The organism is Geobacter metallireducens GS-15 (assembly GCF_000012925.1).
In the GTDB taxonomy this organism is placed as follows: domain Bacteria; phylum Desulfobacterota; class Desulfuromonadia; order Geobacterales; family Geobacteraceae; genus Geobacter; species Geobacter metallireducens.
This window is the reverse complement of record NC_007517.1, coordinates 2,518,942-2,634,284: the sequence shown is the minus strand read 5'-3', so window position 1 is coordinate 2,634,284 and position 115,343 is coordinate 2,518,942. Positions and strand designations below refer to the sequence as shown.

Genomic DNA, 115,343 nt, shown 5'->3' with positions numbered 1-115,343 from the left:
CACCAGGGGCAGACCCGTCTTTCGGGCGAGCCCTATCTGGTTCACCCCATGGAGGTGGCGGGGCTTCTGGCCGACCTCCGGCTCGATGTCCCCACCGTGGTGACGGGGCTTCTCCATGACACCATCGAGGATACCCTGACCACCCGCGAGGAACTGGAAGGGCTGTTCGGTGCCGAGGTGGCCAACCTCGTGGACGGTGTCACCAAGATCAGCAAAATCCACTTCAAGACCAAGGAAGAGAGCCAGGCCGAGAACTTCCGCAAGATGCTCCTGGCCATGGCCAATGACATCCGGGTCATTCTAGTGAAGCTGGCCGACCGCCTCCACAACATGCGGACCCTCCAGTACCAGCCCGAGCCGAAGCAGCGCTCCATCGCCCGCGAAACCCTCGACATCTACGCACCTATCGCTAACCGTCTCGGTATTTCCTGGATCAAGAGCGAACTGGAGGATCTCTCCTTCCGGTACCTGGAGCCACAGATCTACTACGATCTCGCCTCCAAGGTGACCAAGAAGAAGAAGGAGCGGGAGAGCTATGTCGATGAGGTGCGGAAGATCATCGTCGACAAGCTTGTGGAGCACGACATCAAGGGGGAGGTCTTCGGCCGGAGCAAGCATCTCTACTCCATCTGGCGCAAGATGCAGAGCCGCAGTGTCGATATCGACCAGATCTACGACCTGATCGCCATTCGCGTCATGGTGAACGATATCCGCGAGTGCTATGAGGTGCTGGGTCTCATCCATTCCACCTGGAAGCCGATCCCCGGCCGCTTCAAGGACTACATCGCCATGCCCAAGGGGAACATGTACCAGTCGCTCCACACGACGGTCATCGGTCCCCACGGGGAGCGGATGGAGGTGCAGATCCGCACCTATGACATGCACGGGGTTGCGGAGGCGGGGATCGCGGCTCACTGGAAGTACAAGGAGGGGAAGGGGTACGACGAGAAGGAGGTGAAGCGCTTTGCCTGGCTGCGTCAGCTCCTTGAATGGCAGCAGGAGCTCCAGGACTCCCATGAGTTCATGAGCACCGTCAAGGTGGAGCTTTTTCCCGAGGAGGTCTACGTCTTCACGCCGAACGGCGATGTGAAGAGCTTTCCCAAGGGGTCGACCCCCATCGACTTCGCCTACACCATCCACACCGACCTGGGGCATCGCTGCGTCGGCGCCAAGGTGAACGGCAAGCTGGTCCCCCTCAAGTACGAGCTCAAGAACGGCGATATCGTCGAGGTTATCACCTCTCCCCACCACACCCCCAGCAAGGATTGGCTCAAGATCGTCAGGAGCTCCCGGGCGCGGAACAAGATCCGGGCCTGGATAAAGACCGAAGAGCGGGTCCGGAGCATCTCCCTTGGCAAGGAGATCATGGAGAAGGAATTCCGACGTTTCTCCTTGAACCTGGGCAAGCTCCAGAAGACGGGGGAGCTGAAGAGGGTGGCCACGGAATTCGGCTATGTAGGCGACGACGATCTCATGGCGGCCGTGGGATATGGAAAGCTCTCCTGCAACCAGGTGCTCGGCAAACTGCTGCCCGAGGAAAAGCTCGCCGAGAAGCAGGAACTGAAGGAATCGCGGATCGGCAAGGCCATCAGCAAGCTGACGGGAAAATCCACGAGCGCCATTCAGATAGGCGGCGTTGACGATGTGCTCGTTCGCTTCGGCAAGTGCTGCAATCCGGTCCCCGGTGACGAAATCGTCGGGTTCATCACCAGGGGACGGGGTGTGACCGTCCACACCGCCGACTGTCCCATTGCCCTGGAGAACGATCCGGAGCGGCGCATCGCCGTTGACTGGAACCGGGAGCGGAAGGCGGCCCTGCCGGTGAAGATCAAGGTCTCCTGTCACGACCAGAAGGGGATTCTGGCCAATATCACCCTGGCCATTACCAACTGTGAGGCGAACATATCGAGCGCCTCCATCCAGAGCACCGTGGACCGGCGAGGGGTGAACATTTTCGAGGTGGACGTCACGAGCCTTGAGCACCTGACCCGGGTCATGAACAACATCATGAAGGTAAGCGGCGTCACCCATGTGGAACGGATGAAGTCGTAGGAAGGAGCATGCGATGAAAGAGATTATTGCCACCGACAAGGCACCCAAGGCGATCGGGCCCTATTCTCAGGCAGTGAAGGCGGGGGGCTTCCTGTTCCTCTCGGGGCAGATACCGCTGGATCCTGCAACCGGAGAATTTGTGCCCGGTGGGATCAGGGAGCAGACCGACCGGGTCATGGACAATATTGCCGCGGTATTGGCCGAGGCCGGCCTCGGTTTTGACGCCGTCGTGAAGACGACCATCTTTCTGACCGATCTGGCCAATTTCGGGGTGGTCAACGAGGTGTATGGGAGCCGTTTTTCCGCAGAGCCGCCGGCACGTTCCACGGTGGAGGTGAAAGGTCTTCCTCGCGGCGCCCTGGTGGAAATCGAGGTGCTTGCCCTCTGCTGAGAGGTTTCCCCGGGAGAATAAGAAACGACAAAAGCCGCAGACGCGGATGCGCTGCGGCTGAGTCGTTTGTTGGGTGCGGAAACGTGCCCGAGGGGCAACGAGCCCCCCGGTTCTTAGATGGCCTTGGTGACGTGGCCGGAGCGGATGCAGCGGGTGCAGACCTTGATGGTCTGGACGCTACCGTTCCTGACGGCCTTCACCTTCTGCAGGTTCGGGTACCACGTGGTGCGGGTCTTGTTGTTGGCGTGGCTGACATTGTTACCGAAACTGGGACCTTTGCCGCAGATTTCACATTTTCTCGACATGGCTCTACTCCCTCTCGATGGTTTCTGAAGCTCTCTCTTATAGCAGACAGTAACCGGCTTTGCAAGTGAAATATTCTGGTAAGGTGGTGCAATGGCGCTCTTTTTTCGTGGCCTTTTCTCGCTTTTGGTGATCTTTCTGGTAGTGGCGACGGTCCTCTTCGTGGACTTCGCCTACAAGACCTTTTCCGTGCGGCAGCGTGACATCGCCACCGACGCCATCGTGGTCCTTGCCGGGGGACGGGGGAGAGTGGAAGAGGGGATACGGCTCTTCAGGGCGAAGAAGGGAAAGTACCTCTTTCTCATCGGGGTCGACCCCATGGTGCGGAAGCAGGAACTCTTCCAGGAGCGGAAGGGGGAAAGCCTCGCCGACCGGGTGGTCCTGGAAAATGCATCGCGGAACACTCTGGAAAATGCCCTTTATGGCAGGGAGATCATTGATCGAAAGGATATCCGCTCGATTAGTCTCATCACTTCCCGCTACCACATGAAACGGGCGACCCTCATCTTCAGGAGCACGCTTCCCCGGGACATAGCCATCTACCCCCATCCGGTCGATACGATCAATCTCAAGGAAGCGTGGTGGCGTGACCAGGGGAGTTTCCGGCTCCTCTTCAGCGAGTTCTACAAGTACTGCCTCTTCAGGTTCTTCTTTCTTTTCGCCTCTGGAGAACTGAGACCACCTGCGGGACCGTAGGGTCTGCGCTTGCTCCATGGGGGCAGCAATACGGGCGCAGCAAGCAGCGCCCCTCATTGTACCTATTCGGCTTTGTCTTCGATTCGCGGGAAAAGCGCCTCTGCCTTGGCAATCTGTGTTCCCGGAACCAGTTTGCCCCACGCCAGGTCTTCGTCCCTGAGTGCCTCCATGCAGCCCAGATAGCCGAGGGCTTTGGCCGCGGTGCGCGGCATGAAGGCAGACAAGAGCGTATGCACGATCCGCTGGGCCTCCAAGAGGGTGTACATGATGGTGCCGAGACGCTCCTTCTGGGCCGGATCCTTGGCCAGGGTCCAGGGGGCGCTCTCGTCGATGTATTTGTTTCCGGCGGAGATCACTTCCCAGATTGCCTGGAGGCCCTTACTGAAGGCCATTTCGTCCATGCATGACTCGAGTTGGCTGATCATCGCCTCGGTCCTGGCCCGGAAGGCGGCGTCCAGTTCGGTCATGGCTCCCGGCTGGGGGAGGGTGCCGCCGAAGTACTTGTTCACCATGGCGGTAGAGCGGCTGAGGAGGTTCCCCAGGTCGTTGGCCAGGTCCGAGTTGATCCGGTGGACGAGGGCCGCGTGGGAGAAGTCGCCGTCGAGGCCGAAGGGGACCTCCCGCAGGAGGAAGTAGCGGACCGCGTCGATGCCGTACTTGTCCACGAGCATGTTGGGCTCCACCACATTCTGGAGGCTCTTGCTCATCTTCTGCCCTTCGACGGTCCACCAGCCGTGGGCAAATACTTTCCTCGGCACCGGAAGTCCGGCGGCCATGAGGAAGGTGGGCCAGTAGACCGCGTGGAAGCGGAGGATATCCTTGCCGATGAGGTGGGCGTCCACGGGCCAGAATTTCCCGTAATTACCGGCCTGGTCGGGATAGCCGAGGGCTGTGATGTAGTTGGTGAGGGCGTCGAACCAGACGTAGATCACGTGCCGCTCGTTCCCCGGTACCGGAATCCCCCAGTTGAAGGAGGTGCGGGAAACCGAGAGATCCCGGAGCCCTTCCTTGACGAAAGAGATAATTTCGTTGCGCCGGCTCTTGGGCTGGATGAAGTCGGGGTTCGCTTCGATGTGGGCCAGGAGCTGCTCCTGGTACTTGCTCATCCGGAAGAAGTAGGACTCTTCCTTGAGCTTTTCCACGGGACGGTTGCAGTCGGGGCATTTGCCGTCGATGAGCTGGGTTTCGGTCCAGAAGGTTTCGCACGGGGTGCAGTACCAGTCCTCATACTCGCCGAGATAGATGTCCCCCTTGGCCATGACCTCCCGGAAGAGGTGGGTTACCCCCTTCTTGTGGCGCTCCTGGGTGGTGCGGATGAAGTCGTTGTAGCTGATGTCAAGTTTTTCCCAGAGGGCCTGGAAACGCTTCACCACCCGATCGGCCAGCTCCAGGGGGGTCTCGCCGGCGGCGTTGGCGGCCTTCTCCACCTTCTGGCCGTGCTCGTCGGTCCCGGTCAGGAAAAAGACATCATACCCCTTGAGCCGCTTGTAGCGGGCAAGGACATCGGCGGCGAGGGTCGTGTACGCATGGCCGATGTGCGGTACGTCATTTACGTAGTAGATGGGGGTCGTGACATAGAACGTTCGGCTCATTTCGGCTCCTTTTTATCCTTGTCCCTGCCTTTGCCGCCGCGTCGATCACGGTTGCCGCGTTCTCCGCGCTGCTGGTCCTGGTTCTTTTTAGTATCGCGCTCCCGGCGCTGCTCGCCGTCGTCTCCCGGTTTCTGCTCACGGTCCCGGGGTTTTTCCCGCCGCTGATTGTCGGAAGAGCTTTGCGGTTCCTTCTCCCTCTCCCTAGTGCCACCCTCCCGGCGTGGGGACTTGGGGCGCTCCGAGATGTCCTCGGGCTTGATGCTCTCCCCCTTGAGCTCTACAATCCGGTCGTCGTCGGTCTTGACGAAGACGGTCCCCTCGATGATGTTCTGCTTGATGACTTCCCCTTCGGTGCTGCCGCACTTCACAACTTTACCGCATTTGGGAAGGCATTTCTTGAGGGAGCAGTAGGTCTCGTACTCGTAGCCGAGACAGCAGAGGAGTCGGCCGCACTGTCCGGAGATTTTCGTGGGGTTGAGGGCCAGGTTCTGCTCCTTGGCCATTTTGACCGATACGGGCTCGAACTCGCGCAAAAACGACGAACAGCAGAGTTCTCGCCCGCAGATGCCGATGCCGCCTATCATCTTCGATTCGTCACGGACGCCGATCTGACGCATCTCGATGCGGGTGTGGAACTGATGGGCCAGATCCTTGACCAGTTCCCGGAAATCGACCCGCCCGTCGGCGGTGAAGTAGAAGATGGCCTTGCTCCCGTCAAAAAGGTATTCCACCTTGACGAGTTTCATCTCCATCCCCCGCTCCTTGATCTTGCGGAGGCAGAACGCGTGGGCTTCCTGCTCCCGGGCGTCGTTGCGGGCAGCCGAGGCGAGATCCGACGGTTCGGCGATCCGGATGGCGGTCTTGAGCCCTTCGGGTACATGGGCCTCTTCGTATTCCCGGGGGGGGGTGACGACGGTGGCGATGCTCCGCCCCCGCTCTGTCTCGACGATGATCTTGTCTCCCGGCTTGAGGTCGAGATCGCCCGCCCCGAAGTCGTAGAGTTTGCCGGCGGTGTGGAACTGGGCCTTCACAATCTTTACCAAGTTGTCCTCCGAAAAAAATACAAGCGGCGTTTACCCCGCCAGACGCATCAGGAGCACGTCGAGGGTGAGCCGCGGGTTGGCGTTGCGCATGAGGGCCTGGCGGGCCTCCATGGTGTTGCTTATTCGTTCGAGATTCTTTTCCCGCGACAGGCGCGCCGCCTCGCTTTCCAGAAATGGCATGATGTCGCGGTTGACCACGGCATCGCTCCCCCCCTGGATGAGGAGGATGTCGCGCAGAAGCGACGCGAGCACGTCCAACTGCTTCAGGGCCTGTTCGCGGTTGGCGGCCATCTCTTCGGCAGCGGCGAAGAGGGAGGCCGTGTCGCTGAGGGAGAGGGTCCTGAGCCGTTCCAGGAGCGCTTGCCGGTCCACCGTGTCCGCTTCCTCATCCCCAAGGGCTTTCCCCAGGCTTCCACCCGCAAGGGATGCGGCAAGGCGTGCTGCGGCCCGGTCCCGTCCGGCTGCCACCAGTCGCTCCTCGATGAGCTCCTCGGGAAGGGGCGCAAAGCGCAGGAGCTGGCAGCGGGAGCGGATCGTGGGAAGGACCCCGTCCAGGTTCGTGGTGAGGAGGATCATCAGGGCATTGCCCGGCGGTTCCTCCAGGGTCTTCAGGAGGGCGTTGCCTGCTGCCGGATTGAGCCGGTCCGCATCCCTGATGATGCATGCCTTGAGCGGCGCCTCGATGGGGCGAAGCACCAGTTCCCGCTGGAGTTCCCGGACCTGGTCTATCTTGATGAACGCCCCGTCGGGTTCCACCGGGTGGAGATCGGGGTGCTGCAGCGTCGCCATCTTCCGGCAGGAGGGGCAGGTGCCGCACCCATCATCCCGGCCGCAGAAGGCAGCCTCCACAAAAGCGAGAGCCGTGGTTCCCTTGCCGCATCCCCCGATTCCCTCGAACAGGTAGGCATGGGCCGTCTTGCCGGAGCGAAGCGCACGCCGCAGAACGTTGACGGGGGTATCCTGGCCAATGACGCGGGAGAAGGGCACCGCCTACCTCCTTGCAGGGGATGCGGGAAGGCGGGCAAGGATCGCCTCCGTCACGAGGGCCTCGGTCTCTTCGATGCCGCCACTGCCGTCCAGAACCACGAACCGCCCCGGTTCGGCAGCGGCGAGGGAGAGGAAGCCGTCCCTGATCCGCTCGTGGAAGAGGATGGACTCCTGCTCGAACCGCTCCTCCCGGGCCGCGCTGCTTGTGTTGATCCGGGCCATGGCCCGGGCGAGCCCCGTCTCCACGGAACAGTCCAGAAGGAGGGTCAGATCCGGTCTGATGCTGCCGGCGGCCAGGCTGTTGAGCTGGGCAATCAGTTCCCGGTCCAGCTTGCGGCCGAATCCCTGGTAGGCCATGGTGGAGTCGGTGAAGCGATCGCAGAGGACGATCTTCCCCGCTGCCAGGGCCGGTTCGATCACCTCCGCCACGTGCTGGGCCCGGGCCGCCGCGTAGAGGAGGAGTTCGGCCATGGGCACCATGGCGCTGTTGCGGGCGTCCAGAAGAATTGCCCTGATGGCGTCGGCGATGGGGCATCCTCCCGGTTCGCGGGTCACCACCACCCCGTGGCCGGCCCGGCTGAGCCGTTCGGCGACCAGTCGGACCTGGGTCGACTTGCCGCATCCCTCGATTCCTTCGAATGTGATGAAAAAACCCATGGGGGTTGCATTGCCCTTCCATTTTGTAAAAGCTGAATTATAGGGAAGTGGCAAGGGTAAATCAAGGCAAAAATCCCCGACAAGTCGCATAATTATTGATAAATACGGCGGATTCAGGTTATAGTGTTTGGTCATGGGAGAACGGGGCGTAGAGGACAAAAGCGCGGTTCAGGAGAGCGCGACTGAACTGGAGGCGGGCATCGGCTACCGCTTCGTCAATCGGCAGTTCCTGGCTGAGGCCCTTACCCATCGTTCCTGGGTGAACGAGCGCCGCGGCGAGGAGGGGATTCGAGACAACGAGCGCCTGGAATTTCTGGGTGATGCGGTGCTCGGGCTCCTGGTGGGAAAGATGCTTTTTGCCCGCTTTCCCCAGAGCCGCGAGGGGGTGCTGGCCCGGATGAAGGCGTCGCTCGTGGGGGAGGAAACTCTTGCGGCGCTGGCCTCGGCCCGCGGCCTTGGACGACATCTGCTCCTGGGGCGGGGCGAGGAGCGGAGCGGCGGGCGGGAGCGCCGGTCGCTTCTGGCCAATACCTACGAGGCCCTGCTAGCAGCAGTCTACCTGGATGGCGGCCTTGGCCCCGTCGAACGGATCGTGGAGCAGGACTTCTCTCCCCTGCTGGCCGGCATTGCTTCGGGGGCCACGGGGCGGGATTTCAAGACCGAGTTTCAGGAAATGGTTCAGACCCGATTCGGGACGGCGCCCACCTATGAGTTAATCGCTACGGACGGCCCTCCCCATGACCGGCGCTTCACGGTAATTGCCATGGTGGCCGGAAAACGGATGGGGGAGGGGGCTGGGAGGAGCAAGAAGGAGGCGGAGCAGGCGGCTGCCCGGCAGGTGCTCGCGCGGTTCGCTGCCGAAGGAGAAGGATGAAGCCGCTCATTGTCCCCTTTTTTATCTCCCACCAGGGATGTCCCCATCAGTGTGTCTTCTGCGACCAGGAGCGGATTTCCGGCCAGCGGCCCGGGCTTCCTGAGCCGGAGGAGATGATCGCCACCATCGACCGCCATGCCGCGTCCGGACGGGGGAGGCCTCTGGAAGTGGCCTTCTATGGCGGCACCTTCACGAGCCTCCCTCGGAGCGACCAGGAACGGCTCCTGGCGCCGCTGCAGCCCCTCATGGCAACGGGGAGCGTGGCCCGGGTGAGGCTTTCCACCCGGCCCGATGCGGTTGACGGTGAAACGGCGCGCTTTCTCGCGAGCCGTGGCGTGGCCACCGTGGAGTTGGGGGTCCAGTCCATGGATGATGCTGTTCTCACCGCGGCCGGCAGGGGGCATGGGGCGGCCCATGTGGAGCAGGCGTTCGCGTCCCTTTGCGGGGCCGGCATCGACGTCGGCGCCCAACTGATGCCGGGGCTTCCCGGCGATACCGCAGATTCGACCCTTGAATCCCTCGAACGGGTCCTTGCCCTGTCTCCGGCCTTTATGCGCATCTATCCCACGTTGGTTGTGGAGGGGACCCGGTTGGCGGAACTCTGGCGCTCCGGGGACTACACCCCCCTGGCCCTCGACGATGCCGTCTCCCTCTGCGCGGCCATGCTCCGCCGGTGTATCTCTGCCGGCGTGCCGGTGATCCGGATTGGTCTCCAGCCCACGGAGGAACTGGAGCGGCCCGGGACGGTCCTGGCTGGTCCGTGGCATCCGGCATTTCGGCAGCTTGCGGAAAGCGAACTCTTTTTCGATCTTCTCCAGCGACTGACAGCGGGGATTCCCGCCGGTTCCGATCTGGTGGTTGTCTGCGCGCCCCGGCGGTTGTCCGACGTGGCGGGGCAGCACCGCCGTAATCTCGTCCGTCTCAGGGAGCGGTCCGGCGTGGCGGTGACGCGGGTCACCGGCAGTTCGCACCTCTCCCCCTACGATCTCGAAGTTGTTTATGCCGGCGGAACCATTGCCGGCAACGTGCTGGATTGACCTGCACGTTTCACGAAAGGAGTTGCACTTTGTCAGATAACCCGTTCCGATCCGGATTCGTGTCCATCATCGGGCGCCCCAACGTAGGGAAATCGACTCTGCTGAACCGGATTCTCGGCGAAAAGATTGTTATTACCTCGGACAAGCCCCAGACGACCCGTAACCGGATACAGGGGATCCACAACGTCCCCGGCGCCCAGATCGTTTTCATCGACACGCCGGGAATCCACCAGGCCCGCTCGCGGCTCAACAAGTACATGGTGGAGGTGGCCCTGTCCGCCATCCGGGAGGTGGACCTGGTCCTCTTCCTTGTTGAGGCTAATCAGAAGCCGGGGGAGCAGGAGCAGGAGATCATCGACGTTCTTGCCGGGGCCACGGCGCCGGTCTTCCTTGTCATCAACAAGGTGGACCTGACGGAGAAGGGGGCGGTGCTGGAGCGGATCGCCGCCTACAAGGACCGCTATCCATTCCGGGAGATCGTGCCCATTTCGGCCGGCACCGGCGACGGTGTCGACCATCTGGTGGAACTGGTTCGCAAGGCCCTCCCCCAGGGACCGGTCTACTTTCCCGACGACATCCTGACCGACGTGCCGGAGCGCTTCATTGCCGCGGAGATCATCCGGGAGAAGGTCTTTCGCATGACCCGCGACGAGGTCCCCTACGCCACCGCCGTGGAGGTGGACAGCTTCAAGGAGCGGGAGGACGGAGGCCTCGTCTCCATTGCCGCCACCATCACCGTGGAACGGGATTCCCAGAAGGGGATCATCATCGGCAAAAAGGGGGCGATGCTGAAAAAGATCGGCTCGGCAGCCCGGGTCGAGATCGAGAAACTACTCAATACGAAAGTTTTCCTGGAACTCTTCGTCCGGGTCCGCAAGGACTGGAGCGAAGACGAGCGGATGCTGAAGGAGCTTGGATACACATGATGCCACTCGTTGCCATAGTGGGTCGCCCCAACGTGGGGAAATCGACCCTGTTCAACCGTCTCGTGGGGCGCCGCAAGGCCATTGTCGACGACATGCCCGGCGTCACCCGGGACCGGAACTACGAAACCGTCACCCGCTTCGAGGCGCCGTTCATTCTCATCGACACCGGCGGCTTCGAGCCGGTGAGCGAAGACCGGCTCCTGCAGCAGATGAGGGAGCAGTCCCAGCTCGCCATGGAGGAGGCGGACGTCATCATCTTCCTCATGGATGGCCGGGCCGGGCTCACCCCATCCGACGTGGAGGTGGTGGAGATGCTCCGTCGGGTGAAAAAGCCCGTTTTCTTCGTGGTCAACAAGGTGGACGGCGAAAAGATCGAGAACGAGGCGGCCGATTTCTACACCCTGGGGATCGGCACCCTTCACACCATCTCCGCCGAGCACAACCGGGGGGTGAACGACCTCATGGAGGAGGTGGTGGCGGCCCTTCCCAAAAGCTCGACCCGCCTTGATGACGAGGATATCACCCGGATCGCCGTGGTGGGGCGCCCCAACGTGGGGAAGTCGTCCCTGGTGAACCGGCTCCTCGGTTTCGAGCGGGTGGTGGCCAACCCCACCCCCGGCACCACCCGGGATTCCGTCGATACTCTCTTCGCCTGCAACAAGAAGCGCTACCTCCTCATCGACACGGCCGGCATCCGGCGCAAAGGTAAGACCACCCAGAAGCTGGAGAAGTACAGCGTGGTGGACAGCCTGCGGAGTATCGAGCGGGCCGACGTGGTGCTCATCATCATCAATGCCGAGGAAGGGGTGACGGAACAGGACGAGCGGATCGCCGGCTACGCCTTTGAGGCGGGCAAGGCCTGCATCTTCGTGGTCAACAAGTGGGATACCCTGGCCAAGGACAACAGCACCCTTGGGAAATTCGTCGACCAGATCAAGACGGAATTCAAGTATCTCTCATTCGCGCCGATAGTATTTGTATCAGCCAAGAGTGGCCAGCGGATCAACCGGGTCATGGAGGAGGTGGAGCGGGTCATGGCCCAGTATTCCAAGCGGGTAAGCACCTCCGACCTGAACCGGGTCTTCTCCGAGGCGGTGGAGAAACACCACGCCCCCCTTTCCCACGGGCGGCGGGTGAAGTTCTACTTCGCCACTCAGGTGGGGACGAAGCCGCCGACATTCGTACTGTTCACCAATCAGCCGGAGGGGGTGCATTTTTCCTACGAGCGGTACCTCATGAACAAGTTCCGCGAGGCGTTCGATTTCACCGGCAGCCCGCTCAAGATCATCTTCCGGGGCAGGGATCGCCGGGAGTAAACGTGCTTTACTTGAACCGGACGAGTAGTTTATGATGAGCGCCGTTTCTACCACTGTTTTCCGGGTTTTTGACCCTCTCATGCCATGAGCCTTGTCGGGAGTCTTGAAGATCTGGGGCTGGGTGAGATCTTACAGATCATCAGCCTTTCATCAAAGTCGGGGATTCTGCGGATCAAGAGCCGGGGGCGTGAAGGGACCATCGTCTTCCGTCTCGGTCAGGTGATCCAGGCCACCTCCAGCACCCTCCTGGAGAATATCGGCGAGGTCCTGATCCGCAAGGGGAAGCTCGATCTCGCAACCCTGCGGTCAGCCCTTGCATGCCAGGAAAGCGAGGGATTCCAGGAACGGCTCGGATCGATCCTGGTGCGACGATTCGGCGTGCCTGCCACCGTTGTCGAAGATGTGGCCCGGGAGCAGGTGGAGCGGGTAGTCTATACGCTCTTTGCCTGGGTGGAAGGGACATTCGAATTCATTCTCCAGGACAACGTGGCCACTGCCGGCACCATCAGGATGGATCCCCTCCAGTTCATGCTGGAACAGGGGCTCAATCCCCGGCTCCTGATGGCGGAGGCGAACCAGGACCGCCGCAGAAGGGATATTCCCCGGGATGAGGAGCCCCTCCGGGTTCCCCAGCCTCCTGAAGGGCGTACCGTGGTGCCTGCGCCGCCGCCGGGGCACATCAACATCGGTGAGGAGCTTCGTCTCGAAATGGGAGAGGAGCTGGCAAAGACCGGTGAGGAGGGTTACAGCCACGCTGACCGGATGACCCTGTTGCGGGGGATGCTCGAAGAGCTGCACAATCCCGAGCTGGGATGCGGCATTACCCTGCTGGTCCTGCGGCTTGCCGCGGAGTTCATGGACCGGGCGGTAATCTTCAGGGTACTGAAGGAAGAGGTTGTGGGGCTCGGTCAGTTTGGCCTCGACGACCGCGGAGGCGGTGCCGACGAGCGGATCAGGTCGCTCCGCATACCGAGAGGAGAGCCATCGCTGTTCAGCGGGGTTATTGAAGCGAAACACCCGGCAGTGGTCCGTCCCGAAGCGAATGAATGGAATCGTTATCTGTTCGGCCGTATCGGCGTGGAGATTCCCCACGAGGTTTTCCTCGGGCCGATCGTAAGTGGTGGAGAGGTGATCGCTGTCCTCTACGGTGACAATCAGGCCGAGCGCAGGCCAATCGTCGGGACGGAGGCCCTGGAGATTTTTCTGTCCCAAGCCGGGCTGGTCATGGAAAAAGCGCTGCTGGAAAGTAAACTTCGGAGTGTAACGTGAAGAAAATCCTTATAGCGGAAGACTCGTCGACCATGCGGTCCCTTCTGGTGGCGACCATCGAGTCCCTCGGCGGATATCTGGTTTCCGAGGCGGCGAGCGGGTTCGAAGCCCTTCGGCTTCTGCCTCGGGAACCCGTTGACCTGATCATAACCGATATCAATATGCCCGACATCAACGGGCTTGAGCTTGTGAGCTTTGTCCGTGGAAGTGAAAATTACCGCCATATCCCACTCTTCATCATATCCACCGAAGGGAGCGAGCGTGACCGGGAAAAGGGGCTCGCTCTCGGTGCCAACGAATATCTGGTGAAGCCGTTCGATCCGGCGCGTTTGCAGGAGTTGATCAAACAGTACACGGCCTGAGGGTTATCCATGGCAAATTCAAATGATACGTCCGGCAGGGCCGTGGAAGACTTCCTGGCCGAAGCCGAAGAGATTGTCGATCGACTGAGCACCGACTTGGGAACCCTCGGCGACTGCGCCGACAGCGGGGAGTGTGATCCGGACCTGCTCAATGCCATTTTCCGCGGCGCCCACTCCCTCAAGGGGCTCGCCGGCATGTTCGGTTTCGCCGACATCCAGCAGCTCTCCCATAACCTGGAAAACCTTCTCGATTCACTTCGCCTCGGCAAAATACCCCTCACCAATGCCACCATGAACATCCTCTTCGATGCCATGGAACTTCTCGGTTCCGTGGTGCGGGGGCTCGGCACCGGAGAAAACTTCTCTTCCGCCATTGCCGACGCGATTCAGCGGCTCAATGACTGCGCCACAGCCCAGGAGAGTGGCGGCGAGTCACCCCTCCAGAAGCTCGGCCTGCCGGAGAAGGTCCTCAACTCCCTCACCGAATACGAGGAACACCGGCTGCTGGAGAATGTGAAGAAGGGGCGGACCATTTACTCCATCCATGCCTCCTTCAACCTCATGTCCTTCGATCAGGATCTGGGGGAGATCACGGAAGTCCTGAAGAAGTCTGGAGAGGTGGTGAGTACTCTCCCCAGTGCCAGTGCCACTCCCGAGTCGATGATCGACTTCGAGATCCTCTACGGCACCGACCTCGCGCTTGATGATGTTACCGGACTCATTGACCGGGATAATGTCGAGGTCACCCGGATCGGTGCGGCTGCCTCTCCACCCTCGGCCATCGCGGCCGGTGTTGCCGTGGCAATCCCCGCTACAGCGCAGGCGTCGGTTCCGACTTCGGCTCCGGCAGAGGTCTCCGCTCCTGTCGGCCAGGGCGACGACATGACCGCCAAGAGCATGAGCCGGACGGTGCGGGTCGACATCGGCAAGCTGGACGATCTCATGAACATCGTGGGCGAGCTGGTCCTCTCCCATTCCATCATCTCGATGCTGGCGACACGCATGAGACTCGAAGGGTTCTCGTCCCTGGCCATCGAGCTGGGCAAGGCGGCCAAGGGGCTCGACCGCAAGCTCACGGAACTGCAGAAGGGGGTCATGGAGATCCGGATGATCCCGGTTGGGCAACTTTTCGAGAAGATGGCCCGCATTGTCCGGAAGGTCTCCCGGGAACAGGGGAAAAAGGTCGACCTCAAGACCTTTGGCGCGGACACTGAGCTGGACAAGCTCATCATCGAGGATATCGCCGACCCCATGGTTCACATCATCCGCAACGCCATCGACCATGGACTGGAGACCACGGAAGAGCGGGTGGCCGCCGGCAAGCCCGAGCGGGGAACCATCCGTCTCTCCTCCTACCAGAAGGGAAACCACGTCGTCATCGAAGTGTCGGACGACGGGCACGGGTTCAATATCGAAAAGGTGAAGAAGAAGGCCCTGGAAAAGGGGCTCATCAAGACCTTGGAAGGGGTATCCGACCGGGAGGCCCTCGATTTCATCTTTCTCCCCGGCTTTTCCACCGCCGACAAGGTGAGCGAGCTGTCGGGCCGCGGCGTCGGCATGGATGTGGTGAAAAACAACATCGCCGCCGTCTCGGGGATGGTGGACATCGAGAGCATCTTCGGCCAGGGGAGCAAGGTCATCATCACCCTTCCCATCACCCTGGCCATCATCAAGGCGCTGCTGGTTTCCACCGCCGGGCGCACCTACGCCCTCCCGATCACGTCGGTGCTTGAAACGATCATCGTCACCGAGAATGACATCGATACCGTGGAGCGCAAGGAGGTCTACCAGCTCAGGCAAACGACCCTGCCGCTCGTGCGGCTGGAGCGCTTTTTCGGCGTCCCGCGCACAAAACCGGATTCCGCCGAGTTCTACGTGGTGGTGGTGGGGGTGGCGGAGAAACGGCTCGGGGTCATTGTCGACGATCTCATGGGGCAGCAGGATATTGTCATCAAATCCCTGGGGGACATGTTCAAGGGGTACCGGGGGATCACCGGAGCGGCGGACCTGGGGGACCAGCGGACGATCCTCGTGCTCGACGTGGGGGGGATCATCGGCGAGGCGTTCCGGAGCGGAGGGTAGATGTACAGGGAGTTCTACGGTCTGACCGAAAAGCCGTTCTCGAAGACCCCGGACCCGCGCTACCTCTTTCTGTCGCGGGGACACCGGGAAGCCCTGGCACGGCTCCAGTATGCGGTGGAGGAGCGGGAACTGGCGCTCCTCACTGGCGACATCGGCTGCGGCAAGACCACCATCTCCCGGGCGCTCATGGACGCCGTGGGGAATGACGGCTGTTTCTGTTTCATCGTCAACCCGCGACTCTCGGCCGTGGAATTCCTCCGCACGGTGGCCCGCAGTCTCGGCATCGCTGAGCCGGCCGCGGCCAAGGACGAACTCCTGCGGCAGCTCACCGAGGCGGTTTACCGGCTCGAGGGGGAGAAGCGCTGCCCGGTCATCATCATTGACGAGGCCCAGCTGATCCCCGACCAGGAGGTGTTCGACGAGATCAGGCTCCTGACCAACTTTCAGCTGGACGACCGCAACCTCATGAGTGTTATTCTCATGGGGCAGCCGGAGCTGCGGCAGATACTGTCCGAGCCGGCCCATGAAGCCCTGCGGCAGCGGATTGCCATGCACTACCACCTCCAGCCCCTGAGCCTTGAGGAAACCCTCGAGTATGTGGACTTCCGGGTGGAGGTGGCCGGCGGACCCCAGGGGCTCTTCTCTCCGGATGCCATCCGGAGGATTTACGAGTTGTCGGGCGGGGTGCCGCGCAAGATCAACATCCTGGCGACCAATGCGCTGTTGGTGGGGTTCGGGAAGGACTCTGCCTGGATCGATGCATCGCTGGTGGAAGAGTTGCGTGACGAAGCGAGCCTCTACTGAGGTCAAAGGATCGACTGCCATGATGGATATAGCCGAAATCAGGAAAAAGGCCCAAAGGGAACGCGAAGGGCGACGCGAGGAACCCCAGGCTGCGCAATCACCGGTTACCCCCTCCGCTCCTCCGCTGGAGGAGACCGATGATGGCCACTATGACGAGTCCTTTCCCCAGGATGAGATCATCCAGGCCAGCTTTGCTCCGCCGGTTGTTCGCGACCCCTTGACCGTTATCCTCGAAGGGCGGAAGTCTGCCCTTGTTGATGAGGTTCTCCCTGTTGAAGACGATGCCGACCTCCCGGTCCAAGCTTCGTCTTCCCTCGAAATTCTTTGCTTCAGGGTTGCCGACGAGATTTACGGCATCGACATCATGGAACTGAAGGAGATCATCAAGCCCCGGGAGACAACGGAGGTTCCCCATGCACCCCCCTTCATCGCCGGTGTGCTCTCGTTGCGCGGCATCATTATCCCCGTATTCGCCCTCCGGGAGCGCCTTGGCCTGTGCCGGGAAGAAGGGGGAGGGAAAGAGCGCATCATCGTGGTGAAGAAAGGTGATGGTCTCTGTGGTATTCTTGTGGACGAGGTGACCCAGGTGGTTCGGATTGCTGCAGACACCGTGGAACAGCCCCCTGCGGTTCTCGATGGCATAGATCGTGAATTTGTCTCCGGTATCGGACGCCATGACGGAAAGATCGTCATTATGCTCGCAATGGAAAAGGTTCTTGACGTGTTGCTGCTCTGAAATCGTGCCCCATTTTAATGGCGCGAAAGGGTCCAGACATGACGAAGAAAAAAATTCTGATCGTCGAGGATGAGGAAAGCCTTCTCAAGCTTGAAAGCATTCTCCTCACGTCCAGGGGGTATGAAGTGGTGGGTGCCACCGACGGGGTGGCCGCCCTTGAACAGGTCGGCTTGACCAGGCCCGATCTGGTCATCCTCGACATCATGCTTCCGGAGATAGATGGCTTTGAGGTCTGCCGGCGCATCAAGCAGAATCCCGAAACGGCACACACTCCCGTCGTGATGCTTACGGCCAAGAAGAGCGAGCAGGACTGCGCGCGAGGGATGGCGGCGGGCGCGTCGGCCTACGTCACCAAACCGTTCAAGTCGGCAAAGATCATTGAGATAATTCAGGATCTCCTCTCTCCTTAACGGGAGGGAGCCAGACAGAAACCATTTAAATGTGCTGCCCCAGGGGGGATGATGATGGAAACCGACATCCAGGAAATTCAGCTTGCCTGTTTCCGTCTGGGTGATGCGAATTTTGCCGCTGACATCATGAGGATCAAGGAAATCCTCAAGCCTCAGCACCTGACGAAGCTACCCAGGACACCGTCCTTTGTGGAAGGGGTAATCAATCTTCGCGGCACGGTCATTCCGGTTATGGATCTGCGCAAGCGGTTCGAGCTTCCTGAACGCGCTCCGCTGGAGGAATCACGGCTTTTGGTGGTAACCGTGTCCCGCCAACTCGTGGGGCTCGTCGTGGACGACGTCACCGAGGTCGTTACGGTCCAAGCCCATGACATCAAGCCCCCTCCCCATGTGGCCGAGGGGATCAGCACCGAGTACCTGATCGGCGTCTGTCTTGTCCGCGACAGCCTCATCATGCTTCTCAATCTTGACACTATTCTGAACAGCCGTGAAACATCGGCTCTCGCCGGCTTCTCACGGGCATCGGGCGCAACTCCCGCCCGATAATTCCGGAAAAAGAGGATACCCGCAGTGTGTGCGGGAATCCTGACAGTTCGACAAGGAGACCGTCAGTGGGCGATCTTGAACACATACGTACTCAACTTACTGGTGCCGACGACGAGGAGCGTCGACAGGCCGTCATCGGCCTGGGTCGCCATCCTCTCGCCAGGAGTCGTGAACTCTTTTTTTCAGCCATGGGGGACGGGAGCTGGCGGGTACGCAAGGAGGCGGTCAACACGCTTCTCACCGTGCCCCTTGATGACTCAACCCTGAACGGGCTCATCGGCCTGCTTGCATCCTCCGACAACGCCGGGCTCCGGAACTCGGCGGTGGAGGCCCTGGAGCGCCTGGAATCCCGGAGTGTGCCGCTTCTCCTTGACCACCTCAAAGACCCTGATCATGACGTACGGAAATTTGTCGCCGACATCCTCGGCAGCATCGGCGACCGTTCATCCATCCCATCCCTCGTGGAAGCACTGCAGGATCCCGATGCCAACGTTTCTGCCGCAGCGGCGGAGAATCTCGGCAAGATCGGCGACCCTCGCGCGGTTGCGCCTCTGGTTGAGGCCCTGGCAACGGGTGATGTCTGGTTCCGCTTTTCGGTTCTCGGCGCCCTTACCCGGATTGGGGAACCGGTTCCCATCCCGGTGTTTGCTCCCCTTGTAGCGGATCCTCTCCTGAAGCGTCCCGTCATAGAGTGCCTTGGCGCAGTGGGAGACCGTGATGCCGTACCTGTAATCCTGGAGGGGCTCCAGGACCGTGTCCGGGCAGTCCGTGAAGCGGCGGCCTGCGCCCTGGCGCGCCTCAGGGGGAGACTCCCCGCGGTGTACGCACGGGAGGTTGATGACCATCTCACGGGTTTCAGGGGGAAACCGTGCGTGGATGATCTCATCGCATCCCTTGATACCACCGATCGGCAGGTGAGAGAGTCACTTGTGGGGATTCTGGCGCTTATCGGTGATGAGCGTGCGGCCCTGCCCCTTCTGGAGGGATGCCGCGACGAGCGGCTTCGGCGCACGTGTCTCCAGGGTTTCCGGATTATGGGAGAGGGTGGGATGGCCGCATTGCTTGCAGCTTTCTCCAAAGCCGATGATGAGGAAAAAACCTTCATCATTTATCTGTGGGGAGAAATGGGCTTTGGTGGTGCGGCGCCGTATCTTGGCGAGGCCATGGCGAGTAACCGGTACTCGGTCCGCAATGCCGCTGTGGTGGCTGCAGGTAAGATCGGCCTTACCGGGTTGCTGGATCAGATTCGAGTGCTGCTTGACGACAGCGAGCAAGACGTGCGCAAGGGGGCCGTGGATGCTCTTGTGCGTCTTGCCCCCACCGGCCGGGAGAAGGTGGCTGCCATCGCCAGGACTCTTTCCACGTCGCCCAACCCCGATAACCGACAGGATGCCGCGCGGATATTCGCGGCTCTGGCCGATCCGGAGCGCCTTGCCCTTCTGGTGAAGGATGAGAGCCCCCTTGTGAGGCGTAGTGCTGTGACCGCTCTTGCGGGCCTGCGCCTTCCCGAATGCCTCGGGAACCTGGTCATGGCGCTGGTGGACGAGGACCCTGATGTGCGGATCGCCGCCGCTACGGGACTCGGTGAGATGCAGGGTGAGGGGAGCGTGGACTCTCTGATCCTTTCGCTCAACGATGAAGATCCGTGGGTCCGCTGCGCTGCCCTCAGGAGCCTCGGCAAGATGGGCGGCGAGCGGGCGCTTGATGCCATCGAGGATCTGTTGGGCAAGGCGGATGGGGTCGTGCTTATCACTGCGCTCGAAGCCTTGGCCGGTCTTGGGGACGACCGGGCACTTCTGCTCGTGAGAAGGGGCCTTGAGAGCAGTGACGAGGAGGTGGTGAAATCTGCCATCGACATCCTCTCCCGCAGCGGTTCCTCCTGGATTGACGAGTACCGGGACAGCCTTCTCCGACACCCCCACTGGGACGTGCGGTGTGCCACTGCCCGTGCCATGGCGCATCTTCTCGGCGAGGGAGCGGCCGAGCACCTGCGCAAGGCTCTGGAAGCCGAGCAGGACGAACTCGTACGGGGTGAGCTCCGGGACCTTCTCGGAAGGTGGCGGTAATGTTCACCCTGGAACCGGAAATACCGCTATCCGATGAGGAGTTCCGCCTGATTCGGGATCTCATCTACAATCATTGTGGCCTCTACTTTGATAGCGATGCAACCTACCTGCTGGAAAAGCGCCTCTCCAAGCGTCTGCAGTTTCACCATTTCGCAGGGTTCAGGGACTACTACCACTTCCTCAAGTATAACCGGAACAGGGACCAGGAACTCTCGGATATCATGGATCTCCTCACCACCAACGAGACCTACTTCTTCCGCGAGGCGTTCCAGCTCAAGGCGTTTACCGACGAGATCATTCCCGCTCTGCGCGCGATGAAAATGAAGAGCGGCGACCGGACGCTCCGCATCTGGAGCGCCGGCTGCTCCAGCGGTGAAGAGCCTTACACAATCGCCATGCTCCTTCTGGAAATGGGCGGTTTCGCCGGCTGGCAGGTGGAAATTATCGGCACCGACATCTGTCAGCGGGTGATTCAGCAGGCCCGCAAGGGTCTCTACGGCAAGTCTTCCTTCCGGGTGACCGACGACAGCTACATCCGTCGCTACTTCACCGAACAGGACGGAATGTACCGGGTGAACGACAAGGTGAGGGAACTGGTCACCATAAGCCACCTGAACCTCCTCGACGCGAACCGCATCGCGCTGCTGGGCTGCATGGACGTGATATACTGCCGCAACGTCATCATCTACTTCGACCAGCTGGCACGGCGGAAGGTGATTGACTCCTTTTACCGGACCCTGCACGAAGGGGGATATCTCCTCCTGGGTCACTCCGAATCGCTCATGAATATCTCCACGGCCTTCACCCTTAAACACTTCAAGAACGACATGGTCTACCAGAAGCCCTTCCCGGGCGGGGCAGGGGGTGGATTATGAGAAAAATCAGGGTTGTCGTCATCGACGATTCCGCCTTCAACCGGCGGGCCATTATCAAAATGCTTGAAAGCATGCCCGAGGTGGTGGTGGCGGGATACGCCAACGACGGCGAGGAGGGGATCAGAAAAGTCATTGATCTGAAGCCCGACCTCGTGACCCTTGACCTCGAGATGCCCAAGATGGACGGCTTCACTCTCCTGCGGATCATCATGGGGTACTGTCCGACACCGGTCATTGTGATCAGCGCCAAGAGTGATGACGAGAAGGTCTTCAAGGCTCTTGAACTGGGAGCGGTCGATTTCGTCGCCAAGCCGAGCCAGGGGATTTCCGAGGAACTCCTTACCATAACCGACGATATCCAGCAGAAGGTGCGGGGCGTCTTTTCCCTGAACATGAAGGAGATCATCCGCCGTGAGAAAGTGGAGGTTTTGGCTCCCCCTCCTGTCGCCCCGAAAAAGGCGGAAGCGGAGCCGCGACGTGTGGTGCCGTGCCGTCTCGATGTGGTGGCCATCGGTTCTTCCACCGGCGGCCCCCCCGCCATCCAGCGGATTCTCTCTTCGTTCCGCGAGGCCCTTCCCCTGGCGATCGTTATTTCTCAACACATGCCCGCCGGTTTCACGCGAACCTTCGCGGAGCGCCTCAACCGCCTCTCCGTTTTCGAGGTCAAGGAAGCGGCCGACGGCGATACGGTGTGGCCGGGGCGGGTGCTGATTGCTCCCGGCGGCCACAACATGGTGTTCGAGAAGAGTTCCGGCTCAGTGGTGGTGAGGGTGCGCAAACCATCTCCCGAGGATCGCTACATCCCATCGGTCGACGCCATGCTTGCCTCCTGTGCGGAAGTCTTTGGACCGCGGACCCTTGGCGTAGTGCTTACGGGCATGGGGAACGATGGGAGCCGGGGGGTGCGGGCCATCAAAGGCGCGGGAGGACAAGCCCTTGCCGAAGCCGAGAGTTCGGCAGTGGTGTTTGGAATGCCGAGGGAGGCCATCGCCACGGGTGTGGTTGATAAGGTGGTACCCCTCGATCTGATTGCGCGGGAAATCCGTATGCGTTGCGGAGTGGCCACCGACCTTGATTAGCAGGCCGAGGGTCCGCTGCGTAACCGCCGCGCCGTATAAACAAGTGTGGTGCTGGGAGCAAGTCATGTCGATGGATGACAAGAGTGATGAAAAAGGGATGCATGTGCGGGCCGACGAATTCCTCCAGCTCTTCAAGAAGGGCGCGGAATTTACCCAGGATCTCCTCAAGGAGAACGAGCGGCTTCGATATCGGATTTTTCAGCTGGAGGAACACCAGCGCAAGGGAGGGGCTCCGGCTTCCCTTGTCGAGGAAAACCGGCTTCTCGCCGCCCGCATCGAGGAGTTGGAGCGGGAGAAGGACGAGATTCTCGGCCGCATCAGGCAGATTGAGGCTGAGAACAATGATTTCGCCACCCGCTATGTGGAAATCGAAGAGGAAAACAACAATCTGGCAAACCTCTACATAGCCAGCTACCAACTCCACTCCATTCTCGATTTTGATGACGTTCTCAAGGTCATCACCGAGATCATCATCAACCTGATCGGGGCCGAGGAATTCGCCGTCATGCTCATCGACGAGAAGGCCGGCCTGCTGGGCGCCGTTGCCGCCGAGGGCATTTCCCTTGATGATGTGCCGAAGGTGCGGCCCGGCGAGGGGACCATCGGGGCCATCGCCGCTACCGGCGAGAGCCACTTCCTCGAGGATCCGGCGGGATACGTGCGAGACCTCTCGAATCCCATGGTCTGCATACCCCTCAAGATCAAGGATCAAGTGATCGGAGTCATCGTCATTTACAAGCTCCTGATCCAGAAAAAAGCCTTTGTGCCGGTGGACTATGAACTGTTCACACTCCTTGCCGGCCATGCGGCAACCGCCATATTCAGTTCCAGGCTTTACTCGGATTCGGAGCGCAAGCGCTCCACCATGCAGGGATTCATCAATCTCCTGACGAAGTAGCCTATTGCACCGGAGATCCATGACTATGTCCGATAAGAGGATACTTGTCGTAGAAGACTCGCCCACCATGCGGCAGCTTATCTCCTTCACGCTGCGGCGGCTCCCTGGCGTTGCGCTGGTGGAGGCGACCGACGGCGTTGATGCCCTGAAAAAGCTGGGAGGGGATAGTTTTGACTTGATATTTACCGATATCAATATGCCGATCATGGATGGCCTGAAGCTCGTGAGCCTTGTCCGCAACGATCCGTCCCTGAGGCACATCCCTGTCGTGATCATTACCACCGAGGGGGCTGCCGAGGACCGCCAGCGCGGCCTTGCCCTCGGGGCCAACGACTATCTCACGAAACCGATTCAGGCCGGCAAAATCCTTGCCGTGGCAAGGGAATTGCTACGAATCGGCTAAAAATTGTTCGGAGTTCCCGTGAAACGCCTGTTCATTCCCGCCATGCTGCTCCTCCTTCTGCCGGTGCTCCTCTTTGCCAAGGATTACCAGGTTGTTACCTTCAAGACCGACACCGCCGGTGCCATTAACTTCAGCCATCCCGTCCACCTGAAGGCCCTCGGCAACAACTGCACCCTCTGCCACAACAAGATCTTCACGATCGGCACCAAGTCGGCGCCGGTGACCATGAAGGAGATGGAGGCGGGCAAGTCCTGCGGCGCCTGCCACAATGCGAAGCGAGCCTTCGCCCTCGGCGAGTGCACCCGCTGCCACGTGACAAAGGAGGTGCCGGTCGATATCCCCAATTTCGGCGCCGTCATTTTTAGTCACAAATTCCACCTGGGGCTCGGCGCCTACGGTTGCGCCGACTGCCACAACGCCATCTTCGGCGCCCGTACCGATAACCCCCACATTACCATGAAGGAGATGGAAGGGGGACGTTCGTGCGGTGCCTGCCACGACGGCAAAACCGCCTTCTCGGTCAAGGGGGACTGCACCAAGTGCCACACGGTGCGGGATATCCCTTTTGCTGCCGACGCCACCTTCAGCCACGCTGCCCACTTGGGATTCGGCCATGTCTGTGGCGACTGCCACAGCAAGCTCTTTGTGGCCGGCCCCAAAAGCAAGCGCTACACCATGCTGGAGATGGAGACCCAGCAGTCGTGCGGCGGTTGTCACAACGGCAGTACCGCCTTCTCGGTCAAGGGGGACTGCGGCCGGTGTCATACGGCTGTCAGGGATGTGACCTTCGCGAAAAGCGATGCATTCTTCAGCCATAAGATCCATACAGCTCTGCTGGGGTGTGGCAGCTGCCACAGCGGTATCTTCGTCGGTGGCGTCAACAGCCGCCGCTACACCATGGCCGAAATGGAGAAGGGACTCTCCTGCGGGGTCTGCCACGAGGACAAGACCGTCTTCGGCGTCCGGGGCAACTGTGACCGCTGCCACGTGAAGACGCGGAATGTGAGCTTCAAGACGGGGGCTGCCGGCACGGTTGCCTTCCGGCACGATTTCCACCGCCAGATGTATGGCTGCGGAGACTGTCACAACGGCATCTTCACCGCCGGTGCGGGGCGCAAGAGCTTCACCATGGCCGAGATGGGGCAGGGAAAATCGTGCGGCGCCTGCCATGACGGCAAGACCGCCTTTGCCGCCACTACTGCCGCCAACTGTGGCAAATGCCATCCCCTGCGGGATGTGATCCTTCCCCACGATGCCCGTTTCCCCCACGTGAAGCACCTGGAATCCCAAACCTGCAGCGACTGCCATAACGGGCTCTTCCTCTCCGGTCCCGGAAACAAGCGCTGGACCATGGCGCAGATGGAGCAGGGCAATTCCTGTGGCGCCTGCCATGACGGCTCGATCGCCTTCACCGTCAAGGGATCGTGCGGCACCTGCCATACCTCCACCGTGGAGGTGGCGATTCCGGTCCGCCAGACGGGAGTCACCCGCTTCAGCCACACGTTCCACGCAGGCCTCCATGGCTGCACCGATTGCCATAACGGGATCTTCGGAGCCGGCGCATCGGCCAGGCGCCACACCATGGCCGACATGGAGAAAGGGGGCTCGTGCGGCGCCTGCCACGATGGGAAAAGCGCCTTCACCGTGAAGGATAACTGTACCAAATGCCATCCGGTGAAGGAGATCTCCTTCAAGGAACCGGGCGCTCTCTTCAGCCATACCTTCCACCTCAACGCCTATTCGTGCGCCGACTGCCACGATGCCCTCTTTAAGCCTGATTCCGAGAACCGGCGCTGGACCATGGCCGACATGGAGAAGGGCAAATCGTGCGGCGCCTGCCATGACGGCAAGAGTGCCTTTGGCGTCGCCGGTGCCTGCGAGAAGTGCCATCCGGCCACCAAGGGGATCAAGTACGAGCTTCCCGGCGATGTGGGGAGCGTCCTCTTCAGCCATAAATCCCACTCCGCCAAGGGATACGGTTGCGTTGACTGCCACAGCAAGATTATCGTGGCCGGCGCCGGGAGGAAATCCCATACCATGAAGGAGATGGAGCAGGGACAGTCGTGCGGCGCCTGCCACGGTTTCAGCATGGCCTTCAGTGTTAAGGATCCCATCCACTGCGAGAAGTGTCACCAGAGGCTCTATTGATGCATCCCTGAACCAGCCTCCATCACCTTTCGTCGCCCCCGCCGGCCCTGTGAACATGTTTGCATGGCCGGCGTTTTTATGCTAAAAACAAACCTTTGATTTTAATCCCTTACTGACCCGCCAACCGGAGGTAGCACGTCGTGGAAGAGAAATACATCCCCCGAAACGTCGAAGAGAAGTGGCAGAAAATCTGGGAGGAGAATAAGACCTACAAGGTCACAGAAGATCCTTCCAAGCCCAAGTACTATCTCCTCGAAATGTTCCCCTATCCTTCGGGGCGCATCCACATGGGGCACGTGCGCAACTACTCCATCGGCGACGTGGTGGGTCGCTTCAAGCGGCTGCGCGGCTTCAATGTCCTCCATCCCATGGGGTGGGACGCGTTCGGCATGCCGGCGGAGAATGCAGCCATTCAGCATAAGAGCCACCCGGCCAAGTGGACCTACGAGAACATCGCCTACATGCGGAGCCAGCTCAAGAAGATGGGTCTTTCGTATGATTGGGACCGGGAGCTGGCCACCTGTGACCTTGACTACTACAAGTGGGAACAGAAGGTGTTCCTTGAGATGTATGAGAAGGGGCTAGCCTACAAGAAGACCTCCTACGTCAACTGGTGCCCCAAGTGCGAGACGGTTCTGGCCAACGAGCAGGTGGAGGACGGAGCCTGCTGGCGCTGCGACAGCGAGGTGACCCAGAAGGAGCTGGAGCAGTGGTTCTTCCGGATCACCGACTACGCCGAGGAACTTCTGGAGTATACCGAGAAGCTCCCCGGCTGGCCCGAGCGGGTGCTGACTATGCAGCGCAACTGGATCGGCAAGAGCTACGGCTGCGAAATCGATTTTCCCGTGGAGGGGAGCCTCGCCAAGATAAAGGTGTTCACCACCCGCCAGGACACTCTCTACGGCGCAACCTTCATGTCCCTGGCCCCCGAGCACCCCATGGCCCTGGAGCTGACAACCCCTGACCGCCGGGCCGAGGTTGAGGCCTTCATCGACAAGGTGAAGAAGACCGACAAGATCAAGCGGACCGCCGAGGACTTCGAGAAGGAGGGGGTCTTTACGGGCTCCTACTGCATCAACCCGGTGACCAACCGGCGGATGCCGGTCTTTCTTGCCAACTTCGTCCTTCTCGACTACGGCACCGGCGCGGTCATGGCCGTGCCGACCCATGACCAGCGCGACTTCGAGTTTGCAAGGAAGTACGATCTGCCGCTCCAGGTAGTCATCCAACCGGAGGGCGAAACCCTCGATCCCGCCGCAATGGCCACCGCCTACACCGAGGTGGGGACGATGGTCAACTCTGGCACCTTTGACGGACTGCGGAGCGACGAGGCGAAGGAGAAGATCGCCGATTACCTGGCAAAGGAGGGGATCGGCACCAAGACCGTCAACTTCCGGCTGCGGGACTGGGGCATCTCCCGCCAGCGCTACTGGGGGAACCCGATCCCGGTCATCTACTGCGATATCTGCGGCGTGGTGCCGGTGCCGGAAAAGGACCTGCCAGTGGTGCTCCCCATGGATGTGGAGTTCACCGGAGAGGGGGGGAGCCCCCTCAAGAAGCTCGACTCCTTCGTGAATGTTCCCTGCCCCCAGTGCGGCCAGATGGCGCGCCGGGAGACCGATACCATGGACACTTTCGTCCAGTCCTCCTGGTACTTCCTCCGCTACTGCTGCCCCGATTTCGCCGCCGGCCCCATCGACAAGGCCCGGGCCGAGTACTGGATGTCCGTTGACCAGTACATCGGCGGCATCGAGCACGCGGTGCTCCATCTCCTCTACGCCCGCTTCTTTACCAAGGCCCTGCGGGATTTGGGGTATGTGACCGTTGACGAGCCGTTCACGAACCTCCTCACCCAGGGGATGGTCATCAAGGACGGCGCCAAGATGAGCAAGTCCAAGGGGAACGTGGTGGATCCCGATGCCCTCATTAACCGGTACGGGGCCGACACGGCACGACTTTTCTCCCTCTTTGCCGCGCCGCCGGAGAAGGATCTGGACTGGAGTGACCAGGGGGTCGACGGGAGTTACCGCTTCCTCAGCCGGGTCTGGCGTCTTGTCTGCGATCTTCTCCCCTTTGTCGGTAAGGGGGGAGCCGTTGATTCGGCTTCCCTCTCCGACGATGCCCGGGGGCTCCGCCGTGCCGTCCACAAAACAATCCGCAAGGTCACCGACGATATCGACGAGCGGTTCCACTTCAACACCGCCATTGCCGCGATCATGGAACTGGTGAACGCCATCTACGCCTTCGAGCCCAAGAATGCGCCGGAAAACGGGCCGGTCCTCACGGAAGCCATCGAGAGTGTCGTCATCATGCTTTCCCCCTTTGTTCCCCATGTGACGGAGGAACTCTGGGAGGCCCTTGGCCACCAAGGAGGGGTGGAGGCGGCCGGTTGGCCCTCCTTTGATCCGTCAGCCGCTGTGGACGAGGAATTCCTCATCGTGGTCCAGGTGAACGGCAAGCTCCGTGGCAAGGTGACGGTTGCCACTGACGCTACCGAGGAGCAGGTCAAGGCCGCTGCCTTCGCCGACGAGAAGGTGAAGCCGTGGATAGAAGGGAAGCAGCTCAGGAAGGCGATTTATGTGCCGGGTAAGCTTCTCAACATCGTGGTGGGGTGACGGGTCTATGTCGACCCTGAAGGGGAGCATTGTGCGTCTTGTGGTGGCAATCGTGACCATGCTGGTTATTGCCGGGTGCGGCTACCACATCATGAGACCGGCGCGGGGCGGGGCTGAGCTCGAAGGCAAGACCCTGCAGGTTTCCATCTTTACCAACCGGAGCTTCAGGCCAAACATCGAAGCAACCCTTACCGATATTATCGTAGATGAGTTGGCCAAGAGGGAGGGTACCCGGCTTGTGGAGAGAGGAGGCGATCTCGTTCTCTCGGGAACTGTCCTCACCTATGGCACCTCCCACGCCTCCTATACCGCCAAGGACGAGGTGAAGGAATACCGCGCCACGGTTACTGCGGAGGTAGCGCTGCGTCGGAACGACACCGGCCAGGTGGTCTGGAAGGGTGTCATCACGTCTACTCAGGATTTTCCCGCCCTGACCGATCTGGTTGTCCAGCAGAACAGCGAGGATGCCGCGATTCGGGAGATCTGCCGCAAGATGGCGCGGGAAGTCTATATTCACCTTACGGAAGATTTCTGATGTCCATGGAGTCCCTGTTCCGACTTCTTCGAGCCCATGAAAATCGACGAATTCAATAAAGCCTTGGACCGGGGAGAGATTTCTCCCCTTTATTATTTCCATGGGGACGAGCCGCACCTCATGGAACGGGCCGTGAAGCGGCTCATGGATAGTGCTGTCCCCCCCGATTTCCGCGATTTCAATCTGGATGTCTTCTACGGCAACGAGTGCAAGGGGGACGAGGTTGCCTCGGTTGCCCAGACGCTCCCCATGTTCGCCGATCGACGGATGGTCCTCGTGAAGCGGGCCGGAGATCTCTCCGCTGCCGCCCTGGAGATTCTCGCCTCCTGTGTCGCCGACCCTCCGCCAACCACCTGTCTCGTCTTCATGGGGGAGAAGGTGGACCAGCGGAAGAAGTTTTTCCAGGAGATGAAGAAGAAGGGGGAGCTTGTGGAGTGCAAGCGCCCCTATGAGAATCAGCTTGGCGCCTTCATCCGTGAGGAGGCAAAGGGGCTCGGCAAGCGGGTCGAACCGGCGGCGGCCGAGATGCTGGTCTATCTGGTGGGGAACAACCTGGGCGAACTCTCCACCCAGTTGGAAAAAGTAGCCCTGTACGTGGGGCAGCGTGAGACGATCTCTGTGGAGGATGTGCGGGGAATTGTCTCCGACACGAAGGTGGAGAGTGTTTTCGATCTTACGAATGCCCTCGGGGAGCGAAACGTGGTAAAGGCGCTCCGAAGCCTGGCCACCATACTCAGGGACGGGGAGGCGCCGCTTATGCTTCTAGCCATGATCGCGCGGCACTTTCGGCAGCTCTGGCGAGTGCGTGATCTGATGGCGCAGAAAGTCCCCCAGCAGGACATTTCCCGCCTTGCCGGGATCAATCCCTACTTCATCAAGGGAGTCATGGCACAGGCGCGGAACTTTTCCGCCTCAGAATTGAAAAAAGTTTTTGAGGGCCTCTATGCTACCGACCTTGCCTTGAAGGGGGGAGGGGCGAAACGGCCGACCCTGACTTTGGAAAAGCTTGTGATGGACGTCTGTGGGATGGGCTCCCGGTAGCAAGAGGGAGGAAATTATCTCATGCAGCAAGGCATTTGACCGTGCAGCGTCACAGAAAAAGGGACCCCTGTCGGGAGTCCCTTTTAGTAGTGCATATAGAAAAAATGGTTACCCGAGGGTATTCACCAGTTTGGTGAGACGGGAAACGTTGCGGGATGCGGCATTGGCGTGGATGATCCCCTTGGTGGCCGCCTTGTCGATGACCGGGATCGCTGCCTGGAGGGCTTCTTTGGCCTTGGCTGCATCCTTGGCCTCGACTGCCTCACGCACATTCTTTATGAAAGTCCGCAGACCGGAGCGGATGGACTTGTTTCTGAACTGCTTTCTCTTGTTTTGCTTGATTCTTTTCAGGGCCGACTTGTGATGAGCCAAACTACACCTCCAGTATGTATTACGAGTGGATTCAGATAATTTTGAAAGTCAATTAGTTAGCATTGAATGGAGTGGCAAGTCAAGCTAAAAATCTCGTGGCCTATGGTGGCAAGAGAGAAGGGGATATGGGGCAATCTTCGTCCCGCACATATTGGGTGCTGGAAGCCATTGCCGGACTTTATCCCGCTTGTGCGGTATACGGCAAATACGCAGTTGACGGGACGCGGCGTAATTTCGTAATATCTATCGAATTATCCGCAGGAAAGAGGACCCGTGACCGGCGAAAAACTTCTGTATATCGAAACCTTTGGTTGCCAGATGAACGTGAGCGATTCCGAGAAGGTGGCGTCGCTCCTGAGGGGGGAGGGGTACTCCCAGACTCCCGATTCATCGGAGGCGGACCTGATTATTGTGAACACCTGCAGCGTGCGGGCAAAGGCCGAGCACAAGGTCTACAGCTACCTGGGCCGCTTTCGGAAGCTTAAGCGTGACAGACGGTTGCTTCTGGGCGTGGGGGGGTGCGTGGCGCAGCAGGAGGGGGAACGGCTCCTGAAGCGGGTGCCGTGGCTCGATCTCGTCTTCGGAACGCACAACCTCCATCTTTTGCCGGAGATGGTCAGGGCCGCGGAGCAGGGAGAGCGCAGGGCCGCGGTGGATTTCATCGACAACGAGGCAAGGCTCGACTTGTTCCCGCAAGCCGACGAAGGGGGGGGCGTAACCCGCTTCGTGACGGTCATGCAGGGGTGCGACAACTTCTGCTCCTACTGCATCGTCCCTTACGTGCGGGGAAGAGAGATCAGCCGCCGTTCCGTCGAGATCATCGGAGAGATTCGCAGCGCCGTGGCTGGTGGCGTGCGGGAGGTGACGCTTCTGGGCCAGAATGTCAACTCCTACGGGCTGAAGACGCCGGGTGAGCTGAGTTTTGCGGGGCTCCTGCGGGAAATTTCGGCCATCGACGGCCTGGAGCGGATCCGCTTCACCACCTCCCACCCGAAGGATATCTCACCGGAGCTCATTGCCTGCTTCGCCGAGCTTCCCAAGCTCTGCGGACACATCCATCTGCCGGCCCAGGCGGGGAGCGATTCGATTCTGGCACGCATGAACAGGGGCTATACGCGGCAGGAATACCTGGAAAAGGTGGCAGCGCTCAGGGCGGCTCGCCCGGAGATCCTCATAACCGGGGACATCATCGTCGGCTTCCCCGGTGAGACGGAGGCCGATTTTCTCCAGACCCTCTCCCTCATGGAGGAGGTCCGCTATACCGACATCTTTTCCTTTGCCTATTCCCCCCGCCCCGAGACCGCCGCCGCGTCCCTCGGCGACAGGATTATGCGCAAGGAGACCACGGAGCGCCTGGAACGGGTTCAGGGGCTCCAGCGGGACATGACCATTGAGAGGCATGCCGGCTTTGTCGGCACCTGCCAGGCGGTCCTCGTGGAAGGGATGAGCAAGCGGGGAGACCAGCTCTACGGCCGCACCGACGGCAACCTGATCGTGAACTTTGCCGGCAATCCCTCCCTCGCAGGTTCCCTCGTCGACGTGCGCATCACTCGCGGCTACCCGAATTCGCTCCTGGGCGAACTCGCAGTTTTTCAATAAGAAAACGGAGCACCCATGTACCTGAAGATGAACATCCACGGCTTTGCCCTCGACTCCATCGCCCAGAGGCCGGTCGTCCTCCTCAAGGATGCCGATGAGGCGAATACCATCCCCATCTGGATCAACAGCAGCGACACCCTGTACATCGTGGCCGAACTCGTCCGCCATGACGCCGCGGCCAAGAGCGACCGCAAGGATCTCCTCTCGGCGCTGCTCGGTCATTTGGACGCAGAAGTGGCGGAGATTGTCATCGAGGACATGAAGGACGGCCTCTTCGACGCTTCAGTGGGGGTTTTGCTGGACGGCGAGACGGTGCTGCTCCCGGTGCGGATCCCCGAGGCCCTGGTGTTGGCCCTCAAGCACTCCCTGCCGGTCATGGTGGCGGACCACCTACTCAACAAGATTGCAAAGAGCAACGGTGACACCGACGAACGCTTCACCGACGCCGATGCGCGCCGCTTTGTGGATTTTCTCGAAAACCTCGATCCCGCCGATCTCGGCAAATATCCCATGTGAATTGATGGGGCGACAGCCCCGTCGTGACAGATTTTGGAGAGGAGCCATCAATGCGTCAGGAGTCCCTCGATTTTTTCAAACAGCTGGTCGAAGCCCCAAGCCCCTCCGGCTACGAACAGCCGGCCCAGCGGGTCTTTCGCGATTACATCGCCCCCTTTGCCGAAGTGACCACCGATGTCATGGGGAACGTGTTCGGCCTCATCCGCGGCGAGGGTGAAGACCTTCCGCGGGTCATGATCGTGGGGCACTCGGACGAGATCGGCTTCCAGGTGAAGTACATCGACGACAACGGTTTCATCTTCTTCGCTCCCATCGGCGGGGTGGATGCCCATCTGACGCCGGGGAAGCGAGTCCGCATCCACACGGCCAAGGGAGAGGTGGCGGGCGTCATCGGCAAGAAGCCGATCCACCTCATGGATGAAGAGGACCGGAAAAAGGTGGTCCGCCTTGACGCCCAGTACATCGACATCGGCGCGGCCGACAAGAATGATGCCCAGGAGGCCGTACGGGTCGGCGATCCGGTTACCTTCGCCGTCGGCTTCGAGTCGCTCCTGGGGGACCGGGTCGCTTCCCGGGCCTTTGATGACAAAGCCGGGAGCTTCGTGGTGGCCGAGGTGCTCCGAACCGTGGCCGAATCGGGGGTGAAGCTTCCGGTGGACCTCTACGGTGTCTCGTCCGTGCAGGAGGAAATCGGGCTCCGCGGCGGCACCACCAGCTCCTACAGCGTTAACCCCCATGTGGGGATCTGCGTGGAGGTGGATTTTGCCACGGATCAGCCCGACGTGGAGAAGAAGCACAACGGCGAGGTGAAGCTCGGCAAAGGGCCGATTCTCCCCCGGGGGGCCAACATCAACCACCCCCTCTTTGACCTCCTCTCGGCCACGGCGGATCGGGAGGGGATTGCGGTCCAGTACACCGGCATTGCCCGGGCCACAGGTACCGACGCCAACGTGATGCAGATATCCCGGGGTGGCGTTGCCACAGCCCTGGTGAAGCTGCCGCTCCGCTACATGCACACGCCGGTGGAGGTCATCTCCCTCTCCGATCTGGAGAACGCCGTTCGACTTATCGTCGCTGCGCTGCCGGGTATGGGGAAAAAAGAGGCGTTCATTCTGCGCTGACGAAGAGGGCTCGGAGTGAAACGGTTTTTCTCTTCGAGCCCTCCCTGATTTTCTCTTTGATTTTAACCCCTTTTAACTTGACTCACCTTTTTGCCTCGACTATCTTTTTCGGTTAATACTTTGAGACCCACCACAAAGGAGTCCGCGATGTTAGACGAAACGATTCAGGAAGGCCTGACCTTCGACGACGTTCTGCTCGTCCCTGCCCATTCTCAAGTTCTCCCCCGCGATGTCTCCCTCAATACCCGCCTGACCCGAAATATCCACCTCAATATTCCGCTCGTTTCCGCTGCCATGGATACGGTCACCGAGGCCCGGACCGCCATCTGCATGGCCCGCGAGGGGGGAATCGGCATCATCCACAAGAACCTCACCATCGAGGAACAGGCCATGGAGGTGGACAAGGTCAAGAAAAGCGAATCGGGCATGATCGTGGACCCCATCACCATGCGCCCCAACCAGAAGATCCACGAGGCCCTGGCCATCATGGAGAAGTACCGGATCTCCGGGGTTCCGGTTACCAACGCCAAGGGGAAGCTGGTCGGCATCCTCACCAACCGCGACCTCCGTTTCGAGACGGATCTGAACCTTCCCATATCCGCCCGCATGACCAAGAAGCGGCTCGTGACCGTGGCGGTGGGCACCACCCTCGAAGAGGCCAAGGAGCATCTGAAGCAGACCCGGGTGGAGAAACTCCTGGTTGTGGACGACGATAAGAACCTCAAGGGGCTCATCACCATCAAGGATATCGAGAAGGTCAGGAAATACCCCAATGCCTGCAAGGACGGCCTGGGGCGCCTGCGGGTCGGCGCTGCCGTCGGTCCGACCGCTGACATGCTGGTCCGTGCCGATGCCCTCGTGAAGGCCGGTGTTGATGTGATTGCCATCGACACGGCCCACGGTCATTCCCAGGGGGTTCTGGACGCAATACGCTCCTTGAAGTCAGCGTTTCCGGGGGTTGAACTCATCGCCGGCAACATCGCCACTGCCGAGGCCGCCGAGGCTCTCATCAAGGCAGGGGTCGACGCCATCAAGGTGGGGATCGGTCCCGGCTCCATCTGCACCACCCGCGTGGTGGCCGGGGTCGGCGTGCCCCAGATCAGCGCCATCGCCCAATGCGCAAAAGTCGCCCGCAAATACGACATCCCCCTCATCGCCGATGGCGGGGTCAAATACTCCGGCGACGTCACCAAGGCAGTGGCCGCCGGCGCCGACGTCATCATGATCGGGTCGCTCTTCGCCGGCACCGAGGAGTCCCCCGGCGACACCATCCTCTATCAGGGCCGCGCCTACAAGAGCTACCGCGGCATGGGCTCCATCGGCGCCATGAAGGAGGGGAGTAAGGACCGCTACTTCCAGAGCGACGTGGAGAGCGAGGTGAAGCTGGTTCCCGAAGGGATTGAGGGGATGGTTCCCCTGCGTGGACCGCTGGGTGCCAACGTCCACCAGCTCATGGGGGGGCTCAGGGCCGGCATGGGCTACACCGGCTGCCACACCGTCAGCGAACTCCAGCAGAAGGGGCGCTTCATCCGGATCACCGGCGCCGGGCTCAAGGAGTCCCACGTCCACGACGTCATGATTACCAAGGAAGCTCCCAACTACCGGGTTGAGAACGTACGATGAGCAGTGATATCCACAGCGAGAAAATCCTGATCCTGGACTTCGGTTCACAGTACACCCAACTCATCGCCCGGCGAGTGCGGGAGGCCCACGTCTACTGCGAACTCCATCCCTTCGATATGGACCTGGCGGCGATCCGCGCCTTTGCCCCGCGGGGGATCATCCTCTCCGGCGGCCCCAAGTCGGTGTATGAGGAAGGGGCCCCGGCGGTGGAGGAGGCTCTTTTCGAGCTGGGAGTGCCGGTCCTTGGCATCTGCTACGGCATGCAGCTCATGAGCCGCCACTTTGGCGGCCAGGTGGTGCCGGCCGGGAAACGGGAGTTCGGCCACGCTGACCTCCTGGCTGTGGGGACTCCCGGCCCCCTCTTCGATGGCTTTTTCGTGGAAGGGAAAAGCCCGGTCTGGATGAGCCATGGCGACCATGTGTCTCTGGTTCCCGCAGGGTTTCAGGTGGTGGGGGAGACGGCCAACGCGCCGGTCTGCGCCATCCAGGATCTTGCCCGCAATCTCTATGGTGTCCAGTTTCACCCGGAAGTTAACCATACCCCTCGGGGGGAACTCCTCATCGATACCTTTGTCCGGAAGATCTGCGGTTGCAGTGGCCAGTGGACGCCGGGACACATTATCGATGATGCCGTCAGCCGTATCCGCGCCCAGGTGGGGAATGACCGGGTGATCCTCGGCCTTTCGGGCGGAGTCGACTCGTCGGTGGCCGCAGCCCTGATCCATCGCGCCATCGGCGACCAGCTCACCTGTGTTTTCGTGGACAACGGCCTGTTGCGCCTCAGCGAGGGGGACCAGGTGATGGCCACCTTTGCCGAGAATCTCGGAGTCAAGGTGATACGGGTGGACGCCGAGGATCGCTTTCTCACGGCCCTGGCCGGCGAGAGCGACCCGGAGAAAAAACGCAAGATCATCGGCAAACTCTTCGTGGATATCTTCGAGGAAGAGTCGAATAAGATCACCGACGCCCGCTGGCTTGCCCAAGGGACCATCTACCCCGACGTCATCGAGAGCGCCGGAGCCAAGACCGGCAAGGCCCACAACATCAAGAGCCACCACAACGTGGGGGGACTCCCCGACTACATGAAGCTGAAGCTCCTGGAGCCCCTGCGGGAGCTCTTCAAGGATGAGGTCCGGGCCATCGGCGAGGAGCTGGGGCTTCCCCATCAGATGGTATGGCGCCATCCCTTCCCGGGGCCGGGGCTTGGGGTCAGGATCCTTGGCGAGGTGAAGAAGGAGTACGCCGACATCCTCCGCCGGGCCGACGCCATCTACATCGAGGAGCTTTACGCTGCCGGCCACTACGACAAGATCAGTCAGGCTTTCGCCGTCTTCCTGCCGGTTAAGAGCGTCGGGGTCATGGGTGACGGTCGCACCTACGAGTACGTGGTGGCGCTGCGGGCCGTGGAGACCAAGGACTTCATGACCGCAGGGTGGTATCCGCTTCCCTACGAGGACATGGCCCGCATATCGAGCAGGATCATCAACGAGGTGAAGGGGGTCAATCGGGTGGTGTACGACATCTCCAGCAAGCCTCCCGCTACCATAGAGTGGGAATAGATTCATTTCAGAAAGGGCGCCGAACGGCGCCTTTTTCTTTTTTTCGGACCCACCTGAAAATACGGAGTGATTTGGTATTATTTCAGTAGAGAGAGTAAATCAAACCAGGGAAAGGGGGCTTGTGTATGAACGTTATCGACTGTGCGCTCAAGATGGAGGAGGAGGCTGCTGCACATTACATACAACTGGCGGCGGCTTCTTCTGTTGATGAGTTGCAGCGCATTTTCAGTATGCTGGCGGCGGCGGAAAAGGAGCACCATGCTACCCTCTTGTCCATGCTGGGTAATATTGATCCGGCAAAGGCGGAATTCAAGGCCCTCGACGAGGCTGCATGCGCCTTCAAACCGCTCCTCGGCAAGCGTGACCTGGTGTCTGAACTGCTGAAGGATCCTGACGGATACCAGCACGTGGTGAGGGAAGAGGAGGCAAGCATCAAATTCTACGAGGAACTTGCTGGCAAGGCTGACAACGAGGAGACCCGCGCTCTGTTGAAGAAGCTGGCCGATGAGGAACGGCGACACCTGAGCATCGTGGAAAATATTTACTCGTTCGTGGAAAATCCGAAGACCTATCTTGCGTGGGGAGAGTTCAGCAACCTGAAGGAATACTGAAACGAACAATTTCCCAGCCCGCGCGTAAAAGCCCGCCCAGAGACGGGCTTTTTTATTGCGGCCAAGCCGTGAAACGCTCTATAGTTATTAGGTTGCTTCAGTTTCAGGAGTCTGCTGTGCTGTACCCTGTCAACCTCATCATTTTCGATCTGGATGGAACCCTCATCGATTCCCTTCCTGACCTCGCCGACGCCACAAACCACATGCTGTCCAGTCTCGGTAGGCCTTCCATCGGCCAGAATGCCGTGCGCAGACTCGTGGGGCAGGGGGCGCGCCGTCTTGTCGAACGGGCCCTTGCCGGTGCTTCTGAGGACGAAATCAATCAGGGGCTTGATCTCTTCCTCGACTACAATCACCGGCATATTGCCGACCGAACCGTCCTCTATCTCGGCGTTCCGGAGACCCTCGACGCCCTGAAGGGGCGGGGGATGCGGATGGCGATCATCTCCAACAAGAACGTGGCCCTCTGTCGTGAGGTAGTCTCTGTCCTTGGCATAGACCGCTACTTTGACGAGGTTCTGGGTGCCGATTCCCTGCCGTTCCGTAAACCGTCGCCCGAGCCGGTCCTGAAGCTTTTGGCCGATTTCGGGGTGCCTCCGGAACGGGCAGCCCTGGTCGGAGACAGCATTAACGACATGGCCGCCGCCAAGGGGGCAAGGGTATCAACGGTGGGATGCACCTGGGGGTATGGCGAACTGACGGAGCTTGCCGATGCTGATTATCTTGTTGAAAGCTTCGGTGAACTTTTTGGAATACCGTTGTTTTGTGGTGGCGAGGTAAGTATATAATGGTTGGGGTTGCGGTGCAGGGATGGACCGGGCGCATGCTGTGTGTCGATCTGGCGACAAGGGAGAGTCGGCGCGAGACGATTCCGGCGGAATTTCTCCAGGCCTATCTGGGGGGCCGGGGGCTTGGGGTGAGGCTCATGCGGGATTGGTACCGGCTCGATCCCTACGATCCGGCCATGCCGCTCATTTTCGCCGTCGGTCCCCTCTGCGGCACGCCAGCCCCTACAGCGGCCCGCCTTTCGGTCGTGTCCCGCTCTCCTCTTACCGGCACCATCTACGACTGCTCCGCCGGAGGGCGCTTTGCGTGGCGCCTGAAAGCGGCAGGGTTCGATGCTTTGGTGGTTACCGGCAAAAGTGCAACCCCTGTTGCCATTGCGATTACGCCGTCGGGCGCCGAGATCGTCGATGCGAGCCAGCTTTGGGGGAAAACGGTCCATGATACCGTCACGGCCCTTGCCGGCCGCGGAAGCGTGGCAACCATCGGGCCGGCTGGAGAACGAGGGGTCCTCTTCGCCAATATCATGATGGGAGAAGGGAATTCGGTGGGGCGTGGCGGCCTCGGTGCGGTCATGGGGGCGAAGGGGCTGAAGGCGGTTGTGGTGAATGGCGACCAGCCCGTGGTCATCGCCGACCGGGAGCGGTTCGAAAAGGCTCGGCAGGACGTGATGCGGCTTTTCCGCGCTTCACCTGTCATCTTCGGCGAACTGGGGATTGGCGAATATGGCACGCCGGCCTTGGTGGATCTCATGCGCCAGCGCCGCATGGCCCCTACCGACAACTTCCGGCGGACCGTCTTCGAGGAGTCGGGGAACTACTCCGGGCCCGCCATTCGACGCGATTTCCACGCCAAAAAAGACGGCTGCTACGGCTGCCCCATCCAGTGCAAGAAGAGTACTCCTGCCGGAGAGCATCTTCCCGAATACGAGACCCTCTCCCATTTCGGGGGGTTGAACGGCATTGCCAGCCTTGCATCAATCGTGAAATCCAACACCCTCTGCAACGAACTGGGGATGGACACCATCTCCGCCGCCGCCACCCTCTCGGCCTGGGGGGAGGCGCGTGGCAGTTTCCCTGATGGCGAGGAGGTGCAGCGACTGCTGGCCGACATCGCCTTCCGCCGGGGTGACGGTGAGCTTCTTTCGCTCGGTTCCCGGCGGGTTGCCGAGGCCCTGGGGCAGCCCGGCCTCTCCATGAGTGTCAAGGGGTTGGAGCTTCCCGCCTACGATCCCCGTGGCGCCTACGGTATGGCCCTGGCCTATTGCACCAGCAACCGTGGCGGATGCCACCTGCGCGCCTATCCCATTTCCCACGAGATCCTCCGCAAGCCCATTGCCACCGACCGCTTTTCGTTCTCGGGCAAGGCGCGGATCATTGCCATTGCCGAGGACACCAACGCCGCCGTCGATTCCCTGGTTGCCTGCAAGTTCTCGTTCTTCGGTGCCACGCTGGAAGAATATGCCGAGCTGTTGTCAGCAACCACCGGTATTGACTACTCACCCCAGGACCTCAAGGAGATCGGTCGGCGGATTTGCCTCACCGAGCGGTTCTACAACTGCGACAACGGATTCAGTGTGGCGGACGACAGTCTCCCGGAGCGGTTCTTTTCGGAGCCGGGCTCCAGTGGGGAGGGGGTCGAAATTCCTCCCCTCGATCGAGCGCGCTTTGATGAGGAGTTGCAGAAGTACTACCGGATTCGCGGCCTCACCCCGGAGGGGGTGTTCGCGGATCGGGACTTGCTGGTGAAGCAGCCATAAAGACCATGCGGTTTCAGATGAGATGTGCCTGCCTATCTGGCTGTTCTGTCGATATTCTTTTGTTTGAGTTGCTGCTACCAGTGCGTATTGAGGTAATTGGGTAAGTATATGTTTGATCAGATCGCCGCCTACACGAACAAGCTTGTTGCCGACCGCTCGGCCCTGCCGGGGGAGATCGCCATTGCCGCCCAGGACGATGCGCTCATTGCCGACGGCTACCCCGCGCTGGCGCAATTGGCCGGCGACGTCCTTGCCCGGCTCAGTTGCCTTGGCCTGATAGCGGCCCGGCCGTCGCTCCCCTTCGCCGATTTCCTGGTAGCCCGGGCGCCGCGGAAAGAGTCGTTCATCGTCCCCCGGGACACGGAAACACGCACCTTTCTCCACGATATCCCGTTCCTGCGGCGGGAGGAACTGGGAAGCGACCCGGCCCCGGCCATCGCCCGACTCCTGGGGAGCCGCAAGGGGGTAGTCGTGGAGGGGATGGGGATCGTGGCGAGCGGCGCCCTCACCATCGAGCAGGCCTACATCAACTACTCGTCGGTCTTCCATTCGACATTCGTGAAGTATCTCCAGGACGTGCTCCATGACGGCTTCGTCCTCCCCGGAGAAGCGGAGGCCTTTGCCGCGTTCCGCCGCGACTGGCTCCGCCCCCTCTCGGCCGACGGCCTTGCCTTCCACTGCGGCCCATTGGCCGATCCCGCCGTCATCCTCCACGAGATAACGACGGTGGGGCGCTATACGGTGGAGCGGGGGCTTGTGGACTCCTTCTTCGGCAACATCTCCTGCCGCGCCGGCGATGTCATCTACATCTCCCAAACCGCTGCGAGCCTCGACGCCCTGGCCGGCTGCATCGACCCGGTCCCTATGGACAATTCCTCCACCTTCGGCATCACCGCGTCCAGTGAGCTGCTGGCCCATCGCCGCATCTACGAGGTGTCGGGTGCTGCAACAATTCTCCATGGCCATCCCAAGTTCGCGGTGGTCATGAGCATGGAGTGCGACGAAGTCGGCTGCACCGTGACTGACTGCTGGAAAGAGTGCGACCGGGTCCGGCTGCTGGGTGACGCGCCGGTCGTGGCGGGGGAGATCGGGGCAGGCGGGCTGGCGAAGAGGGTTCCGCCGGTCATTGCCGGCCCTCGCCGGGCCGTGGTCTACGGACACGGGGTCTTTACGGTGGGAGAGAAGGATTTCGCCGAGGCCTTCCGGGCCATGGTCGAGGTGGAAAACTGGTGCCGGGAGGAATACTTCCGGAGGGTGGCAGAGACGCTGAAGATAGGTCCCTAGTTGAAATGCTTGGGGACTGACAGGGTGAAGGAGGTCCCTTCCGGCTCTCGACTGGTGAATGCAACCTTCCCCTTCAGGTACCGCTCGCCGAAGAGCTTCACGCTGTAAGTGCCGATCCCCCTGCCGCTGCCTGCCTTGGTGCTGAAGGAACGCTGAAATATCTGGAGCTGGACCTCTGCCGGCATGACCCCCGGGTTGGTAACGGCAAAGGTGACCCGCTCGGCGTCTTCGGAGCAGGAAAGGGTAACGGTTCCCTCCTGTGGCGTCGCCTCCAGGGCATTTTTTACAAGGTTTCCGAGGATGCGGTGCAGGATCTGCCCATCGCTTTCGATGGAGCAGTCAGCGATCTCTCCCATGACCAGGTGGCGTCCCGCTGCGATATCGTGGGTCACATAGAGGGCATGGACCTCCCGCACCAGATCCGGCACGCGCACCATCCCAAGGTCTGGTCTGAATTCCCCCCTTTCGGCGTCAAGGAGCTTGCGCTGGTGGTTGATCTCGTCGATAAGTCGGTTCGACAGGAGGACCATCCACTCCTTATATTCGAGTTCCTTTTCAGGGGGGAGATCCGGGTGTTCCATGAGCATGGCGGCAATGCCGTGAATGCCGCCGACGGTGTTGATCACGTCATGGAAAAAGACCCGCTCGAGGACGCTTCGACGCTTCTGGTCGCTGATGTCGCGCATGACGCAAACGGTGACCGGGATGCCATTGACCGTGGCGGGAGTTGAGCACACCTCAAGGTCCATGGATGTTATGTCGTTCCGGTTGAGGCTAATATGGCACTCATGGCAGTTCTGGATGAGGGTTTCCTGGCTTTCGAGGATCGACATGACCGCACCGCAGACGGAACAGTGATTGCCGGTGCCGCAACCCGCCGGCCCCTCCGAGGAGAAGATGCAGCCGAAAGTCTCGCCAGGACGCTTGCCGATGATGGAGGCGATGCCCAACCCGAAGGCGTCCAGCAGATGACGGTTGGCCGCAACAACCTGTCGTTCCTGGTTGAGGACGAGGGCATAGTCGGGTATGGCGTCGATCAGCGACGTGAGGGTGGTGTCGAGGAGGACTTGTTTGCGCACTTCCTCGACTTCCGTGCGGGATGCCCGTTCGGCAGCGGCGAAGAAAGTCGCGGCAATGTCTTTCGGTGCAGCCTTGGTCATCGGCCCGGTCTCCGGTTCTGTTAGGTAGCCCACAATTTAGCGGTATTCATTGCTGCAGTCAATGCCGTTGCCTTCAGACCGAGCGGATACTGATCTCTATGCCTGTGGGCCGGTGGGCATCCCGGAGGAGCTTTTCCGGAGCGGGTCTCCGTCCGCTGTTACAAAGGGGCTGTAACGGTGAAAAGTCGCGTCCTTGGCCGGCCGAGCAGTTATGGTTGTACAGAGACGACCGGCTGCTTCGGGAAGTTGGTGTCGGCTAATTGACGTTTTTCCTCATTTTTGCCAAAATTTTTTTGACGCCGTGTCATTTTTTTCTAAAGATTTTTCCACCCCCTGACGATATAGTAATCAACAAGAGAAAAACGGAGGGGACGGAGGCTGTGAGTGCCATGAAAATTGACGATAAGCCCATACTCCCAGCAACGGTAGCAACCAGAAGCGAAGCCGCCGCGGCGCTTGCCGACGGCGATATCCATAGGAGCGCCGCCCAGGGGCAGGGAGAGGATACGGTGCAACTTTCCGGCAATGCCGAACGGGTAGCCCGTATGAGTGAGGCCCTTCAGAAGATTCCCGACATCCGGGTGGAGCGGGTCCAGGAGCTCAAAAGGCAGGTGGCTGCCGGTGAATACGCCGTGAGCGCCCGCGACGTGGCCGAAAAGATGCTCATGACCATGAAGAAAGGGGTCGCTGTCTGACCGCCTATTGGAGATATGTCTTGAAAAGCCCGCCCTGTGCGGGCTTTTTTCTTGCCTCGTCTCCGCGGGGTGGTAATCTCATGCCATGGACGCTTCCATCGCATCTTTCCTGCAAAATCCGTTTCTGAGAACGCTGCGGCAGGCGTCAGCAAGCCTTGATCTACAATGCTATGTTGTTGGAGGATGCCTGCGCGACCTGCTGATGGGGCGCGGGGTGAACGACGTGGATATTGCCGTCGGCGGCGGGCCTGAGGCTCTTTCCCGCCGCTTTGCCAAAGAGTGTGGCGGCACCTTCTTCTGGCTCGACCAGGAGCGGGGGCATTCCCGCGTCGTCATCAAGGGAGGGGCCGGGATCGACACTTTCGACTTTGCTCCCCTGAGAGGTGAGGATATCTGTGCTGATCTCGCCCTTCGCGACTTCACCATCAACTCTCTTGCCGTGCCTCTCCAGGGTGGGGTGGAGCTTTTCGATCCCTTAAAAGGCGAAACCGATATCCGTGCTCAACTGGTAAGGCGTTGCGCCGAATCGGTTTTTCGTGATGACCCCCTGCGCCTTGTACGCGCATTCCGTTTTGCCGCCACCCTCGGCTTTCGCATCGAGACTGAAACTCTCGCGGCAATTACGACCCATGCACCTCTTATTGCAAACAGCGCTGGGGAGCGGATTCGAGACGAACTTTTCCAGGTTCTGTGCATGCCCGGAACCGGGTCTGTTTTCCGAACTATGGGTGATGCGGGACTTCTCTGTGTGCTCTTCGGACTCTCTCCCTCGCAGGTTTATCCGGCAGCGGAGGCCATGGACAGGGTCGAAGCTGTTGTGCAATCCCTTTCACAGCTGGGCGACGAAACTGCGGAAAAGGGATGCTTACGGCTTCAGGAGCAAATCCAGGGAGGTATGACGGTTCTGTCCCTCACGAAGCTGGCTGCTTTTCTTACTGTAACAGAAGCGGATCTCCCTGCGGCGGCAGATCGGCTTAAGCTTGGAAAGACGGCAGGGCAACTCGTGGAGAAGCTGTGTCGTGCCGATACTCTTGCCCTTGCAGAGCGGTTGGACACGGTCTCCGCGTACACGCTTTTCAACGCATGCGATCCCGCAGGGCTCGAACTGCCGTTGCTGCTTCTTGCCCGAGGACACATCACCGAATCGCGCTGTCGCGAACTTGCCCGTTACTACCTGCACTGCCATATCCCCCGGGGAGGGAACCTTCTCCTCTCTGGAGCTGAAATCATGGAGTTGCTTTCCGTTCCTCCCTGCAAGATGGTTGGGGACGCCCATGAGCTTCTCCGGGAGGCCCAGTGCACCGGCCAAGTGAGAACTGGCGCTGAAGCAAGCGTCTTCCTCAGGAAAAAACTGTTGACAACCAACGAGCCCATGGGCTAAAAAGTTGTACTCAATCAAGCGGGAATAACTCAGTGGTAGAGTGTCAGCTTCCCAAGCTGAAGGTCGCGGGTTCAAATCCCGTTTCCCGCTCCATAAAGAAATCAAGGGGTTAGCCAGTTTTTGGCAGCCCCTTTTTCTCTTTCCAGAATCTACAAGCAACCCCGCAAGCAACCTCCGTTGGCAAGCAACCCGCCTGTCTGCATCTGTCTGTTTTCGATTATCCCGTGCCCCTCCTGCATCCGGTTCGCTCCTGTCCGCCGATTGTCGATAGCCCTTAACGATGAGGAGGAGAAGATGCAAGCAGAGATTGACCAGATGAATACCGACTTCAAATCATGGGAGAAACAGCACATGGCGACCTTCAGGAAGTGCCTAGCTTGCGACAGGCAGGAAGAGTGCTTCAATGCTCAAGATGAATACTCTGCCACCCTCCCGGATTGAGGCGCGTATGACGATCAAGAACGCAATCACAAGAAAGCACCTGACCCTCGTTCACAGCAGGAAGGCAATAACGCTCAGGGAGGCACAAGCTAAAATCGGTATCAACGTGGAGGCGCTGGAACGCCTGAAGCGCCTTGCACCTTAGTTCCCACCTGTAACCTGCAATCAGGCTATCACGCCCCGGCCTTCAATGGTTCGGGGCTTTTCTTTGGTTCATCCGGGAATTCCGGGGAAAGCGGCTCTGATCTTGAGAAAGAAGTATTCGTGATCCCGGAAGCCGTAGGCCATTCTTTTGATCACCTTGATCTTGTTATTGATGCCTTCGAGGATTCCGGTGTGAAGGGGCCAGAGGCAGTGGTTGAGGATTCCTTGGAGATAGCCCTTTAGCCGGCGGGCAAACAGGATGAGTGGCGGTATTCCACTCTCCATCGCCCTTTGGTGCCACTGCTCCCAGAATAGTCCCGCCTCTTCAATGCAGGTAAACTTCCACAGTTGCTTCAGATCGTCTTTGAGCAGGTAGACCGTAAGGAGGCTGCGGTTTGCCTCCAACAGTTCCTGGAGGCGAAGCATGTCGTCGCCCTTGACGTTCTCGCTGTTTCGTAGCAGCAACCACCGCGATGTTTTGACTACCTTCCGTGCCTTCTTGTCTTCCTTCAGGCGGTTTGCCTCATCGACTCGCACCCTGTCGATCACTTCCCTGCCATACTTCGCCACCACATGGAACAGGTCGTAGACTATGTCTGCCTGGGGCGAGTGCTGCTTGATTTCCTCCTCATATGATGCGTTCATATCCATCACGACCGCTTTGAGCCGTTTACAGCCATGTGGGCCAAGCTGCGTGAAGAAAGGACGGATACTCTCGCGACTCCTGCCTTTGCCGATCCATAAGACTTCCTTACGGTATGGCTCGATGATAACCGTCGCATAGCGGTGCCCCTTGTGAAGGGCGAACTCATCCATCCCGAGAACTTCGATGTTTGAGAGGTCGACGGTGCCGACCCGCTCTGTGAGTGAGCGCTTGTCGATTTCCTTCACCTGGTCCCAAGAAAGCCCCAGATACTGCGCCACGTGCTTCACAGACACGACACCACACAGTCGCGCTACGCTCTCTGCAAGCCTGCGCGTCACGCGGGCGTATTTCGCCAGCCATGACAGACGCTCCAGCGTTGGCCCACACTGAGGGCACAGCAGCCTGCGGCGGTGAACGATCAGATAAGTCTGAGCATCGAGAATCGGCAAATCTCGAATTACGCGCTTGGTCGTTTCATGGACGCTTGTGCAACGCCCGCCGCACGAGCCACACACCATCTCATCCTGGGACAGGGCAATCAGTTCTACCTCGATCCGTTTGGCATCACCTGTGACGATAGTGCGTGTCCCAGCAACACGATATCCTTCCCACCCTCCCGCAATTGCGATAACATCGGAATACGACAACGGCAGCCTCCTGCGATCTTTTTTGGTTGGGGAACCATCAAGATACCGCAGTGCTGCCGTTGTTGTTTATTAATCTTCCCCGGAATTCCCTGAAGAACCTTTTCTTTTGCGTACTCTCAATTCATTGCACCGGCACAACTTAAAAAATATAGCCCTCTGGCGGGTTGGGCGGTGTCGGGCAATGGTATGCCCTGCCCGGAGTACTCGAAGCCTTTCTGGCGCAATATCTGACGCACTCAGGGGCATCTGTAGTGCGGGCAAGCAATTAATCCATACTATTAATAATATGGCGTGCGGGCAAGCAATTAACCCATACTATTAATAATATAGCGCACTCCCGGTCTCGCACGGCGGTTTCAAATTATTATCGTTTCTGAGGGCGGGCACGGGCTGGCGAAGGGTAAGGTGAGGGGTGACAAGTTGCGGGCGAGCCAGTGGGCGGCGGGGTGCGTTAAAAGGACGGTCTGAGAGTTGGGCTCTCACCCTTGGGATTGCAACCGGCGCGTGCAAGTGCTCTCCGTTAAGATGAATTAACCCGTCCTATAGATACAGGAACCTCTGAGCGAACCAGCCGTTCCGATGCGTGACAGAGTCCCGATGGTTTCATTTCTCATTTCTCATCGTAAAATAAACCCGTCCTATAGATACAGGAACCTCTGAGCGAACAAGTAGTACCGTCGAAGACGGAGCGCTAAGTAGTAGACGAAGAGTAAAGAATTATAAGAGAGATAAAAAACGGGCTAGAGTGCTACAAGAGCGGGGGGGGGCTGGGTATGACCGAGAGCGAACGATGGAAAGTGGTACGGGAGGCGCGTGAGTACGAAGTCTCAAATAACGGGGATATTCGACGGATAAAGACAAGGCACGTATTGAGCCCTTCAGTTTCAAAGAAAGGGTGCATTGCAAATTTGTACGTTGGAGAGAGCAAGAAACCCAAGGCGCTCTTGTGGCATAGGGTTGTAGCTGAGGCCTTCATTGACAATCCCGACGAGCTTCCTTGTGTAAGGCACAAAGATGGGAATCGTAGCAACAACAACGCAAGCAATCTTGAGTGGAGCTGTCGCTCTCGCTGTATGAAGCGTGCTTATGCAACCGGGTCGAAAAAGCCTACTCGTGGCTCCAAGATTAGCACGCCTATCGGTGTCTTCACTCATCAAAGAGAAGCTGCAAAAGCTGCTGGTCTCTCTCAATCCACCGTGGCGTGGCGCATAAAGAGTGACCGCTTCCCTGACTGGTACAACTTATCAGACTGACTTGTCTTACATACGGTTATTTATATCTATCCGGCTGAGGCCGGTTACATAGTAGCCCGTTTGATTGCCCAAGGTTGAGCCAGTAGCCGAGGTGCGAGCAGTCTGTGTTCTCTCTCAGTGATCTACGGTGCTCCCTTGGGCCGCTCCCGTGTTACGGCCACCTTGTCCCAATTTCGATTGCTTGAATTGCGGGCGAGGCTCTTTTCTTCAGTCATTGGATAGCAGCGACATACTCCCCGGTCCTCACCTTGCGGAGAAGTTCCCTTTCGGCAGCACCGACAGCGTATGATTTGTTTCCACCTTGGATTGTTGTAACAACCTTTCCATTGCACCGCTCACAGATAAAGTCGGTTTTGCTTGGTTCATACCGGGAGCGACAAGAGCTGTCATCATAAACAAGAGTTGCATCACACGTCGGGCAATAGCACCAAAGATTTGAAACATTACTTCCCACCCAAGACCAGCGCCACTTTGCACCGTAAATAATATCTTCAGTGTACTTCTTGTGGAGGGGTTCTTTCTTGGGCCGGAGTGCAAAGAGGGTGCATACTGCGCCATAAAGTGCGAACAGCCCTATGAGTAGCAGTAACCACCCCGGTGTCGGATATGACAAGGTGATGGTTTTCCGTGCCCAAACAGCCCCAGACCAAACCCATGCGATGAGGCTTAGTAGTAAACCACGTGCATAGGGTATTGCAGACAAGATAAGTCCACCTAAGACAGTTGCAATAACTCCGTTACGAACTGAATGGGATTGAGACTCTGTCATCTTCGGGTCCTTTCTGCTTGCCTCCACTTTATAGCACGGAGCGGTGCTCTAGTTCAATTTGCCATATAGGTAAACGGATACAGCTACCATATTTGACCTGTGACGAGCTTTTATTCCGGGTGAGGGCTAGGCGTGGGTTGTTATTCGGGAAGAGGTCCAGCGGGCGGGCAAATAGCTTGACGGGCTGAGTCGGCTGCACTCAGATTCTCGAAATTACAGCCGGTGCGTGCAAGGGGTCTGCCCTCGCCCTCGTCGTGCGCTTTCCCCCATGGGGTGGGGGGGGGGGGGGGGGCTCCGTGGCGATCAGGGAGCGGGCCGGGCGAGGCGCTAGGCCTGTCAGGGACAGGAAGGAGAAGGGAAACCACCTGTCAACCTTGACGCCTCAGAGCTTCACCATCTCGCCATTGCGTTCTTGACTGCCGTAGCGGTCCAGTCCTTTCCTAGTGGCGTTCGGATTCCTTGCCGGTTCAGTTCCCTTGCAGTCTCTCTAAGTCCCATGCCTTGCAGTCTCAATCCTTCAATGATGGGTTTTACCCTCTTTGCATCTTCATCGGACTTCATAGCCCTTGCAACCCTGCCAGCGCTCCGGGCTTCATTGGTTAGGTTAGGATTCCCCAGCTTGACGCCCCTTGTCCTTGCTGCCGCTAAGGCTGCTTTGGTGCGGGTGGAAATCATACCGGCCTCATGTTCCGCAACCGCTGCAAGGATATGGACAGTCAGCTTGTTTGCTTCTGGGAAGTCTACCGCTACGAAGTCAACCCCAGATTCCATGAGCGAAGATACAAACGCCACGTTGCGGGCTAGGCGGTCCAGCTTGGCAACGATCAAGGTGGACTTAGTCAGCTTGCAGAAGGAAAGAGCCGCTGCCAGCTCCGGGCGGTCCTTCTTCCTTCCTGATTCCACCTCTACGAACTCCCGTAGTAACTCCCACTTGCCCCCGTTCAGGTAGTTGGCTACGGCCTCTCGTTGTGCACCTACTCCGTAGCCCTCCCGGCCTTGCTTGTCGGTTGATACCCTGAGATAGGACACGTAGCGTTTCATTGTCTGGCCCTCCGTGTAATTTCAATATGGTCGTTGATGAATTTATACACTTACAAATCAGGCCTGTCAAGCCAAGAATTACTTCGATTACCAGCCCTTTAGAAGAGCGATAAGATCGCTACTGTATGTACTGGACGCTACAGTCTTCATCGGGAGATGAAGGGGTGGGGATATAGCATCAGAAGACGAGACAGGGTTATTTGTCAATCCTGTGATTTGTTAAGCTCAGGGCAATTTGATTTAGAATACATTTCAAGAAGGCCACTCACACTAATAGCATTGAGCGTTTTCATGGTTTTAAGTGCTCCGAATTGTGCATTCCTTAAAGCGTGATAGGCAACTTCATATTCTATAAACAACCGATTGTAATTATTTCTTAATGGCATATACCTCACTAACTTGTTGTCAGGCTCACTAATAATCTTATGTATAGCGTTTGACAGATAACAAGACTTTCTTTCACCGTTAAGTAATTGATCTATAACTTCGCATTTAGCCGCATTAGCTATGACTTTGTTTGTTAGTGCCTCATCGTAAACGTCAATATGAAACCCAGTATATTTTTCTTCACTATCGAGTGCTGCAACAAACGTTGGATACAAAGCAATCACCATAAATAACAATATCGACTTAGCTCTCATCGGCATCATCCTCACTTTCAATGCAATTTCATTGCTTATATGCTCAATTTCATCAACTCAGCTTCCAGTTTAATCAAGGCCTCCTTCTTCTCCTCCATGTAGTCATGGCGGTTGTACCTGTCCACTAAGCCCTCTTTCTTGTGACTGAGCACTTCCTCTGCGTGCTCCTCCGGTACGCCAACACGAGCCAGAAGGGTCCGGGCCGTGCGTCTCAGATCGTGAGGCGTCCACTCAGGCAATCCATAATACGGTGGGTACATCTCCCCATTGGGCTTCTTGTTGTTTCTCTCTCTACTGACAAGCTGGGAAAGGGAGTTTCTGTTTATAGGTTGCCCGTCCTGTGGTGACGGAAAGATATACCCCTCTGCATCTCCGATCAGTTCGAGGGCTGTAGGGGTAAGGTATATCCTGTGCTCCTCTCCGTTCTTCATCCTTTCTGCCGGAATAGTCCACCACCCGCACCGCTTGCATATCTTGCAACGTGGTTTACCGACGCCTGTTTGAATCTCCCGCCTGTGCATTGCTGCAACCTCCCCCGGTCGCTGTGCTGTTACCATTATGAGTTTCAAGGCACGCTTGGTTTCATCATAACCCGGCCCCTCGTCTATGGCCTTCCAGACGTGTTTTATCTCACTGTCTGAGAGAAAGCGCTCTCTCGCTTTTGGTTTAAGGGCCGGGATAGTCTTTGCTTTTAATCCTGCCATCGGGTTTGATTCGATGTATTCACGCTCTAAAGCATAGTCAAAGACTGAGCTGGTCGCCTTGTGTAAGTTGATTACTTGGATACCCCGCCTTGCTACGTTTTCAAGAAAGGCTATAGCGTCACGACGCTTGATGGAAGCTATGAGTGTATATTCCCAGACAGGAAGTGCATCTTTATTCAGGGCGCACTTGATAGTGTTGTGCCACTTGGGCGAATGATTATCTTTTGACCATTGGAGGTATAACTCTGTGAAGTGACCGAAGGTGAGGTTTTCGTCTTGCGGCTCAGCTTTAATGACTGGAGGGGTGACTGGGTCTTCTCCATTAACCAAACGTGCATAGGCTTCGCCGTGCTTGATGCGAGCATCCTTGAGCGTTACCTCTGGGTAATTCCCTAGCTTCAACTCCTTGCGCTTGCCGTTGATGGTGTAGATGTAAAGGAAAGTCTTTGTCCCTTTCGGGTTCTTGATACCGGAAGGGTGGACGACTATGGCGAATCCTCGACTCTCCCGGATGTAATACTTCTTGGCTTCAGGCTTCAGGTTTTGAATGAACTTGTCTGAGAATTGCGTTGACATGATTTCCCTCTGAGTGCTACAAGCAACCTGCAAGCAACCTCTAGTGGGCTTGCAGTAAAGCGTATGAAGCGAGGCTTGGCTTGGATAACTCTATGGGAAAATCAGATATAAGTCAACAAGTTATGGACTATAAACGAGATGGTGATAGAGCGGGTTGTGGGGGCGTGAAAGATTTGTGTCCTGCTTCCCAAGCTGAAGGTCGCGGGTTCGAATCCCGTTTCCCGCTCCAAAAAAATCTAACAATCTCCGAAAGTTAAGAGGTTGTTCGCGAAACTGTCCCCGGTACTGTCTCTAAACGGTATCGGGGATTTGCTTTTTCCGGGGATAATGAAGTCCCTGCCGAAGTAGCGGAAGATGTTTTCCGCGTCCTCTTCCAATCCCTCCACGTAGTTCCCGTAGACCTCATAGACCATTTGCTTGCTGGCATGCCCCATGAGCTTGACGAGCCGTAACGGATTCACCCCGATAATGAGACTCCACGCCGCGAAAGAGTGCCGGGCCGAGTAGGAGGTAACGTAGGGAATCCCGGCCTGATCCACCGCCTTCTTCCAGACCTTGCAGAACCGGCTACTGTTGAACCGTGAGCCGTCAACCATCGTGCAGAGGTAAGGAGAGCCGGGGCGGTTCTGAAGTTCTTGTAGCCGCTTCCTGATGGCTTCCGTGATGGAGATTTGCCTCTTGCGGAAAGCGGTCTTGAGGCTCTTCTTCTCCACGCCGAGGACGTAGGAGTTGCGGACGTTGAGGTAATTCCCCTCGATATCGTCCTTCCGTAGTCCCCCCAACTCCGAAGGGATCATCCCGGTAAGGATCATCAGTTCCGCGATGGGGCGGTAATGCACTTCCAGATTGTCAAGGAACGTGAGCCAGTCGGCGAAGCGGATAACGGTGTGTTCCTTCTTCTCGGTCTTGGGAAGCCGCTTTCTCAGGTTATCGAAGGGACTCTTGATAACCCAGCGGTAATGGTCGCAGGCATCGTTCCAGATGGAGCGAAACGGAATCAGGATGTTGCTCTTCCTGGCCGTGGAGAGGGGCTTTCCCTTGTGGATGCCCTTTTTCCAGACCAGCGACTCCGTGAACCGGAATACCGCCATCCCGGTTATCTGGTGGAACGTCATGTTCCGAAAGGCCGGAAGGATTCTCGTTTCGATTGCCTCCCGATAGTCCCGCCGCTTGGTCGGTGAGCCGAAGGTGGGGAAGATCGTCGCCATCCACTCCTTCACATACTCTCCGAAAACCACCTGATGTGGTTCCGGCCGGTACTCCCTTCCTTCCAGTTGGGTGAAGAACTCCTTCTCTTCCTCCGTGGCTCCTAGGAACGCCTCCGCAAACTTGAACGTCCCGTCCTCGATCCGCTGCATCACCTTGTCGAGAAAGGCCCGGACCTTTCGTTCATTGGCCGGGGTGTCGTTCAGTTCCGTGCTTCTCGTTATCCTGCGCCCGAAGTAGTAGAAATCCACGTAGAGCTTCTTCGACTCCTTGCGCCGCTTGATGGCTCCGATTTGCTTTACTGGTTCTTCCAAGGCAAGCATGCCTTTCTTCATTCTCATTGTGTCACCTCATGGCCGTTACCCTCCCTTCAGTGCGTCTTAAGTCCGAGGGGAGCATAGCGGCCTTTCATCGCATTATCAATAGTCAAGGTTCATGACCGGCCCCTTGTGGCGTTCTAAAGTCAAAGGCGGGCGGTTGACCGGGGCTTCGCCCCGCTGAGAATCCAGCGTGCCGACCGTGGCCTGCGGTGGCGTTTCCGGGGCATCCTCCGCGTTGTTCGCCAGTGTCGGGCGGTTGAAGAAAAGGTCAACCCCCCAGCGAAAGCGCAAGATGCGGCCGAGTCGGATATAGTGGACCCTTTCCTTGAGGGCACCCGCCTTGATCCAACCAAAGATGGTGGTGCGGGACACCTGCATCCGTTCGGCGAACTGCTCCACGGTGAGAAGGTCAGGGGAGGGTGGAAGGTTATCATTCCTCATCGTCCGACCCTCCCAGGGTGCCGCGATAGCCGAGCCTGATTAACCGCTTGCGGTATTCCTCCCGGAACTTGTCATCATCGGTGCGCTCGTCAAGGAGCTGGCCCAGATACCGGATCGCCTCCTTGCGGTCCTTGATTCCGCTTTGGGCGGCAATGGAGATCATCCTTCCCATAATGTGGGCAAGGGTGCGTTGAATCGGCTCCATGCTGTCGCTGGAAAATGTCCTCTTGGCATCCCGAAAGGCCCCGAACCGGTCCCGGCATTCCTGCACCGCCAGCCACCAGGGATGAATGGTGCGCCGTTCCGCCTTCTCGTTGTCGGGGAGCCGGAGCGAGAACCATTCCCCTGTGAGATACGCCCAGATTGCGCCGACCTTCTCCCAGAGGTCGTCAAGGGTCTTTATCCGGTACTGATGGAGAAATGAGCGGCGAAGCTGGAACTCGACCCGCCAGACCCCTCCCGGATCATCCACACCCCAGATCGGCAGAAACCATTGCTTGTTGCTCTTCTGAATCTCTTTCCCCTTGTCGTAGATTCGCACCTGGACGGGAGAGTTAGCAGAGCCGCAATAGTAGGTTTCCAGGTCGCCGCCGTTCGTTATCATTCTGATCTTGCGACTGCGGGACACCCGGAGGATTTCGAGAAGGGAAAAGGCGAGGGGCGGATTCACTCTGAAGTCTGCGCAGAGGTCGCACCGGCTCGGCTGGACACGCTCGATAGTGCCGCCGAAGCTCATAAGGTCGAACTCCAACAGCTCCAGGAGGGTTGATAGGCCCACATGCCAGAGGGCTTCCGCCAGGATCGTTACATAGACGTTCGGCGAGGCGCCGGGCTTGTCGGAAATGGCGAGATAGACGCGGTATTCTGGGAACTGGAGCTGATAGCGATAGTTGGGAGCCTTGCCGCTTGCGTGGTGGAGAAACTCCCGGCTGATGTCGGTCTTGTCGAGAAGGCCGGTTGTTCCCTGGGAGGCTTCCTTCTTCTCGGAAAGATACGACTTGGTGCGGTTCCAGTTGGCGTCCCACGACACGAACAGACCCAGATCAAGGGTATCAATGCCGCAGGCAAGGAACTGGAAATTTCCGGTAGGTGGGTTTTGCGCATGGCGTGTTACAGACTCCGCCATGCTGGGGGACACTACTTGATTGTTCTCTGATGTGAAAATAGCCATAAACAACCCCTTTTAGCGCAAATTGCGCTTAAGAAATTGCCCATGGCTGTGCTGCTTTCCTTTCGGGAATTGGCTGGCTTCAAGGCAGTGGAAACGTATTTAGTAACCAGTAGCCCCCCGAGGGGGCCACAGGTTACCTCCGGTTAAGCGATTCCTGCATGATCTGTTGAACTGGCTCTTCGATACCACATAACCAAGCTCCTTGGGTTTTTTCTGACGGTTTTAGTAAGTACAGCTTGCTTTTGCCGTTTCTGCCAGTGATCTTTACGGGCATGGGAAGGTCTCTGATATCCATCTCCAAAACTCGATTTTTCACGGTTGTTTCCTCCTTTAATGTTCTTCCTCACCATAGACGACCGATTCATGGAACGGCATGGGTTCGGTGATCCCCGCTTCCGATTCCAATTCCCGGAGGTTTCTGATAGTGCGATTTCTAAATACCCCCCTCAAACCATCATCCTCGTATATTGGCACTCTTCCGAAACGAGTTGGCTCATACTCGATGAATTCACCCCGTTTGCTTTCCATCCCTTCCTCAAGTTGCTCTAGTGCCGTGGAGAGTAGATCCCCAATAATCTCTGTTTTCGTCTTTCGTGGGTAAATTTCGCAAAGGGCGTTGATCTTCGCGGAAACAAGAAGTGGCAGTCGGATGGAAATCTGCTTTGGGGTAAGCTTTGAGTTGTCGGGTGCATCCCAAACTTTGACCAAATCTTTTGGGTTCATAATGCCTCCATGACATTTACGAAATGTTCTGAGACTTTTATAAATGTTATGCAACATTTTGTCAAGTTTGAAATATTTAGACGCGTAATTTGGTGATTTTGGAGAAGAGGTAACCAGGGAAACGATATACATGCCCTGTAATGATATTGACGTACTTTGTTGTCTTCAGATATAAATGCTAAAAAACTCTAAGATGAGATGGTTCACAACATAAAAAAACATTGATAATTGAGAAAATTTCGGCAAGGCCAAAATATTCTAGAAATTGGGGAAATTATGAGTGATCTCTTTGATTCAAGTGGTCCTAATTTTAACGTTGTGCTCCCGTGCACTCCAGAAACCTTTAAAGAATTTGTTTCGGGATTACTTGGTGCCCCTCAGACTATTACGAGAGAATTCGAAGGATCTTATGAAGTTCATCAGGAAGATATAGTTAATTTATATCATTTGATTGATCAGCGGGTAAGTCAGCAGAATCCGTCAACATGTGTTCAATTTACTGTTAAAACTATTTATGATGATGGATCAACTGTAAAACAAAACTCCTTATCTGATTTTTGTGCATACAATGAAATACGCCCTGTTATATCTGTAGGCTTAGTTATAACATGGACTTATTTGGTTAAATTCAGAGATAAGGCAGCGCCAGAAAAACAAATAATCACTGTTTCTTTTGGCCAAACCGATAAAATCATTGCATCAAGAGGGATTAGAATTAAATTCCTTAGCATGGATGCTATTGATTTCCGTATAGATCACACTGGCAGAACGTGGGGGGCTGATATTGAAGCATTGTTAACTAATCATATAAATAATATTACAAAGAAAGAGCCAAATATCAAAAAAATTGTAAGAAAAAATTCAGAGCTAATAGGCCTTTTGTTGGGTGGTTCATTATTTATCACAACAGCCATTGCTGGAGTTATGGCTAATTCTGATTTTTTGGACAAACAGCAGAAGATTGCAGCCGATATTCTACGAAATAAATCCGCAGATATTGGCAATATGCTCAGTAAACTAGAGTACCTCATAAATCAAAATGCTTCTGGTCAATGGCACATTTTTTATAATAAACTCGCAATCATGTTATTTGTAGCTCTTTTTGCTTCTATTATTATTGGGATCGTTATAGCTGAAGCTGCCGATAATAGAGAACCAAGTTTCATTTTACTGACAAAAAAATCTCAAGAAAACAAAAATATTGTTCTAAAGAAGATGAAGAAAAAATGGGTAGTATTCATAATATCTTCTATGCTGTCAATTGCTCTTGGAATATTAAGTAATATTATTTATAATAAATACTTTTAAGGTTATATATACCGAAGTCGATTGATATTTGACTTTACGTGTTGAAGCCAAAAATGAGTTTAATCTGTTCCTGGATTGTCGCTTATGCACTTGATTCGGTTGAATCTTGTTGGACTTAAAACGACACCAAAGAGAAAGGTAAGTCGTCGTATTTTAGGTTAAATATTCGTTTTGACTGATTTTTCTGGTTCTGCTTTCAGGCCTTCGAATCCCGTTTCCCGCTCCATCTAACAATAAGGAATCCTTCGGGATTCCTTTTTTGTTGCCCCGACTTTCACCAAAACTTTCACTAAGAGAGTTTTAACTGAAGGCCGGGGCTTTGTTGTTCATGTTCTAGCTGGAGATAAGAGCCAGGAACCATCGGGTAGATATTTCCAGGGTATCCAAGGAGGTGAGGCGACCTTTTTGCCTTTGTCTCCACGAAGTGTCAACGGCAATCGAAAATTGACCCACTTTACCGGTTGATCGGCAATTGAAAAATGACCCACCTTCCTGGGTTAATCATCCATCTGGGGTGTCGGCAGTTGCTGCCCGAGAATGCCAGCTCGGCGCTTCTCTTTCAATCGGTAGCTGTCACCCCTGATCTGAATGACATGGGCGTGGTGCAGCAACCGGTCGAGCATTGCTGATGTGAGTGCCGTGTTGCCGCCGAAAGCCTGTTCCCATTCCCCAAAGCTCAGGTTCGAGGTGAGGATGACGGAACCTGTTTCGTACCTTTTGGCGATCACCTGAAAGAACAGGTTTGCCTGTGTTTCGCTGAACGGAAGGTATCCAATCTCGTCGATGATGAGTAGTCTCGGCCCCAGGACACTGCGCCGCATTACTTCCTTGTACCGCCCCTGGCGCTGGGCGCTTTCGAGTTGCAGCATCAGGTCCGCAGCGGAAATGAAGCGCACCTTCACGCCGCACTGGGTTGCCCGGTAGCCGAGGGCAATGGCGAGGTGAGTCTTGCCGGTACCGCTGGGACCGAGCAGGATTACATTCTCCCGACGCTCCAGAAACGCCATTGCCGATAGGTCCAGGATTCGCTGCTTCGGGGCGCCGGTGGCAAAATCGAAGTCATAATCCTCAAGGGTCTTGATCGCGGGAAAGCCCGCGAGCTTTGCCATGGTGTGGCGCGAGCGCCCCTGCCGGACGTCGTTCTCGGCCTTGAGTACCTGCTCGAGATAGTCGATGTATGACGACTCCTGCTTTGCCGCAGCATCGGCAAGGTCGGCGTACACATCGGTCACCGCCAGAAACTTCAAGTCGTCGCAGAGGGTGACCATACGCTGGTGCTGGATGTCGCTCATAGCCGCCCCTCCTGAAGGATCTGATCATAGAAGGAGGCGGGGCGCTGAAGTGGGATCACCGGCCACGGCATGGGAGTGATGACTTCCGGCTTGCCCTGCTCAACCTTAACCCTTGGCGGCAGCGGCGACATTGCCGCGCGCTCGATCTTGAGACGATCGCAGGGGCGCTCGCTGGTCTCGCCATGGATTCGGCAGTTGGCTACGTCATTAAGCCAGTTACGGACCTCGATGTTGGCGGTCGCGACATCGAGAGTTAATCCTGCCTGCTTAAGGCGCGAGACCAGCGGATAGTAGAAGCTGTACCGCAGGTAGCGGTTGAACCGCTCGACCTTTCCCTTGGTCTTGGCGCGGTACGGCTTGCACAGCCGGGGGATAAACCCGAAATGCTTGGCTGTGTCCCACAGGCCGGAGTGGAAGCGGTGCTTGCCCTCGCCGAAGGCGTTTCGCTCCAGAACCACAGTCTTCATGTTGTCATAGAGCACTTCACGCGGGACGCCGCCGAAGAAGGAAAATGCCATCTCATGGCACTCACGAAGGACATCAAAGGCCTGGCTGGTGGTGAAGACGACGAACGAATCGCGGCTGAAACCAAGGGTTCCAACGAACGCGTACAATGGGTGTTTACCCCTGCGCAATTCGCACCAGTCGGCTTGCATCTGCTTGCCGGGCTCCGTTTCAAACCGGACAACCGGCTCCGGAGTGACACGGGAGTAAAGTGTCGCCAAAAACGTTCTTACGGTGCGCTCGCAGCCATCGTAGCCAAAGCTGGCAATTTCCCGAGCAAGCACCGGAGCAGGAATCCGGTGTGGCAGCGCCGCCTTCACCCGCTCTTCGAGAAAGGCTTTAAATGGATCTAGCTTCCCCGGCCGCTTCGCCCGTTCTTTGTATCTGGGATCGGCCGTTGATCTGAGGAACTTCCTGACCGTGTTTCGGCATAGCCCGGTGATCCGCGAGATCTCCCGGATGCTTTTGCCCTGTTTCTTGAGAATTCTGACTTCCATACACTCTTCCTTTCCGATCATGCCGACCCTCCAGGTCGGCTAGGTTATCAGGAAGAGTGGGTCAATTTTCAATTTCCGAGGTGGGTCATTTTTACATTGCCGCTAACACCAGTCCCGGCCGAAGTATTCCAGAATCTTCCAGAAGTCCTCCTCCAGCCCGTCGATGTAATCCCCGTAGACCTCATAGACCATTTTCTTGGAACCGTGGCCCATGAGCCGCACCCGCCGGTTTAGATCGATCCGCAAGGTAAGCGCCCAGGCCGCGAAGGAGTGGCGCATGGAATAGGGCACCTTGTCGGTTATCCCGCTGGCTTTCCCCGCCTTGGTCCAGACATCCTTCAGGAATTCCCGCCATTCATCGAACCGGAATCCCTCCCGTCGTTTCGGTTGGGTCTTGGGAAGGTGCTTCTTCAGGTTGGTGAAGGGGTTGTGGAGTACCCAACGGTATTGGTCGCAGGCATCGTTCCAGATGGTGCGTAGCGGTATCAGGATATTCTTCGCCCTGGCCTTCGATAAGGGTTGTCCCTTCTTGGTCCCCTTCTTCCACTTGAGGGAGGCAATGAACTTCTGAATCTCCACCCCGCTGATCTGGAAGAAGGTCATCTCCCCAAAGAACGGCACCAGCCAATAGTCGATAATCAGCCGGTAGTCGTCCTTCTTGGTCCCCTCCGGGTAATGGCTCCAGACGTTTTGATACCACTCCTGGAGATACGCCCCAAAGAGGATGTCCCGCGGTTCCGGGGCATACTGCCACCCCTCCAGCTTGGCAAAGTATGCCTTCTCGTTTTCTGGTGCGCCGGGGAAGGCATCGGCAAAGATGAGCTTACCCGCGTCCCTACGTTCGATGATCCGATCCAGCCAGAGCCGGACCTTCTCCCGGTTCTTCTTCGTGTCGGCAAGGCCGGTCGTTTTCTCCACCCGGCGGTTGAAGTAGTAGAAGAGGATATAGAGCTTCCTGGAGCCGGGTTTTCTGATGATGGTTCCTTGTTCCTTCTCCTCGTTGTCAAAGAGCAATGCTTCATGGTGGTAGTGCGCTTCATGGATGTCTGTTAATCGGCTTTGAAAAATGACCCTATATAGGCAGTGGGTCAATCTTCCTTGGCGGCCTGATATCAAGCAGTTATCAACGGTGGTGGGTCACCCTTCGACGCCGAAAAGGGTCAAAATTGGATGCCGATCAAAATCCCCATCCTCCGGAGCCGGGTTACACAGTTTTGTGTGGAATTTTGTTCTTGACACCACGTTTTATTTGTTTAATAATTAACCGAACGGTCGAACTAGGGTGGTGCAGCCGGTTTCTTGCTCAGGAGAACAAATCTTCTTTCTGAGTGTCCGGGACTCTATGGAGAATCATAATCGTCAAATCATCGCACAGGAGAGAAACGGTGGCGAACTTACTGGTTGATAAGCGTGATCAGATATTTGTGCTGAAAGAAATGCTGGAGATTGACCGTCTATGTAGTTTTCCGAGATATGCCAGTCATGCGGGATACGAGATGGTCCTGAACGAGGCACATACCTTCGCCAACACCGAGTTATCCCCTACCGCCGTTGACGGTGACCAGCAGGGATGCCTCTATGACCCGAAGACCAAGGCTGTTACGTTCCCTCAATCGTTTCACAAGCCATATCAGAAATTTTGTGAAGGTGGCTGGCTGACGATGTGCGACAGCCCCGACGTGGGGGGGGATGGTTTCCCTTCGGCCGTGGGAACAGCCGTGTCCGAAGTTTTCTACGCCTGCGGTTTTTATATTTACGGGGCAGCCGAGCTGACGCATGCGGCTGCCAAGGTGATCGAGGCCTATGGGAGCGAAGAGCAGAAAAAGAGCTACATGACCAAGCTCTTTGCCGGGGAGTGGATGGGGACCATGTGTCTCACGGAACCTGATGCGGGGAGTGAGGTCGGTGCGGTGCAGACCGTTGCGACCCGCAACGGGGACGGCAGTTACGCGATTACCGGTACCAAGATATTCATCACTGCCGGCGAGCATGACCTGGCCGGTAACATCATCCACATGGTGCTTGCCCGGGTGGCAGGCGATCCCCCCGGTACCAAGGGGTTGTCCCTGTTCATCGTTCCCAAGTTCCTCCCCGACGGGGTGGGGAACGCCGGCGAGCGCAACGATGTTTATTGTACCGGCATTGAGCACAAAATGGGGCTGCACGGACTTGTTACCTGTACCATGGCATTTGGCGACAGCGGAAAATGTACCGGATACTTGCTGGGGGAGCAGGGCAAGGGGATGGCGGAGATGTTCCACATGATGAATGAGCAGCGCCTTCTGGTCGGTGTTGAGGGGCTCTCATTTTCCACGAGCGCATTCATGAATGCCGTGGATTACACGAAAAGCCGGGTGCAGGGCCTATCGGTATATCCAGGTGCAGATAAGCAGAAATCGGTGGCGATCATCAATCACCCCGATGTGAAGCGGATGCTCCTGACCATGAAGGCCTATGTGGAAGGGTGCCGCAGTCTCGCCTATTTCACCAGCAGCTGCATGGATAACGCGGGGGTCGCAGATGGTGCGGATCGTGCCAGGTGGCAGGGGTTGGTCGAACTGCTGACCCCGATTGTCAAGGCCTATATCACCGACAATGCCTGGACCGTGACCGCTCTGGCCATGCAGTGCGCCGGGGGGTATGGGTATTGTTCCGATTATCCCTTTGAACGGTTGGCGCGTGACTGTAAGGTAACCACCATTTTCGAGGGGACCAACGGCATTCAGGCCATGGATCTGATGTTCAGGAAAATCCTTGGCAACAACAGGGTTAATTTTAACAACCTGCTGGAGATGATCGACCAGACCATAGAAAAGGGGGCTGCAGACGCTGAGATCAGCGTGTATGCGGCAATTGTAAAGCGTGCCAGGGAGGGTCTTGCACGGATAGTCGAAGAAATGGCTGCATCTTCAGCTGCCGGCAATTCCCTTGATCTATACGCAAAGACCAGCCCGTTCCTTGAGGCGATGGGGGATGTCCTCCTCGGTTGGCTGCATCTGTGGCAGCTGACGGTCGCGAATCCGAAATTGCAGGGTTTCATTGAAAACAAGAGCGAAGACGAAATTGCCAAGATCCTGAACAAGAACAAGAATGCGGCATTTTACGACGGCAAGGTGCTGGGAGCCCGGTTTTTCATCGGAACGCTGCTCATGAATACTTTTGGAAAATTCGAGCAGATCAGATCGGGTGCGGCTCCGGTCATCAGCATCGGCGAAAAGTCATTTACGGGTTAAGGGAATGCAGGAGCGGTTTTGAACAGCGACAACAAACTGCGCGGGGAGGAATCCATGGGTATTGGGAAAGTGGCGGTTATCGGATCGGGAATCATGGGGCATGGCATATCGCAGGTGGTTGCGACGGCCGGCATCAACGTAGCGCTGAACGATATATCTGATCAGGTTCTTGAGAAAGCGAAATCACACATTGCGGCATCACTTGACCGCGGCATCCAGCGGGGGAAACTGACCGAAGAGGACAAAAAGTCCATTCTTGGACGGATCTCATACACGACTGACATCGCCCAGGCAGTGAAAGATGCCGATCTTGTCGTCGAGGCTGCCCCGGAAAACCTGGAGCTGAAACATTCGATCTTCAGGAAGCTCGACCAGTACTGCAAACCGGAGGCTATACTGGCATCCAATACCTCCCAGTACAGTATTACCGAGTTGGCATCGGTTGTGGCAAATCCGAGCAGAGTGATCGGGATGCACTGGTTCAACCCGCCAGTGGCCATGAAATTGATCGAGATCATCAGGGGGCTGGAGACATCCGACGCGGTGCTGAACGAAATTGAGACGTTTTCCGCCGCGGTGGGGAAGGAGACGGTCGTCTGCAAGGATTCGCAGGGGTTCATCAGCACGCGGGTTCTCGTAGCGATGCGCCTTGAGTGTTATCGCCTGGTGGAGGAGGGGATCGCAACCCCCGAAGATATCGACAAGACACTGCGACTTGCCTTTGGCCATCCGATGGGACAGTTCGAGCTTGCCGATTTTTCAGGACTGGATATCGAGCCTGCCGCCTGCGAGGCCCTGACAAAGACCTTTGGTGACCGTTTCCGTGCCCCACAGATCCTGCTGCACCGCGTCAAAGCCGGAAAGCTGGGAAGGAAGTCGGGAGAGGGGTGGTACAAGTACGATAAATAGCTTACTCCGCAGCTGGAAAATATCGCTGGCGAAAGCCATGTAAGGATGGTGCAAATGGGCAATCAGAACGATATCGTCATTATAAGCGCGGCGCGGACGCCGTTCAGCAAGTTCGGCGGGTTATTGAAGCAGATTCATAGCATTGAGCTCGGTGCGATGATCATCAGGGAAGTTCTGCAGCGGTCCGGCTTGAAGGGGAGCGACATCGACGAGGTGTATTACGGGATGTGCATCCAGTCGGAAGCTGCGCTCAAGTATAACGTTGTGGCGCGGCAGGCCATGCTGCATGCGGGGCTGCCACCCGAAACCCTTTCTCTGACGGTTGACCGGGCTTGCTGTTCGTCGCTCGCCGCGGTCCAGCTCGGGAGAAAGTCTTTGCTGCTGGATGAGGCAAAGGTCTGTATGGCTGTCGGAGCTGAGAACATGAGCAACACTCCCGTGGTGCTCAATGGCCATCGCTGGGGGACGGGGCTGGGAAAACCCGAGATGGTGGACCACCTCAATCCGATCATGTACGTGGGGTTCAATTCTCTTGCCGGTGATGCGGGGGCGGTCGCGCTGGAATATGATGTGTCGAGGGAGATGCAGGATGCCTGGGCCTATGCCTCCCAGATGAAATATCAGGCAGCCAAGGCCGCCGGCAAGTTCAGGCCGGGTGAAGAGGTGGCTGCCATCGAACTCTCCCAGAAAAAGGGCGATCCAGTCATTTTTGCTGAAGACGAATTCCCCAAACCTAACACCACCCCGGAAGGGTTGGCAAAACTCCCACCAGTCTACGGCAGTGCTACGGTGACTGCCGGCAATGCCCCGGGGCTTGACGCCGGTGCGTCGGCCTTGATCATCACCAAACGTGCAACTGCGGACGCGTTGGGTGTCAAGCCGCTGGGCGTCATTCTTTCGGTTGCCAGCGTGGCCAGTGCGCCGCGCGGGATAGCCGAGGTTCCGGCATTTGCGATTCAGAAGGCGCTCGACCGGGCGTCCGTGCAACTCGAGAACGTTGATCTGATCGAGATCAACGAGGCGTTCGCAGCCATGCCGCTGGTGTCAACCAAGATCCTTGCTGATGGCGATCAGACAAAATGGGAAGAGTTGCTGGCCAAAACCAACCCGAACGGCGGAGCCATAGCCATCGGCCATCCTGTCGGTGCAAGTGGGGCCAGGATTTTGATGACCGCCATGTACGAACTGCGCAGGAGAGGTGGCGGGGTTGGTGTGGTCGGTATCTGCGGCGGTCTGGCCCAAGGGGACGCAGCCGTTATCAGCGTTGATGAGAGTTGTCTGTAGAAGGAAAGAAGCTTTTTGATCAGAGACAGATGTGCGACGGTTCATTCTTAGTGTCGCCGAGAGTGAGAGAACCATGGAACAGACACTTGTTTCACCAGCTGCTGCGGCATTTTTCGGCATCCCCGGGTATCTGCTCTTTTCGCTGATCCCCCTTGTCGGAATCGGAGCATTTGCCTACATCATAGGTAAACGATTGTCCCCCCTTTTGAAAGGGGAGCCTGACCCACGAATCAACGAGGTGCCGGAACGTATCGTCAAATTTCTCAAGTTCGGTATGCTGCAGTGGCGCCAGCCGAGGTACCTGTTTGCCGGTGTCCTGCATATCCTGCTGTTTGCGGGGTTCCTTGTCCTGTCACTGGGATCCATATCGCTGGTGATCATTGGCATCAGGGACGGTTTTGTCCTGCCGGGTCTCGGGGGGAGAGCCGGTGTCGTCTATTCGGTTTTCAAGGACTTTGCCGCAACCATCGTGCTGATAGTCGCCATCACAGCAGCTATCCGCAGGGGAGTATTCAAGCCCAAGCGCTATGACGTCCCGAGCCGCTATGGAGACAAGGATCATACGGGCGAAGCGGTACTGGTGTTGCTTCTTATCGCTGCTCTTGTGACCTGCGACATGCTCTTTGAAGGGAGCCGCGCTGCTGCCCAGTCCCAAGCCGGAGCTCTCCACCATCTGCTGGTTCCGGTGACCGGTTCGTGGGTCGCGGCGCAGTTGTTCAGTTCCCTTTCTCCGACGCTGCTTCAGAAAATCCATCTGGGGAGTTACTTCCTGCATGAAGTGGTGTTCTTCTCCTTCCTCTGTCTGCTCCCTTTCGGCAAGCATTTCCATGTTATCACCTCACTCCCCAATGTATTTCTCACCAAGCTCAGCAAGGGAAGGATCAAGCCGGTACGCTGGGGGGTGACTGACGACGAGCTCGACGGCCTGGAATCGTTGGGAGTAAAGAAGTTAGAGGATTTCAGCTGGAAGCATATGCTGGACTTTTACTCCTGCGTCGACTGCGGCCGCTGTTCGGACAACTGCCCTGCCAATGCGGTCGGCCGGCCGCTGTCGCCTCGGTTCATCTCGATCAAATGCCGGGATTACGCCTTTAATCGGTATCCCTTGTTCGGAGATGGGGGGAACCAGGACGAACGTCTGATCGGAACGGTGCTCCACGAGGATGAAATTTGGTCCTGTACTACTTGTGGGGCCTGCGAGGAGGAGTGCCCCGTTCTGATCGAATACATCGATAAGATCGTTGATCTCCGTAGAGGCATGGTCGACGAGGGGATGGTGCCGCAGTCACTCCAGAAACCGTTGGGTGCATTGGAGAAACGCGGCAACCCGTGGGGCAAGCTGGAGAAAAAACGTGCGGACTGGACCAAGGAGGCCGAGTTTGCCGCCAACTATCCGGTGAAGGTGTTTGATGGTCAACAGCAGGCCGATACGCTCTACTTTGTAGACAGTATTACCTCCTATGACGACCGGATGCAGGAGATCGGGCGAGCTACGGCCAGAGTGCTCACCGCGGCAGGGATCGATTTCGGTATTCTCGGTGCGGATGAGCGCGACAGCGGTAACGAAGTGCTCCGTTTTGGCGAGGAAACCCTTTATCAGACGCTCAAGGCCCACAACATGGAAGTCATAAAGGAGACCGGTGTCCGCCAGATTGTTACTGCCGACCCCCATGCTTTCAATGCGCTCAAAAACGACTACCAGGGACTCCCACCTGTGGAGCACATTAGCCAGACTATCATGAAGAGCCTCAGCTCGGGGAGGATCAGGTTCAGTGCGGTCGAAGATCCCGCGAAGGTCTACACCTTCCATGACCCGTGTTACCTTGGCAGGCACAATGAGCTCTATGACGATCCCCGTGGGGTGCTTGACGCTATTCCCGGCTTGCGGAAGGTTGAAATGGACAGGTGCCGCGACCGTTCATTCTGCTGTGGTGGCGGTGGGCTGATGCTGTTTTTCGAGCCGGAGGAAGAGCAGCGCATGGGTGTGCTGCGGGTCAAGATGGCACAGGAGGCGGGGGCCAATGTGATCGTCACGGCATGCCCGTTCTGTATGGTCAATATCGAGGATGCCATCAAGGTCAGCGGACTGGAAGGAACGATGGAGGTCATTGACCTAGTGGAACTGGCCGATAGGCATCTTTCAGTAACGTAAAGCGTACAGAGAATGAACGAGTTCTCTCGTCAACGACGTGGAAATAATCTTTAACGGAGGCCTCTATGGAAATTCTGGTTTGTGTCACGAGGGTACCTGATACCGCTGAAAACGAAATCGAAGTCAATGCCGACGGCAGTGACATCGAAAGGGATTCGTTGGTCTATTCGGTCAACGAATGGGACAACTACGCGGTCGAGGAGGCAATCAGGATAAAGGAAAGCTCGGGCGGTTCCGTGACCGTTGTGACTGTCGGTGACGGGGAATCAGAGGAAGTGTTGCGTCGCGAGATGGCTATGGGCGCTGATCGAGGCATTCTCCTGCAAGACGAATCATTCGCGGGAACGGATGGAAGAGGGCTCGCCACAATTCTGAAGGCCGAGATCGAAAAAGGGAAATACGACCTGATCCTCGCTGGTGCTCAGGCCGACGCCGGGGCAGGAGAAGTCGGGGGTATGCTGGCAGCCCTCCTTGATTTCCCCTACGCCTCACTGGTAAACAGCATCGAGATCGTCGATGACAAGACCCTGAAAGTCGGACGGGAAGTTGATGGGGGAAATATCGAAATGAACCGGATATCGCTGCCGTGCGTGCTGTCGATTCAGACAGGCATAAACGAGCCGCGCTATGTAGGCATCCGCGGCATCCGCCAGGTGGCATCGGTGCAGATTCCGGTGCATGGGGCCGGTGAGCTGGGGCTGTCAACGGCAGCAGTTGAACCTCGTGTACGCAGGGAGGACTATTTTGTCCCCGAATTGGGTGCCGGTGCCGAGATGCTTGATGGGAGCAACGAAGAAATAATCGATAAACTGGTCGAAATGCTCAAAGCCAAAGGAGGGCTCAAATAATGGCGGCTCAGATCTTTGCCTATATCAAGCATAAGGGTGGTGCGGTAGATGATACCGCTTTGGAATTGATCTCCGCGGCCAGGAATATTGATGCGTCCGCCGAACCGATAGCTCTGGTGGCAGGTTCCGGTGCTGATCTGGACCAGGCCTGCAGCCAGACGGCATCAACATACAAGCAGGTATGGAAGCTTGGCAACTCTGCTTTTGCCTATCCCAACGCAGAGGTTCTCAGAAAGGCGCTTCTTGCCGTTCTCCCCACTGATGCAATCGTGCTTGTACCCCATGATGCATTTGGCATGGACCTTTCACCCGGTCTCTCCATAAAACTCGATGCCACTTTTGTGGCGGATGTGCTTGCGCTGGAAGTATCCGGAAACGATCTTAGAGTTGTTCGCCAGGAATATGGCGGCCAAGTAAGCTCCCATTCTCTGTGCAGGATGGATAAAGGCGCGGTGATCAATATACGGCCGGGGGCGTTCGCTCCGGTTGAGGCCTTGGCAAGTATAGGTGAAGTTGTCGATAAATCGAGTTATGTCGCCGAAGTCTCGACCGGCAGGGAGTTTGTTGAACTGATCGAAGCTGTGGCGGGTGATGTCGACATCACCAAGGAAGACATCCTTGTCTCCATAGGACGCGGTATAGGTGATGAAGAGGGTATTCAGATTGCCGAAGAACTGGCTGAGGCAATGGGAGGAGTTGTCAGCTGCAGCCGCCCCATCGTCGATGCAAAATGGATGGATAAATCGCGGCAGGTCGGTACTTCCGGGCAGACGGTCAAACCGAAGGTCTACCTTGCCTGTGGGATCAGTGGATCGTTTCAGCATCTGGGCGGCATCAAGGGAAACCCCTTTGTCGTGGCAATCAATAAAAATCCCAAGGCGCCGATTTTTCAGGTTGCCGATGTGGGGATTGTTGCCGACCTGCAGGAGTTCCTGCCCGAATTGACCGAACGGATAAACGAGGGTTGATCGGGAACTGCTCCATGGAAGCGACGCGCGAAATATACTGGAACATCGGGCACGGGGTAGTATTACCGATGTATGTCCTGAGCCTGGCGGCGGTGGCAATGCTGGTGTGGGGCTTCTGGAAACAGGTGCCCCTCTACAGGGTCGGTCGGCCCCTGGACCGGTGTGACCGGTACGACGAGCGGGTGAAGCGGATGGTGGGTGAGGTGCTGGGGCAGGTGAAGGTCTCCCGGGTCACGGAGGGGGGGCTGTTCCATTCCCTCTTCTTCTGGGGCTTTCTCACCCTGTTCGTCGGCACCCTGCTGGTGATGGTCCAGGCAGACTTTTTCACCCCCCTCATGCACGTCAACCTCCTCTCCGGGGAATTCTACAAGGCGTTTTCCCTGGTGCTTGACCTGGCGGGGCTGGTTGCCATCCTCATGCTGGCCGGTCTTTTTGTCCGCCGCTTCATAACAAAACCCGAGGGACTGGAGATTGTTAAGGACGACTACATCATCCACCAGCTTCTCTTCGCCATCCTCATCACCGGCTTCATCATCGAGGGGGCGCGGATGGCGGCCACTGAGCTTACCCAGAATCCGGGACTGGCCCGATTCTCCCCCGTGGGATACGTCGTTGCCCAGCTCTTCGTAAGCTTCGACGAAGCCTCCATAAAGACCACCCACAAGGTCCTCTGGTGGCTCCACTTTGCCCTGGTGCTCGGCTTCTTCTGTGCCATTCCTTACAGCAAACTGCGCCATATCCTCACCACCAGCCTCAACGCCTTCTTTGCCCCCCTGGAACCCATGGGGACGATCGGCACCATCAACCTGGAAGACGAGAGTATCGAACAGTTCGGGGCGGCCAAAGTCACCGACCTCACCTGGAAAGACATCTTCGATGCCGATGCCTGCACCAGCTGCAAGCGGTGCCAGGAGCGCTGCCCGGCCTATGCCACCGGCAAGCCCCTCTCCCCCATGAAAGTGATCCAGCAAGTGGGGGAAGTGGCCGAGAACGATGCCGCAGCCAGCCTGTGCGACACCGTCGGCCAGGATGTTCTCTGGTCCTGCACCACCTGCCGTGCCTGCCAGGACATCTGCCCGGCCAACAACGAACACGTCAACAAGATCCTGGAGATGAGAAGAAACCTCACCCTCATGGAAGGTGCCTTTCCCGGCGATGAAGTACGGACCGCCATCGGCAACATCGAAGTCAACGGCAACCCCTTCGGCCTTGCCTTCGCCGCCCGGGGGGAGTGGAGTGACAATCTGCCGGTTACCCTCATGGAGAGTGGCGAGGAAGTGGATATCCTCTACTTCGTCGGCTGCTACGCCTCCTTCGACAAACGGAACCGGGAGATCGCCAAAAGCTTCATCACCATCTGCCAGGCCGCCGGGATAAAAGTCGGGATACTTGGCAAGGAAGAGAAGTGCTGCGGTGAGCCGGCGAGAAAACTGGGGAACGAATACCTCTACCAGATGACGGCCCAGGAAAACATCGAACTCATCAAGGGGTACGGGGTCAAAAAGATCGTCACCACCTGTCCCCACTGCTTCAACACCCTGGGAAGGGACTACAAGGATCTCGGCCTCGATATTCCGGTGGAACACTACAGCACCTATCTGCACGGTCTGCTCAAGAGCAACCGGCTCAACCTGACGCCGGCACCGTTTGTCGCTACCTACCACGACTCCTGCTACGTGGGGCGGTACATGGACATCATCGAAGAGCCGCGGAGCATCCTCAAACAAGCGGGAGGCCAGCTTCGGGAAATGGAGAAGAGCGGCGGCGACAGCTTCTGCTGCGGTGCGGGTGGGGGACGTATCCTGGCCGAAGAAAAGCTCGGCACCAAGATCAGCGAGAAGCGGGTGGCCATGGCCCAGGAGACCGAGGCACCGCTGCTGGTCTCCAACTGCCCCTTCTGCCTCACCATGTTCGAGGATGGGATCAAGACCGGTGGTGCCGAGGGAAGTCTTGTGGCGAAGGACTTGGCGGAGATCGTGGTAGAGCGCCTGGGCGCCTAGGTTCGTTCCATAAGTCCCATAAGTCCTATTAAAGGTTAATACTGGAGGTATATATGAAGATACTGGTCTGCATCAAACAGGTACCGGACATGGAGTCACGGTTCAAGCCGGGGGCCGGTGGTACCTGGTACGACGAGAGCGACCTTGCCTGGCGGATGAACGAATACGACGAATTTGCCGTGGAGCAGGCGGTGCAGCTGCGGGAACAACTTGGCGAAGGGAGTGAGTTGACCGTCCTCTCCATCGGTCCCGACCGGGTAGGGGAGGCGATCAAGAAGGCCCTGGCCATGGGGTGCGACCGGGGTGTCCACATCCAGGACAACGCCGCCGCCATGAAAGACCCGTGGCAGATCGCCGCCATCATCGCCGCCTACGCCAAGGATAAAGGGTACGACCTCATCTTCACCGGGATGCAGTCCCAGGACCGTGGTTCCGCCCTGGTGGGGGTTACCGTCGCCGAAGAACTGGGGTACGCCTGCGCCACCACCCTGGTCGGCTTCGCCTACGCCGACGGTTCTGTCACCGGCAAGCGGGAACTGGAAGGGGGGATCAAGGGAGTGGTCAAGCTTGCCACCCCGGCCCTGGTCACCTGCCAGCTGGGGCTCAACGTTCCCCGGTATCCGACGCTCCCCAACATCATGAAGGCGAAGAAGAAAGATATCCAGGCCATCCCCGTGGCGGAACTCCTCAAGGAAGAACCCCTGGCCGCCACCGTAAGCTTCCACCCCCCCGCCAAAAAGGGAGGGGGTATCGTCCTGGAAGGGGAAGTGGGTGCCCTGGTGGACCAGCTCATGGGGATACTCAAGGAAAAGACCGCGGTCTTACGTTAACGGCGAAAAGCTTTAACCACGGAACAGCGAAAAGCTTTAACCACAGAGACCCACAGGGCCTAAAGGACACGGAGGAACACCGAGGAAAAACACAAAACGTAAGGCTCGTGCTTTTCTCCGTGTACCTCCGTGAAAACCCTCTGTGTCCTCTGTGGTAATGCTTTTAAAAGATTTTTGGAGGTCATATGAAAACATTACTGATTGGCGAATACCGGGAGGGAAAACTCCTCGATAGTACCTATGAACTCCTCGGCTTTGCGCAGCAACTGGAAGCCCAGAGCGCCATGCTGGTGGTGGGGAGCGAGAGCCAGCTTCCCGCCTATGGTGGCACCCTCTACCTGGCCGACGCGGCAAGCTGCGGGGAATACAACCCCGACCTGCACAAACAGCTGATCCTCGACGCCATAGAAAAAGAAAACCCCGACTACGTCGTCTTCATCCACTCCTCCTACGGCTGGGACCTGGCGCCGCGTGTGGCGGCCCGACTGAAAGTCGCCCAGGTATCGGAAGTCATCGGCCTTACCGACGGCGGCTTCGAAGTGGGGTGTTGCAACGCCAAGATGCGGCGGACCGTCAAGCCTGCCACTGGCAAAGCGGTCATCACCATCCAGGCTGGTGCCTTTGCCGCCATCCAGCCGGGTGGGACCCCCAGCGTGCAGAAGATAACCGCAAGCGTAACGAGCAACGTCAGCTTTGCCGGTTACGAGCCGGCGGAGGCCAAAGACGTGGATCTCACCCGGGCGGAAGTCATCGTCACCGCGGGACGGGGGATCGGCAAGAAAGAAAACGTCGAGGTCATCGCCGCCCTGGCCAAGGCGCTGGGAGGGGAGCTGGGAGCGAGCCGGCCGGTGGTCGACGCGGGGTGGGTAGAGCACAGCCACCAGGTGGGTACCACGGGACAGACGGTAAGCCCGAAACTGTACATCGCCTGCGGGGTCTCCGGTGCCATCCAGCACCTGGCAGGGATGAAGAAATCCGACTTCATCGTCGCCATCAACAAGGACAAGGACGCCCCCATCGGCGAGGTGGCCGATGTCCTCGTGGTCGCCGATATCCTCCAGTTCGTTCCCGCCCTGACGGCGAAACTGTAATTCTAAAAAACAAGTTTTTTGAGTGTGATAGTTGGTAAACGGAGCAGTTACTATTTTATTGATTGGAGCTAACGATGAACATTCACGAGTATCAGGCAAAGGCGATACTAAGGAATTTCGGCGTACCTGTCCCGGACGGGCATGTGTGCTACAACGGGGCGAGCGCGCGGGAGTGGGCGAAGCGGCTGGGGGATGGCCCCTGGGTGGTGAAGGCCCAGATCCATGCCGGTGGGCGCGGCAAGGGCGGAGGGGTCAAACTGGCCCGCACCAACCAGGAAGTCCAGCAAATAGCCCGGGACATGCTGGGGATGACGCTCAGGACCCATCAGACCGGGCCGGAAGGGAAAGTGGTCACCCGGGTCCTGGTGGAAAACGGCTGCAACATCGACCGGGAACTGTACGTGAGCCTTCTGGTGGACCGGGCCACCTCCCGGGTCACCGTCATGGCCTCCACCGAAGGGGGAATGGACATCGAAGAGGTGGCGGCAAAGACCCCGGAGAAGATCTTCCGGGAGGCGATCGATCCCCTGGTGGGGCTCACCCCGTTCCAGAGCCGCAACCTCGCCTTCAGCCTGGGGCTGACGGGGAAGCTCACCCCCAAGGCGGTCAACCTGCTGGAAGGGCTCTACACCACCTTTCTCGCCTGTGACTGTTCCCTTCTGGAGATCAACCCCCTGGTGGTCACCAAGGAAGGAGACCTCCTCGCCCTGGATGCCAAATTCGGCTTCGACGACAATGCTGTCTTCAAACATCCGGGGATAGCGGATTTCAGGGATTACAACGAAGAAGACCCCAACGAGGTGGAAGCGTCCCAGCACGACCTCTCCTACGTATCCCTGAACGGCAACATCGGCTGCCTGGTCAACGGCGCCGGTCTGGCCATGGCCACCATGGACATCATCAAATTCTCCGGCGGCGAGCCGGCCAACTTCCTGGACGTGGGAGGCGGGGCCACCATTGAGCGGGTCACCGAGGCGTTCAAGATCATCCTTTCCGACAAGAACGTCAAAGGAATCTTCGTCAACATCTTCGGCGGCATCATGAAGTGCGACGTCATCGCCACCGGGGTCATCGAGGCGGCCCGGCAGGTATCGCTCCAGGTGCCTTTGGTGGTACGTCTCGAAGGGACCAACGTGGAAATCGGCAAGAAAATGCTGGCCGAGAGCGGCCTCAACATAGTCGCCGCCGACGGTATGGCCGATGGCGCCCAAAAAATCGTCCAGGCCGTTGCCTGAGGAGGGATAGACAGATGAGCATCCTTATCAATAAAGACACCAAAGTCATCACCCAGGGGCTCGGTGCCACCGGCCTCTTCCACGCCAACGGGGCCCGCGAGTACGGCACCCAGATGGTCGGGGGTGTCACCCCCGGCAAAGGGGGCACCGTCATCGACGGCTTCCCCGTCTATGACACCGTGCGGGAAGCGGTAGCCAAGACCGGGGCCACCGCCTCCGTCATCTACGTTCCACCCCCTTTTGCTGCCGACTCCATCATGGAGGCGGTAGACGCGGGACTCGACCTCGTCATCTGCATCACCGAAGGGATACCGGTCCTGGACATGGTGAAAGTAAAGCAGTACATGCAGGGGAAGAAGACCCGCCTCGTTGGCCCCAACTGCCCCGGGGTCATCACCCCCGGCCAGTGCAAGATCGGGATCATGCCGGGGTACATCCACAAGCCGGGGAAAGTAGGGGTTGTCTCCCGCAGTGGCACCCTCACCTACGAAGCGGTATGGCAGCTGACCAACGTGGGGCTGGGGCAGTCCACCTGCGTCGGCATCGGGGGTGACCCGGTCAACGGCACCAACCACGTGGACGTACTCCGGATGTTCGAGGAAGACCCGGACACCGAGGCAGTGATCATGATCGGCGAGATCGGGGGTAACTCCGAGGAAGAAGGGGCGCGGTTCGTCAAGGAGCACATGACCAAGCCGGTGGCGGCGTACATTGCCGGGGTCACCGCTCCTCCGGGTAAGCGGATGGGTCATGCGGGTGCCATCATCTCTGGCGGCAAGGGGACGGCGACGGAAAAGGTGGCCATTCTGGAAGAGTGCGGCATCAGTGTAGCCCAGAGCCCCGCCGACATGGCCAAAGCGCTCCTCAAGATCTACAAGCCGAGGAATTGAAAACAACTAATCTAGAAACGGCAGTTGAAATGTGGTCTGCAGGGAAGCGGAATGAGCGCAGGACTTCTCCAACTGCCAAATCTAGGACTACCGTTGGTGCTTAAGCGGAATGCACCATGAGTGGGGTGATACCATGGGAAAATATAGTGAAAATGCCAAGTACGACGTAATTTCGATCCGGGTTACCGAAGACGAGAAGAGGAAAATCCAGGACCTAGCCGTTCTGAACAACATCAACATGACCAATTTCATACGGAAGATTCTCTTTAGTTCGGATCTTACTATAGATAACAAGCCCTTCAGTTGATACTGACATATCTGCATATTTTCATATCAAATACGGTAATTTGTAACAATATTGCAAGTAGCTAACTGGCTTTTTGACACATTAATAATCTATGTACAAGCGTAGTATAGGTTAATTAACTGTGCACCTGTAGTATAGCTTTAAAAATGTTTCTGGCATATAGTTAACAGAGATGTTGTAGGCAATGTTATATGAAGACAAGAGATTATACAATTCAATCGGTTAGGCATGCACTCGATATCCTGGAACAATTTCGCGGGAATTCGTCCGAGCTGTGTGTGATGGATTTGAGTCGGAGGTTACAGCTCCCAAAAAACAAAATTTACAAACTGATAGCAACACTCGAACATCACAATTATCTGGAACAAAACATAAGCACAAAGAACTATCGCCTCGGTATAAAAAATATGGAACTTGGGCAGGTAGCGATGCGACGAATGCGGCGACTTGGAGATTCCAGGTCGGTCATGGAGGCACTTGTCAGGGAATGCAACGAAACCCTGTGTGTATCAATACTCAAAGGTTCTCATGCGGTTAACATGGATGCAGTCGTGGGAGACAACCACTTGCGGGCAATTCCCCCTATTGGCATAAGTATTCCTGCACACTGCACGGCTGCCGGGAAGGTACTAATCGCCGGTCTAACAGAGGAGCAGCGGTTGCACTATGTTTCTAGCTGTTTGTTCAAGCGTTACACAACGGCAACTATAACCAATCCGAAACTGTTTCTGCGACATCTGGAAGAAGTTGACCGGCAAGGGTATGCCCTCGAGTTGGAGGAACAGGAAGTTGGAGTTAAATCGGTTTCGGCCCCGATACGGGACTACACGTCAAGGACAATTGGCGCGATTACCGTGTACGGACCATCCACGCGATTTCCTGATGACCGAATGGAAAAAGAATTGATTCCGCTTGTTCTCAAGGGAGCAATGGAAATTTCGGACATGTTGGGATATCGACAAAGTGAATTCTGAATTTGAGAAATAGCTGGTTGCACTTTATGGTTTTCCGTTGTTGCATATAGACTCCTGTCGAGCCGTAAGCACCCCAAACAATTTTTATCTGCCCGGTCCGAGTTACACTCCTTCGTTCATGTGGTTCAAGGGGCCGGCTTCGTGCCTGCCCCGGTTTTTTGATTCGCTGGAGAGTATAGGACATCGTGTATAGAGCATTACGTTGTTACGTGGATATATCCATTGAGCCCATTACCATTTCGTGTATCGCTGGGATCAGTTGCGTACAGGCAGAGGAGGCAAAAATGAAATGTCCTCATTGTTCGTGTTCGTCTCAGAGGGAAATCACGCTCGGTGCTTACGGCGCATCACGCAGTTATTTAGAATGTGAGCATTGCGGAAACCTATGGTCGCCATACCAGGAACATTTTTATATGAATTGTCCGAAATGCGCTAAGAGCCCAGGTGGAGATATCTTTCTTACTGGCGATGATAAACTGCCAACGATATTGTGTCATGACTGCGGAATGCCATGGGTAGTGCTGGATACGAAAAAGCGATTGCCAGGATAGTTGGCACAAGCGTAAGGCAATACAGGATAAGCGAGGATAACCCATGCTCATCGTAGTCTGCATCAAACAGGTACCGGATACGACCCAGGTCCAGATCGACCCGGTGACCAACACCCTGGTGCGGGAGGGGATACCGTTCATTGTCAACCCCTACGACACCCATGCCCTGGAGGAGGCCCTGCGGCTCAAAGACCGGTTCGGGTACAGGGTCGCTGCGCTTTCCATGGGGCCGCCCAACGCCGAGGCCACCTTGAAGAAAGCACTGGCCCTGGGGGTCGACCGGGCCATCCTCCTGTCCGACCGGGTCTTCGGCGGTGCCGATACCCTGGCCACCAGCAACGTCCTTTCCGCCGCCATCCGCAAGCTGCACGATGAGGTGGACAAGGTCAGCCTCGTACTCTGTGGCAAGCAGACCATCGACGGCGATACCGCCCAGGTGGGGCCGGGTATCGCCAGCCGCCTCAACTTCCGGCAGCTCACCCTCGTGGACCGGATCGAGAACCTGGATGCAGCGGGGGGGAAGATCCGTGTCAGCCGCAAACTGGAAGGGCGCCACGAAATCGTGGAAACCACCCTGCCGGCCATGCTCACCGTCGTGCGTGAACTGAACCGACCCCGCTACCCAAAGGTCTCCATGCGGCTGGCGGCGGCGGAAGCGACGGTGGAGGTCTGGAACAACCAGACCCTTGGGCTCGACGAACAGAGCATCGGCCTCAAGGGTTCCCCCACCTGGGTCAGCAAGATCTTCTCCCCCGAGCGGGCCAAGGGTGAGATCCTCGGCGACGGCATTGCCGAGCCGGCGGCGGCGACCCGGATGCTGATTGACAGGTTGCTTTCCAAAGACCTGCTGGCGCTGTAACGGCTGCCGCTTTCGCGCAATCTCGGCGTTGCCCTGCGGTCTGCTCTTGTGCGGCGTAGCGCTGCTACGCCTCCGCGGCATTCCTTGGGCGCCTTGACCTTGCACGAAATCGACAGCCGGTAAACAATACATGTTTATTTTCTATCTGTTACCTGAGGTTTTCAAATGACCGAAGCGAAGAGACCGATGAAGAAACCCCGTGGCGTGGCCCAGTTGATCGCCGGTGCCTGCATCGCCTGCGGCGCCCGCTGCCAGAGCGTCTGTCCGGTCAACTGCGTCGACATGAACGATGCGGGGGAGCCGGTTGTCAACAGCGCCAAATGCATCGGCTGCCAGAAATGCGTCAAGATCTGCCCGGCCACCGCCCTGGAGATGTACTTCACCCCCGAAGAGCGGAAGATATTGGACGAGCTGGCGGCACAGGGTGACCCCGTGGAAGAGGAGATCGATCCGGAAGCGGCCGCCCTGGCGGAGAAACTGGCTGCCTACCGGGGGGTCTGGGTCTTCATCGAACAGACCGAGGGGGAGCCGGTCCGGGTCTCCTGGGAACTGCTCGGCGTCGGGAAAGAACTGGCGGCCAAGCTGGGGGTGGAACTGTGCGCCATGGTCATCGGCGAGAACGTAGAGCACCTCTGCCGGGAGGCCTTCGCCTACGGTGCCCGGAAAGCCTACCTGGTGGATGCGCCGGTCTTTAAACACTACCGCACCGAATCCTATGTGGAGGCCTGCTGTCACCTCATCGCCAAGTACAAGCCGGAGGTGATCCTTATGGGGGCCACCGGCATGGGGCGGGACCTGGCGGGTGCCGTCGCCACCCGGGTCTCCACCGGCCTTACCGCCGACTGCACCGGCCTGGATATCGACGGCAAAAGGAACCTCATGCAGACCCGCCCGGCGTTTGGCGGCAACATCATGGCCACCATCATGTGCGACAAGTTCCGGCCCCAGATGGCCACCGTCCGCCCCAACGTCATGCCCATGCCGGAACACACCGGCAGCACCGCGGGGGAAATCGTCCGGGAAGAGTTCAGTGTCCCGGAAGCGAACATCTTCACCAAGGTCATCGAAATCATCCGGGACGCCAAGAGCAAGAGCCACGTGGACATAGCCGGGGCCGACTTCATCGTCTCCGGCGGGCGGGGGGTGATGGCCCCCGAGAACTTCGCCATGCTACAGGAACTGGCCGACGAACTGTGCGGCGTGGTGGGGGCATCAAGAAGTGCCGTCGATGCGGGATGGATGCCCCAGGAGCGGCAGGTGGGGCAGACGGGGAAAACGGTGCGTCCCAAGATCTACATCGCCTGCGGGATCAGCGGTGCCATCCAGCACCTGGTGGGGATGCAGGACTCGGACGTCGTCATCGCCATCAACCGGGACCGCAACGCCCCCATCTTCGAGGTCGCCACCTACGGCATCGTCGGCGACCTGTTCCAGATCGTCCCCATGCTCACGGAACAGATCCGCGACCTGAAACTGCAGAAAAACAGGGACTAGCAAAGAACAGGGACTAGGGGCTAGGTGTTGAGTGCCACGACATCGTGGACAACTTTTTGTGCCATGACATCGTGGACACTCATCTGAATCACCGCAGTTTGTAATCGAATTCCTCGACCTGATTTTTATCCAGGAAGAGTTTCAGTTTCTGTTCTTTGACATCGATAGTCGCCACCACGTATTCAAGCGCTGTCTCCGGTGGAACCGAGAAGCATTCGCCGAAGATGTTCAGCTTCAGGTCACTGCGGATAAGGCGGACAGCATGATATTTTCCGACTTCTGGCTTCTTCAGGCGATGCCTGGGAGGTTCATCCTCAGTCGGGAACCTCAGTTGCACATGCGAGGTGGCCAGTGCTTTCAGCGGCGTACTCCCCTTTAGCTTGCTGTAGCGATACTTGCTGTTGTGTCGCTGCTCAAAGGTCAGTGAGCCGACTTTCAATTCCTCTTCTGAAGTCATGATGACTTTGCCGAGGAACCGTTGTTGGTACCGGTCGTTGAACTTTTCGATCATGCCGTTTCTCCATGGTTCAGCCATGGGTATGAACCATGGTTCGACATCGTTATGCAGGCAAAGACGAATCAGTGGTCCCATGCCGCGGGGATGTGTCGGGCTGCCGAAGAATGACATGGCATTGTCAACCTGGAGTCGTTCTGGGATGCCTAGTCGTTTCCAGACTTCCCACAAACCGTCAATGACCATCTGACCAGCTTTGGACCGAGATGAGTGCAACCCGCACCTGACGGTTGCTGTATCGACAACATTCAGGCTGTAGAAGCGAATTGGCCCTGTCAGATAGCATGGACCAACGAGATCAGCTTGGTGCGTCTGGTTCGGCAACGCTGACGGCAGAACTGGGTAAAGCGTCCCTTTGGCTTCGTATTTGCCGGTGCGCCGATGTGTCAGTTCATTCCTTGCAAGAATCCGATTGATGGTTCTGGTAGAAGGCAACGGCTTGACACCCAGGTCCTCCAACTCCCACAGGATGGCCTGTGCACCACAGAACAAGCCCTTGTTGTAGAGATTGAGGCGAACCATTTTGACGATTTCTTCAATCTCTGCCGTTGTACGGTTCGGCATGGATTGTGGGCATCGGGATCGCTCGTCACTCCATACAGGGTCATCTCCATTCTGGCGAGCAACCCATTTGTATAGCCAGGAACGAGACTTGCCGAGTGATGTGCAAATTGATTCCGGGGTTTCGCCGTTTCTGAACCGTTGAACGGCCAACACCCGAAGCTGCTTGTTTTTATCTTCCATGAACACCTCCGAGTTTGATGTGGTGTTCACAGAATGCCGTGGCGACTATTCGATTGTCAGAGAACTTTGTCTACGATGTGCTGGCACATTTTTCTGTCCACGATGTCGTGGCACTTAACAGCTAGGGACTAGCAAAGGCTTTTACCGGTCCCCAGTCCCTAATCCCCGGTTACTAACTACACGAGGTTTGCATGACACCCAATCCGACCATCTTCATCCCCCTCCTGCTCGTTTCTCTCGGTATCTTCGCCTGGGGATGCTGGCGCCGGCTGAGCCTCGTGGCCGTCGGTACCGGCGAAGACCGCTTCGATAACCCCGGCCGGCGCATGGTGGAGATGCTCCGCTACGCCTTTGGCCAGAAGCGGGTCGTCGCCCGCCCCTTCGGCATCAACCATGCGGTCATCTTCTGGTCGTTCCTCGTCCTGCTCATCGCCAACGGGGAGTTCCTGCTCGACGGGGTGTTCCCCGCCGTCGCCCTGGATAAACTTCCCGCGGGAATCTATCACCCCCTCATGCTGCTCTTGGATATCGTGTCGCTCCTGGCCCTGGTGGCCGTCTGCGTTGCAGCGGTGCGGCGGGTGGCGTCACCACCCTATCCCGAGGCCCGGACCGTCGAGGCCTTTGTCATTCTCGGCCTGATCGCCATCCTCATGCTTGCCTACTTCGGCCTGCACGGAGCGGAGATTGCCCTAGGGAACGGGGCCGCCGCCCGGTTTATGCCGGTCTCCTCGGTTGTTGCCGGGCTGCTGCAAGCCTCGCCTTTAGCCTTCAGCCTTCAGTCTGCCGCCTGGTTCTGCTGGTGGGCCCATGCCGTCGCCCTGCTCCTGTTCATGGCCTACCTTCCCAACAGCAAGCACCTCCATATCCTCACCGCCATCCCCAACTGCTTCTTCCGGCGGTTGGAGCAGCCCAACACCCAGCCCCGGGAGGAATTCGCCGTCGGCAAGAAGTTCGGGGTCGCCCGGGTGGACCGCTTCAGCTGGAAGGACCTCCTGGATTCCCTTTCCTGCACCGAATGCGGCCGCTGCCAGAACGCCTGCCCGGCGGGCATCACCGGCAAGCCCCTCAACCCGCGGGGGATCATCCATGAGATCAAGGTCAATCTGCTGGGAAATGGTCACCACTTAAAGAACGGATTGAAGCCGGAGCTTCCCCTGATCGGCGAGGGGGGGGGGAGCTGTCCGGAAGGCGCCATCTGGTCCTGCACCACCTGCGGTGCCTGCATGGAGGCCTGCCCGGTCTTCATCGAGCATGTCCCCAAGATCGTTCAGATGCGCCGCCACCTGGTGGAGGAGGATGTCCGTTTCCCCGAAGAACTCTTGAACCTCTTCGAAAACATGGAAGGACGGAGCAACCCCTGGGGTATCGCCCCCACGGAGCGGACCAAGTGGACCGTCACCCTCGATGTCAAACCCTACGAGGCGGGGAAAACCGAGTACCTCTTCTACGTAGGGTGTGCCGGCTCCTTCGACTCCCGCAACAAGCATGTGACGGTGGCGCTGGCCCAACTCCTGGACCGGGCCGGGGTCTCCTGGGGTGTGCTGGGTAAAGATGAGAAATGCTGCGGCGACGGCGTGCGGCGGCTGGGGAACGAATACCTCTTCGACAAAATGGCGAAAGAGAACGTCGAGCTGTTCAAGCAAAAAGGGATCACCAAGGTCGTTACCCAGTGCCCCCACTGCTTCTCCACCCTGAAAAACGACTACCGGCAGTACGGCCTTGAGCTGGAGGTGATCCATCACGCCGAGCTCCTGCGGGACCTGGTAAAGGAGGGGAGGCTGAAACTTGACACAGCGGCGGCCCTGGGCGCCACCGTCTTCCACGATTCCTGCTATCTGGGCCGGCATAACGACGTCTACGACGCCCCGCGCGATGTCATCCGGGCTGCTACAGGCAGCGCACCGGCCGACATGGAGCGAAACCGCAACAACGCCTTTTGCTGTGGCGCTGGGGGTGGGCGGATGTGGATGGAAGAGCACACGGGAAAACGGATAAACCTGGAGCGGGTCGAAGAGGCGCTGCGTCAGAAACCGGATACCATCTGCGTCTCCTGCCCCTACTGCATGACCATGTTCGAGGATGGACTCAAGGACGTGAAAGCCGAAAACGTCAGGGTCAGGGATGTGGCCGAGGTCTTGGCGGAAGGGTTAAGAGCTTAAGGTTTTTTCGGGAGGATGCAAAAATGTCGGATATAAAGGGACTTCCACGATACAATGTTATCTCATTTAGGGTCACCGATGAAGAAATGAAGGCGATGAGGCTTTTGAAGAAGAAGCGGAAATCAGCGCTTGCGCGACTGATCAGGGAAGCGTTGTCTGCAACGGACTTCCCGGTGAATATGGATGCTGGAAATGAATGCCACTGATGCGCCATATGGGGAAAATGGGCTTGCTGTGCCGATGGCGAAGCGACAGAGTAATCTACGAATTGAAGGCCTGCAGTGCAGGGGCGGAATACGCCGTTGATACAACCCATGAACATGGGTCCACCGGGCAGGACGTAGATAGACAGTATATGATGTGGCACTCACTGGTCTTGTTTTTTGAACTGCAATTTTGAATGACTACCTCTCCGTCCGCTCGTATCGGACGTCTATTTCTGTACCCAGGTGACGATACCTCCACCATCAAGTCTGTTTCGCATCAACACACAAGATGACACCCTGACGTACAAATGAGTGTGTGAAAGTGGTCTGGGGCTAATCATATATGGTGTCGCTATTTTGCACTTGACAGCGTGCGGTTGTATGTTAATAATATACCGAACGGTCGATATAGATGGTTTGCGCGGGAGAAGATATTGTTACAAATATATGGGGCATGGGTTGGTTAGTGCTCGGTTACCGATAACTAGGCTGAGAGGGAAGGCTGAGAACGGAGGTGAAACAATGTATGAGAACAAGGATGAAGGCGTATTTGAGACTGTGTTGAAAAAGGCGGTCAAATTTGAGACTGACAACATCCACAACTATCTGGACGCTATGAACATAGTGCGGAATGAATGGGCTAAGAAAACGCTCAGGCGGGTCGCCCTTGCGAAACTGGTTCATAAAAACCGTCTGGAAAAGGCCTTGATAAAGGGAAGATTGGAGAGTTCTGCCTTAACCCGGCCGGTTCCGACTATGAACCTCCATTATGTCTTGCCCAAAAAAATGCTTCATTCTGATTCGGACGCACGTGAGGCGTTAGCCTATGCCATCCATGTGGAAAAGGGGGCTATTGATTTTTACAATCATATGGCCAATGAGAGTGGCGGGGCGCAGAACGATGTCCTGTTCGGACAGCTATTGGCAGAGGAATCACTCCATCTTCAAATACTGGAAGATCTCTACGAAGAATACTTTTTACCCGAGAATTGATTTTCTGATCATATTTAAATCTATTATATTGCAATGACAGTATCTTAAGATTTGGGAGTAACCTTGCTTGGAAAACAGTGCGCTTTTAACAGAGCTTGAGCGTTCCTTTACCGAGAAGAATTATCAAACGTGGTTAGGGGTACGCCTTGTCAGACACAAGCCTGGATTTGTGCATCTGGAGCTTCCGGTACGGCCGGAGTTTCTGAACACCTTGGGAACGGTGCATGGTGGTTTTCTGGCAAACCTTGCCGATTCCGCTCTCTGTTCCGCTATTCTCAGTGAGCTTCCCCCTGGCATAACCTGCTCAAGTATTGAAATCAAGGTAAATTATCTGCTTCCTGTGCGAGGAAATATTCTGCGTGCCGATGCCAGTGTTATCAGGCGCGGGAAGAATATCGGGGTCAGTCGCGCAGAGCTTTTCGCCCCCGATGGTGCATTGGCGGCCGTGGCGACGGGGACTTTCATGATCCAGTCGCTTTCTAGTTTTTCATGTCTGCCCCGCGTGGATTGAGGCCAGTGCTATGGCAGTGAAGATTATCAGGCGTCGATTTCGGACAGCCTGATGGGCTTACGACAAAAAAACTTCTCTTGAAGCACATTCATATCGTCTTTTTCGTATGTGAACCGTTTCCTCCTGCTGATCCCCTTTCACATCTCACCATATAGCCTCTCCTGTTACAAAATTGACCCGTTAGGACACGATCCGTTAAATCTAAAATCATATATAACATTGTTCCATTTATCTATTTTTAACTTGACATGTCGAGCTGAAAAAAACTAATATATGTATGCAACCGAACGTTCGGTTGCGTGGGGTTGGTCTGTTTTGCCAGTAACTGAGCATGGTTGCATGGTGGAGCGAGAGCGCCTAATAGCGGTAATTGATGACATGCTGAGGTTTCTGTGGACTTGAAGTTAGCTGGTTCATTAGAATGAATAATATAGATATGGACTGAAAGTGTAATTATACAAAACTACATTTTATAATGTATCGTACCTTGTTTCCCAGCAGTAATACGAACGTAGCCGTGAGATTTGCACGTTGGTGCAAATCTCACGGCGATGGCAGTTTTTCCGGTCAATTACAACGAGCCCCATCGCAGAGGATATGTCCTATGGATATCATGGATTATTGCAATTTGAACCAAGCACAACTTCTACATGAGACGGTCAGCAAGGTTGATCGTGACAAAACGGCGATCATTTTTAAGGATCGAATTCTGTCATGGGGGGAATTGCGCGAGCTCTCATCCAAGTTGGCAAAAGCGTTATTGAGGGCGGGTATTAAAAAAGGTGATCGGGTAGGCATTATGATGACGAACATTCCGGAGTGGATTGTTGTCAGAAATGCTGTTGCATGGATCGGTGCTTGGCTGGTGCCTATCAACACCCGCTACAAGACCCATGAACTGGAAATGATTCTTAGTTCTGGGGAAGTTAATGCGCTATTCATAATGGACACGGCGGTTGGCATCGACTTTATCGAGTTGCTGTATACGGTTTGCCCAGGATTGAGTGGGTTTGCCCCGGGAAAGATCGCTTTGCCAGAGTTGCCTTATTTGCAAACCGTGATTTGTTTGAGTCCGAATAATCATGGGGGAATGTTCCGCTTTTCGGATTTTCTTGAGTCGGGGCAGGGCATTTCCGACAAGGACCTTAACGCAGCCATGACAGCCGTTACTCCACATGATGTGAGCACAGTATTATTTACCTCGGGAACAACCGGAGTACCTAAGGGGGTGTTGACCACACACCATCAGAGCAATCGGGTCTTCGCTAAAATGGGCAAAGTGTTTCAATTGGCTGAAAATGATGCAATCCTTGGCTGCACCCCTTTCTTCACAAATTTCGGGCTCCTGACCACTATAAAGTTAGGTGAGCTCTTTGGCACGAGGATTGTCATTTTTGAAACATTTAATACCGCTGAAATAATTGAAGGAGTTCAAAAACACAATATTACGATGTTTGCTGGAACCCCTGCAATGTTTACCATGCTCATGAACGATGGCGATTTCAGTCCTGCAAAATTCATGTCGATGAGGGTAGGGGATATTGGGGGGGCGCCGTATACGCCCACCTTGGGTCAGAGAAATCACGGAAAAATTTGGCATGTCCCTGTTTGCTGCCTACGGAATGACAGAAAATACCGGGTTGACAACCTTTTCCGAAGCTGGCGATACGCCGGAACTTATTGCCAACTCGGTAGGCAAAAAATTCAACGAAGGGTGTGATATCAAAATTGTAGATATAAAGAGCCGGTTGGAACTGCCTTGCGGACAGCAGGGTGAGATATTGACTCGGGGATGGAATGTTACCCCCGGCTATTATAACAATCCGGATCAATATGCAAAGTCGTTTGACAAGGATGGTTGGTTTTTGACTGGAGATCTTGGTGAGATGGATGAAAATGGCTATTTGAAGTTAACAGGGAGGCTGAAAGAGCTCATTATTTCCGGTGGCTTGAATATCGATCCACTCGAAGTTGAACAGATAATCACACAACATCCCGCCGTTGCGTGTTGTTTTGCAGTGGGGCTGCCCGATAAGCGCATGGGGGAACTGGTCGGTGTCTTTGTTATTCTCAAAGAAGGAATACAGGCAGACGCAAACGACATTATAGCCTTCTGCGAAGGTAAAATCGGTAAATATAAAATACCCAGATACCTAAAGTTTGTTACAGAGTCTCAGATTCCAAGAACCGCTGTTGGAAAAGTTCAAAAATTCAAATTACGTGAAATTGGTGTGAAGGAATTCAATTTGCCTTCGACAAATTGAAAGTCTTATATCAGCTTTAAGCAGGAGGCGCAATGGCACAGCAAGCCACGAGGTTTTACGGATGGACGCTGGTCGGGATGTTTTTTGGAATTTATTTTCTGAATGCTACCTTTCCCTACGTTGGCGCAAGTGTAATTAACAGCTATATGGCTGAAAGTATTGGAATAACTAAAAGTATCGTTGGACTTGGATTTTCCCTTTTTGTCCTCTCCTCGGCGCTTTCTGGGCCACTGGTGGCGTACTGCGTCAACAAAAAAGGTATTCGTTTTACCCTTGCCTCAGGCGGGCTGATCGTGGCTTTTGGGGCGTTGCTTATGGCGCTGACGGTATCGAAGGGATGGCAGTATGTTCTGACTTTTGGGGTTGTTATTGGTACAGGCGTTGGTTTGGGTACGGTTATCCCCATACAGACCGGTGTGACCAATTGGTTTGTCAGGCGAAGAGCTCTTGCCATGTCTATTGCGCTTTCGGCAGCCGGCTTCGGCTCGTTCATTGCAGCTCCACTTTTGAATAAAATCATTGCCGCTTCCAACGGTAACTGGAAAAACGGCTGGTTGGTAGTTGTGGCCACCGGTTTGGCAGCTGCAACTATAGCTGCTGGGGGGGTCAGAAACACTCCGGCTTCAATGGGACAGTTTCCTGATGGGGTGCCGCCGGGAAAAAGCTCTGAAAACACTGCCCGCAATGCGCAGGTCCGCTCCTCGCGGATATATCAATCGAGCGAATTTTGGCCTGTCAGGGAAGTATTAAAAACGAAAATATTCTGGTTGATCATTATTGCCTCTTTCAGTTTTCTTGCCGTCTTTAATACATGTGTCGCTCATGGTGTGATTCATTTGCGCAGCCTTGGACATTCTCCGCAGTTTGCTGCCCTGTCCGCCGGTTTGTTACTGCTTTGCAGTGTAGGCGGCAAGTTGTTTGCCGGTATTTTAGGTGATCGTATAGAGCCGCGGTTTATCTTAAGTGCGGCTGTGTTTTCGACCCTGCTGGGAGCAGTTGCGCTTGCAAATGCCACTAATACTGCCGTGGTTTACCTTTACGCCTGCTGCGTTGGGGTCGGTTTTGGTGCAAGCTTCGTTGCCATGCCGACAATTTTGGCCAACTATTATGGCGTCAAATCTTTTGCCCCACTCATGGGAGTGGCCCTTCCCCTTACAAATGGGGGCAGTGCTATTGCACCACTTTTAGCCGGGATCGTCTACGATCGTTTCGGCAGCTATGTATTGGCCTTATACGGAGGGGCGACTATCGCTCTTCTGGGAGCTATTCTAGTATTATTTGCCAAGCCTCCCGTATCGAATGCTGTGGTAACTGTTGAAAGTAAGCTTGATGATAAAATCGGGGCGGATTTCTCCTAGTTGAGAGGGGTTTAATTTCTCAGCCAAAGAAATGCAACATCCTGCCAAATTGATCACTCCTGGCAAACGTGCACCAAATGATCCGGTTCTTCTGGGGGGGCAATATGAAATGGTTGATGAGAATTCTCCTGCCGTTTGCGTTTGTATCGACGGCATATGGTTTCGGAACGGGAACGGAAGGATGTAGTGGAAACTGCATAGCCTGCCACACTATCAAGAAGGAAGAGGTCGTAGCCTTGGTTAAGAATGTTGACCCTGCTACTACGGTAGAATCGGTCGGGCCTTCTCCCGTGCGGGGATTATTTGAAATAATAATAAGACATAATGATAGCACTGGCATCATATATCTTGATTTTTCGAAGAAATTCCTCATTGCAGGCAGAATACTTGATACTGGCAGCAAGAAAGACGTAACCGCAACCGCCCTTAATCGGGTGCGGCGTATTGACCCATCAAAACTCCCGCTTGACAATGCTCTCGTCCTCGGTAACGCAACTGGCAGCAGAAATATTTATGTCTTCACCGACCCGGAATGTCCGTTTTGCGCCAAGTTCCATCGGGAGCTTGTTGCACTGACCAAAGAGGACCCGCAGTTAGGGGTCCGTATCATACTTACTCCTCTTGATATTCATCCCCGAGCTTCTGCTGTAACCAACTCCATTTTGTGCGCGGCACAGGACGGAATGGATAAAGGGCTGCGACTTCTGGAAGAAAGTTTCAATGGTACTGCGATTGCAGATATAACCTGCGGCAGGGACTATGCCGAAGAAGGGAAAACTCTGTTCAAAGAACTGAGAATTCGCATGACGCCCACTACCGTTTTATCCGATGGGCGGGTCGTAGATGGTGTAAAGACGGGCGCTGAAATTGAGAAACTTTTCGATGATACTGAGCATGGAGTCATTACAGAAAAACCACAATAAAGTAGAAAGAAAATTTTTATCCGCGGTTTTAGGGACTTGTGTCACTAAGAAACAGTAAGGAGAGTATCAATGGGAAAACTTGACGGCAAAGTGGCCATTGTGACTGGTGGTGCCCGTGGTATGGGCCAAACGACTGCAGAGGTTTTTGTCCAAGAAGGCGCCAGTGTGGTGATTGTTGATGTTCTTGATGTTGAGGGCGAGGCCTTGGCAAAGAGACTTGGCCGCAACACAATGTATCAGCATCTTGATGTGACTGACGAGCAGGGATGGGAGCAATTGGTGGAAGGCATTATTGATAGGTATGGCTGCATCGACATACTTGTGAACAATGCGGCCGTTTTCTTTTCTTCGCCGATTGATGAAACCCGGAGCGAAGCTTTTCGTCGGATTCTTGATATTAACCTGATTGGCCCATATTTGGGGATGAAGGCAGTTATCCCCACGATGAAAAAGAACCGACGTGGTTCTATTATTAATGTTTCGTCTGTGAACGGGTTGCGCGGATCTTCCGGATCGGGTGCCTATTCGGCAAGTAAGTGGGGAGTGCGTGGTCTGACCAAGTGTGTTGCCATGGAGGTGGGCCCTTTCGGCATCCGTGTTAACTCTCTACATCCTGGGTGGATCGTAACGCCGATGAATAACCCGGATGGTAAGTCCTTCGAAGAGGTTAATGCAGAACTGAAAATCAAATTTCCTGGAATCGCCTTGAGCCGTGTTGGACAATCAGAGGAAATTGCTCGCGCCAGTCTTTTTCTGGCAAGCGATGACTCATCATATATTTCGGGGGCGGAACTGGCAGTGGACGGTGCTTGGTCCTGTGGGGTCTATTTGCAAGATAAGCCGATGCCTTGAACCTCCTGAGGCAATGATTGCCGCATGTTTGCGGCTAGAGCGGCAATTGCCGCGTGCACTTTCCGAACAAACAGTTGCTGAATTTTTGTAAGGCAGTCTATAAGGAGCTTTACGGTAAAAAGCGTCAACCTCCTCATTTTGAATGCTGAGACAACTGCATGCAAATTGGTAATCTTTGTAGTCCTTCCTTAACGAACTTCTTTCCATAATTTTTTCGCGTAATCGTTGAGATCATCTATCCGGATAGATATCAGCTGTAGTTTTAATTTATACAGTTGTGTCTTTTTCTCGCTTCACGGTAAACAATAGAACAAAGTTTCCCATTTTTTTGATGTGCGGCCGGGATTATTGGTTATTTGCTTTGCGCGGCATTAAAAGCTATGTAAATACGACAAGTTGTAAAATTAATGCCTTTTGTTTTTAAATAGAACGTAAGTATTTTTTACAGATTTTTTTCTTGACCTTGTATTCGGTGTATAGTTCAGTTGTACTATAACGACCGTTCGAACAATTTTATTTTGGGTGGCCGGTTAGACTAGTGAAAAGGAGGATTAAAAAGTGGTTTACATGTTTTGTCGATACAGAAGAGACAGGTCACCTACGAGGAATTTAAAGATCGACGGAAAGGAAATTTCGGGAAGATGGGATAACCCTTACAATGCAGGAGGTGTCTAGTGAGCGATATTTTTAAAGCGAAATGGAAATTGTGCCGCTTCCCGGTTGTTTCTCTAGTGGCAGTAACATGTGTTCTCGGTTCACTGGTTGCGGCAAATGCCTTTGAAATTAACACAGGCAATCCAGACCTGTTCCTGGCATGGGGAAATAACATCCGTTATAACCTCGGCATGCGTATCCAGAGTATGGACCACAAGATTGGCAACACCGCGTCTTCAGATGAAGGTGATTACAAGTTTGACAAAAGTGGAGACTTGGTGACGAATCGGCTTGACCTCTTGTCAGAGCTTGATTTCAGCTACAAAAAGAAATTGGGCATCCGCGTGAGTGGGGCGGTTTGGGCTGACGTTGCGTACAATGATAATGCCAAGACCAATCCTTCCTTGGCTGACCGTGGAAGTTATTCCGGCGGCAAGTACAACTCGTACACAAAACGATATTATATTGGACCTTCGGGAGAATTGCTGGATGCAAATGTGTGGGGCAGCTTCGATCTTGGCGATATGCCGGTTAATGTGGCGATAGGGCGCCAGACGGTTCTTTGGGGTGAAACGGTCGTCTTGTCCGCCCATAGCGTTTCCTATGCTCAGGCTCCTACCGATGTAGTGAAAGCACTTTCAACTCCTGGTGTTGATGCAAAGGAAGTCTCCATGCCGATTACCCAGATTGCGGGTAAAATACAGCTGACTCCGGAACTCTCCGTTGCAGGCCAATATTATTTGGAATGGCGAGGGAGCCGGTTCCCGGAAGGGGGCACCTATTTGGCTGCTACCGATTTCATTCTTAATGGGCCAGATCGATTCTCACTTGCACCCGGCGTTTTTCTGAGGCGAGAGGGTGCAGTAAAACCGGATACGTATGGCGACTTCGGTCTTAGCGCCAGGTGGAGTCCCCAATGGTTGGATGGAACTCTTGGTCTATATTACCGGATGTTTGACGAGACCTCTCCCTGGGTGAGCTTAAACCCTGGTGCCGGGAGCTACAGAGCTGTTTACGCAAAGAATGCTCATCTCGTGGGTATCAGTTTCTCTAAGCAGCTTTTAGGTTTTAGTTTCGGTTCAGAGTTCAGTTATCGACATAATACGGCATTGAACAGTTCAATAGCCAATGGATCCCTCGAGGGTGCACGTGGCGATACAGTCCATATCTTGGCAAATGCGATCGGCAGCTTTGGCCATACGCCATTATGGACCAACTCGTCAGTAATAGCCGAATTTGCATTCAGCAAGTATCTTCGAGTCACTGATAACGAAAACCTGTTCAATGCTTGTTACAAGAAGGCTCCAGGAAAAGACAGTGCTGCATACGGTTGTGTGACAGACGAGAACATGGTGGGATATCTCAAATTCACTCCCGCGTGGACAGCTTTCGCTGAGGGCTGGGATCTTGAGATGCCGATGAGTGTCTCTTATGGTTTGTTTGGTAACGGAGCAACTATGGGGGGCGGTAATGAAGGTGCCGGTTCCTATGGAGTAGGTTTCAATGCGATTTACAACACCCTGCATACGTTCAGTCTGGCATATAACGGCTATCTGGCAACATACAAGGACAATGGCAGTACAATTACCGCGAGCAATGGTTCACAACTCCAGGATCGTGGCTGGTTATCATTCACGTACAAGTATGCATTCTAGGTAGATCAATTTGGCGGTATTAACAGTCTTGCACCAAGCAAAGGAGATACTATGAAATTCACAAAAATCATCATCGGTGCCTTAGTGGTGTCTACATCGTATGTAGGGGGGGCCCAGGCAGGCCTACCTTCCCATCTTACTCCAGCTGGAGCGGAAAAGGCTGGTAACAAGGACGGCACCATTCCTGCGTGGACAGGTGGTTATACCGGCCGGCCAGCAGGGTTTGTAAAGGGGATGGGGAATTTGCCGGATCCATTTGCCAGCGATAAGGTCCTGTTCTCGATAACGGGAAAAAACATGGATAAATACGCTGATAAATTGTCTGATGGGCAAAAGGCTTTGCTGAAAAAATATCCTAACTTCCGGATGGATGTATATCAAACCCGACGTTCGGCAGCGTACACCCAAAGTTTTGAAGAGAACACAGAAAAGAATATGACAAGATGTAGAACTACCGATGGAGGAATATCTCTAGATACCTCTAAAGGATGTGGCCATGGTATCCCCTTTCCTGTGCCCAAGAACGGCTACGAGGTTATGTGGAACCACTTTGCCCGACCTGCGCTCCCTGCAATGATTTACAAAGTCGGTGGTTACTTTGTAAAGCCGTCGGGTGAAGTAGTGCAAACCCAGTCGACTTTCATGTACAGAGAGTATGGTATCTACAATCCGAGCAAGAAAAATCCTGACCAATACTGGATGTATCGTGGGGAGTATATCGGCCCTGCTCGTATCAATGGACAGACAAGTATAATTACTGACTATGTGGATTCGAAAATCGGACGGCGTGCATACTCGTACCAGCCGGCTTCGCGCCGTGTCAGACTGTCACCCGATGCGGCTGCCGATACGCCGATTTCCCAGGTAGCGGGTGTGTATACGTATGACGACGCTGACATGTTCAGTGGGTTGATGGACCGGTTTGACTTCAAACTTGTCGGAAAGAAGGAAATGTATATCCCTTATAATACCTACAAACTTTGTTTGACAAAAAAAGAACAGCAACTTAGGGCTGGGTTTGCCAACCCGGATGTGATGCGTTGGGAATTGCACCGTGTGTGGGTGGTCGAGGCGAGGCTGAAGCCGGGTAAACGCCATATCTACAGCAAACGCATGATTTACTTGGACGAGGACGCATGGTTTGGCGGCGTAATGGATGATTATGACTCGAAGGGCAAACTCTTTATGTCTGAAATTGTTCCCCTCATGCCGAACTATGATGTCAAAGCTCCAGCCGTAGATGTACAGCAATTCCATAATCTCGTGACTGGAATCTTTTACACACAAGTACCTGAGTTCGGGTACAAGCCAGTACGCTTCCTCCCCCCCGGTAAGCTGACTCAAGATTCGATGACTTCGTTCATTCTTAAAGAGAATATGAAGTAAGTTGGTTGTGGTTCCGCAGCGGTGATAACCGCTGCGGAACCACATGGAAAACGCACAAATAGATAAACGAACTGCATTCTGATTCTACATTATGAATAAAGCGAACAATATGACAAAAGATTGCAATCAACAACAGGGGGTGCGTCGTGCTTCTTAAAGAAATATTCAACAGAGGCCCCAAATTATTCCCTACCAAAAGTGCAATAATAGACGGAGATAGACGATTTACCTATAGAGAGGCAGGGGATAGATGGAATCGACTCGCCAATGTCCTTGTTGATTGTGGTCTTAAGAAGGGGGATTGCCTCGGGTTTCTTCTGATGAATTGTGCTGAGATTATTGATGCCTATGCTGCCGGTGCCAAGGCCGGTGTTGCGGTCGGTGGGGTAAATTATCGTCTTGCTCCTGAAGGGATTAAAAAGGTGATCGAGGATATGGGCTGCCGCGTGCTATTGGTAGGTGCCGAATTTGTCGACACCATCAATTCCCTGAGACCTCACCTGCCATTTCTTGAAACCTGTATATCGGTCGGGACCAAAGTGACAGGGATGCATGAATATGAATCCATTATTGCCAAGGCTTCTACTATGGAACCCGATGTGTCAACTTCCGGCGAAGATCTTGCGCACATTATATATACGACCGGCACTACCGGTGCCCCAAAAGGGGCCATGGCGACACGCCAGATTGCAATGAACAGAATCAGTAGTGAGCTCATAGAACTTTATGTAGACGTCGATGATAGGTTTCTTAATGTATTTCCACTTTTTCATGTGGGCTTTTATACCTCATTGGCGTTCCTTTCCAGGGGGGCGACTGTTGCCATTCTACGGGAATGGGATCCTCAGAAATTTTGCAGTTCTGTGCAGGATTATAAAATAAACAAAACAAATCTTGCGCCGGTGGTGGTGAATTTCCTGGTGAATTGGGCGGATGCGGCGAAATATGATCTGAATAGTTTGCAGTTAATAAAGTATGGCGCGGCACCCATGCCTATGGAGACTCTGAAAAAGGCCATGAAATTGCTTCCTGACTGCAAGTTTACGCAGTGCTACGGTTGTTCTGAGAGTTTTGGAGTCGTTTACCTGAGACCGGAGGAACATGCTGCCGCTTTGAATGGATCAAGTGAATCGGTTCGGAGGATGGGTTCATGTGGGAGAGAGGCCGCTTTTTGCATTGTACGAGTGGTCAACGAAAAAGGGCAGGATGTGAAACCTGGTGAGGTTGGTGAAATTCTGATCGGTGGAGGATTGGTCATGACCGGATATTTGAACAAACCGGAGGAGACTGCCGAAGCCATACGAAGCGGTTGGCTCCACACCAAAGACATGGCAATGGTGGATGATGAGGGATATATCTATCTAGTTGACAGGAAGGCTTTCATGATCATTACCGGCGGTGAAAATGTCTATCCGGCGCAGGTGGAAAATGTGCTGCACGATCATCCCAAGATTGCCGAAGTCGCAGTAATAGGTGTGCAGGACGATACCTGGGGCGAAGCGGTAAAAGCAGTTGTCGTTCCCAAAAAGGGTGAAATCCTTACCGAGGAAGAGGTGATTGAATTCTGCCGGCCAAGAATGGCCAACTATGCGAAGCCTAAGACAGTTGTTTTCACCGATGCCTTGCTACATACGGCTACAGGGAAAATTGACAAACTTGCTCTCAAGAAGAAATACGAAAGTAGTAAGTTAAAGTGTTGAGTTATGCTTCTTCATGGACAAGAGTATCTTTTGGGCTAATTGTGCCCATAACTTATGCCGTTTTTTCATCCGGAATTTCATGCAGAACGGATTACTGCTGCCAATAGAATAATTAAGAAGAATGGAGGTTCATAAATGCTGTCGAAAATATTAAAGACATCGTTATGTTTCATTTTCATGACTTGTTGGGTGACAACGGCACAAGCATTCAAAGGACCGCTTGAGACCCCTGCGTCTATGAAGCTCCATGCGACGACTAGCCAACTCACTGCGGTTACCCGTAATGGTAATAGACTTGCTGCAGTCGGGGCGAGGGGGCTCGTTCTTCTTTCGGACGACAATGGGAAAAAGTGGCAACAGGTTGCTGTGCCGGTCAGTTCGAATCTTGTGTCAGTGCAGTTCCCGGTGCCTGATCAAGGCTGGGCTGTCGGCCATGATGGTGTCGTTTTGCATAGTGGTGACGGTGGACGTACCTGGTCCAAACAGCTTGACGGCAATCAGGTGGCCAAGATAATGCTTAAACATTACGAAAAACTGGCTGCAGAGGGAGATGCCGCTGCCTCCAAGATTCTTCCAGATATTCAACGTATTTTACAGGAAGGGGCCGATAAGCCCTTTATGGATGTTTGGTTTCTTGATGAGAAAGAAGGTTTTGTTGCCGGTGCATTTAATCTGATTATGCATACAACCGATGCCGGTAAGACGTGGGTGCCCCTGTTTGAGCGCACAGATAACCCAAAAAACTTGCACATTTATGCACTCAAGGGGGTTGGTAAGGAAGTTTATCTTGCCGGCGAGATGGGGATGTTGCGTCGCTGGGACCGCGCCAGCCAACGTTTTGTGACAATAGCATCTCCGTACAAAGGAACTTTTTTCGGGCTGTTGGCAAAAGATACGACCATCCTTGCATTCGGCCTGCGTGGCAACGCATTTCGCAGCAGCGACCGCGGGAATACATGGCGCAAGTTGAATACCAATACCACTGCTGGACTTACGGGAGGAACATTTCTCGATGATGGCCGTGCTGTTTTGGTGAGTCAGGACGGGCAGGTTCTGGTGATTGACGTTGGCAGCGAAACATTTGTGCCCGCGAAGGTTTCAAGTCCAATGGCCTTTTCCAGTGTGGCACCAGCTGGCAAGAATGGCATTGTTGCGGTGGGTTCGCGGGGTGTCATAACTGAATCACTTAAATAGCGAAACTATCAACATGCGAGGACAATATGGCAATCCAAACTGAACAAGTCGATGCAATGCCGGTTGTGTCTGATCCAAAAAACTTTGATAAAAACTCGGGCAACCTGTTGGAGAGATTGGTTTTCAACAATCGGCATTGGCTTATTGGTATATGTGCCCTGATTACGATTCTGTTAGCATTCCAGTTGAGTAAACTGGTTGTTAATGCCAGCTTTGAAAAAATGATTCCTCAGAACCATCCCTATATCAAAAACTACTTTGAGAACAAAAAAGATTTGCCAGCGGCGGGGAACAATATCCGAGTAGTAGTTGAAAATACTGAAGGCGATATTTTCAATACAAATTTCCTTGAAACTACAAGACAGATCAATGAAGAGTTGTATTTGACCCCTGGTGTGGATCGTCCTTGGGTTAAGTCTATATGGATGGCCGGAGTGCGATGGACAGAGGTAACCGAAGAAGGGTTCAGGGGCGGAGCTGTGATGCCGGATAGTTACGATACGCCTGAGTCTTTGCAAAAATTCAACTCGAACATTCGTAGGGCAGGCATTGTAGGTAGTCTGGTGGGCAACAATTATAAATCAATCATGATCGTGTTGCCTCTTATGGATACAAACAATGAAACAGGTAAGCGACTTGATTATGGCGCTTTTTCACGTGATCTGGAGAAAATTCGCACAAAATACGAGTCTGCAAGCCAAGGTAAGATCAAAATTCATATCATAGGTTTTGCTAAACTTGCCGGTGACCTGATTGACGGTCTGTACCTCATGATGATTTATTTTGCCGTTGCAGCTGTTATAGCTGCAGTTATCATCTATACCTTCACACGGTGCGTCCGTAGTACGCTGTTGGTTATTTTCTGTTCGCTTGTTGCCGTTGTGTGGCAATTGGGAATTATTGCTACGCTTGGTTACGAACTTGATCCCTACTCAGTTCTTGTGCCATTTCTTATCTTTGCCATCGGAGTAAGTCACGGTGCACAGAAGATGAACGGTATCATGCAAGACATTGGACGTGGTACGCACAAAACGGTTGCAGCCCGGTACACATTCCGACGCCTGTTTCTTGCGGGGGCAACCGCCTTGATGGCCGATGCGGTAGGTTTTGGCGTGCTCATGTTGATTGATATCCCGGTGATTCGTGATCTGGCTTTAACCGCCAGTTTCGGAGTGGCTATTCTGATTTTTACCAATTTACTGCTGCTGCCTGTATTTCTTTCCTATACAGGCGTAAGTCCATCTGCGGCTAGGCGCGCCCTTAATGAGGATGTAGTAGAGAGTCGTGGCAGAGGTTTGGGGTCGCTTTGGAACTTCTTGGACCGTTTTACCGAGAGAACCTGGGCCATTAGGGTCATTGTAGTGTCGGCGATATTGGCGGTCATTGGACTCGTTGTGAGTTCACAGTTGAAGATCGGTGATTTGGATGCCGGTGCGCCGGAATTGCGGCCGGACTCTCGTTACAATCGAGACAATTCTTTTATTACAAATAACTATAAGTTGTCCAGTGACCAGTTTGTTGTGATTGTCAAAACTCCAGAAAATGGTGCCGGTACCTATGAAACTCTTTATGAGATAGATCGTCTTTCCAATATATTGCGAGATGTCCCGGGGGTACAGGGCACAACTGCGTTGTCTGATAACATAATGCAGACAGTGGCAGGCTTGGCTGAAGGAAATCCTAAATGGCTTGCTATTCCCAACAATGCAATGATGTTGGGTGGTGCGGTGCAATGGAACCTGACTGACAACCCGGATGTCGTCGACAAGGCATGTTCAATAGTTCCAGTTGTGGTTTATCTCACTGATCATAAGGCAGAGACTCTGGATCGCGTAGTGAAGGTTGTGGAGCAGTTTGCCGCGCAACATAATGTCAAGGAAAGGCAGTTTCTTATGGCTGCGGGCTCTAGCGGTATTGATGCTGTAACTAATATAGTAGTTAAGCGTGCGAATCGCACAATGTTGCTTTATGTATATGCTGCGGTCACATTACTTTGTTTTATCACTTTCCGTAACTGGCGTGCCGTCCTGGTGGCAGTGATCCCACTCATGATCACCTCCATTCTATGTGAAGCGCTTATGGTCGCGCTGGGTATCGGTGTGAAGGTTGCTACTCTGCCGGTAATAGCACTCGGAGTGGGTATTGGAGTCGACTACGCTCTCTACCTGCTGAGTGTTCAACTTGACTATCAGCGTGCAGGTTTGACGCTGACAGCAGCTTACAAACGGGCGGTTCTTTTCACCGGAAAGGTGGTTGCGCTTGTAGGCATTACGTTGGCTGCCGGAGTGGTTACGTGGGCCTGGTCTCCTATCAAGTTCCAGGCAGACATGGGAATCCTGCTTACATTTATGTTTCTGTGGAATATGTTCGGGGCATTGATAATGATTCCTGCATTGTCGCATTTTTTGCTCAATAAACCGGTTGCTGACAGTGAGACAGTAAACATGTCCGAGGTTTCATTTGCTACTGAGGAAGAAGAAAGTTCAGTTGAAGTGCAAAAGGAATGCAGCAACAATTATTGATAAGTAGTAAGATTTGTGTTTTCTAAGTTATGTTGACTAAGTGTGTACTGATTATTTAGACTCCGATGCAATTTAATTTGAATCTACCCCAACGAAAAGGAGATAGTATGAACAGAGCTAAGCGGTTGGTAACGGGACTTGCAATTATCGTGATGGCCGGTTTAATGACAGCGTGTGCTTCAATTCAACCTGAGGCCCGGGCAGTGGTGAGAGATGGAGGCATTGCCGAACAGGGAGATACTGTCAACCTTTATTATGCGCATAGTAAAACGGCTAAAGAGGAATTTTGTCCTGGTGCCATAGTTCCGGTTTATCGTATGGGGGAAGGATTCTATTTGATTAAAACTGAAGTAGGAAAAATTAGGGTCGTCAAGGAATTGGGGGACCATTACGTTCAAGCAGTTGTTACAGAGGGTCAAATAATGTCAGGAGACATTGCAACGCAACCCAATAGCGAATGTTTAATACAGATTCCTAACCACTGATTGGTGATTGAGCGGTAGATTATAGTTTGTTGTGCGCCAGAGTTCAATAAAGCTTTTGAATGAATAATCCTCACTTTCGATTATGCAAGATACGACTACTATCTTAGGAGACATGCTGTTTTGGCAACAGTAGAAACATCTCACAAGAGCGGTTTGACTGTAGGATAATGGATAGTCGATAGGGCCAAATACAAATGTGGAGCTTGCATTGAGAGTGACGAATTTAGTTGAAAAGGAGACAATTATGAGAAAAGTAGTCCTCGTTACAGCTCTCATTACATTGTTGTCAGCACATTTGTTGTTTGCTGCTGAACAAATAAAGCCTTCGACTGCCAAGCCTGAAGAAAGCTATGATTCCAAAAACGCTAAGGAAATGCTTGCCCGAGCTGTCGAGCTCTATAACAAAAAAAAGGATCGTTCATTTGCAGACTTCTCCATGCAGGGTCAATTCGTCAAGGGTAATCTCTATGTTTATGTGATCGGAACAAATGGGAAATTTCTCGCAAGCGGTGGATCGTCATCAGTTTTGATTGGTCGGGACGTATCAAACATGCGAGATGCTGAAGGTAAACTATTTTTTCGTGAGATGATAGATACGGCAAAGAGTCAAAATGCCGGTGCGGTTGAATACAAATGGCTCAATCGTTTGGATGGGAAGCCTGAACACAAACATACTTATTTCCAAAGAATAGGGGATCGAATAATTGCTGTTGGGTTCTACATTCCGCATGCAAGTGATGTACAGGCCTATGCTCTCCTTGCGCAGGCTGTTGAAACGCTGAAGAAAGACCCTGTCTCTGCGTGTAATGCTTTTAATGATCTTAATAGCAAGTTTATACAGGATGATCTTTACGTATTTGTTGTAGATTTGAAAGATAATATTTTCCGCGCTCATGGTGCTACACCGCGACTCGTCAACACAGATGCAATGGAGTTGAGAAACCCTGATGGTAAATCAATTGTCAAGGAGATGATTGGCATTGCCAAAAAAAAGGGAAAAGGAACATTGACATATCGTTGGAGGAATTTATTAACGGGGAAAATAGAAGTTAAGAACACTATATTTCGTAAAGTAGACAATTACCTTATTGCAGTAGGCTATTATACGCAATAATGGATCCCCCCCAGCTAGGGGGGGCTTCTTGGTTTACTGATGCTTACGAAAAATATTATAACCTGCCGGGTTGTCCAAGACTCCCTTCTATCACGGAGGTAATAAATGTCTGCAAAGAGACATTGTTCAGTTGATTTCCTCACGTACGAGAGTGAAAGGGATAATGGCAAAATTGAGTGCAGTACCTATGATAAATTAATAAAAACTGCGATTATGGTTATGAGCGAAGTTGGTTATAAAGGTATGTCAATAGGGATTCTTGCGGATATGGTAGGGATTTCAAAGAGCACAGTGATACACTATTTCAAGAGTAAGGAAGGTATCCTTCTAGCTGTAATGGAAAACTTTCTACCCGCGTATATTGATGAATTCAAACCAGTACTCAATAACAAAAGTCTTGATGGAGTTACAAAATTGAATAAGTTTGTCCATTTTCATATGAAAATGGTGGCAGAAAGGAAGGATGTTCTGTCAATTAATATCAAAGATGGTAAATTTCTTACTGGTAAAAGCAGGACTGTATATCAACAACAACAAAGGCTTTATGGACAACAGGTGGTTAGAATAATTCAACAGATACAGTCAGAAGAAACAAACTTGTTCAAAGACCTTGATCCTCATGTTACAGCCAAGGCAATCATGGGGATGTGTAATCATGCGTGCGTTTGGTACAAGAAAAATGATATTTTAACAGGCCGTTGAAAAACTCCTTCATTTCCAGGGCAATCCCCTTCAAGGAGATCATTTTAGGCCGATAGTTGCATTGATCTCGCCCTATTCGTTCTTTGAAACTTTGCTTTTTACCTTGATTTGGCCTTTTCGGGCGGGCTTTGCCACCAAGAGTCGCATTATTCCCCTGATTATGCCGTTTTCGTCCCGAGATTGCGCAGCCGGACCAGATTGTATGCCGCAATGGCCATGGTGAAGTACCAGTCGACTTTCGCTATTCCCCGATGCCGGGTCTTGCGGAGATTGCCGACAGTCTTGAGCCAGCCGAAGGCCTCTTCGATCCGCTTGCGAATCCTCAGGCTGGTTTTGTAGCCTTCGTGGCGGGTAGTCCTGCCATCGATGGCTGAGCGGCGGTTAGCGGTGTTCTGAGCAATGTGAGGGGTTACCTTGAGTGCTCGCAGATCTTTGACGCACTCTTTGGTGTCGTAGCCCTTGTCGCCGCCCATGGTGATCCGCTTGTTACCGGCGACGTCTGCGATCATCTCGACTGCGGTATCCCGCTCAGCGGTACCGGTTGCGTGGGTGATTCTGGCATCGACGATGATCCCGTTGCGGTTCTCCATGAGAGCGTGCCCGTGGTAACTGAGCTTCGCCTCTTTGCCCGAGCTTCTCCTGGCAATCCGCGCATCCGGATCGGTGGTGGAGGCATGGGTGTCGTTTTTGAGCTTTTCGCCGTGGAAATCACGCTCCGTGTTACGACCCACTGGAGGCTTTGGTCCATCCTTGGGCCGAAAGCTCTTGATAGAAGCCCACGCCTCGATGAGGGTGCCGTCAACGCTGAAGTGCTCGTCGGACAACAGCTTTGCCCTTCGGGCCTGCTCAACTACTTTTGCCAAGAGCAGCCGTGCCACGTCGGTATCGATCAACCGCTCCAGGTTGGTGGAAAACGAGGAGTGGTCCCAGACCTTCTCGTCCAGGGCCAATCCCACAAACCAGCGGAACAGGATGCTGTAGCTGATCTGCTCCACCAGCAGACGGTTACTCCTGATGGTGTACAGCGCCTGAAGCAGAAGTGCTTTAAGCAACTGCTCAGGAGGAATCGAGGGCCGGCCGGTGTGGGAGTACATGGCCTCGAATTGCGGGCTGAGCTCTGCAAGGGCCTTATCCACCATCGCCCTGATCGACCGCAAGGGGTGGTCCTTCGGGACGTACGACTCAGGGGAGAGATAACAGAACAGAGCTTCGGTTTTTGTCTCGGCGCCGCGCATAACTTTTCTCCTGTAAATTCAGATTGTTACGCGTAAAAATATAGCACAGTTCGCTAACTTATTGAATCAAAAAGGTTTAGTTTTTCAACAACCTGTTAAGTATTGGAGATGTAGCTGAACAATTTTTTTCCATTTTGACTGAAGGTTCCGGGCTTGAGTTGGGTATCATGGCAGATAATGAGTGGGTGGCGAATTGATATTAAGTGCTGTGGACGACGGAAGCGAAAGTCTTGATGACGTCTATGTGAAACTACGTAAACACTTGGATACGTTTGTCCTGAGTGCCCCCGAGGCGGAATCGATTCTTGGAATCCTCCGTATCCGATTCACTCCTGAAGAGGCTGGAGCTGCCTTGATTCTGAGTCAGCAACATGTGGAAATAACAAAGCTCGCACAGCGTGGCAACTTGGATGTAAATGTATTGCGTCCTGTTCTTGAACGAATGGCGGATAAGGCACTAGTCTATAAAAAGAATATTACCCAGGATGGAGTGGCCAAGGAACTGTACTGCCTTCTACCAACGGCTGTGGGATTGTGGGAAACCTCGTTTGCCACAGGAGAAAGGAACCCGCGAACTGAGCAGTTGGCCAGGCTTTGGCAGGAATACTACAAAAGTGGATGGGGCAAGAGCATGTTAGGGGGAGCTCCATTCACACGAGTCATTCCTGTGGGGAAATCGATAGATACTAGTCAGGAGATTTTCCCCTACGAGAAGGCGGCAGAGCTTATTAAGCGATATGATTTTGCTGTGGTGATTCATTGCCCTTGTAGGAAGTCAGCAGAGCTTAGTGGAAGCAGTTGCGGTAAAGTCACGGAGGTCTGCTTTCATTTTGGAGATCTTGCCCGCTTTATGAGTGAGAGAGGGTACGGACGGGAAGTGGACCAAACAGAAGTCTTGGAGATCCTGGATCAGACAGAAAAGGCCGGATTGGTTCACGTGGTTGGCAATGCAAAAGAGATGGGTGTTTCTATGTGCAGTTGTTGTCCCTGCTGCTGTACACAATTGCAGGCCATTGCCCACAAACCCCACGCCATGGCGAAATCTAGGTTTATTGCCGGAGTAGAGCAAGCACGATGTATCGCTTGTGGCTTATGTGCAAAGAGGTGCCCAGTCCGGGGTGTTACGTCAATCATGGGGCCGTTACACATAAGCGAGGAGAAATGCATAGGATGTGGACTTTGCGTAACGACTTGTCCTACCCAGGCGATTTCACTAAAAGAACGACAAACCTATCAGGAACCGTTTGATACCGGCAGGCAACTGTTTGCAGCATGGAGTCAAAAAGATAAAGCCTGATGTTGTTGGATTACCGGACGGTAGTGCTGTAAAACGGAAGAAGGTGTCGCGTGATATGAAACAAATATTGCCAGAGATCCTTGAACTCGAACAGATTGAGGAGAACCTTTACCGGGGACTCAGTCAGAATCTTGGCGTTAACCGAATCTATGGTGGCCAGGTTCTCGGTCAGGCCTTGGCTGCCGCAGGAAAAACTGTTATTGGACGTAAGGCTCATTCTTTCCACGCCTATTTTCTCCTCATGGGTGACAATAAGCTTCCGGTCATGTATGAGGTGGACCGTATTCATGAGGGTCACAGTTTTGCGACCCGCAGAGTGGTGGCCATCCAGCGTGGGCGTGCGATCTTTGCCATGACGGCATCGTTTCAGATCGAAGAGAAAGGACTTGAACACCAAGCTTCCATGCCCGAGGTTCCTGCCCCCGAAGAACTTCCGACCTTGGTTGAAACCTTGGGAAAGATGGCCGCTCCCAACAGGCGCCTGCAGAACTTTTTTAATAATTTCCCTATTGAAATACGTCCCGTTAAACCCGTTAATCCCTATGCATCTGGCATGTATCTTCCTTTTTCAAGTGTATGGCTTCGATCTACAGACCGGCTTTCCGACTGTGTCGGGTTCCACCAAGCCGCCTTGGCCTACGCTTCTGACTATGGGTTGATTACCACGGCAGGTCTGCCGCACGATGTACCTTCCCAAAAGGGTAAGTACCTTGAGGCGAGCCTTGACCATGCCCTGTGGTACCATCGTGATTTCCGGATGGATGAGTGGGTCCTTTATGTCGCCGAGAGCCCGAGTGCTTCCAATGCTCGTGGTTTTTCGCAGGGGCAGTTTTTTTCCCGTGACGGCAGACTTATTGCTTCTGTGGCTCAGGAAGGGCTGATACGAGAGCGTCGTTTGTCAGTCGCTTGATTCCTTCATGTGTAAGCGCGTAAGGGAAAGGTGTATATTTTCCATGCATCGAACGGTCGATTTATGGCGGTGTAAATGTAATAACTGATAGGGAGCTTATTATGGCTAAACAGCCTGTTTTTAAAAAAGTTCTGCAGGTGGGAATTGTTGTGCATGACTTGGAGAAAGCCGTTCGAACATACGCGGACGACTTTGGAATCGGGCCCTGGCAGTTTTATAACCTGGACAAATCAAATATGCACGATATGAAAATGCGCGGCGAAAAAGCTGAATTTTCCATGAAAGTTGCTTTTACTGACTTGGGAGGGGTCCAACTCGAGCTGATCGAGCCACTCGACGAGAGCATCTATAGCGATTTTCTACGTGAGCATGGGGAGGGGATTCATCACATCGCCTGTGGTGTGCGCAATTTCGAAGAAACCATGGCATCAATGCAAAAGAAGGACATTAAGGTTCTGCTTGAAGGGACCACCAGTGCCGGTATGGGTTATGTATATCTGGATACTACCGATGCACTGTCGTGTATTACAGAAATTTACCGGATTCCGGAAAATCTGCAATATATTCCACCTGACAAGACCTACCCGTAAATCTTTCCAGGAATGCTGTCCATCAGTAAAGGGGGGGCTCCATGTTAAAAATTGAAGACAAACCGGTTTCCGGTCTTCTTGATCTTTCAGGCAAAAGGGCGGTTGTTACTGGCGCGGCAGCTGGAATTGGCTATGCGATTGCCAAACGGCTGGCGGAGGCGGGAGCCACTGTTCTGATTACTGATATCAATCGAGAAGCGATTGAAGAGGCGGAACATAGATTGAGCAGCATGAAGTGTAAAGTTAAAAGTCTGGTGTCAGATGCCGGCCGGGAAGCCGATATAAAATCTTTGTTCTCGTACGTTGCTGATAGCTTTGGCGGTGTTGATATCTTGGTGAACAATGCCGGAATTTATCCTGCCACCAAAATTTTGGATATGTCGCTAGAGCAGTGGCGGGAGGTAATCAGGATCAATCTTGAAAGTGCCTTCCTCTGTTCTCAGGAAGCTGGTCGTATCATGGTCCGGCAGGGGACGGGAGGAGTGATTGTCAACATATCTTCCATGGCAGCACTAAAACCATGCTTTCCGGGTCTGGCCCATTATGGAGCCTCAAAAGGAGGGGTTGTAAATCTTACGCGAAGCACGGCCCTGGAACTGGCGCCACACAAGATACGCGCTGTAGCCGTTGTTCCGGGGGGGATCCTGACGGGAGGGGTCCGTTCCAATCTGAAACAGAGCGAGGAAAAGGATTCACTGCAATCCATTGGTGCCACCATTCCCCTCGGCGGGTTTGGCCAACCAGACGACATAGCCAGAACAGTGCTTTTTCTCGCATCGGATTCAGCAGCGTACATCACTGGCACAACCATACTTGTTGACGGCGGTGCGATGCTGGTTTAACCCTGCTAAAGAGGCTGTTTATCTTAAAACTTTGCATAGGTGTTTAGGATATACATGGTTTAAGCTCGAAAAATTTATGGAGTGTGTCTTATGAGAGCGGCTGTCTTTCACCAAATCGGAAAGCCTCTTGCCATTGAATCACTAAATGATCCGATACCTTTAGATGGTGAGGTAATCGTTAACGTAAAGGCATGCGGAATTTGTGGCACCGATATTCATGCAACGGCGGACAAGGAAATGCGCCTTGCCGACGGTACAGTCCTGGGACACGAGTTTGCAGGTGAAATTGTCGAGGTCGGGCCACAGGTAGCCGTGGGCTGGGCGCAAGGTGACCGACTCTGTACACTGCCGTACATCGGCTGCGGCCACTGTCTTGCCTGCCTCACCGGTATGCCGTGGCAATGCAAGCTGAAAAAAGTCATTGGAATTCAAACTGCTGGCGGCTTTGCAGAATACGCCCGTGTGCATGTCAATGAGGCGGTCAGGTTGCCGGTCTCGGTCAGTTGGCAGGAAGGTGCCTTGGTGGAGCCGCTTGCAATCGGTCTTCATGCAGTGCGTCTTTCTCGCGGTGTCGCGGGGAAAAGTGTCCTGGTTACTGGTGCGGGCCCTATCGGTCTAGCTGTCGCGCTCTGGTGCCGATTTTTCGGCGCCAGACAGGTGGTCGTAAGCGAATTTGATCCTGAACGCTCGAAGATGGCTCTTGCCATGGGGGCGACCCACGCCGTCGATGCAAAAGCTGATGTGGGTGCCCAGTACCAGGAGATAACCGGGGAGTTGCCGGAACTGATTTTCGAATGTGTGGGAATTCCCGGCCTTATCGCCCAATGCGTTGACAGGGCAGCATTCGGAGCAGAGATTGTCGTAGTCGGCTTTTGCATGCGTCCGGATACCTTTGTCCCGGCTCTAGCGATGCTGAAGGAGATTACGGTCAAATTTTCCATCGGTAACAACAAGTCCGATTTCCAGTTCATTGTTGACATGCTCTCATCTGGCCGTATCTCGGTAAAACCAATGATTACCGCCGCCGTTTCTTTAGACGATTTACCAAAGACATTCGAGTCTCTCAGAACCCCCGGGGAGCATTGCAAGGTAGTGGTGGAACCGGGACGTTGACACCAGCATCTATTGAATACTTCAGGAGCGGCAATTACATGACCCAGTCTGACCCTCGTCTTGCAGAATACCGGAAATGGGAAGGGGTCGATCCCTGGGAGGAACAGTCCGGTCCCTACTACTTCCAGAAGGAAGAAAACGGCCATTACCGCTGTGCCACTATCACTGGCCGCCATTCCATGAACTCCGAAGGAAGGATGCACGGCGGGGCGCTGATGACCTTTGCCGATTACTCTCTCTTTGTCTTTGCGCGGGACTGCCTTCAGGGGATCACAGCTGTCACCGTCTCGATCACGGTGGACTTCATTGGCGGAGGAGGAGAGGGGCAGTTTCTGGAGTCGACCGGAGAGGTTGTGCATGAGACCGGAACACTGATTTTTGCCCGTGGCAAGATTTTCCACGACGAGCAGGTCCTGCTGGCTTTTTCCGGGGTATTGAAAAAGATGAATCCGCGTGTCCCGACTTATACGTAGTCCAGAGTGGAATTTACGGCATGAGTATCGTCCCTAGGGGGGAGGATTAGAGGAGCAGGATGGTGAGTGGGAAGGTGCTGAAAGAACCGGCGTCTGGTTTTATGTTCATGGATACCCTTGACAGGGGAGTGAAAGGATATGCAGGCGGCTGGCTGGTCAGGGGGAAACGGTATAATTGTATCGTTGAAACCGGTGCCGGAGCTGCTGTCCCTTTGTGGCTCGCCGGTCTCAAACAGGCCGGTATCCCCTTGGAGAGCATTCGGTGGATACTGCTCACTCATGTTCACCTGGACCATGCCGGCGGTGCAGGTGAGTTGTTGCGGCACCTCCCCAACGCACGTATCGGTATTCACCCTCTAGGGGTGAGGCATATTCTAGATCCGCAGCGACTCCTTTCCCACGCCAAGGTAGTGTGGGAAAAAGATTTTGACCTGCTTGGCCCCATGCTCCCTGCTCCGGCCGAGCGAGTAGTGGAATTGGGGGATGGTGAAATCATCGAGATTGACGATGTCCGACGTATCAAGGTGCTATATACCCCAGGTCACACCTCCCATCATGTGGCGTTTTTCGAGGAATCGACCCGGGGAGTCTTCTCTGGCGACGCCCTTGGCGCTTTTTTTAGAGGGAAACATCCTTTTGGCGAGTACGTTTCCATGCCAGGGGTTTCCCCTCCAAAAGGAGATATCCCCGCCTATGTACAGTCGGTCGAGCGTATTGCCAAGCTTTCTCCCCGACGAATATATGCCACCCATTTCGGCTTGTGGGAGCCGGCAATGCCATACATTCTCTCGGCAACTAGCCAAATTATTACGATCTCGGATCTTTGTCGCGATGTTTTCTACGGAGGAGGGGGATTGCAGGATTTTCTGTCGCGTGCTGCAACCCTCCTTGCCAGCGTCCGGCAAAGTACCAGAGGACAGGTTGAGTTGGAAAAAAACTATTTTTCCATGGCGAAGGCTGTCTGGAACTATGTTGTGGCAGAGAAAGGAGGAGAGAGTTCTCCGGGGTGATCAACTGTCTGTGCAATGGTTGTGGTGGTCGGTATTCCAAAAGTAATTATGGGAATCAGAGAGCGGATCTGAATTATTTATAGAAAACTGGTTTTTTTTATGATACGAATGAACCGAACGGTCGATTATGTTGGTAGCGTAGGTTAACATTTATTGCGCATTATGAAAGGAGATAAACATGGAAACAATTATCAAAAAGTATTTTGAACTGGTTAACAGCGACTCCGTAGATGGTCTGCTCGAACTGTGGAACGACAACGGTACCTTCGATATTCCTATGCTGGGGGTACTAAAGGGTAAAGAGTCTTTTCGGAAGTTCTATCAGTCTCTGCCAGCCATGTATGCGAAACATTATGACGATCCGGTCAAGTATGTGATTTCAGGCAATGAGGCGGTCGTAAAGGTCGTTGTAACCAATACCACACCTGAAGGTAAGACCGTTGTTTTCAATGCGTTCAGTTGGATGACTTTCTCTAACGGCAAGCTGGTGTCCATAGAGGCTAAATTCGACAGCGCCAAGCTTATGAAGGATTTGAAAGGATAGGCCCATCTGGGTTCAAGCTTTCCAGAAACGGCAAATTGGAGGATGCCTCATGCATGTCAGCGAATTGTTCAGCCTGAAAGGAAAAACAGCCATCATCACCGGAGGCTCGAGGGGACTGGGTCTGATGATGGCGGAAGGGTTTGCAGAGGCGGGAGCCAGTCTTGTTCTCTGCTCGAGAAATTTGGAGCAGTGCGAGGACGCGGCGGCCAATATCCGCAAACTTGGTGTGGAATGCGATGCCCTGCGCTGTGACATCGGGGAACAGGATGAGGTCAAGGCCGTGGTGGCCCATACGATGAACAGGTTCGGAAAGATCGACATCCTGGTGAACAATGCCGGCATCTCGTGGGGTGGGGAACTGCAGGACACGCCGCTCAAGAAATGGGATCAGCTCTACAGCACCAATGTTCGCGGCAACTATTTCTTTACCACTGAAGTCGTCTCCCCCATGATTGCCGGCGGCGGCGGGAATATCATTAACATCGTCTCCATCGGCGGAGTGCGCTCAACGGATCCAAAGGTGGTGACATTCCCCGCGTACGCTTCTACCAAAGGGGCGATCATAGCACTGACAAAGCATCTGTCCCGCAACTGGGCCAAGCACAACATTCGCGTCAATGCCATCGCACCCGGCATTTTCCCGACAGAGATCAGCAAAACCCTGATGGTCGGCCCGCAAAAAGCGGTCATGGAAGCTGCAGTGCCGCTTGGACGCCTTGGTGAAAAGGACGATTTCAAAGGGGCAGCGCTCTTTTTGGCCGCTGATGCCTCACGCTACGTCACGGGATCGGTTTTATGGGTTGATGGAGGTATGCTGGCCTAACGGGTGTGGAATCTAGCGAGTCGATAACGAAGAAGGTTATGGAGGAATATCATGCGCAGGGAGACTCCTTACAAAGTGATTGTCTGGGCGCCGGGATATCTCGGTACTGCCTGTATCCGGGAAATTCTCAAGCGTCCGGAATTCGAGTTGGTCGGCGTACTGGCCTACAGTGAGAGCAAAAACGGCAAGGATGTGGGGGAACTGCTGGGGATCGATCCGATCGGCGTGACCATGACGACCGACCAGGAAAAGATATTTAATATGAAGGCCGACTGTGTGCTCCATGCCGGCACCAACATTATGGATGACACACCCCGCAACCAGGAGGTGGTCCGACTGCTGGAATCGGGCAAAAACGTCATTGCCGCGCCGTCGTACCATTTCCCCCAGATACACGGTCCGGAATTCGTGGCAATGCTCACCAACGCCTGTCAGAAAGGTGGGGTGAGCCTGCATGGTACCGGCATCAATCCGGGATTTTTTGCCGAACGACTGGCGGTAACCCTTACAGGTATGGTGAACGAGATCGACTATATCCGCTGCCAGGAATACTTTGACCTGAAAAATGTTGAGGCGGTACGCATGCTCAAGGCCTGTACCTTCGGCATGACCCTGGAAAAGGCACAGAGCATAATCGGTCGGATCGAAAAGGGCTCGGAAAACTACTACCATTCCACGGTGGCTCATGCGTGTCATATCCTGGGGCACGACGTGGAGCGTATCGCAGTGAAGTCCACGTTCACACCGGCGCGTGAAGATATGCACCTTAAAGCTTCCGGTGTCACGATCAAGAAGGGCGAGGTGGCTTGCTGGGAGCATACCTGGACCGGTTATGTCGACGGCAAGCCCTTCTTTTTCCTGGATGAAATCTTCTATCTAGGCCAGGAATATTGTCCGGTGGAGACAAAGGGCGACCACTATCGGATTATCATCGAGGGGAAACCTGTATCGGTCAACATGAAGATGGACCTGATGGCATCGGTGGAGAAAGACCTTCACTACCGCGAGGGTGACAACACGACTCCAGGGTACTACGCCACAGCAATGCCCATGATTCAGACTATTCCTGTCGTGTGCGAGGCCGCGCCCGGCATCGTCTATCCTACAACATTTGCCCATTATGCGCGGGATTACCGGAATCTGGTTGCGGGCTAGGTGCACACCGTTGTCAATGCGAGCTGTTGGCTTGGGTGAGGAGGAGTAAACATGCAGTTCATGTCGTTACAAAGTGGCGACTACCAAGTTTGCCTCGGTTTCGACAATATATACTGGGGGTGAAAATATGAACTGGGCAGACTACCTTGAGTGGGGAACACGAGAAAATCCGCACAAGCCGCTAGTGTACTGTAACGACAAAATTGTCACTTATGGAGAAATGAGTTCCTGGACAAACTGTATCGGTAATGTGTTGGCTGACCTTGACGTATCCAAGGGAGAGCGTGTTGCCACATACCTGCCGAACACACCGGAGCATGAAGCGGTGCTGCTTGGAGCACTGAAACTAGGTGCTATCGGCTGTCCCCTCTCAATGCGCGAAAACAATGTTATTGTTATTGACCTGCTCCGGGGGCTTGAGGCTAAGGTCCTCGTCGTAGGAGCTGAGTCCGTCGAGTTTGCACGCGAGGTGCTTCAGGAACTCCCTGAACTCAAAATACTGATGGCAGATGATGCTTCCCTTGGCTTTCTCTCTCTGGGCGAACTGGTCGGTACCGCTTCCGCGGAATTAGAGACGCTTCCTATGCGCGACAGTGAGGTGGCCTTTATTGCCTATACGGGGGGCACCACCGGGCGGCCAAAGGGCGTTCAACTGACTGCCGGGATGCTCCGGGCGCACAACTATGTATGGTACGAGCGATACCAGTTGAGCCGTGCTTCTGAGGTATTCTTCGGCTGTCTCAGCCTATGGCATGTCGGTGGAGTTTTGGATGCCATGGCCTTGTCTTATACTACCGGCGCTTCCCATGTCCTTCTTCCGAAATGGAATCCGGTGACGGCCCTTCACTTGGTGAAGAAACATCGTGTTACCTGTATGATCGCGGCTACGACACTGTACCAACAGATGTCACGCTGTGACGAGTTTTTAACCACCGATTGCTCAAGCCTCAAAATATGTGCAGTTGGTGGGGAGCCAGTCCCGGTAGAACTCAAGGAGCGGTGGTTTCGTGTGACAGGGGCGTCCATGCGCGAAGGTTTCGGAATGAGCGAGGCGTGCACGCAGGTCTTTGCTCCAGGAAAGGACGCTCCTCTCTCTTCGTGCGGCAAACCGTTTGACCGGATTGAAGAAGTTCGACTTGTTGATCCAGAAAGCCGCTGTGTTATCGAAGGTGCAGGTTCTGGCGAGCTTGCCGTGCGGGGTGACAACGTAACTCCAGGTTATTGGCATGATCCGGAACAGACGGGACGAAAATTCGATGCGGAGGGGTGGTACTATACCGGTGACATGGTGAGGCGGGACGAAGATGGCTATTATTACACCGTCGGTCGAGTCGATGACATGTTCCAATCGGGTGGAGAAAACGTTTATCCGTCGGAAATTGAGGCTGCCCTTGTTCTCCATCCAGATGTCACCAAGGCTTTTTGTTTTCCGGAACCTCACACTGAATGGGGGAAGGCTGCGTGCGCGGTTGTCGAACTTCGCCCGGGAGCCACGTCCAATGCGGAGAGAATTCTGGAGTTCTGTACTACACACTCGACACTGGCGCGCTTTAAGCGCCCTCGCCGAATCTTCTGCATTGATGAACTTCCCATCGGGGCAACCGGCAAGGTACTCCGCCGACAGGTTAAGGAATGGCTTGCCGCGCAAGGGTATCATGCCGAATTCTGATGTGGTTCAACCTTAACGTTGCGGTGACGTCGTCGCTTTTCTAATGGCGGAAACAGAAATTTATTGAATGACGCTGGTCCGCTGCAGCAAGAACGGATGACAAAAGAAATTTGTATTTAGTGGCTGCCGAGTCGCTCCGGAAAGGTTGAAGACCATGGCCCGTGTTCAGATAGATTTACCCGATAAGTTTATTTATTCTACCAAACTACAGGTACGTATAGGGGATGTAGCGGCCGGTTTCCACATGGGCAACCATATGCTTATCTCTTATCTCAATGAGGCATTGCTCCTGTTCTTTCGCGAAGCAGGTGTCATCGGGATGTTCGGTACGAAGATGAACCTGATCGATGCAGACCTCGCCGTGATCTACAAAACTGAGGCTGCGCATGGGGACATGCTTCGTGTCGATTTAGGGATTATTCCATCGGGTATATACGGTTTCGATGCCTTCTATCGGGTAACGAACGAGAGAACGGGAGAGGAAATAGCAATAGCCAAAATGGCCATGCTGTTTTTCGATTACGAGCAAAGACAGATTTCCCCTGTACCGGAGGCGTTCACCGTTGCCTTGCCCAAAATATATAATCGCGCAATTCCTTCTACTGAATGATGCCGGCCTGTGGTACGAGAAGTAACTACCCCAAAGAAAGAGGCCTAATAATGACTGAAAGTAACAGTTGTACAAAGCGCACTTTCTGTACAATTTGCCCGCAACATTGCGGTGTTCTCGTTACCGTGAAGGACGGACGACCCGTTGCTGTAAAGGGTGATCCCACGAGCCCCATCGGCAGTGGGAGCTTGTGTGTCAAGGGGCCACGTGTCCTCGATCTTCATGAACATCCGGGCCGCCTCAATTATCCACTTAAGCGGATCGGGGCGCGTGGCGAGATGAAATGGGAACAGATCAGTTGGGAGCAGGCTCTGGACGAGATCGCGGCAAAGTTGTCATCTCTGCGCGACCAGTTCGGACCCGAAATGCTGGCCACCCTCGGTGGTACCCACAAGGGGCCGGGCGATTGGTCCTCCTGGCGGTTCTGCAACCTGTTCGGTACTCCCAATTTCGTTAACCAGGGGCGTAACTGCGGGGTAGGGCATATTCTCGCCGAGAGTTCGGTTTATGGTTATGACACGATGTATGCGGCTGTCCATCCGGGTAAGACCATGCTTGCCTTGATCTGGGGGTCTAATCCCGCGGAATCAGGTACTACGGTGATGGAACGGCTTATCCAGGGAAAGAAGCAAGGAATGAAAATAGTGGTCGTTGATCCGCGCAAGACCCGTGTGGCGGAAATTGCCGATATATGGGTACCGGTCCGGCCACGCACTGACGGGGCCCTGGCTCTGGGTATCGCCCATGTCATGCTTCGTGAAGGGCTCTATGATCGGGAGTTTGTTGCTGCATATTGCCAAGGGTTTGATGAGGCCCGGGAAGTGATTGAGCAGTATCCGCCGGAGCGGGTCGCTGCAATCTGCGGAATTCCGGTTGAGATGATCGAGGAGGTGGCCCGTTTGTACGGCACAGTGCGTCCTGCCCGTCTTGTGCCCGGAGTAGCATTGGTGCAGGCTGGTCAAGGTGCCAGTCGTACAGCCACCCTTGTGCGGGCGATTCTTGTTGCAATCTCCGGCAATCTCGATGTGCTGGGAGGCGACCCCCTGGCCATGAAATACGATGAGGGACAGTTCGCCTGGCTGGACAACATTCATTGGGATGCCCTGGTGCATCACCCCCTGCGCACACGGGATACCCTTGGCTCCGCCGAGTTCCCCATTATCGGCGTCGAGGCATACAAACGCTTCCGCGAAACCCAGGCCCGTCTCCACCCCAAGGGGCACAACGCGGCCGCCTACATGCTGTTTGCCAACCAGAACGCCATCTATCGCGCTGTACTTGCAGAAGAGCCCTATCCGGTAAAGGCCGTCATCGTCCAGAACGGAGAGCCGCTCCTCTCCATGGGGGGAGCACGGGCTGCCCATGATGCGTTCACGAGCCCCAATCTTGATCTGCTGGTGACTATGGATCTGTTCATGACCCCTACAGCCCAGCTGTCTGATTATGTTCTCCCCGCGGCCCACTATCTGGAACGGCCTGACATCAGCATGCACTGGGGGTTGACCCACCTCTTCGTGTGCGGGGAGCAGGCGGTGGAGCCTCTCTTTGAGCGGCGCAACGATTATGAACTCTGGAAAGGACTTGGCAAGAGGCTGGGACAGGAAGACCGATGGCCGGCAGACCTGGAAGGGATGCTCAACCTGTTCCTCGCTCCGTCGGGGCGTTCCTTTGCCCAGTGGACCAAAGAGGAGCGGAATTACCAGGCTCCCCGTCTCATGCACAAAAAACACGAACAACAGGGGTTTGCCACCCCGTCGGGAAAGGTAGAGCTGTTACCGACCATGTTTGAAAGGGCAGGTATTGAAGCTCTCCCTGTCTACGAGGGGCCACCCTACAGCACGCCGGAAGTGGACGACCCGGCCCTTTACCCCTATCACATGATAGCAGGGAATCGTACCCGCTATTTCATGGGGTCCAACCTCCATCAGATCGAGGCCCTGCGCAAGCATTGTCCCGATCCACCCGTCTGGATTCATCCTGAGACAGCAGCCCGTCATGGTATCAATGATGGAGAGTGGGTGATCATCGAACGTCCTGAAGGGCGCATCCGTCAGAAGGCTCTCCTGACCGACAAAATCCGACCTGATACGGTTCAACCTGAGGGGTATTGGTGGTACCCGGAGCGGGAGCCGGGAGAGCCCGGGTTGTCAGGTCTCTGGGAGGCCAATGCAAATGCAATTACTCCTACCGACATCGGCTTGTGCAGTTTTGCCGGAGACCAGCCACTGCGTGGTGGACGCTGCCGGATCGCTCCTGCAGGCCATCCCGCCCTGGGCAGGGCCGACATCCTGGCCGGACTTCAGGCCCTGGCTGACGATCTGGAGCGGTTAGTGGGGCATCTCGATTCCGGATTTTTAGAACGTCTCGGCAGCGACAGTCGTTTCGCTTTATGGAGCAGCCTTGTAGAGATATCCCGGACTGGTGCTCAGAGTCGGGAGTGGCTACGGAACGTGTCGGGCGTTATGGTAGCTGACGGAAACGTCGCTACGTTCAGGCCGGAGGAAACCTTGGCGGTTCAATTGCTGGATAAGCTGATAGATGATAAACGGGCATTGTGTCAGGAAATGCTTCAGCTTGTTGCAGGGCTTTCGCAGGAGTCGTTGGCTCAGTGCTGCCGGCATCCGGATCTGGGGGAGGGAACTGTGGAATCGCTGCTTTGGAGCCATATGCGTCACGAAGCAAATCAGAGTGAAAAAATTCGTCAGCTGCTTACTGGCATGCGGTGAACAAAGGCGGGATTGGCAACTGGGGGAGTGGCATGCTCCCCATCCAGTTGCCAATTGTTTTTAATTAGGTTCCGGTTTCTCTTGGAGGTAGACGCCGCAGGTCCAGGCACCGTCCACAGCCAGCTCCGCCCCGGAAACGTAAGAAGCGTCGTCGCTGGCCAGAAAGAGGCTGGCGCGGGCTATTTCCGAAGGATCGCCAACCCGGCTCAGGGAGACTCCGGGGAACTGTTTGCCGAAACTTGCATTGAGGGCATC

Annotated in this window: 105 protein-coding genes and 2 tRNA genes (2 of these 107 only partly in view); 84 read left to right on the top strand and 23 right to left on the bottom strand. The window is 55.3% G+C overall.

Annotation, left to right across the window (positions count from 1 at the left end; all coding sequences use genetic code 11):
- A protein-coding gene (locus GMET_RS11720) for a RelA/SpoT family protein (RefSeq protein ID WP_004513295.1) crosses the window boundary here: on the top strand, window positions 1-2,052 show its 3' portion. The gene continues 99 nt to the left of window position 1, outside the view; the window shows 2,052 of its 2,151 coding nt (coding positions 100-2,151); its start codon lies beyond the left edge, outside the window; its stop codon occupies window positions 2,050-2,052.
- Window positions 2,053-2,065: 13 nt separating this feature from the next.
- A complete protein-coding gene (locus tag GMET_RS11715; protein ID WP_004513296.1) occupies window positions 2,066-2,443 on the top strand; it encodes a RidA family protein in 378 nt (125 codons plus the stop codon).
- 113 nt (window positions 2,444-2,556) lie between these two features.
- Here the strand turns inward: GMET_RS11715 and rpmB are convergent, their stop codons facing one another.
- The gene (gene rpmB / locus GMET_RS11710; protein WP_004513297.1) at window positions 2,557-2,748 is read right to left on the bottom strand and encodes a 50S ribosomal protein L28; all 192 of its coding nucleotides are present in this window, start codon (window positions 2,746-2,748) and stop codon (window positions 2,557-2,559) included.
- A 91-nt stretch (window positions 2,749-2,839) separates the two neighbouring features.
- Between rpmB and GMET_RS11705 the strand changes: the two genes are divergently transcribed.
- Window positions 2,840-3,442 carry a YdcF family protein gene (locus GMET_RS11705; protein WP_004513298.1) on the top strand — a complete coding sequence of 201 codons (603 nt, stop codon included), beginning with the start codon at window positions 2,840-2,842 and terminating at the stop codon, window positions 3,440-3,442.
- Window positions 3,443-3,504: 62 nt separating this feature from the next.
- On the opposite strand, the gene metG is transcribed toward GMET_RS11705, so the two are convergent.
- Genes metG through tmk form a run of 4 tightly spaced genes read right to left on the bottom strand, consistent with a single transcriptional unit; the run spans window position 3,505 to window position 7,721 of the window.
- On the bottom strand, window positions 3,505-5,034 hold the full coding sequence (gene metG, locus GMET_RS11700) for a methionine--tRNA ligase (RefSeq protein WP_004513299.1): 1,530 nt from the start codon (window positions 5,032-5,034) through the stop codon (window positions 3,505-3,507).
- Complete coding sequence (gene ricT, locus GMET_RS11695) at window positions 5,031-6,077, bottom strand: PSP1 domain-containing protein (RefSeq protein WP_004513300.1); 1,047 nt, start codon at window positions 6,075-6,077, stop codon at window positions 5,031-5,033. The genes metG and ricT overlap by 4 nt, the downstream gene beginning before the upstream one ends.
- Before the next feature lie 30 nt (window positions 6,078-6,107).
- Complete coding sequence (gene holB, locus GMET_RS11690; RefSeq protein WP_004513301.1) at window positions 6,108-7,064, bottom strand: DNA polymerase III subunit delta'; 957 nt, start codon at window positions 7,062-7,064, stop codon at window positions 6,108-6,110.
- Window positions 7,065-7,067: 3 nt separating this feature from the next.
- On the bottom strand, window positions 7,068-7,721 hold the full coding sequence (gene tmk / locus GMET_RS11685) for a dTMP kinase (protein ID WP_004513302.1): 654 nt from the start codon (window positions 7,719-7,721) through the stop codon (window positions 7,068-7,070).
- A 133-nt stretch (window positions 7,722-7,854) separates the two neighbouring features.
- Here tmk and rnc point away from each other — a divergent pair, with 133 nt between their 5' ends.
- The 20 genes from rnc (at window position 7,855) to holA (ending at window position 29,743) form a co-directional block, all read left to right on the top strand.
- On the top strand, window positions 7,855-8,595 hold the full coding sequence (gene rnc / locus GMET_RS11680) for a ribonuclease III (RefSeq protein ID WP_004513303.1): 741 nt from the start codon (window positions 7,855-7,857) through the stop codon (window positions 8,593-8,595).
- Window positions 8,592-9,632 (top strand): elongator complex protein 3, encoded by a 1,041-nt coding sequence (locus tag GMET_RS11675; protein ID WP_004513304.1) that lies wholly within the window; start codon window positions 8,592-8,594, stop codon window positions 9,630-9,632. Before rnc ends, GMET_RS11675 begins: the two co-directional genes overlap by 4 nt.
- Window positions 9,633-9,661: 29 nt before the next feature.
- Window positions 9,662-10,558, top strand: a complete 897-nt coding sequence (gene era, locus GMET_RS11670) for a GTPase Era (RefSeq protein ID WP_004513305.1) — start codon at window positions 9,662-9,664, stop codon at window positions 10,556-10,558.
- Window positions 10,555-11,874 carry a ribosome biogenesis GTPase Der gene (gene der / locus GMET_RS11665; RefSeq protein WP_004513306.1) on the top strand — a complete coding sequence of 440 codons (1,320 nt, stop codon included), beginning with the start codon at window positions 10,555-10,557 and terminating at the stop codon, window positions 11,872-11,874. Before era ends, der begins: the two co-directional genes overlap by 4 nt.
- A gap of 84 nt (window positions 11,875-11,958) precedes the next feature.
- A complete protein-coding gene (locus GMET_RS11660) occupies window positions 11,959-13,143 on the top strand; it encodes a DUF4388 domain-containing protein (RefSeq protein ID WP_004513307.1) in 1,185 nt (394 codons plus the stop codon).
- Complete coding sequence (locus GMET_RS11655; protein WP_004513308.1) at window positions 13,140-13,505, top strand: response regulator; 366 nt, start codon at window positions 13,140-13,142, stop codon at window positions 13,503-13,505. Before GMET_RS11660 ends, GMET_RS11655 begins: the two co-directional genes overlap by 4 nt.
- Before the next feature lie 9 nt (window positions 13,506-13,514).
- Window positions 13,515-15,587 (top strand): chemotaxis protein CheA, encoded by a 2,073-nt coding sequence (locus GMET_RS11650; protein WP_004513309.1) that lies wholly within the window; start codon window positions 13,515-13,517, stop codon window positions 15,585-15,587.
- Window positions 15,588-16,391: an ExeA family protein gene (locus GMET_RS11645; RefSeq protein ID WP_004513310.1), complete on the top strand. Its 804-nt coding sequence runs from the start codon at window positions 15,588-15,590 to the stop codon at window positions 16,389-16,391.
- 19 nt (window positions 16,392-16,410) lie between these two features.
- A complete protein-coding gene (locus GMET_RS11640) occupies window positions 16,411-17,127 on the top strand; it encodes a chemotaxis protein CheW (RefSeq protein ID WP_004513311.1) in 717 nt (238 codons plus the stop codon).
- Between the two features lie 38 nt (window positions 17,128-17,165).
- Window positions 17,166-17,537, top strand: coding sequence for a response regulator transcription factor (locus GMET_RS11635; protein WP_004513312.1), 372 nt, complete (start codon window positions 17,166-17,168; stop codon window positions 17,535-17,537).
- A 54-nt stretch (window positions 17,538-17,591) separates the two neighbouring features.
- Entirely contained in the window at window positions 17,592-18,083 is a 492-nt protein-coding gene (locus GMET_RS11630) for a chemotaxis protein CheW (RefSeq protein ID WP_100206464.1), read from the top strand.
- A gap of 65 nt (window positions 18,084-18,148) precedes the next feature.
- Complete coding sequence (locus GMET_RS11625; RefSeq protein WP_004513314.1) at window positions 18,149-20,149, top strand: HEAT repeat domain-containing protein; 2,001 nt, start codon at window positions 18,149-18,151, stop codon at window positions 20,147-20,149.
- The gene (locus GMET_RS11620; protein ID WP_011366039.1) at window positions 20,149-21,024 is read left to right on the top strand and encodes a CheR family methyltransferase; all 876 of its coding nucleotides are present in this window, start codon (window positions 20,149-20,151) and stop codon (window positions 21,022-21,024) included. Before GMET_RS11625 ends, GMET_RS11620 begins: the two co-directional genes overlap by 1 nt.
- Entirely contained in the window at window positions 21,021-22,103 is a 1,083-nt protein-coding gene (locus GMET_RS11615; protein ID WP_004514494.1) for a protein-glutamate methylesterase/protein-glutamine glutaminase, read from the top strand. The genes GMET_RS11620 and GMET_RS11615 overlap by 4 nt, the downstream gene beginning before the upstream one ends.
- Before the next feature lie 64 nt (window positions 22,104-22,167).
- Entirely contained in the window at window positions 22,168-23,001 is an 834-nt protein-coding gene (locus GMET_RS11610) for a GAF domain-containing protein (RefSeq protein ID WP_004514495.1), read from the top strand.
- Between the two features lie 25 nt (window positions 23,002-23,026).
- Entirely contained in the window at window positions 23,027-23,404 is a 378-nt protein-coding gene (locus tag GMET_RS11605; protein WP_004514496.1) for a response regulator, read from the top strand.
- 18 nt (window positions 23,405-23,422) lie between these two features.
- A complete protein-coding gene (locus GMET_RS11600; RefSeq protein WP_004514497.1) occupies window positions 23,423-25,552 on the top strand; it encodes a cytochrome c3 family protein in 2,130 nt (709 codons plus the stop codon).
- Window positions 25,553-25,692: 140 nt separating this feature from the next.
- The gene (leuS, locus tag GMET_RS11595) at window positions 25,693-28,167 is read left to right on the top strand and encodes a leucine--tRNA ligase (RefSeq protein WP_004514498.1); all 2,475 of its coding nucleotides are present in this window, start codon (window positions 25,693-25,695) and stop codon (window positions 28,165-28,167) included.
- A 7-nt stretch (window positions 28,168-28,174) separates the two neighbouring features.
- Window positions 28,175-28,702, top strand: coding sequence for an LptE family protein (gene lptE, locus GMET_RS11590; protein ID WP_004514499.1), 528 nt, complete (start codon window positions 28,175-28,177; stop codon window positions 28,700-28,702).
- A gap of 36 nt (window positions 28,703-28,738) precedes the next feature.
- Window positions 28,739-29,743, top strand: coding sequence for a DNA polymerase III subunit delta (gene holA, locus GMET_RS11585; protein ID WP_004514500.1), 1,005 nt, complete (start codon window positions 28,739-28,741; stop codon window positions 29,741-29,743).
- A 108-nt stretch (window positions 29,744-29,851) separates the two neighbouring features.
- On the opposite strand, the gene rpsT is transcribed toward holA, so the two are convergent.
- Entirely contained in the window at window positions 29,852-30,115 is a 264-nt protein-coding gene (gene rpsT / locus GMET_RS11580) for a 30S ribosomal protein S20 (protein WP_004514501.1), read from the bottom strand.
- A gap of 273 nt (window positions 30,116-30,388) precedes the next feature.
- Between rpsT and miaB the strand changes: the two genes are divergently transcribed.
- From miaB to GMET_RS11535, 9 genes are all read left to right on the top strand, one after another.
- On the top strand, window positions 30,389-31,714 hold the full coding sequence (gene miaB / locus GMET_RS11575) for a tRNA (N6-isopentenyl adenosine(37)-C2)-methylthiotransferase MiaB (protein ID WP_004514502.1): 1,326 nt from the start codon (window positions 30,389-30,391) through the stop codon (window positions 31,712-31,714).
- Between the two features lie 15 nt (window positions 31,715-31,729).
- On the top strand, window positions 31,730-32,230 hold the full coding sequence (locus GMET_RS11570; protein ID WP_004514503.1) for a bifunctional nuclease family protein: 501 nt from the start codon (window positions 31,730-31,732) through the stop codon (window positions 32,228-32,230).
- A gap of 50 nt (window positions 32,231-32,280) precedes the next feature.
- Window positions 32,281-33,351 carry a M42 family metallopeptidase gene (locus GMET_RS11565; RefSeq protein ID WP_004514504.1) on the top strand — a complete coding sequence of 357 codons (1,071 nt, stop codon included), beginning with the start codon at window positions 32,281-32,283 and terminating at the stop codon, window positions 33,349-33,351.
- Window positions 33,352-33,498: 147 nt separating this feature from the next.
- Window positions 33,499-34,974: an IMP dehydrogenase gene (guaB, locus tag GMET_RS11560; protein ID WP_004514505.1), complete on the top strand. Its 1,476-nt coding sequence runs from the start codon at window positions 33,499-33,501 to the stop codon at window positions 34,972-34,974.
- The gene (guaA, locus tag GMET_RS11555; protein WP_004514506.1) at window positions 34,971-36,533 is read left to right on the top strand and encodes a glutamine-hydrolyzing GMP synthase; all 1,563 of its coding nucleotides are present in this window, start codon (window positions 34,971-34,973) and stop codon (window positions 36,531-36,533) included. The genes guaB and guaA overlap by 4 nt, the downstream gene beginning before the upstream one ends.
- Before the next feature lie 125 nt (window positions 36,534-36,658).
- A complete protein-coding gene (locus GMET_RS11550) occupies window positions 36,659-37,144 on the top strand; it encodes a ferritin-like domain-containing protein (RefSeq protein ID WP_004514507.1) in 486 nt (161 codons plus the stop codon).
- 116 nt (window positions 37,145-37,260) lie between these two features.
- Complete coding sequence (locus GMET_RS11545) at window positions 37,261-37,932, top strand: HAD-IA family hydrolase (protein ID WP_004514508.1); 672 nt, start codon at window positions 37,261-37,263, stop codon at window positions 37,930-37,932.
- Window positions 37,932-39,686, top strand: coding sequence for an aldehyde ferredoxin oxidoreductase family protein (locus GMET_RS11540; RefSeq protein ID WP_004514509.1), 1,755 nt, complete (start codon window positions 37,932-37,934; stop codon window positions 39,684-39,686). Before GMET_RS11545 ends, GMET_RS11540 begins: the two co-directional genes overlap by 1 nt.
- Before the next feature lie 108 nt (window positions 39,687-39,794).
- Window positions 39,795-40,970: a class II aldolase/adducin family protein gene (locus GMET_RS11535; RefSeq protein WP_004514510.1), complete on the top strand. Its 1,176-nt coding sequence runs from the start codon at window positions 39,795-39,797 to the stop codon at window positions 40,968-40,970.
- Here GMET_RS11535 and GMET_RS11530 read toward each other — a convergent pair.
- Window positions 40,967-42,130, bottom strand: a complete 1,164-nt coding sequence (locus tag GMET_RS11530) for a sensor histidine kinase (protein WP_004514511.1) — start codon at window positions 42,128-42,130, stop codon at window positions 40,967-40,969. The genes GMET_RS11535 and GMET_RS11530 overlap by 4 nt on opposite strands.
- A 389-nt stretch (window positions 42,131-42,519) precedes the next feature.
- Between GMET_RS11530 and flgM the strand changes: the two genes are divergently transcribed.
- From flgM to GMET_RS18840, 5 genes are all read left to right on the top strand, one after another.
- Window positions 42,520-42,825 (top strand): flagellar biosynthesis anti-sigma factor FlgM, encoded by a 306-nt coding sequence (gene flgM, locus GMET_RS11525; RefSeq protein ID WP_004514512.1) that lies wholly within the window; start codon window positions 42,520-42,522, stop codon window positions 42,823-42,825.
- A gap of 85 nt (window positions 42,826-42,910) precedes the next feature.
- Window positions 42,911-44,206 (top strand): CCA tRNA nucleotidyltransferase, encoded by a 1,296-nt coding sequence (locus GMET_RS11520; protein WP_004514513.1) that lies wholly within the window; start codon window positions 42,911-42,913, stop codon window positions 44,204-44,206.
- An 18-nt stretch (window positions 44,207-44,224) separates the two neighbouring features.
- Window positions 44,225-44,299 (top strand) — tRNA-Gly (locus tag GMET_RS11515).
- A 201-nt stretch (window positions 44,300-44,500) separates the two neighbouring features.
- Window positions 44,501-44,647, top strand: a complete 147-nt coding sequence (locus GMET_RS18845; protein ID WP_004514514.1) for a hypothetical protein — start codon at window positions 44,501-44,503, stop codon at window positions 44,645-44,647.
- Window positions 44,648-44,654: 7 nt separating this feature from the next.
- Window positions 44,655-44,792, top strand: coding sequence for a hypothetical protein (locus tag GMET_RS18840; RefSeq protein ID WP_187148448.1), 138 nt, complete (start codon window positions 44,655-44,657; stop codon window positions 44,790-44,792).
- Between the two features lie 68 nt (window positions 44,793-44,860).
- On the opposite strand, the gene GMET_RS11510 is transcribed toward GMET_RS18840, so the two are convergent.
- The gene (locus GMET_RS11510) at window positions 44,861-46,084 is read right to left on the bottom strand and encodes an ISL3-like element ISGme5 family transposase (protein WP_011365668.1); all 1,224 of its coding nucleotides are present in this window, start codon (window positions 46,082-46,084) and stop codon (window positions 44,861-44,863) included.
- Between the two features lie 773 nt (window positions 46,085-46,857).
- On the opposite strand from GMET_RS11510, the gene GMET_RS18400 reads away from it, so the two are divergent.
- Entirely contained in the window at window positions 46,858-47,337 is a 480-nt protein-coding gene (locus GMET_RS18400) for an NUMOD4 domain-containing protein (RefSeq protein ID WP_011366036.1), read from the top strand.
- A gap of 243 nt (window positions 47,338-47,580) precedes the next feature.
- Here GMET_RS18400 and GMET_RS18835 read toward each other — a convergent pair whose 3' ends face one another.
- The 4 genes from GMET_RS18835 to GMET_RS11490 form a co-directional block, all read right to left on the bottom strand.
- Window positions 47,581-47,781 (bottom strand): hypothetical protein, encoded by a 201-nt coding sequence (locus GMET_RS18835; protein WP_187148447.1) that lies wholly within the window; start codon window positions 47,779-47,781, stop codon window positions 47,581-47,583.
- A gap of 715 nt (window positions 47,782-48,496) precedes the next feature.
- Entirely contained in the window at window positions 48,497-49,147 is a 651-nt protein-coding gene (locus GMET_RS11500) for a recombinase family protein (protein WP_011366034.1), read from the bottom strand.
- A 203-nt stretch (window positions 49,148-49,350) separates the two neighbouring features.
- On the bottom strand, window positions 49,351-49,788 hold the full coding sequence (locus GMET_RS11495; protein WP_041249159.1) for a hypothetical protein: 438 nt from the start codon (window positions 49,786-49,788) through the stop codon (window positions 49,351-49,353).
- 35 nt (window positions 49,789-49,823) lie between these two features.
- The gene (locus tag GMET_RS11490) at window positions 49,824-51,068 is read right to left on the bottom strand and encodes a tyrosine-type recombinase/integrase (RefSeq protein WP_011366032.1); all 1,245 of its coding nucleotides are present in this window, start codon (window positions 51,066-51,068) and stop codon (window positions 49,824-49,826) included.
- Between the two features lie 162 nt (window positions 51,069-51,230).
- On the opposite strand from GMET_RS11490, the gene GMET_RS18600 reads away from it, so the two are divergent.
- Window positions 51,231-51,297 (top strand) — tRNA-Ser (locus GMET_RS18600).
- Between the two features lie 7 nt (window positions 51,298-51,304).
- On the opposite strand, the gene GMET_RS11485 is transcribed toward GMET_RS18600, so the two are convergent.
- From GMET_RS11485 to GMET_RS11465, 5 genes are all read right to left on the bottom strand, one after another.
- A complete protein-coding gene (locus tag GMET_RS11485) occupies window positions 51,305-52,615 on the bottom strand; it encodes a site-specific integrase (protein WP_011366031.1) in 1,311 nt (436 codons plus the stop codon).
- 78 nt (window positions 52,616-52,693) lie between these two features.
- Window positions 52,694-53,035 (bottom strand): helix-turn-helix domain-containing protein, encoded by a 342-nt coding sequence (locus tag GMET_RS11480; RefSeq protein WP_011366030.1) that lies wholly within the window; start codon window positions 53,033-53,035, stop codon window positions 52,694-52,696.
- Window positions 53,025-54,161, bottom strand: coding sequence for a replication initiation factor domain-containing protein (locus GMET_RS11475; protein ID WP_238378919.1), 1,137 nt, complete (start codon window positions 54,159-54,161; stop codon window positions 53,025-53,027). The genes GMET_RS11480 and GMET_RS11475 overlap by 11 nt, the downstream gene beginning before the upstream one ends.
- 178 nt (window positions 54,162-54,339) lie before the next feature.
- The gene (locus GMET_RS11470; RefSeq protein ID WP_041249158.1) at window positions 54,340-54,522 is read right to left on the bottom strand and encodes a hypothetical protein; all 183 of its coding nucleotides are present in this window, start codon (window positions 54,520-54,522) and stop codon (window positions 54,340-54,342) included.
- 14 nt (window positions 54,523-54,536) lie between these two features.
- On the bottom strand, window positions 54,537-54,929 hold the full coding sequence (locus GMET_RS11465) for a hypothetical protein (protein WP_011366028.1): 393 nt from the start codon (window positions 54,927-54,929) through the stop codon (window positions 54,537-54,539).
- Window positions 54,930-55,205: 276 nt separating this feature from the next.
- Between GMET_RS11465 and GMET_RS18595 the strand changes: the two genes are divergently transcribed.
- Window positions 55,206-56,237 carry a hypothetical protein gene (locus tag GMET_RS18595; protein ID WP_148206083.1) on the top strand — a complete coding sequence of 344 codons (1,032 nt, stop codon included), beginning with the start codon at window positions 55,206-55,208 and terminating at the stop codon, window positions 56,235-56,237.
- A gap of 497 nt (window positions 56,238-56,734) precedes the next feature.
- Here the strand turns inward: GMET_RS18595 and istB are convergent, their stop codons facing one another.
- The 3 genes from istB to GMET_RS11445 all read right to left on the bottom strand — a co-directional run bounded on the left by istB (window position 56,735) and on the right by GMET_RS11445 (window position 59,544).
- Window positions 56,735-57,529, bottom strand: coding sequence for an IS21-like element ISGme4 family helper ATPase IstB (gene istB, locus GMET_RS11455; protein WP_004514800.1), 795 nt, complete (start codon window positions 57,527-57,529; stop codon window positions 56,735-56,737).
- On the bottom strand, window positions 57,526-58,551 hold the full coding sequence (istA, locus tag GMET_RS11450; protein WP_004514801.1) for an IS21-like element ISGme4 family transposase: 1,026 nt from the start codon (window positions 58,549-58,551) through the stop codon (window positions 57,526-57,528). Before istA ends, istB begins: the two co-directional genes overlap by 4 nt.
- A gap of 81 nt (window positions 58,552-58,632) precedes the next feature.
- A complete protein-coding gene (locus GMET_RS11445; protein WP_238378918.1) occupies window positions 58,633-59,544 on the bottom strand; it encodes an Arm DNA-binding domain-containing protein in 912 nt (303 codons plus the stop codon).
- 371 nt (window positions 59,545-59,915) lie between these two features.
- Between GMET_RS11445 and GMET_RS11440 the strand changes: the two genes are divergently transcribed.
- The 14 genes from GMET_RS11440 to GMET_RS11375 all read left to right on the top strand — a co-directional run bounded on the left by GMET_RS11440 (window position 59,916) and on the right by GMET_RS11375 (window position 78,155).
- Window positions 59,916-61,763, top strand: coding sequence for an acyl-CoA dehydrogenase (locus tag GMET_RS11440; RefSeq protein WP_011366026.1), 1,848 nt, complete (start codon window positions 59,916-59,918; stop codon window positions 61,761-61,763).
- A gap of 54 nt (window positions 61,764-61,817) precedes the next feature.
- Window positions 61,818-62,672: a 3-hydroxyacyl-CoA dehydrogenase family protein gene (locus tag GMET_RS11435; protein WP_081431814.1), complete on the top strand. Its 855-nt coding sequence runs from the start codon at window positions 61,818-61,820 to the stop codon at window positions 62,670-62,672.
- A 54-nt stretch (window positions 62,673-62,726) separates the two neighbouring features.
- Window positions 62,727-63,956, top strand: a complete 1,230-nt coding sequence (locus GMET_RS11430) for a thiolase family protein (RefSeq protein WP_011366024.1) — start codon at window positions 62,727-62,729, stop codon at window positions 63,954-63,956.
- 73 nt (window positions 63,957-64,029) lie between these two features.
- Window positions 64,030-66,108 carry a (Fe-S)-binding protein gene (locus GMET_RS11425; protein ID WP_011366023.1) on the top strand — a complete coding sequence of 693 codons (2,079 nt, stop codon included), beginning with the start codon at window positions 64,030-64,032 and terminating at the stop codon, window positions 66,106-66,108.
- Between the two features lie 65 nt (window positions 66,109-66,173).
- Window positions 66,174-66,956: an electron transfer flavoprotein subunit beta/FixA family protein gene (locus GMET_RS11420; RefSeq protein ID WP_011366022.1), complete on the top strand. Its 783-nt coding sequence runs from the start codon at window positions 66,174-66,176 to the stop codon at window positions 66,954-66,956.
- Window positions 66,956-67,924, top strand: coding sequence for an electron transfer flavoprotein subunit alpha/FixB family protein (locus tag GMET_RS11415; protein ID WP_011366021.1), 969 nt, complete (start codon window positions 66,956-66,958; stop codon window positions 67,922-67,924). The genes GMET_RS11420 and GMET_RS11415 overlap by 1 nt, the downstream gene beginning before the upstream one ends.
- 14 nt (window positions 67,925-67,938) lie before the next feature.
- Window positions 67,939-69,924, top strand: coding sequence for a heterodisulfide reductase-related iron-sulfur binding cluster (locus GMET_RS11410; protein WP_011366020.1), 1,986 nt, complete (start codon window positions 67,939-67,941; stop codon window positions 69,922-69,924).
- Window positions 69,925-69,977: 53 nt separating this feature from the next.
- Window positions 69,978-70,754, top strand: a complete 777-nt coding sequence (locus GMET_RS11405; RefSeq protein WP_011366019.1) for an electron transfer flavoprotein subunit beta/FixA family protein — start codon at window positions 69,978-69,980, stop codon at window positions 70,752-70,754.
- Between the two features lie 185 nt (window positions 70,755-70,939).
- Window positions 70,940-71,845 carry an electron transfer flavoprotein subunit alpha/FixB family protein gene (locus GMET_RS11400; RefSeq protein ID WP_011366018.1) on the top strand — a complete coding sequence of 302 codons (906 nt, stop codon included), beginning with the start codon at window positions 70,940-70,942 and terminating at the stop codon, window positions 71,843-71,845.
- Between the two features lie 74 nt (window positions 71,846-71,919).
- Entirely contained in the window at window positions 71,920-73,080 is a 1,161-nt protein-coding gene (sucC, locus tag GMET_RS11395) for an ADP-forming succinate--CoA ligase subunit beta (protein WP_011366017.1), read from the top strand.
- Between the two features lie 14 nt (window positions 73,081-73,094).
- Window positions 73,095-73,970, top strand: coding sequence for a succinate--CoA ligase subunit alpha (sucD, locus tag GMET_RS11390; RefSeq protein WP_011366016.1), 876 nt, complete (start codon window positions 73,095-73,097; stop codon window positions 73,968-73,970).
- A gap of 498 nt (window positions 73,971-74,468) precedes the next feature.
- A complete protein-coding gene (locus GMET_RS11385) occupies window positions 74,469-75,251 on the top strand; it encodes an IclR family transcriptional regulator (RefSeq protein ID WP_011366015.1) in 783 nt (260 codons plus the stop codon).
- Between the two features lie 594 nt (window positions 75,252-75,845).
- The gene (locus tag GMET_RS11380) at window positions 75,846-76,661 is read left to right on the top strand and encodes an electron transfer flavoprotein subunit beta/FixA family protein (protein ID WP_011366013.1); all 816 of its coding nucleotides are present in this window, start codon (window positions 75,846-75,848) and stop codon (window positions 76,659-76,661) included.
- Between the two features lie 165 nt (window positions 76,662-76,826).
- Window positions 76,827-78,155, top strand: a complete 1,329-nt coding sequence (locus GMET_RS11375) for an electron transfer flavoprotein subunit alpha (protein WP_011366012.1) — start codon at window positions 76,827-76,829, stop codon at window positions 78,153-78,155.
- An 88-nt stretch (window positions 78,156-78,243) separates the two neighbouring features.
- Here GMET_RS11375 and GMET_RS11370 read toward each other — a convergent pair whose 3' ends face one another.
- Window positions 78,244-79,413, bottom strand: coding sequence for an IS481-like element ISGme9 family transposase (locus GMET_RS11370; RefSeq protein WP_011365616.1), 1,170 nt, complete (start codon window positions 79,411-79,413; stop codon window positions 78,244-78,246).
- A 191-nt stretch (window positions 79,414-79,604) separates the two neighbouring features.
- Here GMET_RS11370 and GMET_RS11365 point away from each other — a divergent pair, with 191 nt between their 5' ends.
- The 17 genes from GMET_RS11365 (at window position 79,605) to GMET_RS11285 (ending at window position 100,091) form a co-directional block, all read left to right on the top strand.
- On the top strand, window positions 79,605-81,572 hold the full coding sequence (locus GMET_RS11365) for a (Fe-S)-binding protein (RefSeq protein WP_011366011.1): 1,968 nt from the start codon (window positions 79,605-79,607) through the stop codon (window positions 81,570-81,572).
- Window positions 81,573-81,595: 23 nt separating this feature from the next.
- The gene (locus GMET_RS11360) at window positions 81,596-81,778 is read left to right on the top strand and encodes a hypothetical protein (RefSeq protein ID WP_011366010.1); all 183 of its coding nucleotides are present in this window, start codon (window positions 81,596-81,598) and stop codon (window positions 81,776-81,778) included.
- A 522-nt stretch (window positions 81,779-82,300) separates the two neighbouring features.
- Window positions 82,301-82,771 (top strand): ferritin-like domain-containing protein, encoded by a 471-nt coding sequence (locus GMET_RS11350; RefSeq protein WP_041249156.1) that lies wholly within the window; start codon window positions 82,301-82,303, stop codon window positions 82,769-82,771.
- Between the two features lie 67 nt (window positions 82,772-82,838).
- Window positions 82,839-83,282, top strand: coding sequence for a PaaI family thioesterase (locus GMET_RS18390; protein WP_011366007.1), 444 nt, complete (start codon window positions 82,839-82,841; stop codon window positions 83,280-83,282).
- Window positions 83,283-83,886: 604 nt separating this feature from the next.
- Complete coding sequence (locus GMET_RS19065) at window positions 83,887-85,002, top strand: AMP-binding protein (RefSeq protein WP_041249155.1); 1,116 nt, start codon at window positions 83,887-83,889, stop codon at window positions 85,000-85,002.
- Window positions 84,905-85,546, top strand: coding sequence for a class I adenylate-forming enzyme family protein (locus GMET_RS19245; protein ID WP_420794808.1), 642 nt, complete (start codon window positions 84,905-84,907; stop codon window positions 85,544-85,546). Before GMET_RS19065 ends, GMET_RS19245 begins: the two co-directional genes overlap by 98 nt.
- A 32-nt stretch (window positions 85,547-85,578) precedes the next feature.
- Window positions 85,579-86,904 carry an MFS transporter gene (locus GMET_RS11335; protein ID WP_011366005.1) on the top strand — a complete coding sequence of 442 codons (1,326 nt, stop codon included), beginning with the start codon at window positions 85,579-85,581 and terminating at the stop codon, window positions 86,902-86,904.
- 104 nt (window positions 86,905-87,008) lie between these two features.
- Window positions 87,009-87,827: a DsbC family protein gene (locus GMET_RS11330; RefSeq protein ID WP_187148446.1), complete on the top strand. Its 819-nt coding sequence runs from the start codon at window positions 87,009-87,011 to the stop codon at window positions 87,825-87,827.
- A 69-nt stretch (window positions 87,828-87,896) separates the two neighbouring features.
- Entirely contained in the window at window positions 87,897-88,679 is a 783-nt protein-coding gene (locus GMET_RS11325) for an SDR family NAD(P)-dependent oxidoreductase (protein ID WP_011366003.1), read from the top strand.
- A gap of 674 nt (window positions 88,680-89,353) precedes the next feature.
- On the top strand, window positions 89,354-90,988 hold the full coding sequence (locus GMET_RS11320) for a DUF1302 domain-containing protein (RefSeq protein ID WP_011366002.1): 1,635 nt from the start codon (window positions 89,354-89,356) through the stop codon (window positions 90,986-90,988).
- Window positions 90,989-91,039: 51 nt separating this feature from the next.
- Window positions 91,040-92,374 carry a DUF1329 domain-containing protein gene (locus GMET_RS11315; RefSeq protein ID WP_011366001.1) on the top strand — a complete coding sequence of 445 codons (1,335 nt, stop codon included), beginning with the start codon at window positions 91,040-91,042 and terminating at the stop codon, window positions 92,372-92,374.
- 146 nt (window positions 92,375-92,520) lie between these two features.
- On the top strand, window positions 92,521-94,074 hold the full coding sequence (locus GMET_RS11310) for an AMP-binding protein (protein WP_011366000.1): 1,554 nt from the start codon (window positions 92,521-92,523) through the stop codon (window positions 94,072-94,074).
- 135 nt (window positions 94,075-94,209) lie between these two features.
- Window positions 94,210-95,268: a YCF48-related protein gene (locus tag GMET_RS11305; protein WP_011365999.1), complete on the top strand. Its 1,059-nt coding sequence runs from the start codon at window positions 94,210-94,212 to the stop codon at window positions 95,266-95,268.
- Between the two features lie 26 nt (window positions 95,269-95,294).
- Window positions 95,295-97,790: an efflux RND transporter permease subunit gene (locus GMET_RS11300; RefSeq protein ID WP_011365998.1), complete on the top strand. Its 2,496-nt coding sequence runs from the start codon at window positions 95,295-95,297 to the stop codon at window positions 97,788-97,790.
- Between the two features lie 107 nt (window positions 97,791-97,897).
- The gene (locus GMET_RS11295; RefSeq protein WP_011365997.1) at window positions 97,898-98,275 is read left to right on the top strand and encodes a hypothetical protein; all 378 of its coding nucleotides are present in this window, start codon (window positions 97,898-97,900) and stop codon (window positions 98,273-98,275) included.
- 244 nt (window positions 98,276-98,519) lie between these two features.
- The gene (locus GMET_RS11290) at window positions 98,520-99,389 is read left to right on the top strand and encodes a cache domain-containing protein (protein ID WP_041249152.1); all 870 of its coding nucleotides are present in this window, start codon (window positions 98,520-98,522) and stop codon (window positions 99,387-99,389) included.
- A 105-nt stretch (window positions 99,390-99,494) separates the two neighbouring features.
- Window positions 99,495-100,091 (top strand): TetR/AcrR family transcriptional regulator, encoded by a 597-nt coding sequence (locus GMET_RS11285; RefSeq protein ID WP_011365995.1) that lies wholly within the window; start codon window positions 99,495-99,497, stop codon window positions 100,089-100,091.
- A 158-nt stretch (window positions 100,092-100,249) separates the two neighbouring features.
- Here GMET_RS11285 and GMET_RS11280 read toward each other — a convergent pair whose 3' ends face one another.
- On the bottom strand, window positions 100,250-101,326 hold the full coding sequence (locus GMET_RS11280; RefSeq protein WP_011365646.1) for an IS5-like element ISGme1 family transposase: 1,077 nt from the start codon (window positions 101,324-101,326) through the stop codon (window positions 100,250-100,252).
- A gap of 181 nt (window positions 101,327-101,507) precedes the next feature.
- Between GMET_RS11280 and GMET_RS11275 the strand changes: the two genes are divergently transcribed.
- The 13 genes from GMET_RS11275 to GMET_RS11215 all read left to right on the top strand — a co-directional run bounded on the left by GMET_RS11275 (window position 101,508) and on the right by GMET_RS11215 (window position 115,088).
- On the top strand, window positions 101,508-102,623 hold the full coding sequence (locus GMET_RS11275; protein ID WP_011365994.1) for a 4Fe-4S binding protein: 1,116 nt from the start codon (window positions 101,508-101,510) through the stop codon (window positions 102,621-102,623).
- Window positions 102,624-102,678: 55 nt separating this feature from the next.
- Window positions 102,679-103,533 carry an acyl-CoA thioesterase gene (locus GMET_RS11270; RefSeq protein WP_011365993.1) on the top strand — a complete coding sequence of 285 codons (855 nt, stop codon included), beginning with the start codon at window positions 102,679-102,681 and terminating at the stop codon, window positions 103,531-103,533.
- Window positions 103,534-103,634: 101 nt separating this feature from the next.
- Window positions 103,635-104,123, top strand: coding sequence for a VOC family protein (locus GMET_RS11265; RefSeq protein WP_011365992.1), 489 nt, complete (start codon window positions 103,635-103,637; stop codon window positions 104,121-104,123).
- A gap of 41 nt (window positions 104,124-104,164) precedes the next feature.
- Window positions 104,165-104,965 (top strand): SDR family NAD(P)-dependent oxidoreductase, encoded by an 801-nt coding sequence (locus GMET_RS11260; protein ID WP_011365991.1) that lies wholly within the window; start codon window positions 104,165-104,167, stop codon window positions 104,963-104,965.
- 90 nt (window positions 104,966-105,055) lie between these two features.
- On the top strand, window positions 105,056-106,078 hold the full coding sequence (locus GMET_RS11255; protein WP_011365990.1) for a zinc-binding dehydrogenase: 1,023 nt from the start codon (window positions 105,056-105,058) through the stop codon (window positions 106,076-106,078).
- A 38-nt stretch (window positions 106,079-106,116) separates the two neighbouring features.
- Entirely contained in the window at window positions 106,117-106,551 is a 435-nt protein-coding gene (locus GMET_RS11250) for a PaaI family thioesterase (RefSeq protein WP_011365989.1), read from the top strand.
- Window positions 106,552-106,613: 62 nt separating this feature from the next.
- The gene (locus GMET_RS11245; protein WP_187148445.1) at window positions 106,614-107,561 is read left to right on the top strand and encodes an MBL fold metallo-hydrolase; all 948 of its coding nucleotides are present in this window, start codon (window positions 106,614-106,616) and stop codon (window positions 107,559-107,561) included.
- Between the two features lie 178 nt (window positions 107,562-107,739).
- Window positions 107,740-108,105, top strand: coding sequence for a nuclear transport factor 2 family protein (locus GMET_RS11240; RefSeq protein WP_011365987.1), 366 nt, complete (start codon window positions 107,740-107,742; stop codon window positions 108,103-108,105).
- 49 nt (window positions 108,106-108,154) lie between these two features.
- Complete coding sequence (locus GMET_RS11235) at window positions 108,155-108,928, top strand: glucose 1-dehydrogenase (protein ID WP_011365986.1); 774 nt, start codon at window positions 108,155-108,157, stop codon at window positions 108,926-108,928.
- A gap of 51 nt (window positions 108,929-108,979) precedes the next feature.
- Window positions 108,980-110,083, top strand: coding sequence for an NAD(P)H-dependent amine dehydrogenase family protein (locus GMET_RS18180; RefSeq protein WP_011365985.1), 1,104 nt, complete (start codon window positions 108,980-108,982; stop codon window positions 110,081-110,083).
- A gap of 127 nt (window positions 110,084-110,210) precedes the next feature.
- A complete protein-coding gene (locus GMET_RS11225; protein WP_011365984.1) occupies window positions 110,211-111,752 on the top strand; it encodes a class I adenylate-forming enzyme family protein in 1,542 nt (513 codons plus the stop codon).
- 154 nt (window positions 111,753-111,906) lie between these two features.
- On the top strand, window positions 111,907-112,362 hold the full coding sequence (locus tag GMET_RS11220) for a thioesterase family protein (RefSeq protein ID WP_011365983.1): 456 nt from the start codon (window positions 111,907-111,909) through the stop codon (window positions 112,360-112,362).
- Window positions 112,359-115,088 (top strand): molybdopterin-containing oxidoreductase family protein, encoded by a 2,730-nt coding sequence (locus GMET_RS11215; RefSeq protein ID WP_337998864.1) that lies wholly within the window; start codon window positions 112,359-112,361, stop codon window positions 115,086-115,088. The genes GMET_RS11220 and GMET_RS11215 overlap by 4 nt, the downstream gene beginning before the upstream one ends.
- 60 nt (window positions 115,089-115,148) lie before the next feature.
- Here GMET_RS11215 and GMET_RS11210 read toward each other — a convergent pair whose 3' ends face one another.
- Window positions 115,149-115,343, bottom strand: the final stretch of a protein-coding gene (locus GMET_RS11210; RefSeq protein ID WP_011365981.1) for an SDR family NAD(P)-dependent oxidoreductase. 591 nt of this gene lie beyond the right edge of the window; the window shows 195 of its 786 coding nt (coding positions 592-786); the start codon falls outside the window, past its right edge; its stop codon occupies window positions 115,149-115,151.

Bases quoted from the DNA above. Each gene is read 5' to 3' on its own strand.
- GMET_RS11315 (WP_011366001.1), top strand. From the start codon at position 91,040: ATGAAATTCACAAAAATCATCATCGGTGCCTTAGTGGTGTCTACATCG.
- GMET_RS11570 (WP_004514503.1), top strand. From the start codon at position 31,730: ATGTACCTGAAGATGAACATCCACGGCTTTGCCCTCGACTCCATCGCC.
- GMET_RS11660 (WP_004513307.1), top strand. From the start codon at position 11,959: ATGAGCCTTGTCGGGAGTCTTGAAGATCTGGGGCTGGGTGAGATCTTA.
- GMET_RS11650 (WP_004513309.1), top strand. From the start codon at position 13,515: ATGGCAAATTCAAATGATACGTCCGGCAGGGCCGTGGAAGACTTCCTG.
- GMET_RS11375 (WP_011366012.1), top strand. From the start codon at position 76,827: ATGACCGAAGCGAAGAGACCGATGAAGAAACCCCGTGGCGTGGCCCAG.
- holA (WP_004514500.1), top strand. From the start codon at position 28,739: ATGAAAATCGACGAATTCAATAAAGCCTTGGACCGGGGAGAGATTTCT.
- GMET_RS11540 (WP_004514509.1), top strand. From the start codon at position 37,932: ATGGTTGGGGTTGCGGTGCAGGGATGGACCGGGCGCATGCTGTGTGTC.
- GMET_RS11495 (WP_041249159.1), bottom strand. From the start codon at position 49,788: ATGAGAGCTAAGTCGATATTGTTATTTATGGTGATTGCTTTGTATCCA.
- GMET_RS11615 (WP_004514494.1), top strand. From the start codon at position 21,021: ATGAGAAAAATCAGGGTTGTCGTCATCGACGATTCCGCCTTCAACCGG.
- GMET_RS11490 (WP_011366032.1), bottom strand. From the start codon at position 51,068: ATGTCAACGCAATTCTCAGACAAGTTCATTCAAAACCTGAAGCCTGAA.
- GMET_RS19065 (WP_041249155.1), top strand. From the start codon at position 83,887: ATGGATATCATGGATTATTGCAATTTGAACCAAGCACAACTTCTACAT.
- GMET_RS11420 (WP_011366022.1), top strand. From the start codon at position 66,174: ATGGAAATTCTGGTTTGTGTCACGAGGGTACCTGATACCGCTGAAAAC.
- GMET_RS11280 (WP_011365646.1), bottom strand. From the start codon at position 101,326: ATGCGCGGCGCCGAGACAAAAACCGAAGCTCTGTTCTGTTATCTCTCC.
- GMET_RS11425 (WP_011366023.1), top strand. From the start codon at position 64,030: ATGGAACAGACACTTGTTTCACCAGCTGCTGCGGCATTTTTCGGCATC.
- GMET_RS11285 (WP_011365995.1), top strand. From the start codon at position 99,495: ATGTCTGCAAAGAGACATTGTTCAGTTGATTTCCTCACGTACGAGAGT.
- GMET_RS11335 (WP_011366005.1), top strand. From the start codon at position 85,579: ATGGCACAGCAAGCCACGAGGTTTTACGGATGGACGCTGGTCGGGATG.
- GMET_RS11415 (WP_011366021.1), top strand. From the start codon at position 66,956: ATGGCGGCTCAGATCTTTGCCTATATCAAGCATAAGGGTGGTGCGGTA.
- GMET_RS11215 (WP_337998864.1), top strand. From the start codon at position 112,359: ATGATGCCGGCCTGTGGTACGAGAAGTAACTACCCCAAAGAAAGAGGC.
- GMET_RS11370 (WP_011365616.1), bottom strand. From the start codon at position 79,413: ATGGAAGATAAAAACAAGCAGCTTCGGGTGTTGGCCGTTCAACGGTTC.
- GMET_RS11325 (WP_011366003.1), top strand. From the start codon at position 87,897: ATGGGAAAACTTGACGGCAAAGTGGCCATTGTGACTGGTGGTGCCCGT.
- GMET_RS11365 (WP_011366011.1), top strand. From the start codon at position 79,605: ATGACACCCAATCCGACCATCTTCATCCCCCTCCTGCTCGTTTCTCTC.
- metG (WP_004513299.1), bottom strand. From the start codon at position 5,034: ATGAGCCGAACGTTCTATGTCACGACCCCCATCTACTACGTAAATGAC.
- istB (WP_004514800.1), bottom strand. From the start codon at position 57,529: ATGAGCGACATCCAGCACCAGCGTATGGTCACCCTCTGCGACGACTTG.
- GMET_RS11380 (WP_011366013.1), top strand. From the start codon at position 75,846: ATGCTCATCGTAGTCTGCATCAAACAGGTACCGGATACGACCCAGGTC.
- GMET_RS11465 (WP_011366028.1), bottom strand. From the start codon at position 54,929: ATGAACCCAAAAGATTTGGTCAAAGTTTGGGATGCACCCGACAACTCA.
- GMET_RS11640 (WP_004513311.1), top strand. From the start codon at position 16,411: ATGATGGATATAGCCGAAATCAGGAAAAAGGCCCAAAGGGAACGCGAA.
- GMET_RS18835 (WP_187148447.1), bottom strand. From the start codon at position 47,781: ATGTTTCAAATCTTTGGTGCTATTGCCCGACGTGTGATGCAACTCTTG.
- GMET_RS11635 (WP_004513312.1), top strand. From the start codon at position 17,166: ATGACGAAGAAAAAAATTCTGATCGTCGAGGATGAGGAAAGCCTTCTC.
- GMET_RS11235 (WP_011365986.1), top strand. From the start codon at position 108,155: ATGCATGTCAGCGAATTGTTCAGCCTGAAAGGAAAAACAGCCATCATC.
- GMET_RS11360 (WP_011366010.1), top strand. From the start codon at position 81,596: ATGTCGGATATAAAGGGACTTCCACGATACAATGTTATCTCATTTAGG.
- istA (WP_004514801.1), bottom strand. From the start codon at position 58,551: ATGATCGGAAAGGAAGAGTGTATGGAAGTCAGAATTCTCAAGAAACAG.
- GMET_RS11715 (WP_004513296.1), top strand. From the start codon at position 2,066: ATGAAAGAGATTATTGCCACCGACAAGGCACCCAAGGCGATCGGGCCC.
- GMET_RS11530 (WP_004514511.1), bottom strand. From the start codon at position 42,130: ATGACCAAGGCTGCACCGAAAGACATTGCCGCGACTTTCTTCGCCGCT.
- lptE (WP_004514499.1), top strand. From the start codon at position 28,175: ATGTCGACCCTGAAGGGGAGCATTGTGCGTCTTGTGGTGGCAATCGTG.
- GMET_RS11290 (WP_041249152.1), top strand. From the start codon at position 98,520: ATGAGAAAAGTAGTCCTCGTTACAGCTCTCATTACATTGTTGTCAGCA.
- guaB (WP_004514505.1), top strand. From the start codon at position 33,499: ATGTTAGACGAAACGATTCAGGAAGGCCTGACCTTCGACGACGTTCTG.
- GMET_RS11260 (WP_011365991.1), top strand. From the start codon at position 104,165: ATGTTAAAAATTGAAGACAAACCGGTTTCCGGTCTTCTTGATCTTTCA.
- GMET_RS19245 (WP_420794808.1), top strand. From the start codon at position 84,905: ATGACAGAAAATACCGGGTTGACAACCTTTTCCGAAGCTGGCGATACG.
- GMET_RS11265 (WP_011365992.1), top strand. From the start codon at position 103,635: ATGGCTAAACAGCCTGTTTTTAAAAAAGTTCTGCAGGTGGGAATTGTT.
- GMET_RS11220 (WP_011365983.1), top strand. From the start codon at position 111,907: ATGGCCCGTGTTCAGATAGATTTACCCGATAAGTTTATTTATTCTACC.
- GMET_RS11305 (WP_011365999.1), top strand. From the start codon at position 94,210: ATGCTGTCGAAAATATTAAAGACATCGTTATGTTTCATTTTCATGACT.
- flgM (WP_004514512.1), top strand. From the start codon at position 42,520: ATGAAAATTGACGATAAGCCCATACTCCCAGCAACGGTAGCAACCAGA.
- tmk (WP_004513302.1), bottom strand. From the start codon at position 7,721: ATGGGTTTTTTCATCACATTCGAAGGAATCGAGGGATGCGGCAAGTCG.
- GMET_RS11300 (WP_011365998.1), top strand. From the start codon at position 95,295: ATGGCAATCCAAACTGAACAAGTCGATGCAATGCCGGTTGTGTCTGAT.
- GMET_RS11550 (WP_004514507.1), top strand. From the start codon at position 36,659: ATGAACGTTATCGACTGTGCGCTCAAGATGGAGGAGGAGGCTGCTGCA.
- sucD (WP_011366016.1), top strand. From the start codon at position 73,095: ATGAGCATCCTTATCAATAAAGACACCAAAGTCATCACCCAGGGGCTC.
- GMET_RS11485 (WP_011366031.1), bottom strand. From the start codon at position 52,615: ATGAGAATGAAGAAAGGCATGCTTGCCTTGGAAGAACCAGTAAAGCAA.
- GMET_RS18840 (WP_187148448.1), top strand. From the start codon at position 44,655: ATGACGATCAAGAACGCAATCACAAGAAAGCACCTGACCCTCGTTCAC.
- GMET_RS11270 (WP_011365993.1), top strand. From the start codon at position 102,679: ATGAAACAAATATTGCCAGAGATCCTTGAACTCGAACAGATTGAGGAG.
- GMET_RS11240 (WP_011365987.1), top strand. From the start codon at position 107,740: ATGGAAACAATTATCAAAAAGTATTTTGAACTGGTTAACAGCGACTCC.
- rnc (WP_004513303.1), top strand. From the start codon at position 7,855: ATGGGAGAACGGGGCGTAGAGGACAAAAGCGCGGTTCAGGAGAGCGCG.
- GMET_RS11255 (WP_011365990.1), top strand. From the start codon at position 105,056: ATGAGAGCGGCTGTCTTTCACCAAATCGGAAAGCCTCTTGCCATTGAA.
- GMET_RS11610 (WP_004514495.1), top strand. From the start codon at position 22,168: ATGTCGATGGATGACAAGAGTGATGAAAAAGGGATGCATGTGCGGGCC.
- GMET_RS18845 (WP_004514514.1), top strand. From the start codon at position 44,501: ATGCAAGCAGAGATTGACCAGATGAATACCGACTTCAAATCATGGGAG.
- GMET_RS11500 (WP_011366034.1), bottom strand. From the start codon at position 49,147: ATGAAACGCTACGTGTCCTATCTCAGGGTATCAACCGACAAGCAAGGC.
- GMET_RS11565 (WP_004514504.1), top strand. From the start codon at position 32,281: ATGCGTCAGGAGTCCCTCGATTTTTTCAAACAGCTGGTCGAAGCCCCA.
- GMET_RS11605 (WP_004514496.1), top strand. From the start codon at position 23,027: ATGTCCGATAAGAGGATACTTGTCGTAGAAGACTCGCCCACCATGCGG.
- GMET_RS11405 (WP_011366019.1), top strand. From the start codon at position 69,978: ATGAAGATACTGGTCTGCATCAAACAGGTACCGGACATGGAGTCACGG.
- GMET_RS11400 (WP_011366018.1), top strand. From the start codon at position 70,940: ATGAAAACATTACTGATTGGCGAATACCGGGAGGGAAAACTCCTCGAT.
- GMET_RS11385 (WP_011366015.1), top strand. From the start codon at position 74,469: ATGAAGACAAGAGATTATACAATTCAATCGGTTAGGCATGCACTCGAT.
- GMET_RS11475 (WP_238378919.1), bottom strand. From the start codon at position 54,161: ATGGCGGAGTCTGTAACACGCCATGCGCAAAACCCACCTACCGGAAAT.
- GMET_RS11430 (WP_011366024.1), top strand. From the start codon at position 62,727: ATGGGCAATCAGAACGATATCGTCATTATAAGCGCGGCGCGGACGCCG.
- sucC (WP_011366017.1), top strand. From the start codon at position 71,920: ATGAACATTCACGAGTATCAGGCAAAGGCGATACTAAGGAATTTCGGC.
- GMET_RS18595 (WP_148206083.1), top strand. From the start codon at position 55,206: ATGAGTGATCTCTTTGATTCAAGTGGTCCTAATTTTAACGTTGTGCTC.
- GMET_RS18180 (WP_011365985.1), top strand. From the start codon at position 108,980: ATGCGCAGGGAGACTCCTTACAAAGTGATTGTCTGGGCGCCGGGATAT.
- GMET_RS18400 (WP_011366036.1), top strand. From the start codon at position 46,858: ATGACCGAGAGCGAACGATGGAAAGTGGTACGGGAGGCGCGTGAGTAC.
- GMET_RS11705 (WP_004513298.1), top strand. From the start codon at position 2,840: ATGGCGCTCTTTTTTCGTGGCCTTTTCTCGCTTTTGGTGATCTTTCTG.
- GMET_RS11350 (WP_041249156.1), top strand. From the start codon at position 82,301: ATGTATGAGAACAAGGATGAAGGCGTATTTGAGACTGTGTTGAAAAAG.
- GMET_RS11330 (WP_187148446.1), top strand. From the start codon at position 87,009: ATGAAATGGTTGATGAGAATTCTCCTGCCGTTTGCGTTTGTATCGACG.
- der (WP_004513306.1), top strand. From the start codon at position 10,555: ATGATGCCACTCGTTGCCATAGTGGGTCGCCCCAACGTGGGGAAATCG.
- GMET_RS11520 (WP_004514513.1), top strand. From the start codon at position 42,911: ATGGACGCTTCCATCGCATCTTTCCTGCAAAATCCGTTTCTGAGAACG.
- GMET_RS11480 (WP_011366030.1), bottom strand. From the start codon at position 53,035: ATGAGGAATGATAACCTTCCACCCTCCCCTGACCTTCTCACCGTGGAG.
- GMET_RS11225 (WP_011365984.1), top strand. From the start codon at position 110,211: ATGAACTGGGCAGACTACCTTGAGTGGGGAACACGAGAAAATCCGCAC.
- GMET_RS11410 (WP_011366020.1), top strand. From the start codon at position 67,939: ATGGAAGCGACGCGCGAAATATACTGGAACATCGGGCACGGGGTAGTA.
- guaA (WP_004514506.1), top strand. From the start codon at position 34,971: ATGAGCAGTGATATCCACAGCGAGAAAATCCTGATCCTGGACTTCGGT.
- GMET_RS11645 (WP_004513310.1), top strand. From the start codon at position 15,588: ATGTACAGGGAGTTCTACGGTCTGACCGAAAAGCCGTTCTCGAAGACC.
- GMET_RS11535 (WP_004514510.1), top strand. From the start codon at position 39,795: ATGTTTGATCAGATCGCCGCCTACACGAACAAGCTTGTTGCCGACCGC.
- GMET_RS11250 (WP_011365989.1), top strand. From the start codon at position 106,117: ATGACCCAGTCTGACCCTCGTCTTGCAGAATACCGGAAATGGGAAGGG.
- GMET_RS11295 (WP_011365997.1), top strand. From the start codon at position 97,898: ATGAACAGAGCTAAGCGGTTGGTAACGGGACTTGCAATTATCGTGATG.
- GMET_RS11620 (WP_011366039.1), top strand. From the start codon at position 20,149: ATGTTCACCCTGGAACCGGAAATACCGCTATCCGATGAGGAGTTCCGC.
- GMET_RS11675 (WP_004513304.1), top strand. From the start codon at position 8,592: ATGAAGCCGCTCATTGTCCCCTTTTTTATCTCCCACCAGGGATGTCCC.
- rpmB (WP_004513297.1), bottom strand. From the start codon at position 2,748: ATGTCGAGAAAATGTGAAATCTGCGGCAAAGGTCCCAGTTTCGGTAAC.
- GMET_RS11630 (WP_100206464.1), top strand. From the start codon at position 17,592: ATGGAAACCGACATCCAGGAAATTCAGCTTGCCTGTTTCCGTCTGGGT.
- GMET_RS11435 (WP_081431814.1), top strand. From the start codon at position 61,818: ATGGGTATTGGGAAAGTGGCGGTTATCGGATCGGGAATCATGGGGCAT.